At 59.5% G+C, this 89,499-nt stretch carries 75 protein-coding genes (1 of these 75 cut by a window edge); 43 read left to right on the forward strand and 32 right to left on the reverse strand.

Translation table 11 applies throughout. The features are described 5' to 3' along the window. The 3 genes from MCB86_RS00240 to glgB form a co-directional block, all read left to right on the forward strand. Positions 1–1,585, forward strand: the 3' portion of a protein-coding gene (locus MCB86_RS00240; protein WP_045162288.1) for an alpha-1,4-glucan--maltose-1-phosphate maltosyltransferase. 428 nt of this gene lie to the left of the window's left edge; only the last 1,585 of its 2,013 coding nucleotides appear in the window; its start codon lies beyond the left edge, outside the window; the stop codon is at positions 1,583–1,585. Between the two features lie 143 nt (positions 1,586–1,728). Then, entirely contained in the window at positions 1,729–5,049 is a 3,321-nt protein-coding gene (treS, locus tag MCB86_RS00245; RefSeq protein WP_239608979.1) for a maltose alpha-D-glucosyltransferase, read from the forward strand. Continuing rightward, positions 5,049–7,265, forward strand: a complete 2,217-nt coding sequence (gene glgB, locus MCB86_RS00250; protein WP_045162286.1) for a 1,4-alpha-glucan branching protein GlgB — start codon at positions 5,049–5,051, stop codon at positions 7,263–7,265. The genes treS and glgB overlap by 1 nt, the downstream gene beginning before the upstream one ends. Positions 7,266–7,340: 75 nt before the next feature. Here glgB and MCB86_RS00255 read toward each other — a convergent pair whose 3' ends face one another. The 6 genes from MCB86_RS00255 to MCB86_RS00280 form a co-directional block, all read right to left on the reverse strand. Continuing rightward, positions 7,341–8,375: a lysylphosphatidylglycerol synthase domain-containing protein gene (locus MCB86_RS00255; RefSeq protein ID WP_045162285.1), complete on the reverse strand. Its 1,035-nt coding sequence runs from the start codon at positions 8,373–8,375 to the stop codon at positions 7,341–7,343. After that, positions 8,372–9,610, reverse strand: a complete 1,239-nt coding sequence (gene clsB, locus MCB86_RS00260; protein WP_239608981.1) for a cardiolipin synthase ClsB — start codon at positions 9,608–9,610, stop codon at positions 8,372–8,374. Before clsB ends, MCB86_RS00255 begins: the two co-directional genes overlap by 4 nt. Then, a complete protein-coding gene (locus tag MCB86_RS00265; RefSeq protein ID WP_045162283.1) occupies positions 9,607–10,410 on the reverse strand; it encodes an endonuclease/exonuclease/phosphatase family protein in 804 nt (267 codons plus the stop codon). The genes clsB and MCB86_RS00265 overlap by 4 nt, the downstream gene beginning before the upstream one ends. Beyond that, a complete protein-coding gene (locus MCB86_RS00270; protein ID WP_045162282.1) occupies positions 10,407–11,324 on the reverse strand; it encodes a DUF72 domain-containing protein in 918 nt (305 codons plus the stop codon). Before MCB86_RS00270 ends, MCB86_RS00265 begins: the two co-directional genes overlap by 4 nt. Positions 11,325–11,337: 13 nt before the next feature. Then, on the reverse strand, positions 11,338–12,606 hold the full coding sequence (locus MCB86_RS00275) for a zinc-dependent alcohol dehydrogenase (protein ID WP_239608982.1): 1,269 nt from the start codon (positions 12,604–12,606) through the stop codon (positions 11,338–11,340). 312 nt (positions 12,607–12,918) lie between these two features. Next, a complete protein-coding gene (locus MCB86_RS00280) occupies positions 12,919–13,839 on the reverse strand; it encodes a LysR family transcriptional regulator (protein ID WP_239608983.1) in 921 nt (306 codons plus the stop codon). A 104-nt stretch (positions 13,840–13,943) separates the two neighbouring features. On the opposite strand from MCB86_RS00280, the gene MCB86_RS00285 reads away from it, so the two are divergent. Both MCB86_RS00285 and MCB86_RS00290 read left to right on the forward strand, forming a co-directional pair. Continuing rightward, the gene (locus MCB86_RS00285) at positions 13,944–14,771 is read left to right on the forward strand and encodes a class III extradiol ring-cleavage dioxygenase (protein WP_239608984.1); all 828 of its coding nucleotides are present in this window, start codon (positions 13,944–13,946) and stop codon (positions 14,769–14,771) included. A 28-nt stretch (positions 14,772–14,799) separates the two neighbouring features. Further along, a complete protein-coding gene (locus MCB86_RS00290) occupies positions 14,800–15,081 on the forward strand; it encodes a DUF2218 domain-containing protein (protein WP_239608987.1) in 282 nt (93 codons plus the stop codon). Positions 15,082–15,093: 12 nt separating this feature from the next. On the opposite strand, the gene MCB86_RS00295 is transcribed toward MCB86_RS00290, so the two are convergent. The 7 genes from MCB86_RS00295 to glgA all read right to left on the reverse strand — a co-directional run bounded on the left by MCB86_RS00295 (position 15,094) and on the right by glgA (position 27,047). Further along, positions 15,094–15,951, reverse strand: a complete 858-nt coding sequence (locus MCB86_RS00295) for a M23 family metallopeptidase (protein WP_239608989.1) — start codon at positions 15,949–15,951, stop codon at positions 15,094–15,096. Between the two features lie 247 nt (positions 15,952–16,198). Then, positions 16,199–18,349 (reverse strand): glycogen debranching protein GlgX, encoded by a 2,151-nt coding sequence (gene glgX, locus MCB86_RS00300; RefSeq protein WP_045162277.1) that lies wholly within the window; start codon positions 18,347–18,349, stop codon positions 16,199–16,201. Between the two features lie 99 nt (positions 18,350–18,448). Further along, positions 18,449–18,826, reverse strand: coding sequence for a DUF2934 domain-containing protein (locus MCB86_RS00305; RefSeq protein ID WP_239608992.1), 378 nt, complete (start codon positions 18,824–18,826; stop codon positions 18,449–18,451). After that, entirely contained in the window at positions 18,819–21,638 is a 2,820-nt protein-coding gene (locus MCB86_RS00310) for a malto-oligosyltrehalose synthase (protein WP_239608994.1), read from the reverse strand. Before MCB86_RS00310 ends, MCB86_RS00305 begins: the two co-directional genes overlap by 8 nt. After that, complete coding sequence (gene malQ, locus MCB86_RS00315) at positions 21,635–23,713, reverse strand: 4-alpha-glucanotransferase (protein ID WP_239608997.1); 2,079 nt, start codon at positions 23,711–23,713, stop codon at positions 21,635–21,637. Before malQ ends, MCB86_RS00310 begins: the two co-directional genes overlap by 4 nt. Further along, on the reverse strand, positions 23,703–25,484 hold the full coding sequence (gene treZ / locus MCB86_RS00320) for a malto-oligosyltrehalose trehalohydrolase (protein ID WP_239608999.1): 1,782 nt from the start codon (positions 25,482–25,484) through the stop codon (positions 23,703–23,705). Before treZ ends, malQ begins: the two co-directional genes overlap by 11 nt. Before the next feature lie 12 nt (positions 25,485–25,496). After that, the gene (gene glgA, locus MCB86_RS00325; RefSeq protein ID WP_239609001.1) at positions 25,497–27,047 is read right to left on the reverse strand and encodes a glycogen synthase GlgA; all 1,551 of its coding nucleotides are present in this window, start codon (positions 27,045–27,047) and stop codon (positions 25,497–25,499) included. Positions 27,048–27,344: 297 nt separating this feature from the next. Here glgA and MCB86_RS00330 point away from each other — a divergent pair, with 297 nt between their 5' ends. Beyond that, complete coding sequence (locus tag MCB86_RS00330) at positions 27,345–27,845, forward strand: CinA family protein (protein WP_045162271.1); 501 nt, start codon at positions 27,345–27,347, stop codon at positions 27,843–27,845. Between the two features lie 91 nt (positions 27,846–27,936). On the opposite strand, the gene MCB86_RS00335 is transcribed toward MCB86_RS00330, so the two are convergent. After that, a complete protein-coding gene (locus MCB86_RS00335; protein WP_239609069.1) occupies positions 27,937–29,049 on the reverse strand; it encodes a mechanosensitive ion channel domain-containing protein in 1,113 nt (370 codons plus the stop codon). A 187-nt stretch (positions 29,050–29,236) separates the two neighbouring features. Between MCB86_RS00335 and MCB86_RS00340 the strand changes: the two genes are divergently transcribed. Then, entirely contained in the window at positions 29,237–29,767 is a 531-nt protein-coding gene (locus MCB86_RS00340) for a ferritin-like domain-containing protein (RefSeq protein WP_045162269.1), read from the forward strand. Positions 29,768–29,793: 26 nt separating this feature from the next. Here the strand turns inward: MCB86_RS00340 and MCB86_RS00345 are convergent, their stop codons facing one another. After that, positions 29,794–30,075: a DUF1652 domain-containing protein gene (locus tag MCB86_RS00345; RefSeq protein WP_045162268.1), complete on the reverse strand. Its 282-nt coding sequence runs from the start codon at positions 30,073–30,075 to the stop codon at positions 29,794–29,796. Positions 30,076–30,342: 267 nt separating this feature from the next. On the opposite strand from MCB86_RS00345, the gene MCB86_RS00350 reads away from it, so the two are divergent. Beyond that, entirely contained in the window at positions 30,343–30,663 is a 321-nt protein-coding gene (locus MCB86_RS00350; protein ID WP_045162267.1) for a hypothetical protein, read from the forward strand. A 32-nt stretch (positions 30,664–30,695) separates the two neighbouring features. Next, positions 30,696–33,251: a DNA ligase D gene (gene ligD, locus MCB86_RS00355; protein ID WP_239609002.1), complete on the forward strand. Its 2,556-nt coding sequence runs from the start codon at positions 30,696–30,698 to the stop codon at positions 33,249–33,251. 38 nt (positions 33,252–33,289) lie between these two features. Here ligD and MCB86_RS00360 read toward each other — a convergent pair whose 3' ends face one another. Next, positions 33,290–34,498: an MFS transporter gene (locus MCB86_RS00360; RefSeq protein WP_239609003.1), complete on the reverse strand. Its 1,209-nt coding sequence runs from the start codon at positions 34,496–34,498 to the stop codon at positions 33,290–33,292. Beyond that, a complete protein-coding gene (wrbA, locus tag MCB86_RS00365) occupies positions 34,495–35,121 on the reverse strand; it encodes an NAD(P)H:quinone oxidoreductase (RefSeq protein ID WP_045162331.1) in 627 nt (208 codons plus the stop codon). Before wrbA ends, MCB86_RS00360 begins: the two co-directional genes overlap by 4 nt. A 100-nt stretch (positions 35,122–35,221) precedes the next feature. Here wrbA and MCB86_RS00370 point away from each other — a divergent pair, with 100 nt between their 5' ends. Both MCB86_RS00370 and MCB86_RS00375 read left to right on the forward strand, forming a co-directional pair. Next, a complete protein-coding gene (locus tag MCB86_RS00370; RefSeq protein ID WP_045162264.1) occupies positions 35,222–36,130 on the forward strand; it encodes a LysR family transcriptional regulator in 909 nt (302 codons plus the stop codon). Positions 36,131–36,401: 271 nt separating this feature from the next. Then, positions 36,402–37,196 (forward strand): DeoR/GlpR family DNA-binding transcription regulator, encoded by a 795-nt coding sequence (locus tag MCB86_RS00375; RefSeq protein ID WP_239609004.1) that lies wholly within the window; start codon positions 36,402–36,404, stop codon positions 37,194–37,196. 98 nt (positions 37,197–37,294) lie between these two features. On the opposite strand, the gene MCB86_RS00380 is transcribed toward MCB86_RS00375, so the two are convergent. Then, positions 37,295–38,191: a LysR family transcriptional regulator gene (locus tag MCB86_RS00380; protein WP_239609005.1), complete on the reverse strand. Its 897-nt coding sequence runs from the start codon at positions 38,189–38,191 to the stop codon at positions 37,295–37,297. A gap of 99 nt (positions 38,192–38,290) precedes the next feature. Here MCB86_RS00380 and MCB86_RS00385 point away from each other — a divergent pair, with 99 nt between their 5' ends. Beyond that, entirely contained in the window at positions 38,291–39,124 is an 834-nt protein-coding gene (locus tag MCB86_RS00385) for an SDR family oxidoreductase (RefSeq protein WP_239609007.1), read from the forward strand. A gap of 104 nt (positions 39,125–39,228) precedes the next feature. Then, entirely contained in the window at positions 39,229–39,723 is a 495-nt protein-coding gene (locus MCB86_RS00390) for a lipocalin-like domain-containing protein (protein ID WP_239609009.1), read from the forward strand. Between the two features lie 18 nt (positions 39,724–39,741). Here the strand turns inward: MCB86_RS00390 and MCB86_RS00395 are convergent, their stop codons facing one another. Next, entirely contained in the window at positions 39,742–40,641 is a 900-nt protein-coding gene (locus tag MCB86_RS00395; protein ID WP_045162260.1) for a LysR family transcriptional regulator, read from the reverse strand. A 411-nt stretch (positions 40,642–41,052) separates the two neighbouring features. Here MCB86_RS00395 and MCB86_RS00400 point away from each other — a divergent pair, with 411 nt between their 5' ends. The 7 genes from MCB86_RS00400 (at position 41,053) to MCB86_RS00430 (ending at position 48,404) form a co-directional block, all read left to right on the forward strand. After that, positions 41,053–41,760 (forward strand): heavy metal response regulator transcription factor, encoded by a 708-nt coding sequence (locus MCB86_RS00400; RefSeq protein ID WP_045162259.1) that lies wholly within the window; start codon positions 41,053–41,055, stop codon positions 41,758–41,760. Then, positions 41,757–43,130 (forward strand): heavy metal sensor histidine kinase, encoded by a 1,374-nt coding sequence (locus MCB86_RS00405; RefSeq protein ID WP_239609011.1) that lies wholly within the window; start codon positions 41,757–41,759, stop codon positions 43,128–43,130. Before MCB86_RS00400 ends, MCB86_RS00405 begins: the two co-directional genes overlap by 4 nt. Before the next feature lie 681 nt (positions 43,131–43,811). Further along, on the forward strand, positions 43,812–44,075 hold the full coding sequence (locus MCB86_RS00410) for a DUF2790 domain-containing protein (protein ID WP_239609013.1): 264 nt from the start codon (positions 43,812–43,814) through the stop codon (positions 44,073–44,075). Between the two features lie 175 nt (positions 44,076–44,250). After that, positions 44,251–45,300, forward strand: a complete 1,050-nt coding sequence (locus MCB86_RS00415) for an oxidoreductase (RefSeq protein ID WP_239609015.1) — start codon at positions 44,251–44,253, stop codon at positions 45,298–45,300. A gap of 75 nt (positions 45,301–45,375) precedes the next feature. Then, complete coding sequence (locus MCB86_RS00420) at positions 45,376–46,695, forward strand: MFS transporter (protein ID WP_045162255.1); 1,320 nt, start codon at positions 45,376–45,378, stop codon at positions 46,693–46,695. Positions 46,696–46,954: 259 nt separating this feature from the next. After that, complete coding sequence (locus MCB86_RS00425) at positions 46,955–47,386, forward strand: PaaI family thioesterase (RefSeq protein WP_045162254.1); 432 nt, start codon at positions 46,955–46,957, stop codon at positions 47,384–47,386. A gap of 4 nt (positions 47,387–47,390) precedes the next feature. Beyond that, a complete protein-coding gene (locus tag MCB86_RS00430) occupies positions 47,391–48,404 on the forward strand; it encodes an alcohol dehydrogenase catalytic domain-containing protein (protein WP_239609017.1) in 1,014 nt (337 codons plus the stop codon). A gap of 5 nt (positions 48,405–48,409) precedes the next feature. On the opposite strand, the gene MCB86_RS00435 is transcribed toward MCB86_RS00430, so the two are convergent. Beyond that, positions 48,410–48,877, reverse strand: coding sequence for a MarR family transcriptional regulator (locus MCB86_RS00435; protein ID WP_045162252.1), 468 nt, complete (start codon positions 48,875–48,877; stop codon positions 48,410–48,412). Positions 48,878–48,955: 78 nt separating this feature from the next. Here MCB86_RS00435 and MCB86_RS00440 point away from each other — a divergent pair, with 78 nt between their 5' ends. Continuing rightward, a complete protein-coding gene (locus MCB86_RS00440; RefSeq protein ID WP_045162251.1) occupies positions 48,956–49,564 on the forward strand; it encodes a glutathione S-transferase N-terminal domain-containing protein in 609 nt (202 codons plus the stop codon). Between the two features lie 204 nt (positions 49,565–49,768). Here MCB86_RS00440 and MCB86_RS00445 read toward each other — a convergent pair whose 3' ends face one another. Then, positions 49,769–50,005, reverse strand: coding sequence for a hypothetical protein (locus tag MCB86_RS00445; protein WP_239609019.1), 237 nt, complete (start codon positions 50,003–50,005; stop codon positions 49,769–49,771). Then, complete coding sequence (locus MCB86_RS00450; protein ID WP_239609022.1) at positions 49,998–50,780, reverse strand: VacJ family lipoprotein; 783 nt, start codon at positions 50,778–50,780, stop codon at positions 49,998–50,000. The genes MCB86_RS00445 and MCB86_RS00450 overlap by 8 nt, the downstream gene beginning before the upstream one ends. 162 nt (positions 50,781–50,942) lie before the next feature. Here MCB86_RS00450 and MCB86_RS00455 point away from each other — a divergent pair, with 162 nt between their 5' ends. Further along, positions 50,943–51,656 carry a response regulator transcription factor gene (locus MCB86_RS00455; protein ID WP_045162249.1) on the forward strand — a complete coding sequence of 238 codons (714 nt, stop codon included), beginning with the start codon at positions 50,943–50,945 and terminating at the stop codon, positions 51,654–51,656. After that, positions 51,653–53,008 carry an ATP-binding protein gene (locus tag MCB86_RS00460; RefSeq protein WP_239609025.1) on the forward strand — a complete coding sequence of 452 codons (1,356 nt, stop codon included), beginning with the start codon at positions 51,653–51,655 and terminating at the stop codon, positions 53,006–53,008. Before MCB86_RS00455 ends, MCB86_RS00460 begins: the two co-directional genes overlap by 4 nt. Positions 53,009–53,096: 88 nt before the next feature. On the opposite strand, the gene MCB86_RS00465 is transcribed toward MCB86_RS00460, so the two are convergent. The 3 genes from MCB86_RS00465 to MCB86_RS00475 all read right to left on the reverse strand — a co-directional run bounded on the left by MCB86_RS00465 (position 53,097) and on the right by MCB86_RS00475 (position 57,260). Next, entirely contained in the window at positions 53,097–54,188 is a 1,092-nt protein-coding gene (locus tag MCB86_RS00465) for an AbrB family transcriptional regulator (protein ID WP_239609027.1), read from the reverse strand. A gap of 26 nt (positions 54,189–54,214) precedes the next feature. After that, complete coding sequence (locus tag MCB86_RS00470; protein ID WP_239609030.1) at positions 54,215–55,495, reverse strand: lipase family protein; 1,281 nt, start codon at positions 55,493–55,495, stop codon at positions 54,215–54,217. A 580-nt stretch (positions 55,496–56,075) separates the two neighbouring features. Continuing rightward, a complete protein-coding gene (locus MCB86_RS00475; protein ID WP_045162246.1) occupies positions 56,076–57,260 on the reverse strand; it encodes a citrate synthase in 1,185 nt (394 codons plus the stop codon). A 203-nt stretch (positions 57,261–57,463) separates the two neighbouring features. Between MCB86_RS00475 and MCB86_RS00480 the strand changes: the two genes are divergently transcribed. The 7 genes from MCB86_RS00480 to MCB86_RS00510 all read left to right on the forward strand — a co-directional run bounded on the left by MCB86_RS00480 (position 57,464) and on the right by MCB86_RS00510 (position 65,567). Next, on the forward strand, positions 57,464–58,756 hold the full coding sequence (locus MCB86_RS00480) for a citrate:proton symporter (protein WP_045162245.1): 1,293 nt from the start codon (positions 57,464–57,466) through the stop codon (positions 58,754–58,756). A gap of 93 nt (positions 58,757–58,849) precedes the next feature. Further along, positions 58,850–60,250 (forward strand): OprD family outer membrane porin, encoded by a 1,401-nt coding sequence (locus MCB86_RS00485; protein WP_239609032.1) that lies wholly within the window; start codon positions 58,850–58,852, stop codon positions 60,248–60,250. A 49-nt stretch (positions 60,251–60,299) separates the two neighbouring features. Then, the gene (locus MCB86_RS00490; protein WP_239609035.1) at positions 60,300–61,310 is read left to right on the forward strand and encodes a phosphoglycerate dehydrogenase; all 1,011 of its coding nucleotides are present in this window, start codon (positions 60,300–60,302) and stop codon (positions 61,308–61,310) included. Positions 61,311–61,380: 70 nt separating this feature from the next. Further along, positions 61,381–62,796 carry an acyclic terpene utilization AtuA family protein gene (locus MCB86_RS00495; protein WP_239609037.1) on the forward strand — a complete coding sequence of 472 codons (1,416 nt, stop codon included), beginning with the start codon at positions 61,381–61,383 and terminating at the stop codon, positions 62,794–62,796. Then, a complete protein-coding gene (locus MCB86_RS00500; protein ID WP_239609039.1) occupies positions 62,789–63,097 on the forward strand; it encodes a DUF4387 domain-containing protein in 309 nt (102 codons plus the stop codon). The genes MCB86_RS00495 and MCB86_RS00500 overlap by 8 nt, the downstream gene beginning before the upstream one ends. 82 nt (positions 63,098–63,179) lie before the next feature. Continuing rightward, positions 63,180–64,550, forward strand: a complete 1,371-nt coding sequence (locus MCB86_RS00505) for an MmgE/PrpD family protein (protein ID WP_239609041.1) — start codon at positions 63,180–63,182, stop codon at positions 64,548–64,550. A 30-nt stretch (positions 64,551–64,580) separates the two neighbouring features. Beyond that, the gene (locus MCB86_RS00510; protein ID WP_239609043.1) at positions 64,581–65,567 is read left to right on the forward strand and encodes an alpha/beta hydrolase; all 987 of its coding nucleotides are present in this window, start codon (positions 64,581–64,583) and stop codon (positions 65,565–65,567) included. A gap of 71 nt (positions 65,568–65,638) precedes the next feature. Here the strand turns inward: MCB86_RS00510 and MCB86_RS00515 are convergent, their stop codons facing one another. After that, complete coding sequence (locus tag MCB86_RS00515) at positions 65,639–66,448, reverse strand: class II aldolase/adducin family protein (RefSeq protein WP_239609045.1); 810 nt, start codon at positions 66,446–66,448, stop codon at positions 65,639–65,641. A gap of 83 nt (positions 66,449–66,531) precedes the next feature. Here MCB86_RS00515 and MCB86_RS00520 point away from each other — a divergent pair, with 83 nt between their 5' ends. Further along, positions 66,532–67,461: a LysR family transcriptional regulator gene (locus MCB86_RS00520; RefSeq protein ID WP_239609046.1), complete on the forward strand. Its 930-nt coding sequence runs from the start codon at positions 66,532–66,534 to the stop codon at positions 67,459–67,461. Positions 67,462–67,615: 154 nt separating this feature from the next. After that, positions 67,616–68,494, forward strand: coding sequence for an alpha/beta hydrolase (locus MCB86_RS00525; RefSeq protein WP_239609048.1), 879 nt, complete (start codon positions 67,616–67,618; stop codon positions 68,492–68,494). Positions 68,495–68,735: 241 nt separating this feature from the next. On the opposite strand, the gene MCB86_RS00530 is transcribed toward MCB86_RS00525, so the two are convergent. Further along, on the reverse strand, positions 68,736–69,968 hold the full coding sequence (locus MCB86_RS00530) for a DNA-binding transcriptional regulator (protein WP_239609050.1): 1,233 nt from the start codon (positions 69,966–69,968) through the stop codon (positions 68,736–68,738). A gap of 143 nt (positions 69,969–70,111) precedes the next feature. On the opposite strand from MCB86_RS00530, the gene xylA reads away from it, so the two are divergent. From xylA to MCB86_RS00555, 5 genes are all read left to right on the forward strand, one after another. Further along, complete coding sequence (xylA, locus tag MCB86_RS00535) at positions 70,112–71,428, forward strand: xylose isomerase (RefSeq protein ID WP_239609051.1); 1,317 nt, start codon at positions 70,112–70,114, stop codon at positions 71,426–71,428. 136 nt (positions 71,429–71,564) lie between these two features. Then, positions 71,565–72,566 carry a D-xylose ABC transporter substrate-binding protein gene (xylF, locus tag MCB86_RS00540; protein ID WP_045162214.1) on the forward strand — a complete coding sequence of 334 codons (1,002 nt, stop codon included), beginning with the start codon at positions 71,565–71,567 and terminating at the stop codon, positions 72,564–72,566. Between the two features lie 102 nt (positions 72,567–72,668). Continuing rightward, positions 72,669–74,225 carry a D-xylose ABC transporter ATP-binding protein gene (xylG, locus tag MCB86_RS00545; RefSeq protein ID WP_045162213.1) on the forward strand — a complete coding sequence of 519 codons (1,557 nt, stop codon included), beginning with the start codon at positions 72,669–72,671 and terminating at the stop codon, positions 74,223–74,225. Beyond that, positions 74,226–75,362 (forward strand): sugar ABC transporter permease, encoded by a 1,137-nt coding sequence (locus MCB86_RS00550; RefSeq protein WP_045162212.1) that lies wholly within the window; start codon positions 74,226–74,228, stop codon positions 75,360–75,362. It begins immediately after the preceding gene. Between the two features lie 59 nt (positions 75,363–75,421). Then, positions 75,422–75,589 carry a DUF2790 domain-containing protein gene (locus MCB86_RS00555; RefSeq protein WP_080890595.1) on the forward strand — a complete coding sequence of 56 codons (168 nt, stop codon included), beginning with the start codon at positions 75,422–75,424 and terminating at the stop codon, positions 75,587–75,589. A gap of 222 nt (positions 75,590–75,811) precedes the next feature. Here MCB86_RS00555 and MCB86_RS00560 read toward each other — a convergent pair whose 3' ends face one another. The 3 genes from MCB86_RS00560 to MCB86_RS00570 are packed head-to-tail and all read right to left on the reverse strand — an operon-like array spanning position 75,812 to position 77,626. Next, complete coding sequence (locus MCB86_RS00560; RefSeq protein ID WP_045162211.1) at positions 75,812–76,858, reverse strand: low specificity L-threonine aldolase; 1,047 nt, start codon at positions 76,856–76,858, stop codon at positions 75,812–75,814. Positions 76,859–76,881: 23 nt separating this feature from the next. Continuing rightward, positions 76,882–77,256: a DUF202 domain-containing protein gene (locus tag MCB86_RS00565; protein ID WP_239609054.1), complete on the reverse strand. Its 375-nt coding sequence runs from the start codon at positions 77,254–77,256 to the stop codon at positions 76,882–76,884. A gap of 1 nt (position 77,257) precedes the next feature. Then, on the reverse strand, positions 77,258–77,626 hold the full coding sequence (locus tag MCB86_RS00570; protein ID WP_239609056.1) for a DUF202 domain-containing protein: 369 nt from the start codon (positions 77,624–77,626) through the stop codon (positions 77,258–77,260). A gap of 206 nt (positions 77,627–77,832) precedes the next feature. Between MCB86_RS00570 and MCB86_RS00575 the strand changes: the two genes are divergently transcribed. Further along, positions 77,833–78,324 carry a copper chaperone PCu(A)C gene (locus MCB86_RS00575; protein ID WP_045162208.1) on the forward strand — a complete coding sequence of 164 codons (492 nt, stop codon included), beginning with the start codon at positions 77,833–77,835 and terminating at the stop codon, positions 78,322–78,324. Between the two features lie 134 nt (positions 78,325–78,458). Here the strand turns inward: MCB86_RS00575 and gorA are convergent, their stop codons facing one another. After that, the gene (gorA, locus tag MCB86_RS00580) at positions 78,459–79,817 is read right to left on the reverse strand and encodes a glutathione-disulfide reductase (RefSeq protein WP_045162207.1); all 1,359 of its coding nucleotides are present in this window, start codon (positions 79,815–79,817) and stop codon (positions 78,459–78,461) included. A gap of 72 nt (positions 79,818–79,889) precedes the next feature. Between gorA and MCB86_RS00585 the strand changes: the two genes are divergently transcribed. Continuing rightward, positions 79,890–80,312 (forward strand): VOC family protein, encoded by a 423-nt coding sequence (locus MCB86_RS00585; RefSeq protein ID WP_045162206.1) that lies wholly within the window; start codon positions 79,890–79,892, stop codon positions 80,310–80,312. A gap of 48 nt (positions 80,313–80,360) precedes the next feature. On the opposite strand, the gene galU is transcribed toward MCB86_RS00585, so the two are convergent. Further along, complete coding sequence (gene galU / locus MCB86_RS00590; protein WP_045162205.1) at positions 80,361–81,200, reverse strand: UTP--glucose-1-phosphate uridylyltransferase GalU; 840 nt, start codon at positions 81,198–81,200, stop codon at positions 80,361–80,363. Positions 81,201–81,758: 558 nt separating this feature from the next. Here galU and MCB86_RS00595 point away from each other — a divergent pair. The 4 genes from MCB86_RS00595 (at position 81,759) to MCB86_RS00610 (ending at position 89,066) form a co-directional block, all read left to right on the forward strand. Further along, positions 81,759–83,381, forward strand: coding sequence for a HAMP domain-containing methyl-accepting chemotaxis protein (locus MCB86_RS00595; protein ID WP_239609072.1), 1,623 nt, complete (start codon positions 81,759–81,761; stop codon positions 83,379–83,381). Positions 83,382–83,593: 212 nt separating this feature from the next. Then, entirely contained in the window at positions 83,594–84,982 is a 1,389-nt protein-coding gene (hemN, locus tag MCB86_RS00600; RefSeq protein WP_239609058.1) for an oxygen-independent coproporphyrinogen III oxidase, read from the forward strand. Between the two features lie 185 nt (positions 84,983–85,167). Then, positions 85,168–86,811 (forward strand): VRR-NUC domain-containing protein, encoded by a 1,644-nt coding sequence (locus tag MCB86_RS00605; RefSeq protein ID WP_045162202.1) that lies wholly within the window; start codon positions 85,168–85,170, stop codon positions 86,809–86,811. Then, positions 86,808–89,066, forward strand: a complete 2,259-nt coding sequence (locus MCB86_RS00610; RefSeq protein WP_239609061.1) for an ATP-dependent DNA helicase — start codon at positions 86,808–86,810, stop codon at positions 89,064–89,066. The genes MCB86_RS00605 and MCB86_RS00610 overlap by 4 nt, the downstream gene beginning before the upstream one ends. Positions 89,067–89,499 lie beyond the last annotated feature (433 nt).

The raw sequence follows: 89,499 nt of genomic DNA on the forward strand, positions 1-89,499 counted from the left end.
CAGCCGTGCCCAAGGTGAAGTCAAGGCCATCATCGACGATCTGCTGCACCGCCTGAGCACGGCGCATCTGGACGACGAGCGCGTGTCGGTTCTGCTGGCCGAAGAAACAGCCGCTGTCATGGCCGATGCCGACCCACGGGAGCATTGCAGTCAGAGCCAGGTCTTCCCCCTCGAAGTCGAACGGCCGCTGGCCCAGTTCGCCAGTTGGTACGAGTTGTTTCCGCGCTCCGAAACCGATGACCCGAATCGCCACGGCACCTTCCGTGATGTGCATAAGCGCCTGCCATCGATCCGCGACATGGGCTTCGATGTGCTCTATTTCACGCCGATTCACCCCATTGGCCGGCAGCACCGCAAAGGCCGCAATAACACCCTGGTGGCCGGGCCAAACGATCCGGGCAGCCCTTATGCCATAGGCAGCGAGGAGGGCGGTCACGACGCCGTGCATCCGCAGCTGGGCACGCTCGAAGACTTCCGCGAGCTGGTGACCGCTGCACGTGAGCACGGCTTGGAAATCGCGCTCGACTTCGCTATTCAGTGCTCCCAGGACCACCCCTGGCTGAAGGAACACCCGGGCTGGTTCTCCTGGCGACCGGACGGGACGATCCGTTACGCAGAGAACCCACCCAAGAAATACCAGGACATCGTCAACGTCGATTTCTACGCCGAGGACGCCATGCCGGACCTGTGGATCGCTTTGCGCGACGTGGTCTGGCATTGGGTGCAGCAGGGCGTGAAGATCTTCCGCGTCGACAATCCACATACCAAGCCGCTGCCGTTCTGGGAATGGATGATTGCAGACATCCGTGAGCGCGATCCGGACGTCATGTTCCTTTCCGAGGCGTTCACCCGCCCGGCAATGATGGCGCGTCTGGGTAAGGTTGGCTTCAACCAGAGCTACACCTATTTCACCTGGCGCAACAACAAGGCGGAGTTGAGCCAGTATTTCACTGAGCTCAACGAGCCCCCGCTGCGCGACTGCTACCGGCCGAACTTCTTCGTCAACACGCCCGATATCAACCCGTTCTTCCTGCATGACTCCGGCCGCCCCGGTTTCCTCATCCGTGCCGCACTGGCGACCATGGGCTCGGGGCTGTGGGGGATGTACTCGGGCTTCGAACTGTGCGAGTCCGCCGCGATTCCGGGCAAAGAGGAATACCTCGACTCGGAGAAGTACGAAATCCGTCCGCGCGACTATCACGCGCCAGGCAACATCGTTGCCGAGATCGCTCAGCTCAATCGCATCCGTCGGCAGAACCCGGCCTTGCAGACCCACCTCGGCTTCAGCGCGTACACGGCCTACAACGACAACATTCTGTATTTCGGCAAGCGTACGCCGGACCGCTCCAACTTCATTTTGATCGCTATCAGCCTTGATCCACACAACGCTCAGGAAGCCCATTTCGAACTTCCACTGTGGGAGTTGGGGCTGCCCGACCATGCCGAAACCCGTGGCGAAGACCTGATGAATGGGCATCGCTGGACTTGGTACGGCAAGACACAGTGGATGCGCATCGAACCCTGGCACCTGCCGTTCGGCATTTGGCGGCTCACCGCCGACGCCCCGGATCCTGACTTAAAGTAAATTCTTGGAAGTGTCTGCTTATCTTTAAGTATCAGCACGTTATATGTATTAGCTAATCCATATTCTAGTGCTGATGCACGTTTTGAGTCTCCACCCGATGCCTTGATGGAGCGGGTTCTGGAGGTCATGAAAGGAACGAGAACATGGCCAAAGCGCGTAAACCAGCTGCCTTTATCAAGGATCCTCTCTGGTACAAGGACGCAGTGGTCTATCAGGTCCACCTCAAATCTTTCTACGACTCGAACAACGACGGCGTCGGCGACTTCCAAGGTCTGATCGAGAAGCTCGATTACATTGCCGACCTCGGCGTCAACACCATCTGGCTATTGCCGTTCTATCCCTCGCCACGGCGTGATGACGGCTACGACATCGCCGAATACCGCGGCGTGCATTCCGACTACGGAACCATGGCCGATGCGAGGCGCTTCATCGCCGCCGCGCACAAACGCGGCCTGCGGGTCATCACCGAACTGGTCATCAACCACACCTCGGACCAGCACCCCTGGTTTCAGCGCGCGCGCAAAGCTAAAAAAGGTTCGGCAGCCCGCGATTTCTATGTCTGGTCCGACACGGATGACAAGTACGACGGCACGCGGATCATCTTCCTCGACACCGAGGTCTCGAACTGGACCTGGGATCCTGTCGCCCAGCAGTACTTCTGGCACCGCTTCTATTCGCACCAGCCGGACCTCAATTTCGACAACCCTCAGGTGATGAAGGCGGTACTCAGCGTCATGCGCTATTGGCTGGACCTGGGCATCGACGGGTTGAGGCTGGATGCCATTCCTTATCTGGTCGAACGTGACGGCACCAACAACGAGAACCTGCCCGAAACCCACGTGGTGCTGAAACAGATCCGTGCCGAGATCGATGCCAATTACCCCGACCGCATGCTGCTGGCCGAAGCCAACCAGTGGCCGGAAGACACCCAGCTGTATTTCGGCGGCGAAGATGGCGGCCCGGGTGATGAATGCCATATGGCATTCCACTTTCCGCTGATGCCGCGCATGTACATGGCGCTGGCCCAGGAAGACCGTTTTCCGATCACCGATATTCTCCGGCAAACACCCGATATTCCAGAGAATTGCCAATGGGCGATCTTCCTGCGCAACCATGACGAGTTGACCCTCGAAATGGTGACCGATAAGGAGCGCGACTACCTCTGGAACTATTACGCCTCGGATAAACGCGCGCGGATCAATCTCGGTATTCGCCGGCGCCTGGCGCCGCTGCTGGAGCGCGACCGCCGCCGCATCGAGCTGCTCAACAGTCTGTTGCTGTCGATGCCGGGTACGCCCGTGATCTATTACGGCGACGAGATCGGTATGGGTGACAACATCTTCCTCGGCGACCGTGATGGCGTGCGCACGCCCATGCAATGGTCCGTAGACCGCAATGGCGGTTTTTCCCGCGCCGATCCGCCGAGCCTGGTACTGCCGCCGATCATGGATCCGCTGTACGGCTATCAGGCGATCAACGTCGAGGCGCAGCAGCGCGATCCGCATTCGCTGCTGAACTGGACGCGCCGTCTGCTTTCGATTCGCAAGCAATTCAAGGCGTTCGGCCGCGGCACGCTGAAGATGCTTGCGCCGAGCAATCGCCGCATTCTGGCCTATCTGCGCGAATACACGACACCCAGCGGGGAAACCGAGGTGATTTTCTGCGTCGCCAACGTTTCGCGTTCGGCTCAGGCGGCGGAGCTCGAGCTTTCTCACTATGCCGGAATGGTGCCGGTGGAGATGGTTGGCGGAAGTGCCTTCCCGCCGATCGGCCAATTACCCTATTTGCTGACGTTGCCACCTTATGGCTTCTACTGGTTTCAGTTGGCGACCAGTCACCAGATGCCCAGTTGGCACCAGGCACCGGTGGAAACCATGCCCGACTTTCAAACGCTTGTGCTCAAACGTCTGGACACGCTCACCACCGCGAACAAACGCATTCTCGAGACCGAGTCGTTACCGGCGTATTTGCCGAAACGGCGCTGGTTCGCCAGCAAGGACGCGACCATCGATTCGATCAAGATCTGCTACAGCGTGCCCTTCGGCGATACCCACAGGCCCGTGCTGTTGAGTGAGATTGCAGTGGAAACGGCAGGGCGCACCGATTTTTATCAGCTGCCGCTGGGTTTCCTCGACGAAGGCGATTTCGACATTGCGCTGCCGCAACAGCTGGCCATGGCGCGGGTGCGCCGTGGCCCACAGGTCGGCCTGTTGACCGATGCCTTCGCGCTGAACCAGTTCGTGCTGGGCGTTATCCAGGCGCTGCGTGAAGAACAAGTGTTGCCTTGCGGCGAAGGGGAGATCCGTTTCGAGCCGATGGACAAACTGGCCGAGGTGGAATTGCCGGCCGATGCCGAGGTTCGTTACCTCACGGCAGAACAGTCCAACAGCTCGGCAATCATCGGCAGCAGCATAATGATCAAGGTACTGCGCCGGGTCTCGGCGGGGGTACACCCGGAGTTGGAGATGGGCCGCTTCCTGACCGAGCAGGGCTTCATGCACATCTCGGCGATGCTCGGACAGGTCACCCGGGTCGACAAACAGGGCGAGCAGTACGCGTTGATGGTGGTACAGCGCTTCCTCGACAACCAGGGCGACGCGTGGGAGTGGACGCTCAACACGCTGGATCGCGCTGTTCGCGACCAGATCGCCGGCGGGGTCTCTCTGCACGAGAACCAGTTCAGCGCCCTCGAGGAGCTTGAGGCCTTCAATCGCCTGCTCGGTCAACGGCTGGGCGAGATGCATATGACCCTGGCGACACAGACTGACGATCCGGCGTTCGCCAGCGAGCCGACGCGTTCGGCCGACACCAAGGAATGGACCAAGGTGATATCGGCTCAAGTAGAGCGCGCACTGGATCTATTGCAAGCCCTTCGGGGCGATCTGGACCGCAAGGCAGCGACGCTTGTGGATCAGTTGCTTGGACAACGCAAGCCGCTGCTGGCTGAGGTCAAACGGTTGGCAGAACGTACCGTCGGGGGGCTGCGGACCCGGGTGCACGGCGATCTTCACCTCGGCCAGGTACTGGTCGCCCAGGGCGATGCCTACTTCATCGACTTCGAAGGTGAGCCGGCGCGCTCGCTCGACGAGCGCAGAAGCAAGCTGAGCCCATTCAAAGATGTGGCCGGCGTGTTGCGCTCCTTCGAATACGCCAGCGCCATGACGCTGCGCAATGCCCAGATCAGCGACAGCTCCGAAGCCGCGGATCTGGCACGGCGCACGATTTCCGAAACCTACCAGCAGAGCGCGCGCAGCGTCTTCCTCGAGGCTTATCGTGAGGCTACCGCGCAACTGCCGCACGCCTGGAAGGATGCCGCCGGTGCTGACGCCGCGCTGGCCCTGTTCAGCCTGGAAAAGACCGCGTATGAAGTGGCCTATGAGGCAGAGAACCGCCCGGCCTGGCTGTCCGTCCCGTTGCAGGGGCTTGCAGTTCTGGCACAACAGATTTCCGATGGAGGTTCCTAATGATTGATCGACCGGTCGTAACCATGCCTGGGGAAACCCTGCTACCCAGCGATGCCGATGTGGATGCGCTGGTTCGCGCCGAACATGGCGATCCGTTTTCCATACTCGGCCCACACCCGGACGGGGACGGGCTGGTGGTGCGCGCCTATCTGCCCAATGCGCTCGGCGTCGAGGTACTGGAGCGCTCCGGTGGCCGCGTGCTGGCCGCGATGGAGCAGGGTCAGGTGCCCGGATTCTTCTTTACCCGCCTGACCAACCCGCAGCCGTATCTGTTGAAGATTCGCTGGGCCGGCGGCGAGCAGGTTACCGAAGACCCGTTCAGCTTCGGTCCACAGCTCGGCGAGATGGACATGTACCTGTTCTCCGAAGGCAACCACCGGGAGATCGGCCGCGTATTCGGTGCGCAACCGATGGAAGTCGAAGGCGTGCAGGGCGTGCGCTTCGCCGTTTGGGCACCCAACGCCCGGCGAGTCTCGGTGGTCGGCAGTTTCAACGACTGGGACGGGCGGCGGCATCCGATGCGTCTGCGGTTTCCCGCCGGTGTCTGGGAGATTTTCATCCCGCGTCTGCAACCCGGTGACCGCTACAAGTTCGAGATTCTCGGCCCACACGGGATATTGCCGCTCAAAGCCGACCCCGTGGCGTTGGCCACCGAGTTGCCGCCGGGCACCGCGTCGGTGATCTCGCATCCGCTGGAGTACGAATGGAAAGATGATGCCTGGTTGCAGCAGCGGGTTGCGCGGCAATCGCTGCAGGCACCGATGACCATCTACGAACTGCATGCTGGCTCCTGGCGCCGGGAGGGCGGTGACGATGGTCGGTTGTACGACTGGCACGAACTGGCCGAACGGCTGATTCCCTATGTCGTGGACCTGGGCTTCACCCATATCGAGCTGATGCCAATCATGGAACACCCCTTTGGCGGATCCTGGGGGTATCAGCTGCTGTCGCAATTCGCGCCCAGCGCTCGTTACGGTACTGCGCATGATTTCGCCGCCTTCGTCGATGCCTGCCACAACGCCGGCATCGGCGTAATCCTCGACTGGGTTCCGGCGCATTTCCCGACCGACGCCCACGGTCTGGGCGAGTTCGATGGCACAGCGCTTTACGAGTACGCGCACCCTTTCGAAGGCTTCCATCAGGACTGGGACACCTACATCTACAACCTGGGGCGCACCGAGGTACACGGCTTCATGCTGGCCTCGGCGCTGCATTGGCTGCGTGAATTCCACGTCGATGCGCTGCGGGTCGATGCCGTTGCTTCGATGCTCTATCGCGATTATTCACGCAAGGAAGGCGAATGGATTCCGAACCGTCATGGCGGTCGGGAGAACCTGGAGGCCATCGAGTTCCTGCGTCATCTGAACGATGTGGTCGCGACCGAGACGCCTGGAGCCTTGGTCATCGCCGAGGAGTCCACAGCGTTCCCGGGCGTCAGCAAGCCCACGTCCGAGGGCGGCCTGGGCTTTGCCTACAAGTGGAACATGGGCTGGATGCACGACACCCTCAAATACATTCAGGAAGATCCGATCAATCGTCAGTACCACCATGACAAGCTTACCTTCGGCATGGTCTACGCCTATTCGGAGCATTTCGTGCTGCCGATCTCGCATGACGAAGTGGTGCACGGCAAGGGTTCGCTGATCGACAAGATGCCCGGTGACCGCTGGCAAAAGTTTGCCAACCTGCGTGCCTACTTGTCGTTCATGTGGACGCACCCTGGCAAGAAGCTGCTGTTCATGGGCTGCGAGTTCGGCCAATGGCGTGAGTGGAGCCACGACCGCGAACTGGACTGGCATCTGCTCGATGAGGCCGATCATCGGGGTGCGCAGAACCTGGTGCGCGACCTCAATCGCCTGTACGGACAGGAGCCCGCATTGCATGAGCTGGACAGCGACCCGCAGGGCTTCCAGTGGCTTATCGGCGATGACCGCACCAATAGCGTGTTCGCCTGGCTGCGCAAGAGCTCGACCGGACATCCGCTGCTGGTCGTGGGCAACTTCACGCCGGTGGTGCGTGAGGGCTACCGGATCGGCGTGCCGGTGGACAGCCGCTGGCTGGAAATCTTCAACAGCGATGCCGAGTGCTATGGCGGCTCGAACGTGGGCAATGGCGGAGGCATGCTGGCCGAGTCGGTCCCGGCGCATGGGCAGGACGTATCGCTCTCGCTGACACTGCCACCGTTGGGCGTGATCATCCTGCGACCGCAGGTGTAATGCCCAGGCGTCCAACAGGACGCCGGAAAGACAGAAGCCGGGACAATCGTCCCGGCTTATTTTTATTCGTCTCGTTTAGCGGCTGACGGCTTTTTGAGCGCTGGACGGATGGTCTCCCGGCGCTTTTTCTTCGCTGGGTTGAGCCTCGTTTCCGGAGCGCAACTTCTTCGCCCGGGCTTCGAGCACGACGTAGAGCATAGTGGCCAAGCACAGCGGCACCAGGAAATACACGACGCGATAGCCGATCAGGCCGGCTACGATCGTACTGTTGCTGAGTTCGCCGCCAAGGGCTGCCACGAACACCGCTTCGATCACACCCAGGCCCGCCGGAATGTGGGCAATCACTCCGGCGATGCTGCTGATCATGAGGATCCCCAGCACCGTGGGGTAGGCGACCTGTTGCGACAACATGAAATAGACCACGAGTGCCATCAGCGACCAGTTCGCAGCGCCCAGCAGCATCTGCAAGGCAGCCAATCGCAGTGATGGCAGGTGGATCTGATGTTTGCGTATCGTCCAGTGGCGGCGCTTGGAAAAGCCGCACGCCCAAAGATAGACCAGCGCGAGCAGCAGCAAGCCGGCACCGAGCATGCGCAGCGCCGTATCGCCAATCTCCCAGCTCTCTGGCGGGGTGATCCAGCCCAACGAAAAGATCAATCCGGCCAGCCAGATATAGCCGAGCCAGTTGGTGAGCACGCTGAGCGTGAACACTCGGGTGATCTGCGAAGCGCGCAAACCCAATCGTGAATACAGCCGATAGCGCAGCGCGATGCCGCCAACCCAGGCGCTCAGGTTGAGGTTGAAGGCGTAGCAGACAAAGGTCACCGGCACGATCTGGCGCACCGGCAAATTGTGCTGCGCGTAGCGCTTGCCGAGCACGTCGAAACTACAATACACGGCGTAGCTGCCGAAGGTGGCGGCGCCTGCGAGCCAGAGCGTACGGGCGTTGTAGTTGCTCAGCGTCCGATAGACCTCAGGCCAGTCAACATTGCGCGCCAAGCCCACCAGCAGCCCGGCGACCAACACGAAGAAGACATAGGTCAGGATCTTCTTGATCAGCGGCCAGCGTCGCCGCCAACCGCTGCGTGACGCGTCTTGGGTCTCGCTCATTGATGGTCTCGTTGCAAGGGTGCCGGAGGACTGGGCTCAAGCGGCTCCGGGTCGATCAGCTGCAGCTTGGGGCGGTGTGCTGGGAACAGGCCGACCAGCTGCGGAAAATGCCGTAGAAAATGGAAGATGAAAAAGGCTAGCGGTGCGCGCCACCAATAACCGCGGATCATGCGTTCCAGCGGAATGCGCCGGCAATCCTCCTGCAGCAAACGGTCCAGATTTTCATGCAGTTGGCGGTTGAACGCATGATCACGAATGATCAGATTGGCCTCTAGGTTGAGCGACAGACTGAGCGGATCGAGATTGCTCGAACCCACCGTTGACCATTCGTAATCGGCCAGCGCGACCTTGCCGTGCAACGGCCGGCGGCAGTACTCATGGATCTCGACGCCGTCGTTCATCAGGTAGTTGTACAGCATGCGCGCGCCGAACTTGGCGATCGGCATATCCGGTTGACCCTGCAGAATCAACCGCACCCGCACGCCGCGCCGAGCGGCGTTGCGGATCTCGCGCAGCAGCCGATAGCCGGGAAAGAAATAGGCATTGGCGATCAACAGGCGCGAGCGAGCGTCACGAATCGCTTGCAAATAATGCTGCTCGATATCGTTGCGGTGGTTGTGGTTGTCTCGAGTCACGAACAGCGCACGCGCTTCGCCCCGACTGACACCAACGTAGCCGTTGCTTTGCGTACGCACCCGTCGATGCCACCAGCGCCGATTCGCCTGGTTCGGCGCGATGGTGCTGAGGGCGAAGCGATGGATGTCGTGGACGATGGGCCCCTCGACCTGCAGCGCGTAATCCTGCTTGGCTGCCGGGCCGTAATCGCCCAGGTGATCGGCAGAAAAATTGATACCGCCGATGAAGGCGACCTGGCCATCGACCACGACGATCTTGCGGTGCATGCGTCGGAACACGTTGACGCGCTTGCCGAGCAGCCGTTTGCCCGGGTCGAACATATGAATGCGTACGCCGGCCCGCGCCATCGCCGCGGCGAAGTCGCCATTCAGGTCAGCCGAGCCATAGCCGTCTACAGTGACGTCGACGCTGACGCCGCGTTCGGCAGCAGCGATCAGGACTTTCTGCAACTCTTGGCCCACTTTGTCCTTGAAGAAAATGAAGGTTTCCAGCAGGACTTCCTTTTCTGCGGCCGCAATGGCCTCGAACACGGCGGGGAAGAACTCCTCGCCGTTTTCCAGCAACTGAAGACGATTCCCGTCTCTCCAGTGAAAATTCATAGGTGTATCTCCACCGCCAAGGGCAGATGATCGGACAAGTGCGTCCAGGGTTTGTTACCGAGAATCCGTGCTTTATGACTCGTGGCGTTGCGCACATAGATGCGGTCCAGGCGCAGCATCGGCCAACGCGCCGGGAAGGTCTTGGCCACCTTGCCCTGGGACACGGCGAATACCTCATGCATGCCGGCGCAACGATCCAGGATCTGAGCGCCCTTCAGCCGCCAGTCGTTAAAATCGCCGGCGACCACCACCGGGGCGCCCTGGGGCAGCGAGTCGAGGAGCTCGCACAGCAGACCGAGCTGTTGCTGTCGGTGCGATTCGCGCAGGCCCAGGTGCACACAGATGGCATGAAACTCCTCATGGCCCGGCACCTGCAGCACGCTATGCAACAAGCCGCGGCGCTCCGGCCCGGCGATGGAAATGTCGAGGTTCTCGTAGCGCGTGATCGGAAACTTCGACAGCAGCGCATTGCCGTGATCGCCGTCCGGGTAGACCGCGTTGCGGCCATAGGCGAAGTCGGTCCAGATGCTGTCGGCGAGAAATTCGTACTGCGACATCTTCGGCCAGTCGTGAAAGCGCAAGGCGTGTTTCTCGTGGGTGCCCAGCACTTCCTGAAGAAATACGACGTCGGCCGAGACCGCCCTGACCGCCTCGCGCAGCTCCGGCAGGATGAATCGGCGATTGAGGGCGGTGAAGCCCTTGTGGGTGTTGACGGTAAGCAGGCGGACTGCGTTGACCGCCGTGGACATGTGGGCGTCCAGGTCGCTGCTGTCCAGTGGGTGATTCTTGTCCAGATTCAAGCCAGTGCTCCTTCCAGGTGGCCCGGAGTGGTCTCCAGGTTTTCCTCCAGCCCGAGCCGGCGCAACAGCTGCCGCGCATCGTAGGGCGCTCGGACCTTCACGTCGTTGTCGAAATAGCAGTACACCTCCCGCGCCTGGCGTGATGGGGGCTTATCGTCCGAGATGAGATGGGCGTCGTCGGGTTGCCCGCCCTGGTTCCACAGCGTTATGCGCTGGCACCAGTTGTCCAGCGCCTCTTCGCTGTAGCCGCTGGTATAGAGCTCTTCGGCGCCATGCAGGCGGATGTAGACGAAATCGCTGGTGAGATCCTCGCGATAGGGCCATTTGCCGGCGGTGTCCGCCACGACCAGTGCGACCTTGTACTTGCGCAGCAGCGCAACGAACGCGGGGTCAACGAAGCTCTGGTTACGAATTTCCACGGCGTGGCGCAGCCGGCGCTTGCGGTCGATCTGCAAATAACTGCGGCCCTCCATTCGCGCCTCGCATCCCTTGGCCATTTCCAGCGCTGCCTCGGTGTCGTGCGGCAACAGTTTGAGAAAGGTTTCGAAGAGCGCTGCGTCGAACTTGAACGAAGGTGGAAACTGCCACAGCATCGGCCCGAGCTTGTCCTTGAGCGCCAGTACGCCAGAGGCAAGAAAATTGGCGATGGGCTTCTCCACATCGCGCAAGCGCAGGATATGCGTGATATAGCGCGGCGCCTTGACGCTGAAGACGAAGCCCTTCGGGGTTTCGTCGTACCAGCCGGTGTACAGCTCAGGTCGCTGGAGCGCGTAGAAGGAACCGTTGATCTCGATGCTGTTTACCGCACGCGAGGCGAACCTGAGCTCGTTCTTCTGGGTAAGGCCCTTGGGATAGAAGTCGCCTCGCCAGGGTGCGTAGCGCCAGCCCGATATTCCGATATGGATGGCCGCCATCGCTTTTCTCCTGCTACCTGCCGGGACTCTGCATGCTGGTTGGATCGCTGGCGGGGAAGGTGTCGGCAACCGCCTGATCGACGACGTTCTCCTCCGATCCAGCCCCGGCGGAATGGCCCCGCTGTGGTTGCAATTCCACCTTGATCCAGCCGCGCTCGCGCCGATCGAACGCCTCGAAGGCCGCGATGGCGTCGGTCATCGGCTTGATCTGGGTCAGAATCTTCGCAGGGTCGATGCGCCGCGCCTGGATCATTTCGATCAGCTGCGGAATGTATTTGCGGTGATGGCAGTTGCCCATGTTCATGGTGATGTTCTTGTTCATCGCCATGCCGATGGGAAAAGTCATCGCATCTGGTGGATAGACGCCGATGATGGACAGGGTGCCGGCCTTCGCCAAGCTCTGCACCGCCCATTCCAGGGCCTGCGATGGGCCGTCGCCGGGCTGCCACTGGGCACCCTGACCGGACTGCGCACCGTCGGCCGGCTTACCGCCGCAGCAGCCATGTTCGGCATCGATGCCGACCGCATCGATCACGCGGTCGACACCGATTCCGGCGGTGAGCCGCTTCAGCGTTTCGACCGGATCCTCGCGATTGAAATCGATGACTTCCGCGCCTTGGCGCTGCGCCATGCGCAGGCGGTCCTCGAACTGGTCGATGGCAAAGACGCGCCCAGCGCCCAGTAGTTTGGCACTGGCGATGGCGAATTGGCCGACCGGGCCGCAGCCGAATACGGCCACGGTATCGCCCGAGCGGATCTCGGCCATTTCCGCGCCGAAATAACCGGTCGGGAAAATGTCGGAAAGCAGGATCGCCTGATCATCACTGATATCCGCCGGCAGCTTGACCAGACCGATATTGGCGAAGGGGATACGTGCTTTCTCGGCCTGCATGCCATGGAACGGCCCAGTCTGGGACGGGCCGCCATAGAAGGACGTGCCGGCCTCCTTGCCGTTCGGGTTGGCGACGTCGCACTGGGCGAAATAGCCGGAGCGGCAATAGGAGCAGTTGCCACAGGCGATGGTCGACGGAACCACCACCCGATCGCCGACTTGCAGGTTACGGACGTCTTCACCCAATTCCTCGACGATGCCTACGGCCTCGTGGCCAAGGATGGTGCCGGGCTTCATTCCGCTGACGGTGCCCCGAACGAAGTGCAGATCTGTGCCGCAGATGGCCGAGGCGGTGATGCGAACGATGGCGTCGGTAGGGGCTTCGATGCGTGGTTCGGCTACGTCCTCAAGGCGGATATCGCCGACACCGTGATAAACGACAGCTTTCATGGCTACTCCGTAACGCACCGTTCCAGCCTGTTGGACTCGAACGGTATGGATGATTGGTGACGTCCTGCTTGTAGGTCAGCCGGTCGAGAACCGGTCGGCGTTCCTGCGGATCGGCCCGGGCTTGGCCGGCGAGTCGTCCAACGGCACGCTGCGCCGAACAGGTGCACCTTCATTCGGACTAATCGAGGCTTTCGCGGTTCATCTTTTTTTCAATCCGCCGCGCATGCGCGGCCTCTGCCGCGGCGTTTTGGCGGGGAGATCAGTCGAGAAGGACAAGCGGCCGGCAGCGATGCCGAAGGGGGGCGAGCCACGTCAGGTGCGCGGCGAGGCCCAGGGCAACTCGCCGGAGAAGGCTTCGACCAGATAGTCGATCATCGCTCGCACTTTGGCCGGGGGGCGGCGATCGGGGGGATAAACCACATGGATGCCGCCGAGCCCAAGCGATGGCTGGTCCAGCTCTATCGTCACCAGTTCGCCGCGGCTCAAAGCAGCGGCAACGATGAACTGCGGTTGATAGATCAGGCCCTGATCGCCCACCGCAGCCGCTACCAGAGCCGCCCCGTTGTTGGCGATCAGGTTGCCTTGGATGGGCACTCGAAATTCACCGGCCGGGCCGAACGCCCACTCGCGGCCACCCGACAAGGTTGACAGGCTGTAGCCGAGGCAATTGTGCCGAGATAGATCGCTCACCCGCTTCGGTACACCATGCTCCGTCAGATAGCCGGGTGAAGCGCATACCAGCATTGGGCAGTCCGCCAGGCGCCTGGCCTGCAACGGACTGTCGGTGAGGCGGCCGATGCGTACGGCCATGTCCCAGCTCCCATCGATCAGATCGACCTGGCTATCGGTCAGCCCCAACTCGATTTTCACGGCCGGGTGGCGCCGGCTGAACCCCGGCATCAGCGGAGCGATGAAGCGAGCGCCGAACGATAGCGGCACGTTCATCCGCAGAAGGCCAGAGGCGTCGACCCGCTGCGAGGCGATGCTCGCTTCGGCCTCGTCGATCTCCGGCAGCAGTCGCAGGCATGCTTCGAGATAGCTGCTGCCAGCTGCCGTGAGGCTCAGGCGCCGCGTGCTGCGATGGAACAGTTTGACGCCGAGCCGGGCTTCAAGTGCATCGACATGTTTGGTCGCCATCGCAGGAGATAGCCCGAGATGCCGCGCCGCGGCGGAAAGGCTGCCGGCGCTGGCGGCCCGGGCGAACACTCGCATTCCTGTTACTCGGTCGAGCATCTTGGCTCCTACTCTCAGTTAGAACTGTTGAGGCGTTTTGCCTTGTTAAAGCCATACGAAGTGTAATCCATACTTGTCGCCTCACACGCGAGGACGACGATGACATGACCCGCCAACACGAAGACGCGCCATCGACGCGCATGCCCACCCTGTTCGTACCGCATGGCGCCGGCCCTTGCTTCTTCATGGAGTGGAATCCGGTCGATGCCTGGGACAAGATGGCCGCTTTCCTCAAAGGCGTCGCCGCATCGCTGCCACAGCGACCGCGTGCCATCGTGCTGGTGTCCGGCCACTGGCTGGAGCGCAAGGTCATGGTCACCGCCAGCACCAGTCCTGAACTGATCTACGATTACAGCGGCTTTCCAGCGCATACCTATGAGCTACGCTACCCGGCGCCGGGCGATCCTGCATTGGCGACGCGCTTGGTCGATCTGCTTGGCAAGGCCGGAATCGCTGCTGGCGAAAATCCACAGCGCGGTTACGACCACGGTGTCTTCATTCCTCTGAAGCTGATGTTTCCGGATGCGGACGTGCCGGTCGTGCAGCTGTCGTTGCGCAGCGACCTGAATGCCCAGGCCCATATCGATATCGGTCACGCCATCGCGCCGTTGCGCGACGAGGGCGTGCTGATTGTTGGCAGCGGCATGAGCTTTCACAACATGCAAGGCTATGGCGACCCGCGTTTTGCGCCGATTTCGGACGCGTTCGATCATTGGTTGAGCGAAACCGTCAGCGCCGCGCCAGCCCAGCGCGACGCGTTGCTGCAGCAATGGACCGAGGCGCCATCGGCGCGTCTGTGTCATCCACCTCATGGCGAAGAGCATCTGCTGCCGCTCATGGTGGCAGCAGGCGCCGGAGCGAACAGCTCGGGCCGCAAGATATTCTCCGACCGGGTCATGCAAACGACTTTGTCGGCCTACCAGTTTGGCTGAGCGATCGGCCCTTAATCAGGAAATCAACATGCACAGTTCCACCGTACAGATCGAAACGTCCAACCCAAGTCGCCTGATCCGCAGGCTTTGCAAGCATTGGAGTCACAAATTCGAGGTCAGCTTCGACGATCAACAAGGCCATATCGCGTTTGGCGACGCCCAGTGTCTGCTGACCGCAGGCGACGGGAGCTTGACCGCACAGGTGCAAACCGAAGACGAAGCACAGTTGGCTCAAATGGAAACCGTGGTGGCCGACCACCTGCAGCGCATGTCCGCGGACGAAACCTTCAATTTCGCCTGGAAGCGCTGATCGTTTTGTAGCTCAAGGGTCGTTGCGGGCGAAGTTCGGCAGGGCATTGACCGGTTGGGAGAAGCGGAAGGGGATCGACACCATCGAATCGCCATAGGCTTTTTGCACCACGAAGTGCAGATGCGGGCCGGTGCTGCGCCCGGTATTGCCGGAGCGGCCGAGCAGGGCGCCCGCCTTGACTTGCTGCCCCGATTGCACCTGCACTGAGCCGCGCTTGAGGTGCAGATAGGCGCTGTGGCTGCCGTCGTCGTGAAGAATGCGCACATAGTTGCCCGCCGGATCAGGCAGCCGGCCGCCCTGGTTATTGCGCACTTCCAGTACGGTACCCGCGCGTGCCGCTACGATTGGCGTGCCCACCGGCATGGCGACATCTACAGCAAAGCGGCCTTTGGGCGAGTTGTGGCTGAAATCTCCTCCGGCGCCTTGGGAAATACGGAAAGGGCCACCTTTCCAAGGAAGCGCATAGGCGTAACCGCCCACCGAGCCTTTCTTCCCCGGCTCTGGTGAGTAGATGAATGAATAGCTGAACGACTGCTGATACATCAGCGGATAACCAGGCTGGCGTTTGCGCAAGGTAGCAACGCGCATGCGGGTGCGTGCGGGCACAGTCTGGCGAACGACACCCTTGCCGACACCGGTGACATTAACCATGCGGGTCAAGCGCAGCACCACTTCGACCGGCACGTCCGTATCGTTGTGCACGTCCATTGCCTTGCCGGAGCCTGTCCGATTCACGAGCAGTCGCACGCTACCGGGTTTGGTCGCCGGCAGCGTCGCGTTGGTGATGCTGCCACCGGCCAGAACGGGCAGGGCAGTGGCGGAACAGAAGGTCAGTAGAGCAAGTGAAACGATCAGCCGGGTCGAAGCCATATGCGAGTGATCCGTCACGGATGGGACAATCTGCCTGCGGCCGGCAGGACAAATCCGTCGGGTTGCGTGAATGCCGCGCAGGGGTTGGGACTAAGGGAAGGAGGTGGCGTTCACTACCGCACGTCGGTATCCAACCAACGATTGAGTGCCGATGACGCGCCCGCGCCGCGACTGGCTTCAGATGCGCCAAGGCCCCGTAAACCGGGGCCCTGACCTTGTTGCGCGGAGCCGTTCCCTTGATCGACGTTTATTCCTCTTCCTTGATCAGCTCGAACAGCAATAACGAACGGCCGGTCAGCGCGTACTCATCGCTGAACTCGAATTGCTCGGGCCGCGCATTAGGGTTGTTGGTGTCGATCAGGCGGTTCCAGTAGATGCCTTGGGGCACTTCCGGCAGCGTGAAATTGACGACGTCGTGATGGGAATTGACGATGATCAGCAGCGTCGCGTCCGAGCCAGCCCGGCGGATGCCCGTCGGCTGTGCGCGGCCATCGAGGAGCATGCCCATGCAGCGATTGTTGCCGTCCTGCCAATGCTCGACGGTCATCTCTTCTGCGTGAGGAGCCAGCCAGGTAACGTCCTTGACGCCCAACTCTTCGTTATAGGCACCGACCAGGAATCGTCCCCGGCGCAGCATCGGATAACGCTGGCGCAGCCGAATCAACTTGCGCACGAAGGCCTGCAACGAGCGACTGTCTTCCGGAATATCCCAATTGACCCAGCCGATTTCACTGTCCTGGCAATAAGCGTTGTTGTTGCCGTGCTGGGTGCGGGCGAATTCGTCGCCAGCTACGATCATCGGCGTGCCCTGAGAGAACAGCAGCGTGGCGAAGAAGTTGCGCATCTGCCGGAAGCGCAGCTCTGTGATCTCCGGATCGTCCGTCGGGCCTTCTACGCCATGGTTCCAGGAAATGTTGTTGTCGCTGCCGTCGCGGTTATTCTCGTCGTTGTCTTCATTGTGCTTCTCGTTGTAGGACACCAAGTCCTTGAGCGTGAAGCCGTCATGGGCGGTGACGAAGTTGACCGAGCTGAAGGGCCGACGGCCGCGTTGATTGAACAGGTCACCTGAACCGGTGAGCCGGCTGGCGAAATCAGCCAACTGCCCATCATCGCCGCGCCAGAACGAGCGAACGGTGTCGCGGAACTGATCGTTCCACTCCGCCCAACCAGGTGGGAAGCCGCCGACCTGATAGCCACCCGGACCGCAATCCCAGGGTTCGGCGATCAGTTTCGTCTTGGCCAGCACCGGGTCCTGACGACAGGCCACGAGGAAACCGTGGCGTTCGTCGTAGCCATCGTGCTGGCGGCCGAGGATGGTCGCCAGGTCGAAACGGAAGCCGTCGACGTGCATCTCCTGCGCCCAGTAGCGCAGCGAATCGGTGACCATTTGCACCACGCATGGGTGGCTCATATCCAGCGTGTTGCCGGTACCGGAGTCGTTGATGTAGTAGCGCTTTTCGTCCGGCATCAGACGGTAATAGGAGGCGTTGTCGATGCCCCGCATGGACAGAGTCGGGCCCAGCTCGTTGCCTTCGGCGGTGTGGTTGTAGACCACATCGAGAATGACCTCAAGATCGGCATTGTGCAGGTGCGCGACCATTTCTTTGAACTCGCTGATCTTGCCGCTGGCCAGATACTTCGGGTGCGGAGCGAAAAAGGCGATGCTGTTGTAGCCCCAGTAATTGCTCATGCCCTTTTCCAGCAAGTGCTGGTCCTGGACGAAGGCATGGATCGGCAGGAACTCGATCGACGAGACGCCTAGCTTGCGCACGTAATCGATCACTTCCGGCGTCTTGAAACCGCCGAAGGTGCCGCGCATGTCTTCGGCCACCGAGGGATGGCGCATGGTGAAACCACGCACATGGGTCTCGTAGATGATGGTTTGGTCCCACGGCACCTGCACGGGACGGTCATGCCCCCAGGTGAAAGCCGGGTCGATGATCTTGGACTTGGGCACGAAAGGGGCGCTGTCGCGTTCGTCGAAGCTGAGGTCGGCGTCGGCGTGTCCGATCGTATAGCCGAACAGGGCCTCGGACCATTTCAGCTCACCCACCAATTGCTTGGCGTAGGGGTCTATCAGCAATTTGTTGGCGTTGAAACGATGACCGGCATCGGGCTCGTATGGGCCGTGCACACGATAGCCGTAGATTTGCCCCGGATGGGCGTCGGGCAGGTAGCCATGCCAGATCTCGTCGGTGTATTCGGGCAGCTCGATGCGCTCGAGCTCGGTTTCGCCATCGGTATCGAACAGGCACAGCTCGACCTTGGTCGCGTTCGCGGAAAAGATCGCAAAGTTGACTCCCAGCCCATCCCAGGTAGCGCCAAGCGGGAAGGGAAGTCCTTCGCGTATACGCGAAGGGATCAGAATCTGAGGCGCCGCAGGTTTTTTTCTACTCATGAAATCTCCGATGGCAGCTCTTGGTCGGGCGGTTAAGACACTGGAAAGCCGCAGTCACGATTGGCGCTCGACAGCCGGATCGGGATCGCGGCGTAACGTTCAGCTTTCTTTCTTGGCTCGTGGGGCGCGGGTTTTCTTCACGCCTGCAGGGGTGCCTTCGGCGGCTTCTGTACCAGCCTTGGCCTTGGGGCGCGCAGTGCTTTTGGCCGCTGGTTTTGCTGGCTTGACGTCGGTGGCCTGCTTGGCATCTTGCGCGGGCTTGGCGGCCTTGGTGGGTTTTGCAGCAGGCGTCGCATCGGTTGGTTTGGTGGCCGTCTTGCGCGAGCGACTTGCAGGCTTCTCGGTCGACTTGCCATTTTCTGCTTCGACCAATTTCCGAGCCATCTCCCAGTGACGTTCGTCCTGGCCGTGTGGGCGCCCCTCCGATACCCAAATGTCGTAAGCAAATTCGCGGATGCGTTTCTCGTCTTTAGTCATCGTTCTGATTCTCCTGTTGAACTGGGATAGATAGCTGTAAAAGCGCCAAGGGCAGTGATTGCAAAATCTCTGTTACACGTACACCCGCCTGTTTGGGTGTGACTGTCATTCCGTCAAAAAGTCGCTCCATTGCGTGACCGCTCAGCGCATCGGGTAGTTGCACGACGGTGTCGCCCCAGCGCTCAGCCGGAATCTGCGGCGAAGGGCTGTCGGCGAGCAGGCTGCTGGCGAGCCGTGCGGCGACGACGATCAGCCAGGTGCCATCCAATTCCCGTGCGAAGGCGATCAGGCGATCGGCGTGCTCACCCTCGACTTTCAACGGCAGGTAACGACCCTCGGTGAACAGCCGAGGCTGCTGACGGCGCAGCTCCAGGGTTCGGGCGATCAACCATTGCTTGAGGCGGGCGTCTTTCCAATTGGTGAGCAGCTCGGCGGGCTGCGCGTGCAGGTCGAACGTGGCGCGGCGCCGATCAAAGTCCACGGGCCGTCGGTTATCCGGGTCGACCAGGCTGAAGTCCCAGTAATCGGCGCCTTGATAGAGGTCAGGGACGCCGGGCGTGGTCATGCGCAGCAAGGTCTGGGTCAGGCTGTTCAGGGCGCCGGCCGGCGCGAGTTCCGTCGCCGCAGCGGCGATCTCGGTGCGCAGGGTCTTGCATTGCTCGTCGAGCAGCAGGGCTCTGATGTACTGCTGGCAGGCACCTTCATATTCGCTGTTGGGATCGGTCCAGGTGCTGCGCAGCTTGGCTTCGCGCACGGCCTTTTCGTGCCACTTGATGATCCGCTCGCCGTACGCCTCGACAGCCTCGCGGTCATTCGCATCCATATCCAGCGGCCAGCTTCCGAGCAGAATCTGGAACAGCAGCATCTCATCCCCGGCGGAAGGCGCGGGCCCTTCGGCAAGCTCCTGTCGTTGCCCATAGGCAAGTTGTCGCCAATGACGCACCTTGGCGGCAAACCACTCCGCACGCTCGCTGATCACCGTCATCCGGGCGCGGGTGTCTTCGCCGCGCTTGTGATCGTGGGTCGCAGTGGCCAGCAAATTGCGCGGGAAATGCTCGGCGCGGGCCAGACACTCGGCGTGAAAAGCGTCCACCGGCGCACTGAAGGTCTGCGGATCGAAGCCGACATCGTTGCGCGACAGCAAGGCGCCGGAGCGATAGCAGGCAGTGTCTTCCACGGCCTTGGCCGCTGCCGGTGAGGTGAGCTGCTGGAAGCGTGTGCAGGCGTAGCGACGGATTCGTCGGGCCGGACCCGGAGGCAGCGAGCGCAGGCTCTCGCCACCGAGCCAGCGATCGAGCAGATCCAGCAACGGCCAGTCCGCCTCGCCGAGGGTGGTGCGCGCACCCGCCAGCGCCTGCTGAAAGAACGGCTCGTCCGCCTCGCGCCGGCCATGGGCACCGATATAGGTTCGGTACACCGGAAAGTGCACGATCAGCTCCAGCAGCGCCCGGCGAATGGCGCCCAGGGTGATGTCACGGGTCATCACGTCGTAGCGCGCCACCTGTAGCAGGGCCTGCGCCACGGTTTCGAAGTCGCCTGCCAAGGGCCCGGTAAGCACCAGTTGGCGTGCCAGGCGCACTTCTTCCATGAAGTCTTCCGGGCGCTCGGAAATTTCACTCCATAGCGAGCAGAGCACCGATTTTCCTGCCGGATCGTGCTGCAGCAGCGATACCTGGTTCATGAATTCATAGCCGGTGGTGCCGTCCACGCCCCAGTCGTCGTGCAGGCGTTCGCCCCCGGCGAGGATCTTCTCGACATAGATGGGGACACGCGCCTGCGCCGCTTCGGCAGGCCGCGCGGCGTTCAGCCGATCGACCCGGCGGCGCAGCTGCCGGCAATAACCGCGTGGGTTGGCCAGCCCATCGACGTGATCGATGCGCAACCCGTCGACCAGGCCTTCGCTGATCAGCTCGAAGATTTTCGCGTGGGTTTCCTCGAACACCACCGGGCGCTCGACACGCAGACCGCCCAGCTCATTGATGTCGAAGAAGCGCCGCCAGTTGATGTCATCGCCGGCGGTACGCCAGCTGGCGAGACGGTAGTTCTGGCGTTCCAGCAGGCCATGAAGGCGCTTGAAACCCTCTTCGGTGGTCGAGTCATAGTGCTTGAGCGCGGCTTCGAGGGTATGCCTGACTGCGTCGTCTTCCAGCAGCCGAGCCAGATCGGCGCGCAGCTGCCGGGCCGTTTGATAGGGCGCCGGCTCGGTCTTCAAGGCATCGAAATGCTGCGCCAGGGCGCGCAACTCGTGGTTGTCGGTAAGCCGCAGCACTTCGCCATAGCTGGGCGGAGTAATGGGGAAGCGATGTTCGTAGTGCTCGGCGTAGAGCGCGCCGGTCTCGGCATCCAGGCGCAGGGGAATCTTGCCCTCCTGCAGCGCTTCGCCGTAATCACTGCCGAGAAACGGAATCAGCAGCTGGCCTTCGAGCAGGGGGTCGGGCGAGTTCCACTGAATGTCGAAGAACTGTGCATACGGACTGCGACGGCCCCATTCGAGCACGTCCAGCCACCAGGGATTACCCGAGCCGCCAACGGCCATATGGTTGGAGACGATATCGAGTATCAGGCCCATGCCCTTGGCGCGCAGCGCGGCGACCAGACGACGCAGAGCCGGTTCGCCGCCGAGCTCCGGGTTGATGCGTGTGGGGTCGATGACATCGTAACCATGCATCGATCCCGGACGGGCGGTGAGCAAGGGCGATGCGTACAGGTGGCTGATGCCCAGGTCGGCGAAGTAGTCGACCAGCGCCGTCGCGTCGTCGAGGGTGAAGTCTCGATGGAACTGCAATCGCAGGGTGGCGCTAAGGTCTCTCATCGATGGTCATTCCCAATGGTCTGCTCGCGGGCCTCTGCCAGGATTTTCAGGCGGCGCGTGCAAGCAGGATCGTCAAGCAGGGTGGCGCTGTCGCCGGGGTAACGGCGTCGCCAGTTGGGGTGGGTATCGGTGGTTCCGGGCATGTTCGGTTGTTCCAGCAGGCACAGCGCATCCTCCACCGGAAACAGCACCAACGGCGCGGGCGTACGCCCGAGGAAGGCCCCACAGGCGTCGGCCAGCACTTCGGCGTCGGCTAGATCGCCCTGAACCTCCGGTGCATATTCGCGCAGCAGACGGAGCAGCCCGGCACGTTCCCGCTCGCGCTCCTCCAGCTGAGCCGGACGTTCGTGTTCCTGGTGCTGGCCAACGCGGATGCGCCAGTCGATGTCGTGGCCTCGCCACCAGCCGTTGATGGTCGGCAGATCATGGGTGGTGGAGGTCGCCAGGGCGCTGCGCGGCCACTCCCCAGGCGCCTTGAAGTTGCCGTGGTGGTCGCGTTCGAAGAACAGCACGCGCATGCCCAGCAGGCCGCGAGCGGCGAGTTTTTCGCGAAGTCCCTCAGGCACTGTGCCGAGGTCTTCGCCCAGAATCACCGCACGGCGCCGCCACGCTTCGAGCGACAGCAGTCGCAGCAGATCATCGACGGGGTAGTTGAGATACGCGCCCTCCATGGGGCCAGCGCCGGCCGGCATCACCCACAATCGCATCAGGCCCATGACGTGGTCGATCCGCATCCCGCCGGCGTGCGCTAGGTTGGCGCGAACCATCTCGATGAACGCCCGGTAGCCATGGGCTTTGAGGCCCCACGGGGAAAAGGCGGAAATACCCCAGCTCTGACCCTGACGGTTGATGATGTCCGGTGGTGCGCCGACGCTCAGTGCCGCCAGCACCTCATCCTGTCGGCTCCAGGCCTGGCTGCCGCCGCCATCGGCGCCCACCGCCAGATCGCTGATCAGGCCAATCTTCATTCCGGCGCTACGCGCGGCGGTCTGGGCGCGTTCCAGGCCACGCGCGATCAGCCACTGGCAGAAGGCGTAGTAACTGACCTCGTCGGCATGCTCCTGGGCGAATTGTTCCACCGCAGGGTTTTGCGGGCTGCGATATTGCTCAGGCCAGTCGCGCCAGTGCTGCGGATCGCCTTCAGGGGTAAGCAGGGCCGCGTGCAGCGCTTCGAAACGGCAATGATTTTCCAGTGCTTCGCCACCCGCTTCGCGGAAGCTCTCGAAGTCGGCCTGCTGGGCATTGCCACCGCTGACGAAGTCGTCATAGAGCGCCCGCAACAGGCACTGACGGGTGCTGGACACTGCGCCCCAGTCGATCAGCTCCAGTTGTTCCAGCCGTTGCAGCTCCTCGGTCAGTCCGCAGGATTGGATGGCGATTCGCAGCGGTGTGTCGCCGAGTATCGCCTCCGGTGCGCAGTGCAGGATGTTGTAGAACAAGCGGCTCGAAGGCGAATAGGGGCTGTACTGATCGCTATTACCGGTGAACATCGCATGGATAGGACTGATACCGAGGGCATCGGCACCATGGGCGGCTGCATTGCGCACAATGGCTTCAAGGGCCAGGGTATCGCCCAGCCCGCCATCACCCGGGCGGCGTAAGCCGTACAACTGAACCGTAAGACCCCAGGCGTTGGGACCGGCGATATCCTCGACGCTCGGGCAGGCATGCGGTGCGACTGCGAGCGTCAGCTGCTGTCCCCCGATCTCCAAGTGGTGATAGCCCGGTGTATCGATGGCTGCCAGATGTGCCTGATCGTCCAGTGTGCCCTGGTGCTGGTGACCGCCTTCGAGCGTCAGGGCATAGGCTGTGCCCGGCTCGAAATAACGGTCTAGTTGCAGGGGTGCGCCTTGATCCAGGGTCATCAAGGGCGGTACGTGGGAAGTCCCGTTGATGGCATCGAGTTTTTCCAGGCTGGTTTCGATGTCGCTCTCGCTGTCGGCGGCGAGGCCCAGCCCTCCGAGTACCGCACGCAGCACCTCCGGGCTTACCCGTTGGTCGCGGCCATCGGCGTCCACCCAGTCGATGGACAGACCCGCTGCCTTGGCCAGACGGTTCAGTCGTTCATCGCTCATTGACAGTCTCCAGATACAGCTTGGCGGAACGCGCTTGCAGCGTGCTTGCATGGGGTTCGGCTGCGCCGGCACGGCTGGCGTGCAGCAGACGGGCGCCGGTATTCGATGGGTCGACCGCGACGTCGACATCACTGAGGTTCAGCTCCAGACGCAGCTCGCTGCCATCCCCCAGACGCCAGCGGGCAAGGGCAGCGGCGGTTCCGAGCGCCTGTGCGCCGAGGAACTGCGAGCCCTCCAGCCGCGGCACGATTTCGCGATGGCGGATTTCCAGCAACTGGCGATACAACGCCAGCCACTCGGCGTGTTCCGGTTGAACCCGCGTGCTGAAGTCGGGTTTCGACGCTTCGAAGGTCTCCACCGCGTTAGGGTCCGGAATGCGCTCGCGGGTGTGCTCGTCGGCGAACTCGGCGAACTCGGCGAACTCGCCGCGGCGACCTTCGCGCACGGCATCGGCCAGCTCACCGTGGTGGCTGGTGAAGAACAGGAATGGCTCGCGGGCGCCCCATTCTTCACCCATGAACAACAGCGGGATCATCGGCGAGAGCAGCAGAACGGCCGTCGCCGCCTTGAGCGCATCGGGATCGGTGAGGCTGATCAAACGATCGCCGAAGGCGCGATTGCCAGTCTGGTCATGGTTCTGCAGGAACAGCACGAACGACGTCGGCGGCAGATGCCCGCTGGGCTCGCCCCGCGATTCGCCACGGCGGTTCTGGTGGCCTTGGTAAATGAAGCCTTCCCCGAGGAACCGGACCAGCTTGGTGGTCGAATCCTGGTGATAGTCGGCGTAATAGCCCTGACGCTCGTCGGTCAGCAGTGCGTGCAGGACGTTGTGTCCATCGTCGTTCCATTGGGCAGTGAAGCCCTGTGTGAGCAGGCTGGAGCGGTTGTCCTCGTTTTCCAGGACCAGATGCACATGGCGCCCGGGCTCGGTTTCTGCGCGCACTCGCTCGGCCAGTTCGGTGAGAAACGAACGATCCGGGATGGCATGCACGGCATCCATGCGCAAACCATCGAAGCGGTACTCCATCAGCCACATCAGCGCATTGTCGATGAAGAAACTCCGCACCTCTGGGCGGCGGAAGTCGATGGCATCACCCCAGGGCGTCTGCTGATCGTGGCGGAAGAAATGCTTGGCGTAACGGTGCAGGTAGTTGCCGTCCGGGCCGAAGTGGTTGTAGACCACATCGATGAAAACCATCAGACCGAGGCCATGGGCGGTGTCGATCAAGTGCTTGAGCTGCTCGGGCGTGCCGTATGACGCCTCCGGCGCGTAGAGCAGAACGCCGTCATAGCCCCAATTGCGCTCCCCGGGGAATTCGGCGAGCGGCATCAACTCGATCGCCGTGACCCCGAGTTCGGCCAACGTCTGGAGTCGCTGTTCGATTTGCGCGTAGCCGCCGTAGGCGCCCACATGCAGCTCGTAGAGAACCGTTTCGTGCCATGGGCGGCCCCGCCAATCGCGGTTGCGCCATTGATAGGCGTCGTGATCGACGACGATGCTCGGATCGTGCACATCGGCTGACTGCGCGCGAGACGCTGGGTCAGGCACGGTCAGTTCATCGTCGATCAGAAAGCTGTAATGCGTACCGGGTCCAGCCTCTGCCTCGGTGCTATACCAACCGTTTTCGCCTTCCTGCATGAGCAGCGTATCGCCGCCGACGATCACCAGGCTGACGCTTTGCGCGTCGGGTGCCCAGAGCCTGAACCGGGTACGAGACGCATCGAGTAGTACCGGTCCGTGTTGCCCGTTGCGGGCAGGCCTGTTCTGCATTGATCACCCTCGTTAAAAAATGGCACGGGCCTCGCGCCGTCCGCCCAGCAACCGCTGGTACAGCCGGTCGTAGGGTTCGATCGCGTGGCGCCAGAAAAAACCACTGCCCATCGCGCGGCAGCGCATTGCATTGAGCAGTTGCGGTCGCTGATGCACCGCTAATGCCCGTTCCACGGCGTGGCGGTAACTCTGCGTGGTGGCCTCGTTGAACAGAAAGCCGGTCACGCCGTCGTCAATGCTGTCGGCCAGCCCACCTGTGCGGTGGGCGATGGGCAACGAGGCGAAGCGCTGGGCGTACATCTGGCTCAGGCCGCAAGGCTCGTAGCGCGAGGGCATGAGCAGGAAGTCGCTGCCGGCGAACAGCCGACGGGCATCGGTCTCGTTGAAGCCAATATGCGCGCCGACACGGCCGGGGAAGCGCTCGGCCAAGCGTCTGACTTCGTCTTCGATATGCGGGTCGCCACGGCCCAGGATGGCCAACTGGCCGCCGTGCTGAACGATCGTCTCGGCCACTTCGATGGTCAGGTCGATGCCCTTTTGGTGCACCAACCGCGACACCACCGAAAAAAGTGGACCGTCGCTTTCGTCCAACCCGAACAGCTCACGGACATGCGCCGCGTTGATTTTTTTACCAGACCAGTCATCGGGACCGAACGGGCTGACCAGGTGTGAGCAGCTTTGTGGCTCCCAACTTTCGTCAATACCATTGAGCAGGCCGCTGAGCAGGCCCTGGCGAGCTTTCATGCTGAGGAAGCCTTCCATGCCGCAGCCGAATTCCGGCGTGGTGATCTCCTGAGCGTAGGTAGCGCTGACGGTCGTCACGTGATTGGCGTAGGCGATACCGGCCTTGAGCAGCGACAGCGCACCGTAGAATTCCATCCGCTCAGGTCCGCAGGCTTCGAGCGGAATACCCAGCGCCCGGCGCAGGCTCATGTCGATGTTGCCTTGGTAGGCCAGGTTATGAATGGTGAAGATGCTGGGTGTGTGCAGCCCTCGCCAATGCATGTACGCCGGGGTCAGCCCGGTCGGCCAGTCGTGGGCATGGACCAGATCGGGGGTCCAGCGGATGCAGGCCGTGCCTGCGGCGATATCCGCGGCGGCCATGCACAGGCGGGCGAAGCGCACCGGGTTGTCCGGCCAGTCGTGACCGTGCTCATCGCTGTAGGGCAGACCATCGCGCTCGTAGAGCTCAGGGCAGATCAACACGTAGATGATCAGACCGTCGGGCATATCGAGGCGGCCGATCCGGCAAGAAGGTAGATCGCCGTGCGAGAGCACACTGCCGACGATGCGAATTGGTTCGGGGCACTGCATGACTTGGGTATAGCCTGGGATCAACACCCGGACATCGTGCCGATCTCCCAATGCGCGGGGCAGGGCAGCGGACACGTCTGCAAGTCCACCCGTCTTGACCAGATCGGTCAGTTCCGAGGTGACGAAGAGGATCTTCTTTTTGTCGTCTTGCGTGCTGCGAAGCTGCAGCACTGGACGCTCGATGGGCGTCTCCAGACGTTGGATTGTGTTGAGGTGGACAGGCCGGGCATTCACTGCAGCAATACTCATAAGAATCTTCCCCAAGTGACCGGCATCTGCGCCAAGGTGGTCACGAGCACGTTTGTTTCCACACAGCGCCCGCTGGGGAGCTGCAAACCATGAGCACGGCAAGAGTGATTTTTCTTGTTAGGGCCGCTTGTTTCGCGGCATAGGGCTCGCACGGCCCTACCTTGAAAAAGACCGGACCGCTATGAATTAGTTCTCAAGTTTTGATGCAAACAGCCTAGGGGAACTTTGCGAAGGCACCTCGGTTCCGAAAATTGACCGAACTTGGGTGTATTACCGTTGCCAGTCGGAGGCAAGACCATGCGAGACCTTGCTGAAATCGTGCAATTTTTAAGCGACAAACACATTAAATTGACCACTGCCGAATCCTGTACGTGTGGCCTCATGGCCTCGTTGTTAGGCGACATTCCCGGCTGCGGTCAGGTGCTCGATAGCGGTTTCGTCGTGTACTCGCCGAAAGCGAAAAACCGGCTGCTTCATGTCAGTTTTGAAACCATCGAGACCTTTGGCCTGACCAGCGAAGAAGTCGCCACCGAGATGGCGGTCGGCGCACTGAATGCCAGCGTCGCCGACATTGCCATCGCCAACACCGGAGTCGCCGACGATGGTGAGGAGGATCCCGGCGGCACCCAGTGCTACGCCTTTGCGCTGATGCAAGGCGAACGCCAAGTCAGCATCAGCGAGACGGTTCAGTTCGAAGGTGATCGGGTGGAGATCCGCAAGCAGGCTGCGCATTACGGGCTAGAGCAGTTACCGAGCAAGTACGAGCAACTGCTGCGCAAGTTGCGCGAGCACGAATGAGCCGACGCAGCCATCCGTTACGCACCGAGAGGCGACAGTCCGCTGCGCGACGCCCCGTATAGCAGCACGACTCAGCTAAGACACAGCACCATCAAACCGGAGGTTGACGCTCCGGTTCCACGCGTTCCGGCACCGAATGATCGACGCTCGGCTTCTGCCCGACGCTCAGATCGGCACGCAACTGCGGCAGGCACTGAGGGTATTTGCGCTGGACGAAGCCAATGAGGCTCTCACGCAGGTGGCAGCGCAGATCCCAGTTACGGGATGAGTCCGATGAGCTGACCAGCACCCGCAGCTGGATGGATTTCTCACTGGTATCGGTCACCTGCAATACGATGACGCGCCCATCCCAAAGCTCAGGAACCTCCTGACAGAGTCGCCGCAGTTCTTCGCGCAACGGCTCGAGTGGCAGCGAGTAATCGACCCAGAAAAATACCGAGCCGATGATGCTGGAGTTGCGGCGCGTCCAGTTCTGGAATGGCTTTTCGATGAAGTACTGCAGCGGTACCACCAGCCGGCGATCGTCCCAGATCCGCACGACAACGTAGGTGCCGGTGATTTCCTCGATACGGCCCCATTCGTTCTCGACGATCACCACGTCGTCCAGCCGAATCGGCTGGGTGACCGCGATCTGGATGCCGGCGATCAAGTTCGCGAGCACCGGACGCGCGGCGAAACCGACGGCCAGCCCGGCCAGTCCGGCGGAGGCCAGCAAACTGGCACCGAACTGGCGTGCGGCGGGAAAGGTCATCAGCATGCCAGCGGCACCGACCAACAGAATGAAGAAGCCCAGGGTGCGCAGCAGCACCCTCGATTGTGTCTGAATCTGCCGGGCGCGGAGGTTGTCGATCACATCCACAGGGTTTTTCAAGCGCACGGCATGCTCGACACCGCGCAGCAGGCGCAAGGCCAGCCAGGTGAAGCAGGCGATGATCAACAAAGTGGTGATGCGTCTGGCGGCGTCCATCAATGCAGGCTCATCGCTGCCCGCCGCAAGCACGGCCTGCAGGCCAAGCAGCGGCAGTAGCACCCGAACGGGTTTTTCCAGCTGCTCGGAGACGGCTTTGGTAAACAGAAAACTGCGGCCCAATCGCAGCATCACGGCGGTGAGTACACGACTGAACACGCTCAGCAATACCACAACGGAGGCCGCTGCCAGCAGCGTGCGCAGCGCGGGCTCGGTTATGTAGGCTTCCCATCGCAGGGGGATGTTGAGAATTTCGATAAAGCCAGCTCCGCTTCGTGGGTGCATCAAATGACTGATGTCGCCCTTGCAAAGTTCATGGTTAACGTGCAGCCAGTCGGAAGCTTGGAACTCCCTTGAAAGGCTCTTTTCACACTAGATAAGAGGTGCAAAACCTCATCGCTATCCGAACCAGTGGGAGACAGCCATGCAAAGTGCACAAACCGGGAACGATGTCCGCGTCGAACGTTTGATCGAGTGGTTGCGTGACGCTCACGCGATGGAGGCCCAGGCCGAATCAATGCTCACCAAGCAGGCGAGCCGCATCGAGCACTACCCCGAATTGAAGGCGCGTATCGAGCAGCACATCACCGAGACTCAGAATCAGGCCAAGTTGATCGAATCCTGTCTTCAGCGGTACGACAAATCCTACTCGGGCTTAAAGGATCTGGGCGGCAAGATGATGGCGATGGGGCAGGCCATGGGCGGCATGATGGTCAACGACGAAATCGTCAAAGGGGCCCAGATGGGCTACGTTTTCGAGAACCTCGAAATTGCTTCTTACGAAATTCTGATCGCAGCTGCCAAGGCGGTCGGTGACACCCAGACTGCGGAAATCTGCACCCGCATCCTGGCCGAGGAGGTCGCCATGGCCGAATGGATGCGCAGCCACCTGGCGGAACTCACTCAGGCCTATCTGACCCGCGCACAAGCGCCGAACACCGAGGCCAAACGCTGATAGCAAGGATGTTTGCCGAGCGGTAACTACCGCTCGGCGACTTTCGCGGGAAGTGACGAGGTCATTAGCCCGCCCCGCGTCGCGTAAAGTTCAAAGCGCAGTTCTTGGGCGAGACGCACCAGATTGGCCGCGTCGCGGCACTGATCGTCTGTGATGCCGAATACGGTCAGCTCCTCACCGTCCAGATGCTCCTCGTAGAGCCGAACGGTGACTCGGCTGTCCTGCTGCGCATGGCAGTCGCAGCGGAAGGGATGAAGGTAGTTGCGAAGGATGTTTTCGATCGTCAACAGAGGTAGACGTGAAGCCATGACCCTTCCTCCCATTACATGTCCAAGTTCATATTTCGCGAGATTGCTCGCAGTCAGCCTTCGCAGCTGTGCGCCGACTTTTCTCAACGCTAGCAGGCCCTACACCGTTGTAAATACCCTTTTGCCACCGCTCGGCAGAAGACCGGTTCGTGAAGCAAGCCCCGCCGTTGGGCTTGTAGACCGACGTCGCTACGCGCTCTGGCGAAAAAGGTGGCTTCATGGGCCGCGCCGATTCGAGCGCGAGCATTTCACACAGAGGAACCTTTCATGAACTTGATAAAAATATTGTTGTTGGCGAGCGCCATGGCTTCATTACCCGCGTTCGCTCAATGGCCCGCCGGCACGCCCGAAGAGGAGAAGGGCGCCCGGCCCAGCCCTATGGGCAACCCGACTCCGCAGGAGACGCTTGAGACGCACAAGGACAGCAAGGGCCGCACGGTGACTGAGGATGGGGACGTCGTCAGTACACCGCCCAAAACCGAAGGCGAATCGGATCCAGACGTGAAGGACTCTTCGGTGAGCCCCGGCCGCCATTCCAGCCACGGCGGGCCGACCGATCCTGCGTCAGATCCGGGCTCGCTTGAATAGCCGCTCGCTTGCGCAAATCACGGAGCTGCGCCATGGCCCTCGACGAATACAATCGAAAGCGAGACTTTGCCGCGACACCCGAACCCGATGGCGAGTCGAAGGCGAAGGGGCGGCGCGGCGCCCGCCACGCACTGCAGTACTGCATCCAGAAGCACGACGCGACCCGATTGCATTACGACTTCCGGCTCGAACTCGACGGCACGCTGAAAAGTTGGGCGGTACCCAAAGGCCCGTCGCTTGATCCTAAATCGCGCCGACTGGCCGTTCATGTCGAAGATCATCCGCTCGATTACGCCACCTTCGAAGGCACCATTCCGGCAGGCCACTACGGTGCCGGTGATGTAATCGTGTGGGATCGCGGTGTCTGGATTCCGCAGGGCGACCCACAGGAGGGTTACCGCAAGGGCAAGCTGAAATTCACCCTGGAAGGGGAAAAACTCAGCGGCAGCTGGAACTTGGTGCGCACCCGCATGGACGGCGGCAAGGAACAGTGGTTTCTGATCAAGTCGAACGATGAGGCGGCACGGCCCGAGCAGGAGTACGACATCGTCAGGGAACAGCCCGACAGCGTGCTCAGCGATCGCACGCTGATTCCGCGCAAACGCGGCAAGGCGAAACTCGAAACCGATGCCAAGCCGATCAAAACGCCCGCCGCACGCAAGAGCAAATCCAGAAAAGCCAGCTTGTCTGGCGCCAGACCCGCGTCCTTGCCCGACAGCATCAAACCGCAGCTGGCCACGTTGGTCGATTCGGTGCCCGATGGCGATTGGCGTTACGAGATCAAGTTCGACGGTTATCGGATCATGGCTCGGATCGAATCCGGCAGGGTGCAGCTATTTACCCGCAACGGTCACGACTGGACGTCCAAGATGCCACAGCAAGCCGAAGCGCTGGCGGCGCTCGGATTGGAATCGGCCTGGCTGGACGGCGAAGTGGTGGTGCCCAACGAGGACGGAACGCCAGATTTCCAGGCGCTGCAGAACGCCTTCGAGGTCGGGCGCAGCGGCACCATCGTCTACTACCTGTTCGATCTACCGTACCTGAATGGCATGGATCTTCGCGAAGTCCCGCTGGAGCAGCGCCGGGCGGCGCTGGAACAGGTGCTTGAGAAGAATGACAACGAACTGCTGCGATTTTCCGGCGATTTCACCGAGGAGCCGGAGAGTGTGCTGGAGAGCGCCTGCCAAATGAAGCTGGAGGGGCTGATCGGCAAACGCGCCGGCAGTACGTACGTCTCCAAGCGCAGCAACAGCTGGGTGAAGGTCAAATGCAAGAACCGTCAGGAGTTCATCATCGTCGGCTTCACCGATCCCAAAGGCGCGCGCAGCGGCTTCGGGGCCTTGCTGCTCGGGCTGCATAACGACGAAGGCGAACTGCACTATGCGGGTAAGGTGGGCACCGGCTTCAATCAGGTCACGCTGAAGAACCTGCACGCCAAGCTTAAACCGCTGGAAATCGACAAGAGCCCACTGGCCAAGGCACCACCTCCTGCTGATGTGCGGGGCGCGCACTGGCTGAAGCCAGAGCTGATGTGTGAAGTCGCCTACGCGGAAATGACCCGCCAGGGTGTTATTCGCCATTCGGTATTTCACGGGTTGCGTTCCGACAAGCCCGCTGAAGCCATTACCCAGGAGCGCCCGGCGAAGGCGGAGAAGGCTGCGACATCGCACAAGCCCAGGGGCGGCACGGCAAAGAGTACCGCCGGTACGATCAAGATCTCTAATCCAGAGCGCGTCATCGACAAATCCATCGGCGCGACCAAGATGGAACTGGCGCGCTTCTATGCCGAGGTGGCGCCCTGGGCGCTACCGCATCTGCGCCACCGACCGCTGGCACTGGTGCGGGCACCGGAAGGCATCGATGGCGAACTGTTCTTCCAGAAACACACCGAGAAGCTGAGCATCCCGCACATCACTCAGCTGGATACTGCGCTGTTTCCCGACCACGCCGCGCTGATGACCATCGACACGCCCGAGGCGCTGGTCAGCGCCGCGCAGATGGGCACCATCGAGCTGCACACCTGGAACGCGGTGGCGCCGGTGCTCGATCATCCCGATCGCTTCGTCCTCGATCTCGACCCCGATCCGGCGCTGCCGTGGAAGCGCATGATCGAAGCCACGCAGCTGACCCAGACGCTACTCGATGAAATCGGTCTGCAATCCTTCCTCAAGACCAGCGGCGGCAAAGGATTGCATATTCTGGTGCCGCTCGAACCGGTCCACGGCTGGGGCGAGGTCAAGGCGTTCAGCCAAGCCATCGCACAGTACATGGCCAAGTTGTTGCCGCAGCATTTCTCGGCGGTCAGCGGGCCGAAGAATCGGGTGGGGCGGATCTTCATCGACTACCTGCGCAACAGCAAGGGCGCCAGCACGGTCGCAGCTTACTCGGTACGCGCCCGGGAAGGCCTGGGTGTGTCGGTGCCGATTCATCGCGACGAGCTGGCCGAACTCAAGGGCGCCAATCTCTGGACCATTCGCAACCTTATTCCGCGGCTGGAAGAGCAGGGCGATGACGACCCCTGGATCGGTATCGACGAGACGGGACAACGGATTACGGCGGACATGCGCGAGCGCCTGGGAATGAAATGACACCGGGCGACCGCGGATCGGTCATCGTTGCCACCGGTTCAGCGCGCCGTAACAGCGTCGCGTTTCGCCGCGGCGAAGACGGGACGTAGACGCAGCGCGACTAGATTGATCGCGATTGCTGCAATCAGCACCACCGCACCGGCTGCGCTCCAGCCGAACGCTGCCGTTGCGCTGCCCACCGCAACCGGACCAATCAGTTGCCCGAGATTGCTTCCCTGCATGATCAGACCGACCGCAATCGGTACCAGCGCGGCCTGAGCTGCAAGCAGCGGTGCGCAGGCCAACAAGGTGGCAGGAATCAGCCCTCCAACTGCGGAAAAGAGCAGGCACAACAGCAGCGTCGGCAGGGCCGGAAGGAACCCCAGAAAAATGCAGATCCCCGACGCCCCCATGATGCCGCCTGCAACGGCTATGAGCGATGCGCGATCGGCTCCGCGCGCCATCAAAAAACCGGCGGCGAGGTTGCCACTGACGTTGATGGCGCTCGCCAGCGCGGCCAACAGACCGGCGTTTCGATAGGACACCTCCATACGCTCCATCAACAGGACCGGAAGAAAGCTGAACAGGGCGAAAAACATCAGGCTGTACAGCGCGAAACCGATCGCCAGTGACAGGATGCCTTTGGCGCAAAGCAGCCGGCGGATGCCTTCGATCATGCGCCCCGGTGCAAAGTCGCCTGGCGAGCCGCCTCGCGGCGCACAGAGCGCCACCATTACTGCCGCCGCAGCGGCGAGACCCGAACTCGACCACCAGAATGATTGCCAGGTCTGGAACAGCGGCCCGGCTAGCATCGCGAGGGCGATCCCGCATGGCATGAAACAGCTCCATAGTGAAAACGCCATGTCACGCTGCGCGCCGGTCGTGACGCGCTGCAGCAGCGCCGGACCGGCGACGATGGTCAGCAGAAAACCGAACCCTTCCACCAGCCTCGAGCCCAGCAGAATCGGATACGAGCCGGCCATGGCACCCGCTGCACCTGCGAACGTCATCGTTCCCAGACCGATAAGCAGTGTGCGTCGGTCACCAACAGCCGCCACCAGTGCACCCGCCGGCGCACCGCCAATGAGCCCGAGCACTGCGAATATCCCGGTAAGCCAGCCGACCTCGGCAAGGCTGAGATTCAAGTCAGCCTGAAGCGCGGGCGTCGCGATGGCGGCTTTGCCCACATACAAGGCCGCCACCACGCCACAGCCCAACACTAACCAGACGAGCGAGGAGGGCCGCGTACTCGCCGCGGTGGCATTCATTGGGGTATTCCGACAGGCGATGCGGCCAGCGCCTCGGCGACTCGAGCGACATGCCAGCCCTGGAAACGGGCCCCTTGCAACTCGTTGTCGCTCGGCTGCCGATCGCCGCCGTTACCATCGTCAGCCAGCGTCGAAGCGCCGTACGGGGTGCCGCCGGTGATCGCGTCCATTCGCAACTGGCCTTTGAAGCTATAGGGCAGACCCACGATGATCATGCCCAGATGGAGCAGAACAGTGTGCGTCGCCAGTAGCGTGCTCTCCTGGCCGCCGTGCTGGCTGCCGGTCGAGGTGAACACGCTACCGACCTTGCCGACCAGCCGGTCCTCGAACCACAAGCTGCCGCACTGGTCGAGAAAATTTTTCATCTGAGAAGCCATGTTGCCGAAACGCGTCGGCGTCCCGATAACGATCGCGTCGTATTCGGGCAGTTCCGCCACGCTAGCCACATCGGCTGGTTGATCGAGCTTGTATCCCGCTTTTTCGGCCACAGCCCCAGGGACGAGCTCGGGTACGCGTTTCACCACCGCCTGCGCGCCAGCCTGGCGCGCGCCCTCGGCGACTGATTGCGCAAGGGTTTCGATGTGGCCGTAGGAGGAATAGTAGAGAACCAGTACTTTCGCCATGGTCGTCGCCTCGTTCAGGTTGGAATGAGGCAAGCCTATCCATTTAAAACGCTCCGCAAGAGTGATAAAAAACCGAACAACCCGATCGATGGATAAGATCATGTTGGATGGAATGACCCTTGATCAGATCAGAACCTTCGTCACGGTGGTCGATAGCGGCAGCTTCCGGTCTGGCGCGACTCGACTGCTGCGGGTGCAATCGGCGGTCAGCCATGCCATTGCCAACCTCGAGTCCGAGTTGGGCGTGCAACTGTTCGACCGCACCGGCTATCGTCCGGCGCTGACCCCGCAGGGGCAGGCACTGCTGGCCAACGCGCGGGACTTGCTGCTCAGAGCGGATGCCATGCGTGCCCGTGCTCGCGCGCTCGCTGGAGGGGTCGAGCTGGAACTGGCGATTGTCGTGGATACGCTTTACCCGATCGCCGCGGTGGCGCAGGCAATGCGCAGGGTACGAGCCGAGTACCCGTCGACTACCTTTCGCTTGGAATCTCAGCCTCTGGGTGGCCCCCTGGCTGCCCTGGAAGACAAGCGCTGCACGCTAGCGATCATCGTCGGCGAAGATTTTCGAAACCCAAGAATCCAGCTCGAAGCGATCGGCGCGGTTCAGCAGATTGCCGTTGTGCAGGCGGACCATCCGCTGGCCCGGTTAACCGAACAAACTCCGCTAGGATTGCCGGAACTCGCTGATCATCTCCAGATCGTGCTGACGGATCCCAGCCCGCTGTCCGAAGGGCGAACCTTTGGCGTGCTTTCGCCACATACCTGTCGGGTGAACACCCAGGAAGCGAAGCTGGTACTCATCCAAACAGGCCTCGGCTGGGGCAGGCTGCCGGCATGGCTGGTGCAGGAGGACCTGAACGCGGGGCGACTGGTCCGTCTTGGTATCGCGAATCTCGGCCGAAACGGCGAGGTGAACCATGAGGCCTATCTAGCGCATCGTCTGGACGAGCCTGTCGGTCCGGTAGCCCAAACCCTGCGTCGATTCCTGACAAGCCGCGAACAAGGGTGATGTTTCGGCGTGCTGCCGGTGCTGTTGCTCAGTCTGGCGCTGAGCACCTGGCAGCGCGAGCCGGCCATAACAACGCGCTGGGCATGGTCGCCGCCGCGGCCTGTATGGGTGGGCCGCGTTCGGCCAAATACCGGCCTTATTCACCGCTCCTGGGCAACCATCCGAGCTGCGTCTGATACAAGTGCCTCCCTGTAAGGTGATTTGTGCGTGCGTCTTGAGCCGCAACCTCTGACGCCCTAGGATGCGCTTACGTCAATAACCGGGCAAAAACATGCACGCTCCAGAACAAGACGGCAAACTGCCAATGCTTCGTCGCCAGAAGATCCTGCTCATGCTTGAGCGCGAGGGCAAGGTGATGGCTTCCGATCTCAGCCAGCACTTCAAGGTGTCAGAAGATACGATTCGCCGTGACCTCAACGAATTGGGCCGCGCCGGCCTTTTGCAACGTGTTCATGGTGGAGGCCTGCCGCGCTCAAGCGACTCGGGCAAGGATTACCTCACGCGCGCCCAACAACCCAGCGATATCAAGCGAGACCTGGCGCGCCAAGCGGTGCGGTATGTACAAGAAGGGCAAGTGGTCATATTCGACTCGGGCACCACGACGCTGAATATTGCCCGCGCCTTGCCAATCGACATCAAGATTACCGCGGTCACCAATTCGCCCGAGGTCGCGATTGCCCTTGGCCGGTATGAGGGGGTGCGAGTGCTGATGATCGGAGGAGAGCTGACCCCGGACGCTATGGCCGTTACCGGTCATCAAGCGGTTGAAATGCTTCAGGGGATTCAGGCCGACCTCTGTTTCCTGGGTATCTGCGCGCTGCATGCGGAAGCCGGCATTACTGTGTCCAGCTTCGCCGAAGTCGCAACCAAACGGGCGATGATCCAACGCTCCGGTTATGTCGTCGCGGCGGTTACGGCCGATAAGCTGGGCGCCGTCGAAGCCTTTTCGGTAGCCCCAGCGAAAGGCATTCATCAATTGATCACCGAGTCCGATGTGCCTGACGGTGTGCTGGACGGGTTTCGCGCGCAAGGCATGGCGGTGGAGCCTGCCGAGCTTGCCTATTAGTGGGAAGTTCCGGTGCCCAGTCGCCACTCGCTCGCCGTAACAGGCCCGAGGGCGCTTTGGCGGCGGAGCGTTCAAGACCCTATCGTCTCCGCATCGAATTAGCTCGCTTGTACTGCCTTCAGTACATCGATGAAAGCGCGCAGCGTCGTCGGTATTTGCCGGTGCCCCGAATAGTAAAGGGCGAGTCCTGGCTCGGGAGGACACCAGTCCAGCAGGACGGCTACCAGCCGGCCCTCGGCTATGGCAGCGTCCGCATAAGGCTGCGGAACATAGGCGATGCCCAACCCATCGATGGCCGCTTCCACCATCAGCGTGTTGTTATCCAAGGTAAGTTGCCCCGGCACATCGACTGAAACCGTTCTGCCTTCACGAGCGAATTCCCAGCGGTAGCGCTTGCCGCTCGGTAGCCGTTGGCGAATGCAACATTGTTCCCGAAGGGCCTCCGGTTCATTGATCGGACGCTGGCTGCTCAGGTAGGCCGGCGAGGCGACTGCAATGAACCGCACGGGAGGCCCCAGAGGCACGGCGATCATGTCACGTGGCACTGCCTCCATTAAGCGGACGCCAGCGTCGAACCCCCGCTCGACGATGTCCACCAGCGCGCCGTCAGTGACCAGATCCAGTTCTACGCGAGGATACTGCTCGATGAATTTCGGCACCACGCTGGACAACAACGTTCGTATCCCCCCTTCGTTGCCGTTTATGCGGAGCACGCCGCGCAATTGCGCAGGAGAAGGCGCGAGGTCGGACAGAACTGCATCCATGGCGTTGATCAGCGGCCGCATCCCGGCAATCAGCCGTTCACCTTCAGCGGTAGGCGATACGCTCCGTGTTGTCCGATGCAGTAGGCGCACCCCGAGATCCCGCTCCATCGCGCGGATCGTATGGCTGAGGGAGGAGCGGGTCACGCCAAGCGAGTCCGCCGCTTCGCGAAAGCTGCGACGCGCCACAATCTCGGCGAGGGCGTCCAGGTCGTTCCAGGAAGGTCTTTTCATTGGTGAATTTCTCTCACCAGCACGTTCTGTTTGGTGGGGATTCTGGCAGCAATGATGCAGGACTAGCATGAAGCTCTCAATCATTGTGAGGAGAGCTTCATGACCAAGACCTGGTTTATCACTGGCACATCTTCTGGCCTCGGACGCGTACTTGCGGAGCGTGCGCTGACGCGAGGGGACCACGTGATCGCGACAGCACGCAACCTCAGCGCCTTGGACGATCTAAAGGCACGTTACCCGGAGCAATTGCATCCCCTTGCGCTGGAACTCACCGATACGGCTAATATTCGGCAGGCAGTCGATGCGGCTTTTACGCAGGCTAGGCGCATTGACATCATTGTCAGCAATGCAGGCTATGGGCTGGTCGGTGCCGCCGAAGAGCTGAGCGATGAACAGCTCGCTCGGCAGTTGGCGACCAATCTCACGGGCAGTATCCAGCTCATCCGTGCGGTACTGCCCCATCTTCGCAGGCAGGGCGGTGGGCGCATCGTTCAGATTTCATCCGAAGGCGGTCAGGTGGCTTACCCCGGGTTCAGCCTGTACCACGCAAGCAAATGGGGCATTGAAGGGTTCATCGAGGCGGTCGCGCAGGAGGTGGCCGGATTCGGAATCGACTTTATGCTGGCCGAACCTGGACCAACCGACACGCATTTCGGCGCAGGCATCGATTATGCCCAGGCACGGCCCGACTATGCCGGTACGCCGGCTGACAACGTGCGTACCGCACTGCGGTCAGGATCCTTCCCGGTGAAGGGGGATCCGGAGCGTACGGTGGAAGTCATGATGCGCGCCATTGACCAGCCCAACCCGCCGTTTCGCCTCGCGCTCGGTAGCGCTGCATACGACAACATCCATGCGGCGCTGACGAAGCGTTTGCAAGAGCTCAACGCCTACAAAGCCGAGGCGCTGTTCGCCGACAAATGCCCGTCGTGACCCAATGACCAGACGCAGGCTCTTCATCAAGAGCCTGCCGAGAAGGCACTGTCTTCAGGTACGACATTCGAGGAATGCAGCAGGTACAAATTATGAAAATCATAATGCTCGCAATCGTCTTGAGCGGGGTAGTGGCATTGTCCGCTTGCGCACGTAACGCAGCGCTCGCCGAGCCGAACAATCATGTGGTCGGAACCTGGACGATGGTTAGCGCAACGACCGAGCGACAAGGCGTCAGGTCGAATGCCTATGGACCTAACCCGCATGGCTGGCTGGTATTCACAAAGGAGCTGACCTTCGTCGAGGTGCTGACCGACCCGCGCGTTCCGAAATTCGCCTCCGAGGTACGTGGCGAAGGCACGGATGAGGAGAATCGGGCGGCGATGGTCGGCGGGATCGGCTTCTTCGGGCGCTACAGCGTCGACCAGAACGGTGAGTTCAGCGGCAACACCGTCCTGGGGTCAACGTTCCCGAACTGGGTAGGAGCGGTGCGTACCCGCGATGAACTGCAGCTAAGGGTCGAGGGTGAACGAATGATCGAAAATTTCCGTCGCCCTGACGGAACCAGCGTTCACATCGAATGGGAGCGGGTTCGGTAGTAGATGCCGTACGGGCGACTAGGCGTTGGCTTCGGCCTTGATGAAATCCACGAACGCTCGCAGCGGTGACGGGATGTGACGGCGCCCGTGGTAATACAGGAAGGGGCCGTCGAAGGCCTGCCACCAGTCTTCAAGGATGGGCACCAGGCTGCCGTCGGCCAGCTCTTGGCGGATGAACTCCTCGAAGGTGTAGAGGATGCCGAGCCCGGCTACGGCGCCACGGATCTTTAGATCGTGGCAGGACGTGAGCAACTGGCCGCGCGGAGGGATTCTGAACGTGCGGCCGTCCTTCTCGAACTCGAATACGCCGACCTTACCGCTCTCGAAACGGTGGCCGAGCAAGTCGTGATGTTCCAGTTCAGCGGGGTGATGTGGCGTGCCTCGTGCCGCTAGGTACGCCGGCGCAGCGGCTGCCACAAAGCGCTGGCGCCGAGGACCGATCGGCACGGCGATCATGTCCATCGCCAAGCTCTCCTCATAGCGCACGCCAGCGTCGTAGCCCGCAGCGATGACATCTATGAAGGTATTTTCCATTACCACCTCGACGTTCACGCCGGGGTAGAGCTTCAGGAAGCGCGTCAGCAGATCCGGCAGTATGTAACGCGCAACGGGAACCGGGACATTCAGCTTGAGTGTTCCGATCGGGCGATGCTCATCGTCATCCAGGTCGTTGAAGGCCGCTTGAATTTCCAGCAGGGCAGGGCGTAGACGTTCCAGCAGGCGTGCTCCGGCGGCGGTTGCCGTTACGCTGCGGGTCGTGCGGTTGAGCAGCCGTACGCCGACGTCGCTTTCGAGACGTCGCACGCCGTCGCTTAGCGAAGAAGCGGAGATCCCTCGTTTCTGCGCGGCGGATCGGAACCCGCCGGCTTCTACGACAGCGCTGAACAGGGCAACGTCACTTAGATTGGGTTGGCGCATGCGGCTCTCCTGTGACCCGCCGAAACTGTACGGTTAGCCGTACGGGCCGTCCAGAGACCGGTGGATTATCGCATCGCGCTCGTACAGAAATAATCGGCCCCTCGCGCGCACGTTTATGCAAGGCCGGCCATATCGAATGGCGCCAGATGCTGATAACGCTTTCACGCAGCGACGCGGGACCGGCATCAGTGTGTTTTCTGACGGAGATGTTATGAAGCGGTCAGCTTCCCGACATCCATCATCCCCTAATCTGATGGATGGAATAGACCCTAGCTGGCCGCTGCGCAACAACGCCAACTACAGCTCTTTGGCTAGTGAGCCATTATCGTCGCTTAGTAGGTTGCAGTGTTACGTACGACCGGATCGGGCCTCTTGCGGCCTGTTCCGCGATTTCGACAAAGGAGTTGCCGCATGCGCCTGCTCATCGTCGAGGACGAAGAAAAGACGTCCTCTTATGTTCATCGTGGCTTGACGGAGCTCGGCTACATCGTCGACGTGGCGAGTAACGGCATTGATGGTCTGCACTACGCGCTGGAGATCGAGTACGACGTGGTCATCCTCGACGTCATGTTGCCGGGCAAGGACGGCTATGGCGTGCTGCAGGGCCTGCGTTTGCAGAAGAAGACTCCGGTCATCATGTTGTCGGCCAGGGGATCGGTGGATGACCGGGTCAGAGGACTGCGAGAGGGCGCTGATGATTACCTGGGGAAACCCTTTTCATTTGCTGAGCTGGTCGCACGAATCCAGGCGTTGGTGCGTCGCCGCGGCAGTGACGCAGCCGATCTGACCCATATATGCATTGATGATTTGGAGTTGGACTTGCAGGCGCGCAAGGTCATGCGTGCCGGGACACGCCTGGATCTGACGGCCAAGGAGTTCTGTCTGCTGAGCCTTCTGGCGCGGCATCAGGGAGAGATTCTTTCCAAGTTGATGATCGCCGAGCAGGTATGGGACATGAATTTCGATAGTGATGCCAACGTGGTCGAGGTCGCGATCATGCGCCTCCGTGCCAAGGTCGATGCGCCTTATCCGCGCAAATTGCTGCACACCGTCCGCGGCATGGGATATGTGTTGGAAATTCGCGAAGAGAATGGCAAACACGGCGGTGTCGCCAGATGAAGGGATCGATCGCCAGAAGATTGGCGCTGATGTTTGGTCTGGCGGTGATGCTGATCACCTTGATCAGCGCGGTACTGTTGCGCTGTTCTTTGAAACAGTCGCTCGAGCAGCAGGTTCATAGTGAGCTGATACTGCGTCATTCGGTACTCGACCCCGTGCTTGCGAAATACGATTCGCCGGCGTTCTGGGTCGGCTTGCGTCAGAAGCTCGATGGCCTGACGCCCTCGGATCAACGGGTGCGCTATTGGGTCTTGGTCGATAACCCGGACTATAGCTACGGCGGGCCGATGCCCGATGGTCGGGACTGGTCGAAGCGCCCGGATGGTTTTTTCAGGATGGAACTCGCTGACCGGTATCACCCGATGGTGGTACTGCTCAAAACCATCCCGGCCATGGGCAGCCGTCCGGAACTGCAGTTTGCCGTAGGCCTGGACTCAACCCCCGCCATGGAGATTCTGAACAACTTCACCGAAACGCTGATTCTTATTTCAGCGCTGGGTGTGGTGCTGGTTGCATTGCTCGGATACTGGGTCGCGCGCTTCGGCCTGGGGCCTGTCAGGCGATTGAGCAGCCAGGCGAACAGCCTGCCACCGGGGGTCTCGAAGCAGCGACTGGATACCGAGGCGCTGCCTCACGAATTGCAAGAACTGGCGGTGTCGTTCAACGGCGCCCTCGCTCGCCAAGAGGAGGCCTGGTGCCAGCTCGAAGGCTTCAATGCCAATGTTGCGCATGAGCTGCGTACTCCACTGACAAACCTGATCGGCCAGACTCAGGTGGCATTGGCCCACGAGCGTGACCTGATTGAGCTCCAGGAGTTGCTGCAGTCGAATCTCCAGGAACTGGAGCGGATGGGCACGATAGTCAACGACATGCTGTTCCTGGCCGGTGCCGCAAGCGGGCAGCGAGCCACCGAGCTGAGCGATGTCTCGCTTTGCGAGGAAGCGGCGAAGACGGTGGATTATCTTGAGCCCTCCCTGGCTGACAAGTATCTGAGCGTGGTGATCGAAGGCGACATGCACGTACGGATCGATCGACGCCTTTTTCATCGTTCCCTGGCAAATCTACTGCAGAACGCAGTCCGCTATGCGGCTCCGGCAAGCACCATCACGGTGAGATTGGTCCGTGACGGCATGCAGGCCGAGGTCAGCGTCTCCAACGTGGGCGAGCCCATCGACAATACCCATCTGGAGCGTCTGTTCGAGCGCTTCTATCGCGCCGACGCGGCCAGGGCGCGGAGTGACGCGCACCACGGTTTGGGGCTCTCAATCGTGCGGGCGGTGGCCTCCATGCATGGCGGGCAGGTCTTCGCGCGCAGTGAGGACGGAGTCAATACCATCGGATTTTCCTTGACGAGCGAAACCATCCGTTAACCCTTACCGTTCAATCCGAGCCGTCCGGGCGCACGTCGTCAAACGTCAGCGATTGATATCTTCCTGTTAGCCAACTGTCACCTTGACGTCAGCCCTCCCGCCCTAGAGTGCATCCACACCTAGGGTGAGGAGAATCAACGTGGAAATGCCAAATGCGGTGCGTGATTGGCCTGGTTCAGGGCGGGATCGCCAAGCCAGCATGGCGGCCAATCGGATACAGCTTCCGCCTGCTTTGGTCGCCACGCCTTTCGGCGTTGGTACCGCCAGCTTCCCGAATAGCCGCGCCCAAGCCATCGAGGCGCCATCGCGAGCGCATCCCAACCCGCTCGCCGAAATCACCGAACACACCACGCTCAATGCCCTGAACGCGGCCGCCCTCGACCTGCAGCCCAGCTTGAAACTCCCTTCAAAGCGCGCCCGGACCGTAGTGGTCGCAGCAGGTGCCGTCACGGGGCGGTTGTCCACGAAGTGTCCAGCCTGCAGAGATTGCGCGAGCGCTAGCTCAACGCCGCCGACAGTCCGTTCCCGGGCAGTCGTATCACCTCCGACAGCCCTGTCATTGATCGAGCGTCAACTCCGGCTTTGCGTCCGCCAGCGCCGCATTGATGCCGTTCCTCATTCGCAAAGCCGTCTTCGGCAAAACCGTCAAGGCTGCGGGTCACCAGCCGTCCAGGAGTCCATATGAACATCCGTAACTTGTCGATCGCCAGCCTCATGGCGATCAGCAGCACCCTAAGCGGTTCACCGCTAAGCGCCGCAGAGCAGGCCGATGTCCCCGCCTACCAATACGGCATGCAACTGGATATCGCCAAGGTCATTCGCATCGAGGAACCGACGCCGCCAGTGTGCGAGCTCGTGCGAGCGCAAATGACGTACCTGACTTCAGAAGGAAAAACAGAAACCGTCAGTTTTCTGAAACAGGCCGATTCGTGCCTGCTGCAGTAGAGGCCAAAGCCAGTGCGAGATCGCTTTCCAGGCGATGCCGTTGTCGCTGGCGAAGAGACGGAGTATCGCGCATCGGACCGGTTTACCCATGCGCGCGGTAGCGGCCTGTGGGTCGTGTACACATGCCGTCACAGGTCTGGCGGCGCTAGTCACTACTTCAATAGAGAACTCAGTCATGTGGAACAGAACATTAGTGATGGATATGGCGGACAGTAAAAGCCGCGTTATCAAGCTGGTGCGCACGCTGACCGCTGGCGCCACGTTGCTAGCTGCAGTGAGCATTGAGGCCGCTGGCCGCGTCGCACCGCCCCCCGATTGGTCAGCCAGTGACATGCCATCCCAGGAGGGGCGCATCGTCCTGATCACAGGTGGCACCAGCGGAATGGGCTATGAGGACGCGTTAGCACTTTCGCGTGCGGGCGCTGAGGTCATCATCGCCGCCCGCAATCCGGAGCGTGGTGCACAGACCATCGCCCGTATCCAGGCGGCCGTGCCCGATGCCAAGGTGCAATTCGAGGCCGTGGACCTGGCCGATCTGTCTTCCGTACGAGGCCTGGCCCAGCGTCTCAATCAGCGGCTGCCGCGGCTCGATGTGCTGATCAACAACGCCGCCATCATGGCGCCGCCCGAACGCGGCACTTCCGCCGACGGCTTCGAATTGCAGCTGGCGACCAATTATCTGGGGCATTTCGCCCTAACCGGTCTGATGTTGCCGCTGTTGCAGGAGAGTCAAGATGCTCGTGTAATCGGCGTTTCGAGCATTGCTGCCGCTCGCGGGCAGATGAACTTCGACGACCTCCAGGCCGAGCAGGCATATGACCCGCTGGCGGCCTATGCGCAGTCGAAACTGGCCATCCTCCACTGGATGTTCACCTTGCAGCGGCGCAGCGAGGCCGCCGAGTGGGGTGTCCAGGCCATTGCTGCGCACCCGGGCGTCGCCGTGACCGAGCTAATCGCACGCGGCCCCGGGTTAAACAGCGAATTCGGCCAGCGCTGGGCAAAGGATCGCGACGAATACCACTCCGCGGCTCAGGGGGCGCTGTCGACGCTCTATGCTGCCACTGCTCCAGAGGCTGTCGGCGGCGCCTATTACGGCCCGATCGGGGAAGATCAAAAACGCGGGCCGTTGGGCTTGGCAAAGATTCCGCCAACCGCCACCGACAAGCAAGATGCCGAGCGGCTTTGGGCGGTCTCCGAGCAGCTAACGGGCGTTACCTATCCCTGATTGCTTGGCGGGCATGGGCGCCGCCCGTGCCCGACGCTCCTAGCAGCCGCCTGCTGTCTTCATCGTGGAGTTCCCATGAGCACGTCTTCTTATTTGCGCCGGTTAAGCCTCGCTATCAATGCCCGTGACCAAGAGCTACAACCGGCGCTATCGGGCTTTCTGTTGTTTCTCTGCCTTTTCGCCGGTTACTTCATGCTGCGTCCCATACGCGAATCGATGGGCATCGCGGCAGGCGTCGAGAATCTCCAGTGGCTATTCACCGTCACCTTCCTGGTCATGCTGGCCGCCGTTCCGCTGTTCGCCTGGCTCAGCTCCAAGGTTCCACGTTTGCGCTTCATCAATTGGGTGTACGGCTTCTTTGCCATCAACCTGTTGGTATTCGTCGAGCTGTTTCAATTTCAGCCAGACAGCATCTGGCTGGCCCGCGTCTTCTACGTATGGATATCCGTTTACAACCTTTTCGTTGTCTCCGTGGCCTGGAGCCTGATGGCGGATGTGTTCGACAACGAGCAGGCCAAACGCCTGTTCGCCTTCATCGCGGCGGGCGCCAGCGTCGGCGGGCTGCTCGGACCGGCCCTGAGCGCGCTGCTCATCGGCGTCATTGGCGAGGCGGGATTGATGTTCGTGGCGGCCCTCTTGCTCGGCGTCACGCTTGTATTGAAACAGGCGCTGATGCGGTGGCGTGAAGTGGGCGGTGCTGGCCGGCCCGGCGCCGCGCCGTCGGAACATCCCCGACAGCCGCTGCCCGGCAATCCGTTCAGCGGACTGACGTCGGTGCTCAGGTCACCGTACTTGCTGGGGATCGCTGGATTCGTGGTGCTATTGTCGACCGTGACCACGTTTCTCTACTTCGAGCAGGCTCGCTTGGTGGCCGAACAATTCCCCGATCGCGAGATGCAGGTCCGGGTCTTCGGCACCATCGACGTCATCGTGCAGGTCGGCGCTTTACTCTCGCAGCTGTTCATCACCGGACGTATCGCGCAGAAACTGGGGGTGCGCGTGTTGCTGGCGGTCGTGCCGCTACTCATGTGCATCGGGTTCGTTGGCCTCGCGCTGGCACCCGGATTCGCTCTGCTCGCGACCCTGATGATTGTCCGACGCATCGGCGAATACGCATTCGTCCGGCCGGGACGGGAAATGCTGTTTGCACCGTTGGATGCCGAGAGCAAATACAAGGCCAAGACGTTTATCGACACGGTGGTCTATCGCGGCGGTGACGCCGTCAGCGGGTGGGCCAAGAGTCTGCTGGACATGCTAGGGCAGGGCGCCGGTCTGGGCGCAATGATCGGAGCGGTTTGCGCATTGCTTTGGGCCGGCCTGGGATGGCGACTCGGACGACAGGCCGACCATCAGCAGGAGCGTGTGCGGGTTACCGCCAGTGCCGTCGGGACATGACGAGTGCTTCTAAATTGCGGCGTCTTGACCCGCCTGCGTGAATAGAAGACTCATCACATCAACAATGTTGACCTGATGCACGTAGAACGTATAGGTTAGCGCTAGTCATCGCGCCTGCAGCTGCTTCACAAGTTCACGAGCCTTCTCGTTGTGACCGTTGAAGAGGCTGATACCAGCTTTGGCGTGCGCCGGCTCTTTGAGGCTCCGGCGGTTTTGCACCCAGCCCATCACAACGCCATTGCGATTATGGAGACGTTGCATGATTGAATCGGAGACTTCGGGCTTGCAGGCCCTGCGTGCGCTGATCCGCGGTGAGATTGCCGCGCCTACCATTGGTCATACGATGGCCATGACCGCCGTGGACGTGACGCCAGGGCGCATCAGGCTTGAGGCTCGACCTGACGAGCGTCATCTCAACCCAGCCGGCGGCGTACATGGTGGTTTCGCAGCGACCTGTCTGGACGGCGCGGCGGCATTGGCGTTGTTCTCGATGCTGGAAGCCACGACTGCGCATTCGACAGTCGACCTGAACGTCAAATATCTACGCCCCCTGATCGCGGGTGAGACCTATCGCGTGGATGGCTGGGTCGTTGATCGCACCCGAAGCCTGGCGATCTGCGACGCCCAGGTGGTTGACGATGCTGGAACGCTATACGCCAAAGCCACGACCACCTTCGCGATCAGAGGCTGAGGCGATGAAAGAACTGATGGTTCTTGGGGGAGGGCAGCTGGCGTGGATGGACGCCCCGTCTCCAGCGCTCGGTAGCCCGCGCAGCGCATTGGTGCGGCCTATCGCGTCCGCGTCCTGCGATCTCGACCGCCGCTTGATCGCTGGCATGACGCCCTTCAAACCGCCCTTCGCGCTAGGTCATGAATGCGTGGCCGAAGTGCTGGAGGTCGGCGAGGAGGTTCGAGGCGTGCGGCGCGGCGACCTGGTGTCGGTGCCCTGGAAGATCGCCTGTGGTGAGTGCCCGCAATGCCGTGCCGGACGATTCACCGCCTGTACCGCGGTGCCACGTCACGCCGCTTATGGCGTGCCGGCGGGAGGGAACTGGGGCGGGCTTTTCTCGGAGGTCGTCCATGTCCCGTTCGCAGACGCCATGCTGGTGCCGTTGCCGCCCGGCTTGAACCCGCTGGCAGTCGCCAGCGCCAGCGACAACCTGACGGATGCTTGGGTCGCAGCCAGCCGCCCCATCGCCACGCGCGACGATGCGCGAGTGCTGGTCGTCGGCGGCACCGAGAGCCTCGGCGTGTTGGCGGTACAAATGGCGGTTGCGGCAGGGGCGGCTGAGGTCGACTATCTGGATGACAGCGACTATCGGTTGGACCTGGCTCGGAAAAGCGGTGCGAACGTTGAGTTGGACAGGGTACTGGATGAGCGCTACGACGTAGTGGTTTCGGCCACGCGCGATCCCCAGGCGCTGCACCGAGGGCTTCTGGCGCTGGCCCCGGGCGGGCACTGCTCGTGCATCGGCATCATTTTCGAGGATCCGAAAATTCCGCTGTTTGGCATGTACCTTCGCGATGTCACCTTATCGGTAGGGGTATGTAATGTGCGTCCGCACATCCCCAAGGTGTTCGATCTGGTGGCAACCGGGCGCTGCGATCCGTTGCTGGTAAGCCCCAGTGTGGTCTCATGCGAAGAGGCGACAGAAGCGCTGATCCAGCCGCTGGCAAAGTGCATCGTGGTACGCGAGCGCATCACCTGAGCCACTTAGTTGAGGCGTTCGGCCAGGGCCAGCATCACCGCCGTCCAGGCTTCCTGGCCTGGGCCATCGGTGTGCGCGAAGGCTTGGCGCAGTGTCTCGCGCTCCAGCTCGGTGGCCTGGTGCTCCAACGCCTCACCCTGTTCGGTGAGCGCCAGCAGCTTGTAGCGATGGCGCTCCGGCTGGCGCGTGTAGCACACAAGGTCACGCTCGAAAAGATGCGTCAGCGGCCGGTGTATCGCTTGCTTGCTGACGCCAAGCGTGGATGTCAGTTCCCCTATGTTGATCTTCTCGGCACGGGCAATGATATAGAGGATACGGTGATGTACACGGGACAAACCCTGGGCGCCGAGAAACGCGTCCGCCTCGACGGTCAGCCCACGGAATCCAAAGTGCAACAACTCCAGGCAGCGATCGAGCGGGTCCAGCGATTTCATGCGCACGGAGGCCGCGTTGATCTTCTTGTCTATGACCATGGTGCGCCCCTTCATTGAACTGCGGCGAAGCCTAAGCTTTGCCCGTCACTCGAACAACTCTTGCAGTGAGGCCTAATCATGCAACTAACCTATGCCGCCGCATCGCCCTTCGCTCGAAAAGTCCGTGTGCTAGCGATTGAAACCGACCTGATTCAGCGGATGAAGCTGATCGATACCGCTGTTTTGCCGATTACCCACAATGACCAGGTCAATGCGCTCAATCCGCTTGGCAAGGTTCCGGTGCTACTGACTGATCTCGGCGAGGTGCTGTATGACAGCCGCGTGATTTGCGAATACCTCGACAGCCTGCACGACCGGCCTCGGCTGTACCCGGCAGAGGCGGCCGAAAGATGGCGCGCCCTACGCCTGGCAGCGTTGGCGGACGGCCTGATGGAAGCCGCGCTCCTGGTGCGATATGAGCGCGCCGTGCGTCCGGCTGAGCTGCAGTGGGATGAGTGGGTCGAAGGTCAGCTGGGCAAGGTGCGTCGCGCATTGATGACGCTGGAACAGCAGGCTACGGAGCTTCAGGGGTCACTGAACATTGCGCAAATTGCGGTCGCTTGCGCATTGGGCTACCTGGATTTTCGCTTCGCCGACTTGGCGTGGCGACATGGAGCGCCAGAATTGGCAAGCTTTCAGGAAGGGTTTGCAGCTCGTGAATCGATGAAGCTCACGGCTCCGGTGTAACGGAATCAACATTGCAGTGAATGCATTAGGCGAAGCCTGCCTGTTTTTGGGGCTCGCTAGCGCCGCGTCAATGCGAAGCTCTCCCAAGAGGCGTTACGACAGATCACACGAAGCGGCCATTCGAGCCGTAATGCAGCCAAATGATCCGCTCCGCTTGTTATTCCCACTCTCGCGATCCGATGCACACGGCGTGCTCGGGCGTCTTTAATTCTTTTCCGCATCGCTGTTGCTGATGATCCAGCGAATCAGACTCGCCACAGGCACCTGGTGATGATGCACGAGATCCCAACCGGGTCGTTCGCGGCAATAAAGTTCGGTGTAGCGACTGAGTATCAGGTAACGCTTGTCGTTCGTGAGGTTGAGTTCGAACTCGCGGCAGTGCAATGAGTCCGGGTCAGGGGCTCGTAGCCGGCGATGAAGCCGCATCGTTGTATCAGTCACTGTCTCTCTCCCCGTTACAGCTTTGCTGTTCAGAGCCGGCCGATCCTGTTTTGCCTTCGATAACGAAGTTGGCACGCCGTTTCGCTACCTCGTCACGCAATGCAAGGTAGTAGTCGGGTTCTTTCTCGAGTTTGCTGGTCAAGGGCAATGATTCCGCCCGGCCATCGATTACCCCTCCGACCTTGTCAACCGTGCCGAGTGTCTCAATCGTATCGCTGTCGGAATTCAACGGCGAAACCACGGAGCTCAGGAGTCTCCCCGCAGCGTCCCTGAGGTTGGATGTACCCAGCAATGGCAGCTCAACGATCGGACCACTGGCCAGATTCCATACGCCGAAGGTCTGACCGAAGTCAGACTCGTGCCGCTCGATATTCAACCGTCCGGAAACATCGACGAGTCCGAGTAAACCAACCGTACTGTTCAGCGCGAAGCGTCCCACCGTTCTCACCGATCGCTTCGCATTGCCTTGCAATAGGTCGTTGATAAATACCTTCGGCTCGCCAAAGTTGGCGACGAAGTTATGAACGCCGTCTTGAACGACGCCCGGAAGGTGACGATAACCGCGCGCGACGGGAGCCAGTAGGTCATCCACAGTGCGGTTGAACGCGAAGATGCCGCGATTGAGCGGTTCCACTGGGTCATAGACCGAAACGGGTTCAACCGCGCAGCTCGACGTCGCGAGGGAAGGTGGCGTGCTTGCACAGCCAACGGTCAATGCGGCGGCGACGCTTAGAGCGGTTATACGAAGTGTCAATGCGGACTTCAGGATTGGCATGCGAGCAATCTCGGTGAGGATTTTTCGCGATGCTGCCTGAGCGGTTTTTCCTGAAGATTTCCTTATCGCTTCTGTGAGGAAACAATATTCCCAAATTGAAATATATGACGGGCGGCGCGCAATGGTTTTAGATATTCCTTCCTGCGTGCCGTGTACGAAGCCATGATCCGTTTATTACTTGTGGACGACGACATTGAAGTCCTCGCCCTGTTAAAGAAATTCCTAGAGCAACATGGCTATGTCGTGGATGTGGCAACAGACGGCCGTGCATTGTGGCAGGCGCTGGAGAAGCAACTGCCTGATCTTGTGATCCTGGACGTGATGCTCCCCGGCGAGAATGGCCTGGTGCTCTGCCAGCGATTGCGAGCCGACTATGCGATAGCGGTCATCATGCTCACGGCAATGGGCGAACTCAGTGATCGCGTCGTAGGCCTGGAACTGGGTGCCGATGACTATCTGACCAAGCCATTCGATGCCCGGGAGCTTCTGGCCAGGGTCCGTGCTGTTATCAGGCGTACCGCTGGCATCAATAACGCACGAAACGACAAGCCCCGGCCTATCCTGGGGTTTGCCGGTTGGGAGCTGGATGTGGCGCTTCGCGAGCTTAGGTCGCCGGAGGGCGTAATGATCCCGCTCTCTGGCGGAGAATTCGAGCTGCTCCTGGTATTCGCTGAGCATCCTCGGCGAGTCCTGACACGACAACAGTTGCTCGACCTGACACGGGGCGAGGCTCACGAAGCCTACGACCGAAGCATCGATGTTCAAGTCAGCCGTCTACGGCGCAAGCTGGAAAGTGATGTTATTGAAACGCCAATGATTCGTACTGTCCGCAATGGCGGTTATCTATTTACCCCACAGGTCGCGGTGAAACGATGAATCTAGTGCGCCGCATGCTGGCTTCGGTCCATCGTTCCAGCGATACGGTGGCTCGCTGGATTGCATTGACTACGATGGCCGCCATGTTGACCGCATTGGCGCTCAATGGGCTCCTCAGTCAGTTGGCCGGTATCTGGGCTCGTCCACCGTTGCTGGAAACGGGTTTGCTCGAAAGGTGCGCGACCATTACCCGGATAGTCGGCGCTGCGATACCCGAGCAAAGGCCTGGAATTGCGAAGGCAGCCAGTGATGAGATGCTCATCGTCAAATGGCTCGAGAAGCATGACGCTGCAGGAATGCCGAAGCTGGATGACCCTGAGTTCAGAGCCGGTGAGCAGATCTTGCGTCGTCAGCTAAAGCAGTCTGACGTAAAGATCGAGGCGTACGTACCGAGCGATTGGCCTGCGCCTGATGTGGCTAAAGGTTACGTGTTGTTGATCGAGCTCAGTGACAGCTCCTGGGTGATGTTCTCGGCTCCTACTCGTAACTGGGGGCTGGATGTGGTGCCAAAAAATTTGATCGTGATGGTCACGGTGTTGTTGTCGACGATTGTCGTCGCTCTGATTGCCACGCGGCATCTGGCGAGCCCGCTGGAACGTTTCGCCCAGGGCGCGAGACGTTTTGGAACGGATTTCAGATCACCTCCGATTGTCGTGGAGGGTCCTCGGGAAATCCGTCAGGCCATTGTGGCGTTCAATGCCATGCAAGCTCAGTTGCAGCACTTCATAAATGACCGTACGCAGATGCTCGCGGCTATCTCACATGACCTTCGTGCACCCCTGACTCGTATGCGTCTACGCGGTGAATTTATCGGAGATACGGAGCAGCAGGCCAGACTGTTCCGGGACGTGGACGAGATGCGCGCAATGGTAAACAGCGCTCTGGAATTCTTCCGGGATGATGCGAGGCTAGAGCCAGCCACGACGTTCGACCTCGCTGCGCTGCTGCAGACCGTCGTAGATGACTATAAAGACTCGGGAGTGGACATCCCATTGTTCGGTCCTGACCGCCTCGTTTATGTGGGTCGCCCTATTGGAATCAGGAGGACGGTCACCAACTTGTTGGACAATGCGATCAAGTACGGCGGCGGATGCACTGTTGAGCTTGTCGCTGGTGCTGGCAAGGTCGAGATTCGAGTTCTGGACGAAGGCCCCGGTATCGCGACCGAGCATCTGGAGTCCGTGTTCAAGCCATTCTTTCGCATAGAGGGCTCTCGAAACAAAGACACCGGGGGGATAGGTCTAGGATTGCCCGCCGCACGGGCAACGGTGCTTGAGCATGGTGGAACGCTGACACTGCGTAACCGCCATGAAGGCGGTTTGGCAGCTGAAATCGTACTGCCGACCGCCTAGCGACCTAGGCGCTAGCAAGCACGACCATCAAGACTGTGCCTAATGACGAGGCGCTTACCCTAAAGCCATTGTGTGACACGGCTAATCGTCACAACTCAGCCGATTGATGCCGGCTCTGCCAGCCGGCGACCGCTCTTGCCACTCCCGGCCCGATCGACAGCACCATGAGCAAGCGCAAGAACTGCGATGCCAGTATCAGTGGCAGAAGCACATCGGCGTCTCTGGCGATGATGACGATGGTTTCGATGCCGCCTGGGCTCAGGGCGAGATAGGCTGTAAGCAAGCCGATGTCCGGAATCATACGAGCCAGCACGAGGGCTAGCAGGCCACAAACGAGAATGACCACTGCAATCGCCGCCAGTATTACTGGCAACAGCGCCAGACAATGTCTTAGCGCGCTACGAGTGAACATCAAACCCACGTACCAGCCCGTTATCGTGAAGGCGGGGATGAAAATGAATGACGGCACCTCGATGCTGATCAAACCGGCCGCTTGCAATGCCGTTCCGCCGAATGCAGGAAACAGAAGCGCGAGGGCGCCATTGCCGGTCAGTTTAGCCACCGCATAGCCGCAAAACGCAAGGCCGAGCCCGGCGAGGATAGGCCCGTATTCCGCAGATAAAGACCACGCGAGCCCAGCCGGGCCGGATGCCGATTCGCCAGTCCCATGCGTTTGACCGAGAATTGAGGCCATGGAAATTGAGGCAACCGACACCAGCACGATGCGGGAATACTGCATCATCGCGACGACACGCGGATCGGAATGGTGGGTATCGGCTAATAGCACCATCGCAGATGCCGCGCCTGGGAAAAGCCCCCAGATCGCGGTGGTGTTGGGCAGCCACCGACAACGCGCGATGATCACGCTGACAATTACGATAATGGCCATGGTTGCGATGTTGGTTGTCGTCAACGCAAGCCAATGATCTGTATACGCAGCGAGCAAGCTAGGCGTGATGAATCCCGCTATCAGACAGCCCATCACGCTTTGCGCGCCGAGCGAGAAGTTTCGTTGCAGGCGAAGGCCGGCTCCGCTCAAAGCAACCAGTATCGCCGCGATCATAGGGCCGAGCATAAAAGCAGCAGGCATCCTCAGCTGGTGCATCAATGCCGCGGCCCCGGCGGACAATAGAATGAGGACGAGCCAGGAGGTGGTTCTGCGAATGCCGTGTCTTGTCATTGTCGAGTCCAGGGGCGCACCCCTTATCAATCGTCGTTAAAGGGTGCGCTGGGATCTTTCTCACCGGGAGGCCCAGGAGGCTGGATATTCGAGCAATTCGGCGTGTACTGCTGTTCGGCAAGTTGTGCATCCGCAAAAGCGAAGGCTTCGTTCAACGAGCCATGCAGCACGCCGTCATGACCCAATCCATCGAAAACCCGCCATGTAACCTGATTTCCAGCAGCGCACAATGCTGCCGCCACGGCATGCTGCCTTTTGGGTGTAATCGTCTCGTCGGCCTGGCCTGTGGCGATCAATAGCGGAAATGGAATCTCGGCCAATGGCATGTCGGTCGTGGGAACACGCAGCGCGTCAAGCTGGTCGCGAGTAATCGCCAAGAGGTCGGTAAACGAGCGAACCTTGAGTTCTCGGGCTTTGAGAGCGATATCACGCGTACAACCCCGTCGGGCGATGTCGAGAAGCTCAAGCCCCTGAGATGAAAGTATGTCCTCAATCGCCGGCCCATCTCCGCGCAACCCTCCGGTGGCGAACGACAGGAACATGGTATTGGAATAGCGCGGCGGAACCGCGACCGGCCCTTCGGGGAACGTGCTGTTAGGAGCTGTGATAATCGCGCCGAGGATAGTTAGATCTGGTGCATAAGTAGCGCTGAGTAGCGCCGCTCCTAAAGCTGCGCCTCCACCTTGCGATTGCCCTGCAAGGAAAGTGCGTCTTGATAGACGCCCAGGCCTAACGGCGTGGGCTGCGCGAATCGCATCGAGAACAGAGCGTCCCTCTGCTTGCCAGACCGAATAGGGGTGAGGTCCCGGACCTCCCAAGCCTTGATAGTCACTGGCAACGACGGCGAATCCACGCTCTAGCCAGCGATTGATGTATGCAGCATCACGCGCTTTGAAGCCGGTCCAGGAAGGCGCGCAAATGTCAGCGATGCCAAGCGTGCCGTGGGCCCATGCCAAAAGTGGCCAACCTTCAGACGGAGGAGGGGCCGCCGGTAGAAATAGTGTTCCGCTGACAGGAACCAACCCTGACTGCCAGCGCTGGTCCGTGGAGCTGTAGAGGATGCGAATCGCCTCAGAGGCCGCCGGGATCTCTTTCTGCGGCTGGAGCGTTTCGCTCCTCAGCGCAGCACCGGGAGACGCGGGCATCTCGTCCTGCCATCGATAAAATGGCGAGAGGTCCATGTCGCCTGCGGAGGGGCCTACTGGTAGTTCATTGGCGGTCATTACGTTAGGTAAAACCACAATGGATGCGCATAGCCCAATGTGCGCCAGAATCCGTGAAACGTTAAAAGATCGATAAATCGGCATTAGAGTTCGCCTCTATACGAGACCATCAGAGCAATATCTGAAAGCCAGCCGACCGGCCAACTTAGACGAGAGCAGGGTCGAATATCACCCATACCGAATTGCCAGCTATTACCTGTCACTTGAAAAAGAGTGGCTTGCAAGCTCGGTTGGGCATTTGTTTTTTAGCCGTGGAATACAGCGTTGTTCTGCCCGAGCAAGAACATCAGGTCGACAGGCCGAGTGTTGATTGTTCTGTAGTTGGTGATGCGCTGTTCGGACAGGACCTGACGCGCTACTCCGCCGCCCGGTTACGCCATAGCTTGATTGAATTTATGCTATTGATTTAATGCCGTAAATCTGTACGAAATTCATCAATGTAAACTATTCATTGCATCGAGACGGGCAGGGGGCGTTGGCTCACGGAGCGTCGAGGCCCAGGGCGCCTACAGAAAAGCGGGCACCTTCATCTTCGAGCATTAAGGAGTGTTGGCTGAGGTGTTAGGTGGAGCCGCTGGGCGATCGACTTGCCTCGTGGAGGGTAGGTTTGCTATTTAACGAAGGACGAGGCGGACGCGGCAAAGGGGCATCGCCTCGTCACCCATCATGGAAGCTTGCCGGTGTAGTTAGCACGTTGACGGGCCGCAGGTTGTTGGCATTGTTCGCTGGCATGAGCAATCCAGCCGATCGTCCTGGCAATCCCCGCCAACGCTAGCTCCTCTCCGACAAGATTGCATTTTCTTCCCACAAAGCTGGCCAGCAGAACGAACTCTGGTGGTTTACGAACCAACTCGTTGGCCACCTCAGCGGCTTTGAGCAGATTTTTGAACTCCTGATCAGCCTCAAATGTTTCTACCAACGCAGCCATCAGATTGCCAACGCGAGGATCCACCACTTTGTGGGTGGAATGGTTAAACCCAGGTATTTCACCGCTCTGGCTGAAGTGCTGCAGAAGGGCTGGAGTAGGGTCTTTCGCGGTACATATTTCGGAGAGCAGCCGGTTGGCTGCCTGGTGTCTGCTGTAAGCGGTTCGCCTGCCTTGATATGTAGTCAGCCCTGCGATTGCCGCATAGTAGGGAGTCACACCTGTTCGGGCCGCAGCTCTGACGCTATAAGTGCAATGATCGAATTCATGGTCGATGAACAGGACCATTAAGCGTCTGATCAGGTCCCGATACGCTGGGTCTACGCCCAACTCCGCGGTCAAGAATTCGTGCAATGGCCTTGTACTAGGAGCTCCGCGGCCCGCGATAAGCGATGCCAGGATGCGTACGACATCGGCGCCAGTCCGGGCGTAAGCGTCGGGCGACAGGTCGAATGATCGCGGGTTCTCTCGTTCAACCAACGGAAAAAGCGCAATCGCTTTTTCTGAGACGGTCATATCACGGTAGAGCTCAAGCAGTGCCTGGGTGCTTTCAGGCATCACGGGGAGCGAATTTGAAAAGGCTCCCGACGATTGCCAAATGAGCTCCGCCGCTTCTTCAACGGACGCTGAGTCGGCCAGTTCTACGGCGCTTACGCCACGGTAATAGACGCCGTTGTCCGTCAACAGGGTGATGGCACTGCTTTGATTGCCCAGGTCTAGTGCCGGCTGTGCGGCGATATTGGTTCGCTGCTCGCCCTTGGACAGCCTTTCGATGTCGGCGGCCCAATATCGTCGCTTTCGAGATCCTTCGACTTTGACCGATCGGATGTTCTTACGGCTTACATAAGCGTACAGAGTTGGCAGGTTCACACCGAGACGGCTAGCCGCTTCCTCAGCTGTCAGATACAGATGATCGTCGCTCATAGGTAAACCGCCCTGGCCATTTACAGATTTCCTCACCGTTCCCGTCGTATCTCGACAGCGATCGATTTAATCATGTATGCATAAAAAAAGTAAATATGCACTAAAAAAATCAAGATTTACGCACAGATAATCAATATGTACTGTTGCGTTGTGATCACCTGACGAGTGAATCGCATATTTCTAAAAATAAGAAGGATGGTGATATGGCTTGGATTGGTTTCGGGATGGTCATTACCTTTATGGCCTTGATCATGACTAGACGATTGTCTGCCGTGGTAGCGCTTATTCTCGTCCCAGTAGTTTATGGACTCTTGGCCGGGCTGGGTGGTGACATGGGCGGCATGATCATGGATGGAATGCGCCAAGTCGCTCCGATCGCGATCATGCTGGTGTTCGCGATACTGCTGTTCTCAATCATGTACGACGCGGGGCTTTTCGAACCGATCGTCAGAGTAATAACACGCTTTGCCGGCAGCGACCCCCTGCGGATCAGCCTGGCGACGGCCTTTCTTGGCGCGGTGACCTCTCTTGATGGCGATGGAACCAGTACCGTACTTATCGTAGTGACGGCATTTCTGCCCGTTTATCTTCGCATCGGAATGAATCCACTGATTATTGCGCTGCTTATCCTTCTGACCAACACAATGATCAATATCATTCCTTGGGGCGGCCCTACGGCCCGTGTTGCCAGCGCTCTGCACTTGGATGTGATGGATGTCTTCGTAGGGCTTATTCCGGCCGCCTTGCTAGGACTCGTCTATGCCGGAGGCGTTGCGTGGTGGCTAGGCATAAGAGAACGAAAGCGCCTGGGTTGGGCGCCTGGCAAAGATATGCTGGCGTCGGAAACAGACGTGGCGATACCGGAGATTGATCGGAGTCATCAGCGGCCAAAACTCGTCTGGGTCAATCTTTTCCTGATGCTTGGAATGGCTGGGGCCATGGGTACTGGTTTGGCGCCGTTGCCAGTCGTCATGGTGGTTACCTTCGCCCTAGCGTTGCTGATCAATTATCCGCGGCTGGCAGAGCAGAAGAAGCGCATCGCAGCACACGCAGAGAATGCGGTTACGGTTGCCACACTTATCTTCGCCGCCGGTGTGTTTACGGGCATTCTCACTGGCTCGGGGATGGTGGACGCAATGTCCCAATCGTTTGTTTCGGTTATCCCAGAAGCTGCCGGTAGTTATATGGCGATAATTACTGCGTTCGCGTCGTTACCTTTCACCTTCTTCATGTCTAACGACGCTTATTTTTTTGGGATCGTCCCAATCCTTGCTGCCGCTGGAGCTGAATATGGGGTCGATCCAATTCATATCGCGCGAGCCTCTATGCTTGGGCAGCCCGTACATGCGCTCAGCCCACTGATCGCGGCCATCTATGTGATAGGCGGGCTTCTTAAAAAGGAGATTGGAGAGCTCCAGAAGTTTGCGCTGTTGCCAGCTATCTGCGCATCGCTGGTTCTAATTGCGGGTGCCTCCATTACCGGGGCTATTTCCTAGCAACTCATAGCGAATTGATGTGAAACATCGCTTCCGGTGATTACCGGCGGCAGCGGGTTCCTGCTGCAAAAAATAAATATAAAGGATCAGGAAATGAAAGCAAAAAAACTTATATCGGTAATCGTATCGGCGATAGTTTTAGGTGCACACGCCAAGGTTTTCGCATCCAACATCCACGATTACAACAGAACTAACAACGATGGTAAGTTCAATGTTTATCTGCGAGCTGTACATATCGATACCAGAATTGAAAACGGCATCATCGAAGATGACTTTGGCGGCTTTCCATTTGGAAGCCGTCTCGGCGGTACGGCCCTCGGTTTAGTTGCAGACTATAACTCGGGTTACTGGCAAGACAGCATCGGCTTTGACGCCTCTCTTTATGGCGTCGCAAAAATTGATGCCCGACCGGAAAACCGGGATCTTTTCGATGACACGTCCGGCGAAAGTAAAGGATTTGCGAAGTTAGGCCAGGCAAGTCTGAAACTTCGCCATGCCGGTGATAACTGGTCTGCTGCGCTTCAAGCCGGCCGCGGAAGGTTCGATGCCGGTACGGTAGTCACCCTTGACACACGGGCGGTGCCGGGGAGCCTTCAAGGGGCTAGAGGGCAGATTCAAGTTGACGGGCTCGATATTGGCCCATTGCCGGGTGTATTGAATATTGATGGTGCTTACGTCAATAGAGTGTCTCCTCGGGACCGGGAGGATTTTGAACGGATACTGAGTAAAGGCGGATTTGAAGTAGACGACATCAAGACATTCAGTGTTACGTACGATGCCAAGCTGTTCGCCCTGAAGTTTGCCAAGGGTGTCGCTGAAGATTTCAACAAAAACACCAACTATGGTCTGACACTACGAGCCCCATTGGGTGAAAACAGCGGCGCCGTTTTTGATACCCAATACTACGATTTCCGTCGAGGCGGCAGCATCTGGGACCGTGACTGGCTAGATGGGAATGCCGGCTACGATGACAAAGCAAGCTGGCTCAACCTGAATCTAGGGCTAAAAATTGATCACTGGAGTTTTGGGCTTTCTTATTCAAAAACACGCGCCGAGCTGACTAATGGGCAACTTGGCTACGCCTTTTTTGATCATGGCGAAAACGTTGACGGCCTGATGGATGCCTGGACTCGCTCGGGTAACGACTTCAATAACGACGACGAGCAGACTTGGCAGATAGCCGGAAAGTATGAATTTGACGGGAAATCTATCGCTGGGATTTCGCTGGATGGCTTCAATGCGATGGTTCTATTCAAGCGAGGCAAATTCGATGCGACCAATCCATTTTCCGGAGTCAATACAGACATTCAAGAAAGTCAGGCGGAATACCGGCTGAATTATCGATTTGAAGAGCCGGATTATCAAGGCCTCTCGGTTGGCATGATTTATACGCGCTACTGGATTAACGAAGATTTCGTCGCGCTCGTGTCCGCTCAACCAAACAATGTGGTGAACGGCAAAGAGCTCAGAGTGTACGTCGATTACGCGTTTTAACCCTTGAACGAGAACCCCAGTATGCAGAGCGAAGTTAAACGGTGAGCTTATGCTGAGTAACGGAAAGTCAGTGGTTGTAACACCAAAGTTTTTCGACGATGCGGCGATCAGATACCTGGAGGGGCATGGTTGTTCGGTCACTTTAGCCCGCCTGCCTGACGATAAGGCAGATGCCGCCGCGACAGAGGCAGAGTTGGTCTCGGTTTTGGCCCAAGCGGATGCTTGGATCGTCGGCCATGCAAACGTGACGTCAAGCCTCCTCGAATCGCTACCTCGGCTCAAGGTCATTGCACGTAGAGGCGTGGGCTACGAAAAGATCGATCTCGACGCAGCAGCCAAAACAGGGAAGGTCATAACCATCGCCACCGGAGGTAACGAAGAGAGCGTAGCGGATCGCACCCTGGCTCTGATGCTTGCGGCGGCACATCGTCTTCGGGAATCTCAACAGCAACTCATAGATGGACCTGCCTCGATCCTTCTTGGCAGCGATCTCTACGCTAAAACGGTGGGCATCGTCGGATTAGGTCGTATCGCCAGAAATGTCATTAGAAGATTAAAAGCGTTCGATACGACCATCTTGGTAAATACGCCACGGCCCGCATTCGTTTATGGCGAATCGATGAACATTGAGTACGTTGAGCTGGAAACACTTTTACAGCGCAGCGACTTCGTGTCCATTCATGCTCCGTTGAAACCCGATACACGTCACCTAATCAACGCTGACCGCTTAGCGCTGATGAAAGAGAACGCTTTCTTAATCAATACGGCTCGCGGTGGTCTTGTCGACGATCAGGCGCTTCTAGCGGCACTGAAAGCAGGAGATATCGCCGGGGCTGGACTTGATGTCTTCGAAAGCGAACTGGATGCGAGCCTTGCTGAAGTAACCAAGGAAATGGTCCGCCGTCCGAATGTCGTAGCCACTCCGCATTCAGGTGCATCGACACATGAAGGCTTGCAACGGACGAACATGGTAGCGGCCAACTGCGTTGCATCGGTACTTAATGGAGAAATGCCTTCTTCGAAATGCCTGATCGCAGGTCCCGCCAACTGCGCTGGTTAAATAACTCAACAAGTAGCTGTGCTCAGGCACGGTGTGTTGCGTACCTACTAATAGTTCAAGAGATATTTTTATGAATCGGAATTTGAAAGACGCGATTAGAATTATCGTACCCTGTGGTTCTTTGGGCGCTGGCGTACGTGAGGATGAAATAGCATACGGGCTGGAGCAGGGGGCTCAGGCAATCGCTACGGACGCCGGCTCGACCGATAGCGGTGCGGCATATTTGGCGTTGGGGATATCCAAGAACAATCGCGGCGCGGTCAAACGCGATTTGACAATTTTGATGCAAGCCCACGCCGATAGTGGTGTCCCGATAATAGTAGGGACCTCCGGACAGGCAGGCGGCGATCTGAACCTGGCATGGACTCGCGATATTGTGCTCGAGGTTGCCGGTGAACTGAATATCACGCCTAGAATCGCACTGATTCATTGCGAACAGGATAAGACAACGATTAAGAGGCTGAACGCGGAAGGGCGTATCACTCCGCTTCCGCCGTCCCAGTCTTTGGATGACGCCACTATCGACTCCTGTGAGCATATCGTCGCTGCGCTGGGCGTCGAGCCATTCGTGGCTGCCCTGGAAGATGGCGCAGACATCATCCTGGCCGGCAGGGCGACCGATACCGCCGTTATCGCAGCGTTTCCCATCTGGAAGGGAGCGCCCTGGGGACCCTCATGGCACGCAGGGAAGATCGCAGAGTGTGGCGTGCACTGCGCCGACAACCCTACGGCGGGCTCCGGGGTTTTGCTCACGATTGACAAGGACGGTTTCGAAGTAGAGCCACTGAGTCTGAATAATCGCTGCACCGCCAAGAGTGTCTCTGGGCACATGCTCTACGAGAACAGCGACCCATTTCGTCTTATCGAGCCAGGCGGAGTCCTCGACGTAAAGGACGCTGAGTATCAAATGCTGGATGAACGCGTAGTTCGGGTGACGGGTTCGCGGTGGGATCCTAAACCCTACACCATGAAACTGGAAGGCGCCGCAGCAGGGCTGTACCAGACGCTCATGCTAGTTGGCGTGCAAGACCCGGACGTACTCGCGGATATCGATGGATTCCATGATCGCCTGTTGGAAGCACTTTATGTGCGCACGCGCCAGTGCATTCCTGCACAAGAACTCGGGGAATTTCATATCTCTCTCCGTATGTACGGTTGGAATGCGGTCACCGGCCTCAAGCCCCCAGCGGGCACTGCGACACCTCCTGAACTAGGTATCTTGTTCGTTTCGACCGCAGCGACCCAAGAGCTGGCCAATTCGATTGCCCAGGCCTGCAACCCGTATTTTTTCCACTATCCCAGCATTATGGGGAAAGAACTGCCTTCATACGGATTTGCTTTTTCTCCTGCCGACATCCCGCGCGGCCAAGTTTACGAGTTCAAGTTGAACCATGTTGTGAAGCTGGACGATCCTTTCGAACTAGTTAGCACTGAATGGCTGACCTTCGGGCGCAAGAATAAAAGTGAGGAGAAAAGCAATGCCTAAATTACGTGAAGTGTGCCGCTATATCAGATCGAAGCAAGCGGGGCCATTCTGGATTACCTTCGACATCTATTTTGATGGACGTGAAAATTTCAATCGCTACCATGAGAGCGAAGCGCTTTCTGCTGAAGCGTTCGCACAGTTATATGGGGCGAATCCTGCGTTCATAAAACGTATTCCGGTCCCGCAGCTCGATATGATAAAGATTTCTTACCCGAGACTGACGCCTCAGGGCGGGATCGTTGAGCGAGACATGCACGCAGGTCAGCAGTACGTCCGACTGCTAAACGTTTCTGTCGATTAATTGAAATCCCTTATGTCCTGATCGGCGCATAAGGGATTTTTTGTGGCACTTATTGGGCTGTGTTTATTTTAAGGGGGTGGGGATGGGAAGCCATACGCTAGCAAAGAGCATCGCGAAGTATGCGTACGAATTTCCAACAGCAGAGTACTCAGACGAGCTGAACACTATCGTTCGTAACCGGTTTTTGGACAGCCTTGCATGCGTATTAGGCGCGTATGGTGCAGCCCCAGCTCAAGCTAGCGTCGCATATGCCGCCTCGGTACCGGGTCGAGCCAGTATTTTTGGAACGGCTGTAAGAACTGCGCCTGAATATGCTGCATTTGCCAATGGCGTCATGGTGAGGTTTCTGGATTACAACGATGGCTACATGGGCCTGGAACCTGGCCACCCAAGTGACAACATTCCGGCGTGCCTGGCTGTTGCACAGGCGGAGCGCGCGAGTGGGCGAGAACTGATCGCAGCCATTCTACTCGCGTACGAAATTCAAATGCGATTTCAGGATGCGGCGAGCTTGAATAAGCGGGGCTGGGACCATGTCAATTACATCAATATCTCGATGGCAGTTGCTGCCGCCAAGTTGATGAAGCTTACAGAGCAGCAAATAGAGCAGGCAATTAACATCTCGCTTAGCGGCCATCTGGCGATGCGCCAGGTACGCTCTGGAAATTTGTCGGACTGGAAGGGATGTTCCGCAGCAAACGCTGCGCGCAACGCCATATTTTCAGCACAGATGGCGCGGCATGGAATGACCGGGCCATCACCGATATTCGAAGGGGAGATGGGCTTCTGCAAACAAATCACGGGCGACTTCTTTCTGGAAGTTGCCGATTTCGGTTCCGTTGCAAACGAAGATTTTGCCATTGAACGCTCGCTCACCAAAACGTTTCCTACCAACGGAGAGCTACATACTGCTGTATGGGCAGGGATTGAGCTAAACAAGCGAATAGATGACATATTCGATATCCAGGCAATTTGCATCGAAACTTCCGACTTCAACAAACGTGTCTTGGCCGATGCATCGGATAAATGGCGTCCTCAGACTAGAGAAACCGCTGACCACAGCTTGCCTTACAACGTAGCCCGCGCCTTGATTGATGCGGATATTTCCGTCGATTCGTATTCGCTCGAAAAGATAACGGATCCTCTCGTCATCTCCCTGATGGACAAGACGATAGTTGTAGAAGACCCGAAACTCACGAAACTATTTCCCAAACACTTGGCCAATCGAGTCACCGTCACGTTGAAATCTGGTGAAGTACTGGTTAGTGAAATTATTACTGGACCAGGCTCGCTTGAGACGCCCATGACTGGGAAGTGTTTCGAGAAGAAGTTCCGGAAGATGGCGGCCCCGTATCTGGGGGAGGGTGCACAGAACGACATTCTGGACTTCGTCTCTACGCTCGAACAGCAATCTGACTACGACGCTCTTTTTGCCGCCATGATGAAAATGTGAGTTTGTATCAGTCCAAACGAGAATAATCTCATGGAACATACTGAACATAGTTATCTACCGAACTCGATCGTAACGGATCAGTTATCGGCCGTTCACCCGGACCTAACCAGGGTTTCTTCGCTGTTGAGTCAAGCTGGATTATTTCTTCCAAAAGGAGAGGGGATCTCAGTGGTGAGAGCTTATTTACAGCGAATAGCGCAATTCGTCTCGGCAAGCAGCGTGCCGTTGGCACTCGAGCAGTCAATGGCTTTTCTAGCGAATGGGCGCGAAGTGCCCTGCAAACTTTACTGGCCCGACAGGGGTTATCCGCCAGGCTTAATGTTTTATTGCCATGGCGGCGGGTTTAGGCACGGCTCGTTAGAAGACTGGGACGCCCCCCTGAGGCAGTTAGTGCGCGAGAGCGGGGTGGCAGTCCTTTCAATTGAATACGCGCTTGCACCCGAACAACCATTCCCTGCGGCCTTCGAGGAAGTGGTTGCGATAGCCAGACAGGTGATCGGCGACCGCATGGTTGCCGGGTTCGAAGTCAATCGATTCGCATTAGGTGGTGACTCAGCAGGCGCTAATTTGGCGCTGGGAGCGGCCGTCGCACTGCGTGAGAATGGGGTAACTCCGTTGGAGCATCTTTTGCTTTTCTATGGAGTGTATTCAAAAGATACAACGTCTGAATCATGGAGCCGGTTAAGCGGTGTCGGCGGGCATGGGCTTTCTGCTGATTCGATGCGTCAGTACTGGGATAGCTATCTGGTACACGATGAAAACGACTGGCGGGTTCAACCGCTGTACGCAAACCTGGACGGCCTTCCGACGACTCGACTGGTAGTTGGTAACCTGGACCCGCTTCTAGATGAAAACATCGCACTGCAACACAAACTTGAACGTGTCGGTGTCGAGTCAAGTCTGACTGTATCTCCTGGGGTCATTCATGGTGTGCTTCGTTTTAACGAGGTAGCAGAAGTAGTTAAAGATTTGGTTCGTGTCGAAGGGCAAGCGCTGCGCAGGTCGTTCTTAAAATAGGCCGCTTCGGAGTTCCATATTTGAATGCGCCGGCGCCTGCTCGTGCAGGGACGGCGCCACATAGTATGAGGTTATTCGAACAGGTCTGGATGCAGGCGCGTAATCATTTCGTATTGGGGCTGGTAATTTCCCCATACTACGAGTTCTGAACCCGTGAAATCCCTGGTCTTACGAGCAACTTCCGGGTTGATGGGTTGGAAGTCATGGCCGGCGGCCTGCACCATTAGTTGGGTTTCGCAAGCTCTTTCGAGCTGTACAAATAACGACACTGCGCTATCTACATCCTTTCCTACGCTCAAGAGGCCGTGGTTCTGGAGAATCAATGCGATGCTTCCATCCGCTAGATGGTCAGCAATGGCATCTCCTTCTTCGCTTTGGTGCACGACGCCGTTGAAGTTCGAGAACACACGATGGCGCTCGAAAAACACGCAGCCGTCTTGCGTGAGTGGTTGTAAAGGCTGGCCAAAGGCGGACCAAGCACGCCCTTGAGGAGAGTGAGCATGTGCTACGGAGTGAATGTGCTGATGACGAGCATGAATCCGAGAGTGGATCATGAATGCCGCCAAGTTGACGAATGCATTTCCCTCTACCAGTTGCCCTTTGTGATCGAGGCGCACAAGATCACTGGCGCGTAACATCGAAAAATGCAGGCTTACCGGATTCACCCAAAAGGTATCTGGCTCGATTGGGTCTCGAGCAGTTATATGCCCAGCGAGGCCGTCATCGAACTGATAATGAGCAAATAGCCTGAACGCCGCCGCAAGTCGATGCTTGATATAGGCCCGCTGTTCAAGTGGATCATTGAATGTAGGCGGCATTGGTATTTTGGCGGCACCCTCACCACCAACTGTGCTCATTTTAACTTGGCTCAAAATATCCATAACCGGGACCTCTTATTATTAGTGGGGTTTGAAAATAGCGCAGGCCGTTGGCGGTGTATAATGGCGATATTTCACATAATTACATGAATGCAATTCATTCGATGAGCGACCTAAATCTATTTCGCGTTCTGGTTGCAGTAGCCGAGACGGGGAGTGCGACCGAGGCGGCTGAGCGACTCAACTTATCGCAATCAGCGGTCTCGCATGCTTTGCGCCGACTTAGAGCTGCCCTTGACGACCCGTTATTTGTTAAACACGGCCGCCAACTCGTGATGACTCCGCATACGCGAGACATTCTGCCCACGGTTCGAAATGCGCTCAGTGAACTTGCCACTACCGCGCGGCGTGAAAGGGTGTTCGATCCTTCTGAGTCAGCAATGACGTTTCGCTGCGGTCTTCGCGATGCACTGGAATTTCTGATCATGCCGACGCTCCTGCAGCGCGCTCGAGCAGGTGGTTGGGGAGTGCGCTTTCAAAGTCGGCGGATGCAGGGCGAAGATATCGAGGCGCTAATCCTCTCAGGAGCGCTCGACGTTGCGATGAGCCTGGAATATCCGGTCAGCGAACTGCTGGCGAGTCGCGAAGTGGTCAAGGAACAGCTCGCAGTGATGGTTGGGCCACAGCACCTTGCTTTCAACCAAGGCGAAATCGGTCTTTCCGATTATGCGAAGAGTGAGCACGTTCTTGTTACCTTGACCGACCGCGAACGCAGCACTGTCGACCAAGAAGTGCTTGGCCTGACAGGGGAGCCACGGCGAATAGCTCTGCATTGCGAGCATTACCACGCGGCAGCTCAGGTGGTAGCCCAAACGGACCTTCTACTGACAATGCCGAGGACGTACGCGGAACGGCTCGCCCATCTGACGGGCAACCGGCTGGTGTCCTTACCTTTTACCAGCACGGCCATCTCTGTGAGGTTGTACTGGCGCAAATCCCTCGGCGGTGAGCCGTATATGAGTTGGCTTACGAAAGAGCTCGTGGACATCATGATCCTAATGAAACGGGAGCCTTGAGAACGCCGAGATTAGTCTGAGGAGGGCATGTGAACGCTTTACCCGGTTGTTCTAGCGTCAACATGAAGTGTGAACATTCGCATCACAGTTGGCATCTTGAGTGCCGTCAACTTCGGCTTAGCATGCGCGAAACCGTTAAGAAGGAGTCATCGGCGTGTTCAACGAGTTCCGCAAAGAGTTTCGGCATGTAAACGGTGTTCAGATTTGCTATCGCATCGGCGGTCATGGACCGGGGCTGCTGTTGCTTCATGGGCATCCGCAAACGCATGTGATCTGGCACAAAGTGGCGCCGATACTGGCCAGACAGTTCACGGTTGTCGCAGCTGATTTGCGGGGATATGGAGACTCAGACAGGCCTGCAGCGGACCCTGAGCACGCCCGCTATAGCAAGCGCGAAATGGCTCGGGATATGGTCGAGTTGATGACGTCTTTGGACCTGCCGCACTTCGACGTGCTCGCACACGACCGCGGCGCGCGAGTTGCCGCTCGATTGGGGATGGACCACCCTGAAGCGGTGCGACGAATGGTGTTGCTGGATATCGCACCGACCTTGGCGATGTACGAGCAGACCAGTGAAGCCTTCGCTCGAGCATATTGGCACTGGTTCTTTCTGATTCGCCCGGCGCCTATGCCGGAGACACTCATCGAAGCAGATCCAGATCTCTATCTTCGCAGCGTGATGGGCGGTCGCAGTGCCGGAATGAAGCCATTTACCGAAGAAGCGTTTGCTGAGTACCTCCGTTGTCTTCGGCTACCCGATAGTGCGCGCGGTATCTGCGAAGACTATCGCGCAAGCGCCTCCATTGACCTAGACCATGATCGAGAGGACCTCAAAGCCGGGCGGCGACTGCTGGCACCATTGCTGGTGTTATGGGGCAAGCATGGCGCAATCGGCCAATGCTTCGATCCGTTGAATGAATGGCAAAAGGTTGCTGCCGATGTCCAGGGAACGGCACTGCCAGCCGGCCACTATCTAGCCGAAGAGGTGCCAGAGATATTGCTGGAGCATGTATTCGGTTTTCTGGAGCGGTGAGCAAGCCACAGCTTTAGGACAATCTGCCAGTGGCAGCGTCTCGGTAATCCAGGCGCTATCATGGCAGCTTGTCGTTTGCGGCTGAAAGATCAGGCCTGAACACAGCTCGACAAGCTACGAGAGTGGCGCTGGTTCATATACTGCGTACTTCGCATAATCTATATTATGTTAAATAACGTATTGGGTTGTGAGTGTTCATGAGGTCCCCCGGGTCAAATGCGCCGTTTACCGTTATGCAGGATCACGTCGCGAGAACTGATCTGTTGTCGCTACTCGTCTCTGCGCGGGGATTCCCAACGTTGTTGGCGGCTTGCTGGTATTCACGGGGCGTACACCCGAACTCGCGCCGAAACACGGTATGCAGGTACTGCGCAGATTTGAAGCCACAATGTTGAGCAATATCCACCATCGTCGAATCGGTGTTCTCCAGCCTGCTTGTAGCTGCGGCCAGTTTGAAACGCAAAATCTCGTCATGCACGCTGCACCCTCGCGCTTTTCGAAAATGCGACTCCAACGATGAACGCGACACGCCCACATAGGCCGCTACCTGCGCTGTCTTGATGCCCTGGCAAGCGTATTGGCGGATAAACAACAGCGCCCGCATGACGTACGGGTTACCCAATGGCTGATGCAGGCTCGATAGCTGTACGTTGACCGCATCAGGCGGTATCAGTATGTGCGTGCTGGCCGACGGCACACCGTGCAGCATTTGATGGAGCAGATGCGCAGCGGTCCGGCCCATGGTTTCGGTGCCCTGAACGACCGAGCTCAATGGCACCCGGGTCAGGCTGCGTGTCAGCGGGTCGTTGTCGATACCGATCAACGCCACTTGCTCCGGCACTGCGATCCCGGCGGTCAGGCAGGCTTGCAGCAACTGCCGGGCGCGAGCATCCGTCACGGCGATGATGCCAATGGGTTTGGGCAGGCTTTGCAGCCAGGCGATCTGCTTTTCGACGGCGCTGTCCCAAAGCGGCGCGCTGGTACCCATCCCGCGATAGACCTCGGCATGCAAGCCATCGCGTTTCATCAGTTGGCGAAACACCTTTTCTCGTTCCTGCGCCCAACGATTGGCCTGTGCTTCAGGCAGGCTGAAGCAGGCAAAACGCGTCAGTCCGGCCTCGATCAGGTGCTCGTACGCCAGCGTTATCAACGCTTCGTTATCGGTGGCGACGTACGGAATACCCTTCGGATAAGCGCGCTCGTCCTGATAGGAACCGCCTACCGCCACAACGGGCACCTTGATGTCGGCCAGCGCCTCGCCAATCATCGGATCATCGAAGTCGGCGATGATCCCGTCCCCCTGCCAGCGCTCGATCCCTTTCAGCCGACAGTGGAAATCCTCCTCGAGAAAAAGATCCCAGGATGCTCGAGTGCTGCTCAAGTAGTTACCGATGCCGCTGATGATGCCGCGGTCGTAGATCTTGCTGCCGTTGAACAGCAGAGCAATACGGTGAACGAGCGGTACGGTTTTCATTGTTCTTGTCCTGAGCCGATCAGTACCTAGGCGGTAGTAAAGGCTAGGTCAAAATCGAACCCTGGGTTGGTGACTTTCATACTAATTACCCATAGGGCCGTTGCTAGTATCGGGACACCGCCAAGAACAAAAGGACATTACAAGTGCCCTACTTCCCCGATGTCGAAAAGATTCGCTATCAAGGCACCGCCAGCGATTCTCCCCTATCCTTCCGTCACTACGATGCCGACAAGCTCATCCTCGGCAAACCCATGCGTGAGCATTTGCGCATGGCGGTCTGTTATTGGCACAGCTTCGTCTGGCCAGGCTCCGATGTGTTCGGAGCGGGCACGTTCAAGCGTCCGTGGCAGCAGCTTGCAGATCCGATGGAAATGGCGATGGGTAAGGCGGAGGCTGCATTCGAGTTCTTCTCCAAACTCGGAATCGACTACTACTGCTTCCACGACACGGATGTTGCCCCGGAAGGTAACTCGCTCAAGGAGTACCGCAACCACTTCGCGCAGATGATCGACCATCTGGAACGCCATCAGGAAGAAAGCGGAATCAAGTTGTTGTGGGGTACCGCCAATTGCTTCAGCAACCCACGCTTTGCCGCCGGCGCCGCCAGCAATCCTGATCCGGAAGTGTTCGCCTGCACCGCCGCTCAGGTGTTTAGCGCCATGAACGCCACTCAACGCCTCAACGGATCGAACTACGTGTTGTGGGGCGGCCGTGAAGGCTACGAAACCCTGCTCAACACCGACTTGAAACGCGAACGCGAGCAACTGGGCCGGTTCATGCGCATGGTGGTCGAGCACAAGCACAAGATCGGTTTCAAGGGCGACCTACTGATCGAGCCCAAGCCCCAGGAGCCAACCAAGCATCAGTACGACTACGACAGCGCCACCGTATTTGGCTTCCTGCATCAATTCGGCCTGGAAAACGAAATCAAGGTCAACATCGAGGCCAACCACGCGACCCTCGCGGGCCATAGCTTCCATCACGAAATCGCAACGGCAGTTTCGTTGGGGATTTTCGGGAGCATCGACGCCAACCGCGGTGATCCACAGAACGGCTGGGATACCGATCAGTTTCCCAACAGCGTCGAAGAAATGACCCTGGCCATCTATGAAATTCTCAAAGCCGGTGGCTTCCAGAATGGCGGGTTCAACTTCGACGCCAAGGTGCGTCGGCAGAGCCTTGATGAAGTCGATCTGTTCTATGGCCACGTCGCCGCGATGGATGTCCTCGCTCTGTCCCTGGAGCGCGCGGCAGCCATGGTGCAGAACGACCGACTCCAGCAGCTAAAGGATCAACGCTATGCCGGCTGGCAGCAGCCGTTTGGACAGGCAGTGCTGGCGGGCGAGTTCAGCCTCGAATCATTGGCTGAACATGCTTTCGCCAACGAACTGCATCCGCAGGCAGTAAGCGGTCGTCAGGAGATGCTCGAAAACGTGGTCAACCAGTTCATCTACCCCTGACAGCACCCGGTCGGCGTCAGGCGGTTACATTCTCGCGACACTTCGTTACGCACGGCGCCGTCCGACTTTCTACTGTTCTATAGCACTACCCAATCGTCAGGCAGTGTCTCCAACAACAATAAAAGGGCGCACCACCATGAAAACCGTAAAGCGCATGTTCCTCGCCGGGGCCCTTGCCCTGCTCTCGCTTCCACTCATGGCCGATCCCGCGAATCCGAAAATCGGCTTCTCCATCGATGACCTGCGCCTGGAGCGTTGGGCCCGGGACCGTGATTACTTCGTCGCGGCGGCGGAGCAATTGGGCGCCAAGGTCTTCGTCCAGTCGGCCGATGCCAACGAGCAGAAGCAGATTTCACAGATCGAGAACCTCATCTCCCGCGGCGTCGACGTGATCGTCATCGTGCCGTTCAACGCAACCGTGCTGACCAACGTCGTGGCCGAGGCCAAGCGAGCCGGAATCAAGGTGGTGTCCTACGACCGGCTGATTCTGAACGCCGATATAGACGCCTACATTTCATTCGACAACGAAAAGGTCGGTGAACTGCAGGCCCAGGGCGTGCTGCAGGCGGCGCCCAAGGGCAACTACTTCCTCCTCGGTGGCGCCCCTACGGACAACAACGCCAAGGTGCTGCGTGAAGGGCAGATGAAGGTCTTGCAGCCGGCGATCGACAAGGGCGACGTCAAGATCGTCGGGCAACAGTGGGTCAAGGAATGGAACCCGACCGAAGCGCTCAGCATCGTCGAAAACGCCCTTACCCGAAACGACAACAAGATCGATGGCATCGTCGCCTCCAATGACGCCACGGCAGGGGGCGCTATCCAGGCGCTGGCGGCGCAGAAGCTGGCCGGCAAGGTGCCGATTTCCGGCCAGGATGCCGACCTGGCGGCGGTCAAGCGGGTAATCGGAGGCACCCAGACCATGACCGTCTACAAGCCGCTGAAACTGATCGCCTCGGAAGCCGCCAAGCTCTCGGTGCAGCTGGCGCGCAACGAGAAGCCAGCTTACAGCTCCCAGCTCGACAACGGCGCCAAGCAAGTCGACACCATCCTGCTCACCCCTACCCTGTTGACTCGCGACAACATCGATCTGCTGGAAAAGGACGGCTTCTACACCAAGGCACAGATCGCCGGGCAATGATCATCGAGCTGAGCAGACTCGACTGACGACCCGACCGCGACCCACGTGGATTGGCAGGCGCCCCTGCCGTCCCCGCCCGTTGCTTATCTGTGAGTATCTCCCGTGACCGATTACCTGCTGCAAATGAACGGCATCGTCAAAGCCTTCAACGGCGTCAAAGCCCTTGACGGCATCGATATCAAGATCAAGCCTAGCGAATGCGTGGGCCTCTGCGGTGAGAATGGCGCCGGCAAGTCCACGCTGATGAAAGTGCTCTCGGGCGTCTATCCCTACGGCACCTGGGACGGTGAAATTCTCTGGGACGGTCAGCCGCTACGGGCAAAATCGATCAACGAAACCGAAGCGGCCGGGATCGTCATCATCCATCAGGAGCTGACGCTGGTTCCGGACCTGTCGGTGGTCGAAAACATCTTCATGGGCCACGAGCTGACCCTGCCCGGCGGGCGCATGAACTATCCGGCGATGATCCACCGCGCCGAAGCCCTGATGCGTGAACTCAAGGTGCCAGACATGAACGTCTCGCTGCCGGTGTCGCAGTACGGCGGTGGCTACCAGCAGCTGGTGGAAATCGCCAAGGCATTGAACAAGCAAGCGCGGCTGCTGATCCTCGACGAGCCTTCATCCGCCCTCACCCGCTCGGAAATCGAGGTGTTGCTGGACATCATCCGCGACCTCAAGGCTAAGGGCGTAGCCTGCGTCTATATCTCCCACAAGCTCGATGAAGTGGCGGCCGTGTGCGACACCATTTCGGTGATCCGCGACGGCCAACACATCGCAACGACCGCCATGACGGACATGGATATTCCGAAAATCATCGCCCAGATGGTGGGACGGGAGATGAGCAACCTCTACCCCACCGAACCCCACGACATCGGCGAAGTGATCTTCGAGGCGCGCCACGTCACCTGCTACGACGTCGACAATCCCAAGCGCAAACGGGTCGACGACATTTCCTTCGTTCTCAAGCGCGGAGAAATCCTCGGTATCGCGGGGCTGGTCGGCGCCGGCCGCACGGAGCTGGTGTCGGCGCTTTTCGGCTCCTATCCGGGCGGGTACGAAGCGGACGTCTTGCTAGAGGGCAAGCCGATCGACACCCGAACGCCACGCAAATCCATCCGCGCCGGGCTGTGCATGGTTCCCGAAGACCGCAAGCGCCAAGGCATCATCCCGGACCTGGGTGTCGGCCAGAACATCACGCTGGCGGTCCTGGAGAACTACGCGAGGATGACCCGCATCGATGCCGAAGCTGAGCTGAGCAGCATCGATCAGGAAATTTCGCGCATGCATCTCAAGACCGCGAGCCCCTTTTTACCGATCACCAGTCTCTCCGGCGGCAATCAGCAGAAGGCCGTGCTAGCCAAGATGCTTCTGACGCGGCCCCGCGTGCTGATTCTCGACGAACCCACCCGCGGGGTGGACGTCGGTGCCAAGTACGAGATTTACAAGCTGATGGGTGCGCTAGCGGCTCAAGGCGTGTCGATCATCATGGTTTCGTCGGAGCTGGCCGAAGTGCTGGGAATTTCCGACCGTGTCCTAGTCATCGGCGAAGGCCAACTACGCGGAGACTTCGTCAATCACGGACTCACCCAGGAACAGGTGCTCGCCGCCGCGCTCAGCCAACCCGCTGACCATAACGATAATGATCGGAAGTCCGCGTAAATGAACCACGTCAAACAATTATTCAGCCGCTACAAGATGCTCGCGCTGGTGATCGCTGTAGCAATTATCTGGTTGTTCTTCAGTTGGCAGACCGAGGGCGGGTTTCTGACGCCGCGTAACCTTTCCAACCTGCTGCGGCAGATGTCCATCACGGGAATTCTCGCCTGCGGCATGGTGCTGGTGATTATCAGCGGCGAGATCGATCTGTCGGTGGGCTCGCTGCTTGGCCTGCTTGGCGGGCTGGCAGCGATCCTGGACGTGATTTACAACGTGCCGCTCCTGGCGAACCTGAGCCTGGTCGCTCTGTGCGGGCTGATGATCGGGCTGGCAAACGGCTACATGACCGCCTACCTGCGCATCCCCTCCTTCATCGTGGGGCTGGGGGGCATGTTGGCGTTTCGCGGAATCCTGCTGGGGATCACCGGCGGCACCACCATTGCTCCGGTATCGCCGTCCCTGGTTTACATCGGCCAGGGTTATTTGCCGCATACGGTGGGTGTGGTACTTGGCGTACTGCTGTTCGCCCTGACGCTGTTCCTGACGTGGAGACAGCGCCGCAATCGCGCCCTTCACGGGCTGGCTGCGCACTCGCTGGTTCGCGACCTGTTGCGCGTGGCCTTGATAGGCGCCGTGCTGGCCGGGTTCGTCTACACGCTTAACAGCTACGACGGCATTCCGGTTCCTGTGCTGCTCCTGCTCGTTCTGCTTGGCGTGTTCAGCTACGTCACCAGCCAGACCGTATTCGGCCGACGCATCTATTCGGTTGGTAGCAACATGGAGGCGACGCGGCTATCGGGCATCAACGTCCAGGCCGTGAAACTGTGGATCTTCGGCATCATGGGTGTGATGTGCGCATTCGCCGGCATGGTCAACACCGCGCGCCTGGCCGCCGGCTCACCGTCGGCCGGCAGCATGGGCGAACTCGACGCCATCGCCGCCTGCTTCATTGGCGGCACCTCGATGCGCGGTGGCTCCGGCACTGTCTACGGCGCCCTCCTTGGCGCGCTGGTCATCACCAGTCTGGACAACGGCATGTCCATGCTCGACGTAGACAGCTACTGGCAGATGATTGTCAAAGGCAGCATTCTGGTGCTGGCCGTGTGGGTAGACGTGAGCACCCGAACCGGACGGCGCTGACGTAAACCAATGCACTAACTTACGGGCGCACCGGATCACGGCACCCGTGTTCCGCATCGATGGGTGTGATAACCAATATCACACCCATCTTTTGTTCAGATGCGTACGGAACGAAGCTGGATATAGAAAAAGTGTTGTCTATCTCGACTCGAGATAGTGCTGTCTGCGAACCGGTGGAGCAGACCATGAAGTACATCGATTCGTCCGGAAAATCCCAAACGCTGTAGTACGTCGTTTTGTCCACGGCATGTAGTCGGAGTTAATGATCGCCGAGGCGCCATGTACATGCTTCACGATGCCGGCGGGATCTTTTACTAGATCCGCCGCGAACATCTTCGGGCTGGATTGAACCGGCCGTGCAAACCAACCTGTGAATTAATCAATGTCTATCGGCTTCGGCCGCAAACCGGGTGGATGCCGCTTCCGTGCGGCACCGGCGAAGGTCGCAACTACTGGTTCTCCATAACGACAACGCGAATGTCATCCGCCAACTGCCGCACACGCTCCTCGCTGGTATCCCAGGAGCACATGAAGCGCGCACCGCCGACACCGATGAAGGTGTAGAACATCCAACCGCGGCTTCTAAGCGCTTCCAGGGCCAAGGGTGGGATGCTTACGAAAACGCCATTGGCCTCGACGGGAAACATCAGCTCCACGCCCGGCACATCGCTGATCAACGTCGCAAGTAACTGGGCGCAGCTGTTCGCATGGTCGGCGTATCTCATCCAGGCATTGTTTTCCAGCAAGCCGACCCATGGCGCAGATAGAAAGCGCATCTTCGATGCCAGCTGTCCGGCCTGTTTGCAGCGGTATTCGAAATCTTCAGCCAGGTCGCGATTGAAAAACAGAATGGCTTCGCCCACGGCCATACCGTTCTTGGTCCCGCCGAAACAGAGCACGTCCACGCCAGCCTTCCAGCTCAGCTCCGCCGGCGATAATCCAAGAAACGCACAGGCATTGGCGAAACGTGCGCCGTCCATATGCAGATGCAGCCCCAGTTCTTTGCAGGTATCGCTGATGGCCTGGAGTTCGTCGGGCCGGTATACGGTGCCGATTTCAGTGGCCTGGGTAATGCTGACAACGCGCGGCTTGGGGTAATGGATGTCCTTGCGCTTCAGCGCAATTTCACGGATTGCCGTGGGTGTGAGCTTGCCTTGCTCGGTCCGCGCCACCAGCAGTTTGGAGCCGTTGGAGAAGAATTCCGGCGCGCCACATTCATCAGTTTCGATATGTGCAATATCGCCGCATATCACGCTGTGATAGCTCTGGCAGAGCGAAGACAGCGCCAGAGAGTTGGCCGCCGTGCCATTGAACGCGAAGAACACTTCGCAATCGGTTTCGAACAACTGGCGGAAATGGTCCGCGGCGCGGGTCGTCCATTGGTCGTCGCCGTAAGCCCGATCATGGCCCTGGTTCGCCCGGGCCATGGCCTCCCAAGCTTCCGGGCAGATGCCCGAATAGTTGTCGCTGGCAAATTGCTGATTGGCGGTGGTCATCTAAGCCTCTTCTGGTTGCTGCCTCAGCTACTGATCGGCAAGAAAATAACGGTATAGAGCCCTAACACGGCGAGTATGGAAACTGAAGCACCCAACCACAGTACCGAGACCGCGTCAGCTTGAATGCGTCCACTTTTCAGGCCGCTGGCACTGCGTGTGTAACGATGCCGTTGGGTGGTCCAGATGCCTAGCGCCGTGAGCAACGACAGTGCGATCAGCATCGCGACGAAGGTTCCGTGATATGGCATCCAGCGCAAGAAAAGTGAGCTGACGGTGAGCATGGTGAGCAGCGTTCGACCCCAAGCCAGCGAGGTGCGTTCCGGCTGCAACCCCGGGTCTTCGTGCAACGGCGGCCGCGACGGTTTGGGCTCCAGGCGACGACGAAAGGATATGTGCATGTCAGCTGCGCAGGGCGATGAAACTGATAAGGACCAGCGTAACCAACGTGCCGCCGATCGAAAGAATCGGGATCAGCAACGGAAACGGCAAAGGGCCGCTGTGGCGCATCGCCCGTTCGATGCTCAGCCAGCGGATACAGGCCGTTGAGCTGATGAACATGGCCAGCAATAACAACGAGACGGCCAGCACCTTGCGCAACTCCAGGGTAAAGACGCCTCCGGCAAAGGCTTCGACCGCGACGCCGCCAGCCAATAGCGCCAGCGACGTGCGGATCCAGGCGAGAAAGGTTCTTTCGTTGGCCAGGGTGAATCGCGGATCAGGTTCTTTTCCGCCGGGTAACAGCCGGTGACTCCAGCGACTTCGTTCCATTGGTTGATGCATCTCCGATCAGATGGGACCTAGGCCTGTCCCCGTTTCGTTGTAAACCGCGTTCGGCGTTTCATTCAAACAGAAACGCAGCAGCGCTGCAGGTTCATTGCGACGCCAGCATCGCTGGCGCGATTGGCTTTGCTCTCATGAGACGTGAAAGCCGTCATGATAATGTTCGGCATCGCACACCACTCTGGAGAAACTTCATGCTGCTTCGTCTGGCAACCGCTCTCGTGCTCGGCACGGTTACTCTGACCGCCATGGCTGATGACCATGCACACAGCCATCAAATGAACGATGGGAAGCCGATCGTTACGCAGGTATGGTCCCGTGCCATGCCGCCGAGCGCCCCTACCGGTGCGGTGTACTTCACTTTGAGCAATCCCGGTAATACGCCGGATCGACTGATGGACATTCAGACCCCGCGCGCCGAAAGAGCCGAGTTGCATACCCATGTCCATAAGGGCGACGTGATGAGCATGGAGCGTATCGACTCGGTCGAGTTGCCTGCCGGTGGCGAAGTGGCGTTCAAGCCGGGAGGCAATCACGTGATGCTTTTCAAACTGAGCGAGCCGCTGGTCGCCGGAGAGCGCTTCCCCCTTACGCTGATTTTCGATAAAGCTGGTGAAGTAACCGTTGATGTCGCCATTCAGGAGCAGGCTCCGGAGCCGAATGGCAACACCCACCAGCATCATTGAGCGTCGACGACCACGGATGACAGCTGAGGTGCCTAGCTGCCCGCCCTGGAAATCAGCACCCTCCTCCACAATGATGCCTTGTCCGACCGGCCATGACGCATGGCCGGTCGGACGTGCGCAACACCGTGCTTCGATCAGATTCCCGTTGGCGTGCGCATGGTGACGAACTCTTCAGCCGCCGTCGGATGGATACCCACCGTATCGTCGAAGATTCGCTTGGTAGCGCCTGCTTTCAAGGCGATGGCCATGCCCTGCATGATCTCGCCGGCATCCGGTCCGGCCATATGGCAGCCCAGTACCTTGTCGGTTTCGGCATCGACCACCAGCTTCATCAGGCTGCGCTCGAGGCTACCGGTCATGGTCAGCTTCATGGGTCTGAAGCGACTCTCGAACAACACCACCTTGTGCCCTTGCTTGCGTGCTTCTTCTTCAGTCAGGCCGACCGTCGCCATGTTCGGCAAGCTGAACACCGCGGTGGCGATGGTGTTGTAATCGACTGGCCGGTACTCCTCCGGTTTGAACAGCTGGCGCGCCACCGCCATGCCTTCGGCAAGCGCGACGGGGGTCAACTGGATGCGACCGATTACATCGCCGATTGCCAGGATCGATGGCGCGGTAGTTCGAAACTGCTCGTCAACCGCAATGAAACCGCGTTTGTCCAGCGTGACGTCGACATTCTCGAGCCCCAGCCCGTCCAGCATCGGGCGCCGGCCAGTGGCGTACAGAATGCAGTCGGTTTCCAATACGCGACCGTCCTGCAGTGTGGCGAGCAAGCTGCCGTCCGCCTGTTTGTCGATGCGCGCGATGTCGGCGTTGAACTGCAGATCGATGTCCTTCTTGATCAACTCATCCTTGAGGTGATCGCGTAGCGAACCATCGAAACCACGCAGGAACAGGTCGCCCCGATAAAGCAGCTTGGTCTCCGCGCCACAGCCATGGAAGATCGAGGCGAACTCGACAGCAATGTAGCCGCCACCGACCACCAGCGCGCGACGCGGCAGCTCATCGAGATAAAAGGCTTCGTTGGAGGTGATCGCATGCTCGCGACCCGGAACGTCCGGCACGAAAGGCCAGCCACCGGTTGCGATCAAAATGTGCTCGGCACTGTAGTGACGGCCGTCTACTTCGACGGTATGGGCATCGACCAGCCGCGCGTGCGCCTGCAGCAAGGTGACGCCGCTGTCGACCAAGAGATTCTTATAGATACCGTTGAGGCGTTGAATCTCGCGGTCCTTATTGGCAATCAGGGTCTTCCAGTCGAAAGTCGCACCATCAATGGTCCAGCCATAGCCTTGGGCCTGACCGATATCCTCGGCATAGTGGGCACCGTAAACCAGCAGCTTCTTCGGTACGCAGCCGACGTTTACGCAGGTGCCACCCAGATAACGGCTTTCGGCAACCGCGACGCGGGCACCGTAGCCAGCGGCGAAACGAGCGGCACGGACGCCACCGGAGCCGGCACCGATGACGAATAGATCGAAGTCGTAAGCCATGAACTGTTGTCTCCCATGTAGAACGCAAAGCATAACCCAACGTCGTTGGCCCGATCATCGAAGGAGTGCCGCATGCGCCCTACCCTGACCCACCTCGCCTTGCATGTCCCCGACCTGGACGCATGCATCGCGTTCTATGCACAGTTCTGCGGAATGCACGTGTTTCACGAGCGCGCCGGAAAAGGTTCACGCATCGTCTGGATGGCTGAGCCTGGCAAGGAGCGCGATTTCATCTTTGTGATCATGCCGGGGGGGCAGGACCGTGCGCTGGCCGACAATGACTACAGCCATTTCGGCTTCGCGCTGTCGAGCCGCGGTGAAGTCGATGCGATTGCCGCTCGTGCTCGCCAGGCTGGCTGCCTGATCTGGGAGCCGCGTGATGAACCCTACCCGGTCGGCTACTACTGCGGCCTGCGGGATCCGGCGGGCAACTACGTCGAGTTCAGCTATGGCCAGCCGTTGGGACCAGGCGCCGATGACATGCCGGCGCCATGAAACGCACAAAGCCACCCTTGGGTGGCTTTGTGTTCGGCGTTAGGTGAATCAGAACGCCTTGCCGGTCAGATAGAAGTTCTCGTAGCAGAAGTTGGTCGCCGCGATATAACCCTCGGCGCTACCGCAATCGAAACGCTGGCCCTTGAACTTGTATGCCAGGACGCAGCCATCCTGCGCCTGACGCATCAGGGCGTCGGTAATCTGGATCTCGCCGCCCTTGCCCGGCTCGGTTTGCTCGATCAGGTTAAAGATATCCGGCGTCAGGATGTAACGACCGATAATCGCCAGGTTAGACGGCGCGTCTTCCGGCTTGGGCTTTTCGACCATGTGACTGACGCGGAAAATGTCGTCACGGATCATTTCACCGGCAATAACACCGTACTTACTGGTTTCTTCCGGCGGCACTTCTTGAATGGCCACGATCGAGCAGCGGAACTGGTTGTAGAGCTTGACCATCTGCGCCAGCACCGGATCTCCGTCCACGTTGATGCACAGGTCGTCGGCCAGAACCACGGCAAAGGGCTCGTCGCCAATCAGCGGGCGGCCGCTGAGAATGGCATGGCCCAGACCCTTCATTTCGACTTGGCGGGTGTAGGAGAAGCTGCACTCGTCAATCAGCTTGCGGATGCCGACCAGGTACTTTTCCTTGTCGGTGTTGCGGATCTGATGCTCCAGCTCGTAGCTGATGTCGAAGTGGTCTTCCAGGGAACGTTTGCCGCGACCGGTAACGATCGAGATCTGGTTGAGCCCTGCAGCCAGCGCCTCTTCAACCCCGTACTGGATGAGCGGCTTGTTCACTACCGGCAACATCTCCTTGGGCATGGCCTTGGTCGCAGGAAGGAAGCGCGTGCCATATCCGGCCGCAGGAAAAAGGCATTTCTTGATCATGTGAGTCCTTGAAAAGATAGTTCCGGTTGATGCACTGCGCCTGGATCGGTCAACAGCCATACCCTGCATGTCCCGCCGACAGCGGCTGACTAGAGGCTACGACCGCCGAAACGATTAGGGGTTCGCAGGTTCACACAGCAAAATTCGAGTCGGTAAACGAAGCTGCCAGCTGACCGGCGGTCGTTGACTTGCACGCGCGGCATAGAGTGCTCGGTGCCGAGCGGCTTGCCAAGTGGCCAAGTGAATCGGGACGACCCGAGATTCAGGGATTCCCCGTGCCGTAGATCCGCGCCGCCGACTCGTTCGCTGTACTTTGGAGTACCTCTGTTTTTCGCAAGCGATACGAAGCGTTTGACTGACCCAGATCAGTGAAACAGCAACTAGCGCCCTATACGGTGCGAGTCCCAAAGGCGCAGCCGATCGCAGCCTTTAACATATCGCCCACTGCCTGGCTGATCGAACGGAGCGAACGCTTGCGTTGGACCGCCTGTTCTGTAGCCCCCACGTCTATCGCCTGCTTTCAGGCGATTTCGTTTCCGAGCAGTAGTAAGGATGATGATGAGCAGCGCTCACGCTAACCGCGAGATGTCCGTCCAGGCGAAGATCAACCTGGCCCTGGTGCTGGTTTTCGCACTGGTGCTTTCCGCCTCGTTGCTGCATGCCGCCAGCACCGAGAAGCGACTGGTGTTGCAGGTCGTCGAACAGCAAACCAAGGACGCCGCCGACTCGTACTTCGACAGCATCAACGCAATGATGCTGACCGGCACCATGGCCCAGCGCGAAGTGCTGCGAGAAAAGATACTCTCAAGGCCCGGCGTGATTGACGCGCGCATCGTACGTGGCGAACCGGTGACCAAGGTCTTCGGCCCAGGATTCGCACACGAGGCGGCAGCCGATCAAATGGACCGCGATGCGCTGGCAGGCAAGGCGACGATGGACGTCAGGGAGGGCAAGGATGGTCGAGTGCTCACCGTCGTCAACCCAATCCTTGCTCATCGGGATTACCGCGGCACCAATTGCCTTTCGTGTCACCAGGTTGCCGAAAATTCGGTGATGGGGGCTGTGCGGATCAGTTACGACCTGTCGGTTCTCGACGGTGAAATCAATCGCAATGTCATGACCTCCGCCGGCATCCAGCTTCTGCTTCTGCTGGCCGGCCTGATCGTGATGAGCTACATCATTCGCCGCGTAATCATCAGTCGCGTCAACGACATGCGCCACACCATGGAGGCGATGACGGAGGACGAGGACCTCAGCCGCATCGTATCCGTCCATGCCGAGGATGAAGTGGGTGCCATGGGGCACTCGTTCAACCGCATGATTGGCAAGTTTCGCCATAGCCTGGAAGCGGTCGCGGGCATCACCCGCCAACTGGGCGACGTGTCGGACCGAGTCGCCAATGTGGCCGAAAAGACCCATTCGACGGTCATGGCGCAGCGCAGCGAAACCGACATGGTGGCCTCGGCGATGAACGAGATGAGCGCGACGGTGCAGGAAGTGGCACGGCATGCCAGCCAGACGGCATCGGCCTCGAACGATGCGGACGAGCAATCCAGAGCCGGCGTAACCCTGGCCACCGAGGCGCTGGACGGCATCGACGGGCTGATTCAGGAAATCGAACGGGCCGCACAGGTGATCAAGCAGGTCGAGACGGACAGTGCCTCCATCGGCATGGTGCTGGGCGTTATCAACGGCATCGCCGAACAGACCAATCTGCTCGCACTCAACGCCGCGATCGAAGCAGCACGCGCTGGCGAACAGGGCCGCGGTTTCGCGGTGGTCGCCGACGAGGTGCGCACCCTGGCTTCGCGTACGCAACAATCCACTCGAGATATCCAGGCGACCATCGAGCAGCTGCAGAGCGGTGTGCGCGATGCGGTCACAGTTATGCAGAACGCACAGATTCGCGCTCATGCCGGTTCCGACTGCGTTGCCAAGGCCGCCCAAAGCCTCAACGTAATTGCTGGCGGGGGGGGGACGATCAACGACATGAACATGCAGATCGCCACGGCGGCAGAAGAGCAAAGCGCGGTCGCCGAGGAAATCAATCGCAACATCACCACCATCAGCAACATTGCCGACACGACCTCCACGGATGCCAGCCAGACCTCGCAGATCAGCGATGAGCTGGTGCGCCTGGCGGCTGAGCTGAACCGCCTGGTCGGGCAATTCCGTCTCTAAGCACGCACGAACCAGACGGGGTTCGACGCTCTGATACGCCGGGACGGGTAGATTGAGCGTCGAATATCGGCGTCTGGGCAGTCGCAGCGTTCTTGATTTGAGACATCCGAACCGTGACTAGAATCAAGGATAATCGCGGCACGATGTCGCTGGCTGTCGACGGAGCTCCCCATCCAGCCACTCCCCTATTAACCCGCAAGGTGAAACCGCACATGGACCAAACGCCGAGCTTTAACCGCGCCCTGGTCGAAAAATATGACCGTCCGGGTCCTCGCTACACCTCCTACCCCACCGCTCCCCAGTTCCATCAGGCCTTCGCCATCGACGACTATCGCAGCGCCGCGCAGGAGACCAACGACGCCCCGGCACCCAAGCCGCTATCGGTGTATATCCACATCCCCTTCTGCAAAAGCCTTTGCTACTACTGCGCCTGCAACAAGATCATCACCCAGAAGATTGATCGTGCCGTCGAGTATCTGGAATATCTCAAGCGTGAGATCCAGATGCAGGCGGCGCTGTTCGATCGTTCGCGCAAGCTGACCCAGCTGCATCTGGGCGGCGGCACGCCGACCTATTTCACCAGCGAGCAACTGGCCGACCTGATGGATGCACTGCACGACGCCTTCAACATGGACGACAGTGACAATCACGAGTTCTCTCTGGAGGTCGATCCGCGCACCGTCACGCCCGAACAGATTCATGGACTGCGCACGCTCGGCTTCAATCGTCTGAGTTTTGGCGTGCAGGACTTCGATGAACAGGTGCAGATCGCGGTCAACCGCATCCAAACCGAAGAGCAGACCCGCGAGCTGGTCCAGGCAGCACGTGAAGTGAACTTCAAGTCGATCAGCGTCGACCTGATCTACGGATTGCCGCTGCAGACAGTCGAGAGCTTCAACACCACCCTGAACAAGATCATCGATATTCGCCCGAATCGCATCGCCGCTTACAGTTACGCGCATCTGCCGGATCTGGTGCGTGCGCAGAAGCTGATCCGCCCGGAAGACATGCCTCCACCGGAACGCAAGCTGGAACTGCTGGAGCTGACCATCAAGCGCCTGACAGACGCCGGCTACGTCTATATCGGCATGGACCACTTCTCCCTGCCTGATGATGAGCTGACGCTGGCCCGCGCCAACGGCACGCTGCAGCGCAACTTCCAAGGCTATTCGACCCACGCCGATTGCGACCTGATCGGGCTCGGCATTTCCTCCATCGGCAAGGTCGGCAACAGCTACAGCCAGAACGTGAAGGAGTTGTCGCAGTACTACGCACGCCTGAACGAAGGCATGCTGCCGGTGCATCGTGGATACAAGCTGAGCGAAGACGACCGGTTACGCCGTGACGTAATCATCTCCCTGATGTGTCACGGACGCGTCGATTTCGCCGAGATCGAAGAGCGCTACGGCATCGATTTTTGCGATTACTTCGCCGATTCGCTGGCCAAGCTCGACGAGCAGGTGGCCGACGGTTTGGTGGAGATACGCAGCGATGCGGTAGTGCTGATGCCTCAGGGCCACCTGATGATGCGCAACGTCGCCATGGCGTTCGATGCCTATCTCGGCGGCGAGCAGCGCGGCCGGTTCTCACGCACGGTGTGACGGCCTAACGCGCCCGGCCTTGCTGGGTGCGTCTCACTGCAGACATCCACTGCCATCGGCCTGCCCTGCTTTCAAATAGCACGCCAAACCACTGATCGTCCCGCCGTTGCCAAATTCGCCAACAACTGTATAAATACACAGCCAAACGGGTGAATGCGCCCGTGTATGACCGAACCGGACGTTCGATGCGCCAGGCCCTGGAAAACCCCTTCTACTACCTCGAGAACTTTCGACAGGTGCTTGCCTGGGTCGGCGAACGCCATGGCGATCTGCTGGCCGACCACGAGCGCGCGTTTCTAGACCGGTTCAGCGAAGTCCCGCAAGCCTCGCAGGCGCTGTTGGTTCGCATGGTGATGCGCAAGGGGACGTTATTCCGTGCCAGCAAGTTGCGTTATGCCGAGATCGGCTGCCCCCTGGAAGCCTCCGCCGCGCTGATCGATCAGGGCTGGATCGACGCGGATCCGACGCTGGATCTGGTTCAATTATTCGCCCTGCTCAATAAAGATGAACTGATCCGGGTCTTTGGCCCCCCGACGGGCCGCAGTCAGCGCAAAACCGACCTGCTGCAGACGCTGTTGGCCGAGCATGTTCAGCCACGACCGTTCCGCAACTGGTGCGAGGCGCTCGGTGAAGTCGCGTTCGGGCTCAACATCAGCGAGTTGTGTGACCGGCTACGGTTGATGTTCTTTGGCAATATTCACCAGGACTGGACAGAATTCGTGCTCGCCGACCTGGGCATCTTCCGCTACGAACAGGTGAGTTTCTCTCCCGCCTCGCGCGCGTTCCACAGTCGTGAGGACGTCGACGCCTATTTGCACCTGCATCGCTGCCGCGAACGTTTCGAGGCGGGCGAGGCGCTGGATGAGGTGCTCGCCGACATTCCTCACGTGCCCTACGCCAACGAATGGCTGGAGCATCGGCGCGGCAAGCTGCTGCTGAGCATTGGCCGCCAATGCGAACGTGTTGGCGACCTGAGCCAGGCCCTGCGCCTGCACGCGACAAACAATTATCCCGGTGCGCGCGAGCGGGCGATCAGAGTGCTCGAACGCTGCGACCAGCCCGAAGCCGCGTTGCAGCTGGCAAGCGAAGCCAATGCCGCGCCGGAAAGCGAACACGAAGCGCAGCAGCTGCAGCGGATCCTGCCACGCCTGCGTCGTGCGCTCGGCGAGCCCGTGGCACGCCGCCGCGTTGTGGTCGAAGCGGAACGCATCGATCTTGCCATTGCCAGGCAACCCGGCCTGAGCGTCGAGCAAGCCGTGCGGGAGCATCTGTCGCGCAGCGAGGCGCCGGCCTACTACGTCGAGAATGCGCTGATCAACTCGCTGCTCGGTCTGCTGTGCTGGGACGCGATCTTCGCGCCGCTGCCGGGTGCGTTCTTCCATCCGTTCCATGCGGCTCCAGCTGATCTCGCCCGACCCGACTTCCATACGCGTCGAGCCGGGCTTTTCGATGAATGCCTGAGCAAACTTGGCACAGACGAATACCGTGACTGCATACGCCGCGTGTTTCGCGAGAAGTTCGGCCTGCAATCACAGTTCGTCAGTTGGGGACTGTTTGACGAAACGCTGTTAGAGCTGGCGCTCGAATGCATTCCAGCCGAGCACCTGAAGGCATTCTTCCAGCGCATTCTGCTGGACGTGCCCAACCATCGCAGCGGGTTGCCGGATCTCATCCAGTTCTGGCCTGGCGATCGGCGCTACCAACTGATCGAAGTAAAAGGCCCTGGTGATCGTCTGCAGGACAATCAGAAGCGATGGATAGATTTTGCACAGCGACATCAGATGCCAATCGCCGTTTGCTATGTGCAATGGGCGGAGGCCACCTGGTGAGTTATCGCGTCGCGGTGCGAGCGCTGTGCGAATTCACGGCCAAGCAAGGTGATCTGGACCTGCGCTTCACGCCCTCGCCTACCGCGCTGGAGGGCGTCGCCGGTCACGCCACTGTCACCGCACGACGTGGTAATGGCTACGAACGCGAGGTCACCCTCGAAGGCCGTTACGGCTCCCTTCACGTGCGTGGCCGCGCCGACGGCTACGACCCGGGAAAGAATCGCCTGGAGGAAATCAAGACCTACCGCGGCGATCTGGACCGGCAGCCGGCCAATCACCGCCATTTGCACTGGGCTCAAGCCAAGGTTTATGGCTGGCTGCTATGCGAAGCGCGTTATCTGCAAACGCTCGATATCGCGCTGGTGTATTTCGATGTGGTCACGCAGAAGGAAACGCTGCTGGTCGAAACCTTCAGTGCGGACGATCTACAGAATTTCTTCGAGGCGCAGTGCAAATTTTTCATTGCATGGGCCGAGCAGGAGTTGGCGCACCGTGCCGAGCGCGACCAGGCGCTAAGGGACCTGGCGTTCCCCTACGGGGAATTTCGCAGCGGTCAACGGCAGCTGGCCGAGGCCGTCTATAAGGCCGTATGCACTGGCACGCACCTGATGGCACAGGCTCCCACCGGTATCGGCAAGACGTTGGCGACCCTGTTTCCGCAATTGAAGGCGTTTCCTGGTCAGCAACTCGACAAGCTGTTCTTTCTTACCGCGAAAACTTCCGGCCGCCAACTTGCCCTCGATGCACTGAAAAGCCTGTCGAGCGATTCCACGCCGCTTCGGGTACTGGAGCTTATCGCCCGTGACAAGGCTTGCGAACACCCGGACAAGGCCTGCAACGGCGAATCCTGCCCGCTTGCACGCGGCTTCTATGATCGGCTTTCAGCTGCTCGCGCCGACGCCGTCACACGACCCTTCCTGGACAAGGCGACGTTACGTGAGGTCGCGCTGGCGCACGGAATCTGCCCGTATTACCTGAGCCAGGAGCTGGCCCGATGGGCTGACGTGGTGATCGGCGACTACAACTATTACTTCGACCTGAGCGCTCTGCTCTACAGCCTGACGCTGCTCAATGAGTGGCACGTCGGAGTGCTGGTCGACGAGGCGCATAATCTGCTTGAACGCGGCAGGAGCATGTACAGCGCCGAGCTAGATGTAAGGAATATCAGGAAGTTACGGAAAACTCTTCCGATGATTTTGAAAAGACCTGTCGAACGCGTGCTGCGCGGCTGGAGCGACCTGCACAGAGATCAGGTCGATGCGTATCAGGTCCTCCCGGATATCCCGTACAAGCTCATCAACGCGCTGCAACAAGCCGTCAGTGCCATAACCGAATACATGAGTGAAGAGCCCGCGGGGCTCGATCCCTCGTTGTTATCGGCTTATTTCGATGCCATGCATTTCTGTCGACTGGCCGAAGAGTTCGGTGAGCATTCGCTGATCGACTGTACGCTGGTCCCGGGGCTGGATCGCAATGGGACGAAAGCCTCGGTGCTCTGCATACGCAACGTGCTCCCCGCCCCCTTTCTCGCCCCGCGTATTCGCCAAGCGCGCTCGTGCGTGCTGTTTTCCGCCACGCTAGCGCCGCAGCGTTTTTACGCCGATACCCTTGGCGTGCCGCTCAATCATGTCTGGATAGATGTCGAGTCACCCTTTCGGGCTGAGCAACTGCAGGTACGGCTGGCGCGCAACATCTCCACGCGTTATCGGGACCGTTACGCCTCCTTGCAGCCCATCGTCGATCTGCTGGCCGAGCAGTACCGCGAGCGCCCGGGCAATTATCTCGCCTTTTTCAGCAGTTTCGATTACCTGCAACAGGTGACCGCCCTGCTCAGTGAGCAGCACCCTGACCTGCCCTACTGGGAGCAGACCCGTAGCATGCAAGAAGCTGCACGCGTTGCCTTTCTCGAACGGTTTACTGAGCAAAGCCGAGGCATCGGTTTCGCGGTGTTGGGCGGTGCGTTTTCCGAAGGTATCGATCTGCCCGGGAAACGTTTGATCGGTGCATTCGTGGCAACCCTGGGCCTGCCCCAGGTCAATCCTGTGAACGAGCAAATGAAGGCTCGGATGGATCAGCTGTTCGGCGCCGGCTACGACTACACCTACCTCTTCCCGGGTCTGCAGAAGGTCGTGCAGGCTGCGGGGCGAGTGATCCGCACCACGGAAGACGCTGGCACGCTTCATCTCATCGACGACCGCTTCGCTCGATCACAGGTCAGACGACTGCTGCCTGGCTGGTGGCCACGGCCAGCGTAGGTCAGCCCCGTGCAGCCATCTGACTAGACTCGGCTCGAATCGCCGCAACAGCCTGTTTCTCCGCCTTTTACGCCATCGAGCTATTGCACTAGACGAAAGTCTGAGACCTAACAATTCTTTACAAATTGAATTGACAAGCCTTGCGGCATAGCCATAATCCGATACGTCGTCAGACAACTGATAACAGTTTCATTGCCCGACGAGCGCCGCTCCAGAATCTGCGGCCGCGCTACATCCCGCCTCGTCTTAGGCCTTGGCCGCACGGGGTGGACTACTTAAAAAAAGGGAGCACAACAACAATGACCCCACGCAACCCCCTGTCTGTCGCCGTATTCGCAGGCACTCTGACCCTGGCGCTTGGCATCCCTGCCACTGCCAGTGCTGCAGGCTTCGTCGACGACACCAAGATCACCGTCAATGCGCGCAACTTCTA

It is taken from the genome of Pseudomonas sp. KSR10, assembly GCF_022355455.1.
GTDB lineage: Bacteria > Pseudomonadota > Gammaproteobacteria > Pseudomonadales > Pseudomonadaceae > Stutzerimonas > Stutzerimonas stutzeri_E.

Coding starts and splice junctions, on each gene's coding strand:
- treS (WP_239608979.1), top strand. CDS start 1,729: ATGGCCAAAGCGCGTAAACCAGCTGCCTTTATCAAGGATCCTCTCTGG.
- glgB (WP_045162286.1), top strand. CDS start 5,049: ATGATTGATCGACCGGTCGTAACCATGCCTGGGGAAACCCTGCTACCC.
- MCB86_RS00255 (WP_045162285.1), bottom strand. CDS start 8,375: ATGAGCGAGACCCAAGACGCGTCACGCAGCGGTTGGCGGCGACGCTGG.
- clsB (WP_239608981.1), bottom strand. CDS start 9,610: ATGAATTTTCACTGGAGAGACGGGAATCGTCTTCAGTTGCTGGAAAAC.
- MCB86_RS00270 (WP_045162282.1), bottom strand. CDS start 11,324: ATGGCGGCCATCCATATCGGAATATCGGGCTGGCGCTACGCACCCTGG.
- MCB86_RS00275 (WP_239608982.1), bottom strand. CDS start 12,606: ATGAAAGCTGTCGTTTATCACGGTGTCGGCGATATCCGCCTTGAGGAC.
- MCB86_RS00280 (WP_239608983.1), bottom strand. CDS start 13,839: ATGCTCGACCGAGTAACAGGAATGCGAGTGTTCGCCCGGGCCGCCAGC.
- MCB86_RS00285 (WP_239608984.1), top strand. CDS start 13,944: ATGACCCGCCAACACGAAGACGCGCCATCGACGCGCATGCCCACCCTG.
- MCB86_RS00290 (WP_239608987.1), top strand. CDS start 14,800: ATGCACAGTTCCACCGTACAGATCGAAACGTCCAACCCAAGTCGCCTG.
- MCB86_RS00295 (WP_239608989.1), bottom strand. CDS start 15,951: ATGGCTTCGACCCGGCTGATCGTTTCACTTGCTCTACTGACCTTCTGT.
- glgX (WP_045162277.1), bottom strand. CDS start 18,349: ATGAGTAGAAAAAAACCTGCGGCGCCTCAGATTCTGATCCCTTCGCGT.
- MCB86_RS00305 (WP_239608992.1), bottom strand. CDS start 18,826: ATGACTAAAGACGAGAAACGCATCCGCGAATTTGCTTACGACATTTGG.
- MCB86_RS00310 (WP_239608994.1), bottom strand. CDS start 21,638: ATGAGAGACCTTAGCGCCACCCTGCGATTGCAGTTCCATCGAGACTTC.
- malQ (WP_239608997.1), bottom strand. CDS start 23,713: ATGAGCGATGAACGACTGAACCGTCTGGCCAAGGCAGCGGGTCTGTCC.
- treZ (WP_239608999.1), bottom strand. CDS start 25,484: ATGCAGAACAGGCCTGCCCGCAACGGGCAACACGGACCGGTACTACTC.
- glgA (WP_239609001.1), bottom strand. CDS start 27,047: ATGAGTATTGCTGCAGTGAATGCCCGGCCTGTCCACCTCAACACAATC.
- MCB86_RS00330 (WP_045162271.1), top strand. CDS start 27,345: ATGCGAGACCTTGCTGAAATCGTGCAATTTTTAAGCGACAAACACATT.
- MCB86_RS00340 (WP_045162269.1), top strand. CDS start 29,237: ATGCAAAGTGCACAAACCGGGAACGATGTCCGCGTCGAACGTTTGATC.
- MCB86_RS00345 (WP_045162268.1), bottom strand. CDS start 30,075: ATGGCTTCACGTCTACCTCTGTTGACGATCGAAAACATCCTTCGCAAC.
- MCB86_RS00350 (WP_045162267.1), top strand. CDS start 30,343: ATGAACTTGATAAAAATATTGTTGTTGGCGAGCGCCATGGCTTCATTA.
- ligD (WP_239609002.1), top strand. CDS start 30,696: ATGGCCCTCGACGAATACAATCGAAAGCGAGACTTTGCCGCGACACCC.
- MCB86_RS00360 (WP_239609003.1), bottom strand. CDS start 34,498: ATGAATGCCACCGCGGCGAGTACGCGGCCCTCCTCGCTCGTCTGGTTA.
- wrbA (WP_045162331.1), bottom strand. CDS start 35,121: ATGGCGAAAGTACTGGTTCTCTACTATTCCTCCTACGGCCACATCGAA.
- MCB86_RS00370 (WP_045162264.1), top strand. CDS start 35,222: ATGTTGGATGGAATGACCCTTGATCAGATCAGAACCTTCGTCACGGTG.
- MCB86_RS00375 (WP_239609004.1), top strand. CDS start 36,402: ATGCACGCTCCAGAACAAGACGGCAAACTGCCAATGCTTCGTCGCCAG.
- MCB86_RS00380 (WP_239609005.1), bottom strand. CDS start 38,191: ATGAAAAGACCTTCCTGGAACGACCTGGACGCCCTCGCCGAGATTGTG.
- MCB86_RS00385 (WP_239609007.1), top strand. CDS start 38,291: ATGACCAAGACCTGGTTTATCACTGGCACATCTTCTGGCCTCGGACGC.
- MCB86_RS00390 (WP_239609009.1), top strand. CDS start 39,229: ATGCTCGCAATCGTCTTGAGCGGGGTAGTGGCATTGTCCGCTTGCGCA.
- MCB86_RS00395 (WP_045162260.1), bottom strand. CDS start 40,641: ATGCGCCAACCCAATCTAAGTGACGTTGCCCTGTTCAGCGCTGTCGTA.
- MCB86_RS00400 (WP_045162259.1), top strand. CDS start 41,053: ATGCGCCTGCTCATCGTCGAGGACGAAGAAAAGACGTCCTCTTATGTT.
- MCB86_RS00405 (WP_239609011.1), top strand. CDS start 41,757: ATGAAGGGATCGATCGCCAGAAGATTGGCGCTGATGTTTGGTCTGGCG.
- MCB86_RS00410 (WP_239609013.1), top strand. CDS start 43,812: ATGAACATCCGTAACTTGTCGATCGCCAGCCTCATGGCGATCAGCAGC.
- MCB86_RS00415 (WP_239609015.1), top strand. CDS start 44,251: ATGTGGAACAGAACATTAGTGATGGATATGGCGGACAGTAAAAGCCGC.
- MCB86_RS00420 (WP_045162255.1), top strand. CDS start 45,376: ATGAGCACGTCTTCTTATTTGCGCCGGTTAAGCCTCGCTATCAATGCC.
- MCB86_RS00425 (WP_045162254.1), top strand. CDS start 46,955: ATGATTGAATCGGAGACTTCGGGCTTGCAGGCCCTGCGTGCGCTGATC.
- MCB86_RS00430 (WP_239609017.1), top strand. CDS start 47,391: ATGAAAGAACTGATGGTTCTTGGGGGAGGGCAGCTGGCGTGGATGGAC.
- MCB86_RS00435 (WP_045162252.1), bottom strand. CDS start 48,877: ATGGTCATAGACAAGAAGATCAACGCGGCCTCCGTGCGCATGAAATCG.
- MCB86_RS00440 (WP_045162251.1), top strand. CDS start 48,956: ATGCAACTAACCTATGCCGCCGCATCGCCCTTCGCTCGAAAAGTCCGT.
- MCB86_RS00450 (WP_239609022.1), bottom strand. CDS start 50,780: ATGCCAATCCTGAAGTCCGCATTGACACTTCGTATAACCGCTCTAAGC.
- MCB86_RS00455 (WP_045162249.1), top strand. CDS start 50,943: ATGATCCGTTTATTACTTGTGGACGACGACATTGAAGTCCTCGCCCTG.
- MCB86_RS00460 (WP_239609025.1), top strand. CDS start 51,653: ATGAATCTAGTGCGCCGCATGCTGGCTTCGGTCCATCGTTCCAGCGAT.
- MCB86_RS00465 (WP_239609027.1), bottom strand. CDS start 54,188: ATGACAAGACACGGCATTCGCAGAACCACCTCCTGGCTCGTCCTCATT.
- MCB86_RS00470 (WP_239609030.1), bottom strand. CDS start 55,495: ATGCCGATTTATCGATCTTTTAACGTTTCACGGATTCTGGCGCACATT.
- MCB86_RS00475 (WP_045162246.1), bottom strand. CDS start 57,260: ATGAGCGACGATCATCTGTATCTGACAGCTGAGGAAGCGGCTAGCCGT.
- MCB86_RS00480 (WP_045162245.1), top strand. CDS start 57,464: ATGGCTTGGATTGGTTTCGGGATGGTCATTACCTTTATGGCCTTGATC.
- MCB86_RS00485 (WP_239609032.1), top strand. CDS start 58,850: ATGAAAGCAAAAAAACTTATATCGGTAATCGTATCGGCGATAGTTTTA.
- MCB86_RS00490 (WP_239609035.1), top strand. CDS start 60,300: ATGCTGAGTAACGGAAAGTCAGTGGTTGTAACACCAAAGTTTTTCGAC.
- MCB86_RS00495 (WP_239609037.1), top strand. CDS start 61,381: ATGAATCGGAATTTGAAAGACGCGATTAGAATTATCGTACCCTGTGGT.
- MCB86_RS00500 (WP_239609039.1), top strand. CDS start 62,789: ATGCCTAAATTACGTGAAGTGTGCCGCTATATCAGATCGAAGCAAGCG.
- MCB86_RS00505 (WP_239609041.1), top strand. CDS start 63,180: ATGGGAAGCCATACGCTAGCAAAGAGCATCGCGAAGTATGCGTACGAA.
- MCB86_RS00510 (WP_239609043.1), top strand. CDS start 64,581: ATGGAACATACTGAACATAGTTATCTACCGAACTCGATCGTAACGGAT.
- MCB86_RS00515 (WP_239609045.1), bottom strand. CDS start 66,448: ATGGATATTTTGAGCCAAGTTAAAATGAGCACAGTTGGTGGTGAGGGT.
- MCB86_RS00520 (WP_239609046.1), top strand. CDS start 66,532: ATGAATGCAATTCATTCGATGAGCGACCTAAATCTATTTCGCGTTCTG.
- MCB86_RS00530 (WP_239609050.1), bottom strand. CDS start 69,968: ATGAAAACCGTACCGCTCGTTCACCGTATTGCTCTGCTGTTCAACGGC.
- xylF (WP_045162214.1), top strand. CDS start 71,565: ATGAAAACCGTAAAGCGCATGTTCCTCGCCGGGGCCCTTGCCCTGCTC.
- MCB86_RS00550 (WP_045162212.1), top strand. CDS start 74,226: ATGAACCACGTCAAACAATTATTCAGCCGCTACAAGATGCTCGCGCTG.
- MCB86_RS00555 (WP_080890595.1), top strand. CDS start 75,422: ATGGGTGTGATAACCAATATCACACCCATCTTTTGTTCAGATGCGTAC.
- MCB86_RS00560 (WP_045162211.1), bottom strand. CDS start 76,858: ATGACCACCGCCAATCAGCAATTTGCCAGCGACAACTATTCGGGCATC.
- MCB86_RS00565 (WP_239609054.1), bottom strand. CDS start 77,256: ATGCACATATCCTTTCGTCGTCGCCTGGAGCCCAAACCGTCGCGGCCG.
- MCB86_RS00570 (WP_239609056.1), bottom strand. CDS start 77,626: ATGGAACGAAGTCGCTGGAGTCACCGGCTGTTACCCGGCGGAAAAGAA.
- MCB86_RS00575 (WP_045162208.1), top strand. CDS start 77,833: ATGCTGCTTCGTCTGGCAACCGCTCTCGTGCTCGGCACGGTTACTCTG.
- gorA (WP_045162207.1), bottom strand. CDS start 79,817: ATGGCTTACGACTTCGATCTATTCGTCATCGGTGCCGGCTCCGGTGGC.
- MCB86_RS00585 (WP_045162206.1), top strand. CDS start 79,890: ATGCGCCCTACCCTGACCCACCTCGCCTTGCATGTCCCCGACCTGGAC.
- galU (WP_045162205.1), bottom strand. CDS start 81,200: ATGATCAAGAAATGCCTTTTTCCTGCGGCCGGATATGGCACGCGCTTC.
- MCB86_RS00595 (WP_239609072.1), top strand. CDS start 81,759: ATGAGCAGCGCTCACGCTAACCGCGAGATGTCCGTCCAGGCGAAGATC.
- hemN (WP_239609058.1), top strand. CDS start 83,594: ATGGACCAAACGCCGAGCTTTAACCGCGCCCTGGTCGAAAAATATGAC.
- MCB86_RS00605 (WP_045162202.1), top strand. CDS start 85,168: ATGCGCCAGGCCCTGGAAAACCCCTTCTACTACCTCGAGAACTTTCGA.